We start from the raw sequence: 112,680 nt of genomic DNA, 5'->3' as shown, positions 1-112,680 counted from the left end.
GAAGGAAAGCCCGCTGGCCCGCAAGCAGATGACGCACCTGCGCCTGTTCGCCGGCGGCGCGCACGAACATGAAGCCCAGCAACCGGAAACGATCGACTTCAAGTCGGCGTCGCCCAAGAACACCCGGAGCGTCTGAGCATGACCGACGTGACCAACGAAACCGCCACCGGCTTCGACGCCCTGAAGGGCCTGAGCGCTTCGGTCGAGAACGACGCCCCCGTCTACGTCCAGAAGCTGGACGCCCAGGGCCGCGCCTATTCGACCGGCAAGCGTAAGAACGCCATCGCTCGCGTCTGGGTTAAGCCCGGCACCGGCAAGATCACCGTCAACGGCAAGGACCAGGAGCAATATTTCGCTCGCCCCGTGCTGCGCATGATGATCGCCCAGCCCCTGACCGTTTCGGACCGCGCCACCCAGTATGACGTGATCTGCACCGTCGAAGGTTCGGGCCTGTCCGGCCAGGCCGGCGCTATCCGCCACGGCCTGTCGCACGCCCTGACGCATTTCGAACCGGAACTGCGCAAGGTCCTGAAGCCGCACGGCTTCCTGACCCGCGACAGCCGCGTCGTCGAGCGCAAGAAGTACGGCCGCGCCAAGGCTCGCCGCAGCTTCCAGTTCTCGAAGCGCTAATCGCGTTCACGCGGTTTGGATTTGGGGCGCTTCGGGGAGACCCGGAGCGCCCTTTTTCTTGTCTATCTTCTCCCGCATGGGGGAAGGGTCAGGAGTAGCCTATGACCCACACCATTTTCATCGACGGCGAAGCCGGCACCACGGGGCTTGAGATCCGCGAGCGGCTGGAGGCCCGTTCCGATCTGGAGCTGATCCTGCTGGGCGACCGTAGGCGTGACGTTGGGGCGCGGCGCGAGGCGCTGAACAGCGCCGACGCCGTGATCCTGTGCTTGCCCGATGATGCGGCGCGCGAGGCGGTGGCCATGGTCGAGAACCCGTCAGTCAAGGTGATCGACGCCTCGACCGCCTATCGGGTCGCGCCCGGCTGGGCCTATGGGTTTCCTGAGATGGACGCAGGTCAGCGCGACCTGATCGCCCGGTCGCAGTTCGTGTCCAATCCCGGCTGCTATCCGACCGGCTTCATCGGCCTGATGCGGCCGCTGGTGAAGGCGGGTCTGGTGCCGGCCGGCCATCCGGTCACGGTCAATGCGGTCTCGGGCTATTCCGGCGGCGGCAAGGCCATGATCGCCGAGTTCGAGGCGCCGGAGGCCGCAACGGCTTATCGCGCCTACGGTCTGTCGCTGAAGCACAAGCATGTACCCGAGATGACCAAACACGCGGGTCTGACCCGCGATGTTCTGTTCACTCCGGCGGTTGGAAACTATCGCCAAGGCATGCTGGTCGAGGTTCCGCTGCACCTTGCCGCATTGCCGGAGACGCCTTCGGTCGAGCGTATCCACGGCGCCCTGGTCGAGGCCTATGACGGCCAGAGGTTCGTCGAGGTGGTTGATCTGGACGAGACCGAGGCGATGGCCGGGCTGGAGCCCGAGGGGCTGAACGGCACCAACCGCCTGCGTCTGCATGTCTTTGGGGATCGGTCCGGCGAGCAGGTGCGTCTGGTCGCGCTGCTGGACAATCTGGGCAAAGGCGCGTCCGGCGCGGCTGTGCAGAACCTCAACATCATGCTGGGACTGGATGACGGTGTCGGTCTGATCTGATGGCGTGACGGGCGAGAAACCTTTTCGCGTCCGCCGTCGTACTGGGAGTCATGACCCAGTCCCTGATCCTCAACCGCCGGGGCCTTCTGACGGGCGCCGGCGCGTTCGCCTTGTCCGCCTGTTCCCCAGAACCCGTGGAGGCCGGGGAGGGGCAGTACGCCGCATCTCCCTATCGTCGGATCTCAGACTCGGAGTGGCGGCGGCGGTTGGGCGATGCGGCCTGGACCGTCATGCGCCGCGAAGGGACGGAGCGTCCGTACACCAGTCCACTGAACGACGAACACCGACGCGGCGTCTTCGTCTGCAAGGGATGCGACCTGCCGCTGTTCCGTTCCGGCTGGAAGTTCGATTCCCACACCGGTTGGCCCAGCTTCTATCAAGTCATGGCGGACAACATCGGCCGCAAACGCGATTTCGCCATCGGCATTCCCCGCACTGAATACCATTGCGCACGCTGCCTCGGCCATCAGGGGCATGTGTTCAACGACGGGCCCAGGCCGACGGGTCTGCGCTACTGCAACAACGGCGTCGCCCTGAAGTTCGTGTCGGCCTAGCGCCGGTTGGCGCGGATGGCGGAATCGACCGTCACGCCGAACCAGACCGCCGCGACGATGATCAGCAGGCCGTAGTCATGGCCGGGCAGGAAGACCGGGGCGACCGCTGCGGCGATGACCAGCAGGGGAAACAGACCGGCCCAGACGGCGGTCGAAGGCGAGTCGGCGTGGATCATCGCCCGCGGCGCCGGGCGCTTCATCACGCGCGCCATCCAGCCGTTCAGAGCGACGAACAGGACCGAACAGACGACGGCGCTGATCACGTATTTCGGCGTATTGCCCGGCTCGCCAAAGAGCGCCGCCGTCATGACCAGAAGCACCAGGGCGACGCCCGTGCTGACGGCCAGCAGGATATTGGGTTCGATACGGTTCAAGACTTCACTTTCACATAGAGACCCGGGGCCGGCGTCAGGGGCGAAAGCGGACCCTTAGCAGGGTCGCGCGCCGGAATCCTGGCGCCCGAGCGTGCGTGCAGCCAGTCGGCCCAGTGCTCCCACCAACTGCCCGGATGCTCGGCGGCGCCGGTCTGCCATTCGGCTAGGGTGGGGGGCAGGGCGGGATTGGTCCAGTGCTGGTATTTCCGCGCCGCCGGGGCGTTTACGACACCTGCGATATGACCCGATCCCGCCAGGGTAAAGGTGACGTCCCGGCTGCCGAACAGTTTCGCCGAGCGATAGACCGAATTCATCGGCGCTATGTGATCCTCGCGGCTGGCCTGGAAATAGAGGGGGATCGTCACCTTCGACAGATCTGCTGTCAGGCCGCCGATCTCGAACACGCCACGCGCCAGGGCGTTGGCGCCGTACATCTGGCGCAGATAGGCCAAGTGCAGGGTCTTGGGCATCCGCGTCTGGTCGGCGTTCCAGAACAGCAGATCAAAGGCGGGCGGGTCCTTGCCCAGCAGATAGTTGCTGATGAAGAAGGACCAGATCAGGTCGTTAGACCGTAGGGCGTTGAAGGTCTCGGCCATGGCGGCGCCGGGCAGGACCCCGCCGGCGGCGTCCATCTGGCGTTCGATCTCGGCGATCCAGTGTTCGTCGGTGAACAGCAGCAGGTCGCCGGCCTCGGCGAAGTCGTGCTGGGCGGCGAAGAAGGTGGCGGCTGCGACGCGGGTGTCGCCCTTGGCCGCCATATGGGCCAGGGCCGCACCCAGGAGGGTGCCGCCGATGCAGTAGCCGACGGCGTTCAACTGCGATGCGCCGGACTGTTCCAGCGTCTTTTCAACGGCGCGATAGATCCCCTTTTCCAGATAGTCGTCGAAGCCCAACCCGGCCTTGTCCAGATCCGGATTGACCCAGGAACAGACAAAGACAGTGAAGCCCTGGGCGGACAGCCAGCGGATCAACGAATTGGCCGGCTGGAGGTCCAGAATGTAGAATTTGTTGATCCAGGGCGGGAAGATCAGCAGCGGGATCTGATGCTGGGCATCCGTCGCGGGCGCGTATTGGATCAGCTCGAACAGGTCGTCGCGCCACACCACCTGGCCCGGCGCGGTGGCGACGTTTTCGCCGACGACGAATTTGCCATAGTCCGCCTGACTGATCCTGAGCGAACCTTGGCCGCGTTCCAGATCGGCTGCGAAGTTCTGCATTCCCTTCACCAGGGATTCGCCGCTGGTCTCCGCCAGGGCCTTCAGGGCCACCGGGTTGGAGGCCAGAAAGTTCGAGGGGGAGAAGGCGTCGGTCAGCAGGCGGGTGAAGAACTGGGCCCGGCGTTTGACCGCCGGGTCGATGTCCTCGACCCCGGCGATCAGGCCGTTCATCCAGTCCGATGTCAGCAGATAGGACCGTCGCATCATGTCGAATATCGGATTGTCCGACCAGGCGGGGTCCTTGAACCGCTTGTCGGCGGGGGCGGGCGGCATCGGTTCGCCGGCTGCCTGACGCGCCGTGCCGGTCCAAAGATCAATATAGCGGCTGAACAGGTCGGCTTGGGCTTGGAAGAGCTTTTCCGGGCGCGCGGCCAGGCTGCTCATCACCGAGGTCATGGCGGGGGCCACGTTGAACGGATCGGGCGACAGGGCGGCGGGGCGGTCCGCCTGCGCCAGGGCGGCTTCGGCGAGCGCGCCCTGGGCCATCATGGCGGCCTTGGCCAGGTTCATGGACAAGGTTTCGAGCAACTGGGCTTGTTCAGTTCCAAGGAAGGCGGCGGTGGGTTCGGCGGCTCTTTCCGGAACCGCATTCTCGGTTTGGATAGGAGGCGATTCGGTTGAGGACGCCTGCGCGTTGGGCGCCGTCTTCGCACGGGGTGGGCGTGGTTTTGCGGATGTCGGGCGGCCGGGTTTGCGCGGAGCTTTGACTGCGGAAGCATCGAGCGACGCCGTCGCCTCTAGCCTGCCGCCGGGCAAGGGTCTGACCTTCTGGGACTTGGCTGTAGGGGGCGACTCACCGGAGGCCTCGGCCTTCGGACCCTTTTTCTTTGGAGCTTGGGCCATAAATTTCCTTCGCATTCCTTAGAGCGAAGGGCCGGTTCGACGCCTCGCCCTTCCGCACGGAGCGATGATGGCATAAGACCGACCCCGACATGAACGCGCACTTTCGAAAAAGGACGAAGCTGAGAGCTTCGGGGCTTGGTCTGGCGACGCTGACGGCGTTGCTTGGAGCCTGTGCGCCGTCGTTCGCTCCGAAAACCGACCCGACATCGCCCATCGCGCCGCGTGTCCAGGCCCTGGTGGACGTCAATCGTCATTACCCCAGCTGGGAGAATTTCCCCGCCGCCCCGGCCGACCTACCTGAAGCGACCCAAATCGCTTCCAGTGTGAGGATGCTGGAGAGCCAAGGGGGAGCCTTGGGAGGCGAGGTCTCACGGATCGACTGGACGCTGAAGGACGCAGAAACCTTGGCTGCAGAGACCCGCGCCCAGGTGGAGGCTGTTCCGGTATCGCCTGATTCTGCCCGCACTCAAGTCGAGATCGACGCCTTCGCTCAGAGCCTGCGCGACCGCGCCAAGGCCCCGCCTCCGGTCGATCGGCGTCCGGTTGAATGAGATTGTCGCCGGGGATCGAGAATCCCCGGATGATACGCCGATGGCGGACGATGGCGGCTTCAAGATCGAAAGTGCATTCCTGGGGGTGACACAGTCGCTGTCCGGCCGCGTCTGGCGTCAGCGACCGGCCGAGGTCGCGACCATACGCGCTCATATGCAAGGGCTGGGACTGGACGAACCGCTGGCGCGGGCCTTGGCTTCGCGTGGCGTTCGTGCCGACCAGGGCGCTGATTTCCTGACGCCCACCCTGCGCGCTCTATTTCCGGACCCTTCCAGCTTCCTGGATATGGACGCTGCGGCGGGCGCTATCCTCGACGCCTTTCAGGCTAGGGCCCGAGTCCATGTCTTTGCGGACTATGATGTGGATGGGGCCGCCAGCGCGGCTCTTCTTGTGCGTTGGTTCCGAACCATGGGGGCGGATCTTTCCATCTATGTCCCCGACCGAATAACGGAGGGCTATGGTCCCAGCGCGAAGGCCTTCGACAGTTTGAAGGCGGCGGGCGCCGATCTGGTTGTCACGGTCGATTGCGGCGCTGCGGCGAATGAGGCGCTGGCTCACGCGGCGGCCATCGACCTGAAGGTCGTTGTCATCGACCACCATCTGATGCGCAGTGAGCCGCCCAGGGCGCTGGCGGTCGTCAATCCAAACCGACCCGGCTGCAACTCAGGGCAGGGGAATCTGGCGGCGGCGGGCGTGGTCTTCGTACTGCTTGCGGCGCTGAACCGTGAAGCGCGGCGGCGCAACCTGTTCGCCGAGCGGCCCGAGCCTGATATTCGGCAGTGGCTGGACTTGGCGGCCCTTGGCGCGATCTGTGACGTGACGGCCCTGACGGGGTTCAACCGCGCCCTGACGGGGTTGGGGTTGAAGGTCATGAGCGATTGGAAAAACCCTGGACTGCGCGCCCTCCTGGCTGCGGCCGGCGCAGAAGAGGGGCCGGCCAAGAGCAATCACGCCGGGTTTATCTTGGGACCGCGCATAAACGCAGGGGGACGGATCGGTCGGTCTGACTTGGGCGCACGCCTGCTGTCTACCGACGACCCGGTCGAGGCTCAGGCCCTGGCCCTCGAACTGGACGCTCTGAACCTGTCGCGTCGCGAGGTGGAGCGCACCGTCACGGAGGCGGCCGTCCGTCGCGCCGAGGCGACCGGCGCCCACGCTGACGATTCCGCGCTGGTCGTCGTAGCGGGCGAAGATTGGCATCCAGGCGTGGTCGGCATCGTGGCTGGTCGTCTGCGCGAGCGTTGGCGCAAGCCGGTGATCGTCGTCGGCATCGATCCGGTGACCGGCCTGGGCAAGGGATCCGGGCGATCGCAAGCGGGCATGAATCTGGGCCGCGCCATCCAGGCGGCGTGGGAGGCGGGCATTGTGTTGGCCGGCGGAGGCCACGCCATGGCGGCAGGTTTGACGATGGACGGCCTGCGACTGGCTGAGCTGACCGAATTCCTGAACGCGAGACTGGCAGCCGAAAGGGTCGAGGCGGTGGCGATGGACGCGTTGGACGTTGATGCTCTTATTGACCCGGGCGCAGCGACCCGCGCCTTGTTTGAGTCGTTCGAACAACTGGCGCCTTTCGGGCCGGCCAATCCGGAGCCGGTCTTCGCTCTTAATGGCGTGCAGGCCCGCGAGCCGGTGCAGATGAACGGCGGCCATGTTCGCTGCCGTCTGGTCGGACCAGACGGCGCATCTGTGCGCGCCATCGCCTGGCGCTGCGCCGATCTGCCGACCGGGCAAGCCCTGTTGAGCGGGCAGGGCGGCTTGAACGTCGTAGGTCGTCTGAAGGCGGACGACTGGAACGGCCGTCGCGGCGTGCAGTTTGAGATCGAGGATGTCGCAGATCCCCGCAGGGTTTGATCGACGCTACGACGGATTGGCCGACCGCAAAAAACTCGAAATCCACGCTTGCACCCGTCCGAGGGCGCGGCTATATCGCCGGCTCTCCCGCGCAGCGGTCCCTTCGTCTATCGGTTAGGACGTCAGGTTTTCAACCTGAAAAGAGGGGTTCGACTCCCCTAGGGACTGCCACGCGGGATGATAACAGGCCGAGCCGTAAGGCCGCCTGCACCGCCTCTGATATTCATTCTTATGTTGCGTCGCCCGGTGGGCGCTGGTGGTGACGTTAGAGCGGCACAACTGCAACGTTTCTGCTGAGGGGCGCAACTTTCTAAGCCCTTTTGCGGATTTTGGCCTTTCCAAAGATTCACGGAACAGTGTTAAACGTAATCTGTTGTCCGTTAGAGGAGCGGACGGGGGTGTAAACTTGTCTGATTTCGATGGGATGGAAACGGCGGAGACCGTTCGTGTCGTCGGTCGCGTAAAATGGTTTGATCCGGCGAAGGGCTATGGCTTCATCGTTCCGGACGATCCGACGCTGACTGAGCTTCGTGACGTTCTGCTGCACATTAGCAGTCTGCGTGATACCGGCCGTGATACGGCTGACGAAGGCGCGCCGATAACCTGCGCTTGCGTCAAGCGAGCCAAGGGTTGGCAGGCGGTCGAGATTCACGAACTTGGGGCTGGTGAAGCGACCATGATCGCACGCCGTCCAATAATTGCCGCGACGCCCCAAGCGCCCTGTCCTGACGTGGATGGAGCGCTGGAATCGGCTGTCGTCAAATGGTTCAACCGGACGAAGGGCTACGGATTCGTCGTGCGCGACCGTGAACCTGGCGATATCTTCGTCCATATCGAAACCCTTCGTCGCTGCGGCCTTGACGATCTGGTGCCTGGCGATGTTGTTCAGGTGCGGTTCGCCAGTGGTCCCAAAGGCCTAGTGGTCGCCGAAATCAGACCGGGCGGCTGACCGATTCGCCCTAAGGACGGCGTATGTTCGACGCGACGAGACGTTTCCTGTTGACCGGCCTGGCGGCCTTGGCGCTGGCCGGTTGCGCAGCCAAGGCTCCGGAAGGGCCAAATGGCGAGGCCCTTCAAAGACTCGCCGTTGTTACGGCCTCTGGCGAGCATACGTTCTGGGTCGAGATCGCTGACGAGGAACCCGAGCGCCAGCGCGGGCTGATGTTCCGGCCGCCGCTGGAGGCTGACCGGGGCATGTTGTTCCAATGGCCGGGCGAAGCGCCGCGCGAGCAGAGCTTTTGGATGCGCAACACGCCCAGTTCGCTGGACATCCTCTATATCGACCCGACGGGGCGAATCGTCTCGATCGCGTCCCACGCCACCCCCTTTTCCGAGGCGCCCATTCCCTCGAACGGACCCGCCAACGGCGTGCTGGAACTACGCGCGGGCCGTGCCGACGAGATCGGCGCCAAGCCCGGCGACAAGGTTTTGCATCCTTATTTCAAGCCTTGATTGCGGATTGCGTCGCGAAGTGCCAATAGAGCGCTCCGTTCGGTCCGGGGTGTAGCGCAGCCTGGTAGCGCATCTGGTTTGGGACCAGAGGGTCGGAGGTTCGAATCCTCTCGCCCCGACCAAGGAACGGCCGCTGGATTCCGTATCCAGCGCGCGTTATGGCAGGTCCATAGGACCTGCCGATCACTAGGGATTTCGCCATGCTCGCCCGCATCTACCGCCCGGCCAAGACCGCTATGCAGTCCGGCAAGGCCAAGAGCCGCGACTGGCGCCTTGAGTTTGAGCCGGCCTCGGCCCGTACGATCGACCCGCTTATGGGCTGGACAAGCTCGTCGGATATGAACGGTCAGGTGCGCCTCGCCTTTGATTCGAAGGAAGAGGCCGTCGCCTACGCCGAACGCCACGGCATTCCGTTCCGCCTGCATGAGCCGAACGAAGCTCCGACGATCCTGAAGGCCTACGCCGATAACTTCGCCCCCAATCGCAAACAGCCCTGGACGCACTGACGCCCGGTCCGCTGCCGAGCGCCCTTAGCTCAACCGGATAGAGCACCCGCCTTCTAAGCGGACGGTTGCAGGTTCGAGTCCTGCAGGGCGCGCCACCCTCGCGACGGCGCTGCTGAAAGCCACGCCATGACCGAATCAGAATCCTCAAACATCGGCCAGATCCGTGTCGCGGCCCTTTATCGATTCTCAGCCATCGCCGATGTCGAGGCAGTGCGCGCGCGATTGCAGACGGCTTGTGACGCTGGCGGGGTCAAGGGCACGCTGCTGGTCGCCACTGAAGGGCTGAACGGCACGATCGCGGGGCCGGAAGCCGGCATTGAGGCGGTTCTGGCCGAGATTCGATCCATTTCAGGCTTCGCTAATCTGGACGTCAAATACGCCTGGACCGGCGACATGCCTTTTCTGCGGATGAAGGTCCGGATCAAGCGCGAAATCGTCACGATGGGCCAGCCGGATCTGGATCCGGCGCGAGAGGCCGGGGTCTATGTCGCGCCTGCGGACTGGAACGCCCTGATCGCCGATCCGACCACCCTGGTGATCGACACCCGCAACGACTACGAGGGCGAGATCGGGACCTTCGAGGGGGCGGTGCAGCCGAACACCCGAAGCTTCCGCGACTTCCCCGACTGGTTCCGCACAGAGGGCCGCGCCCTGCTGGACCAGATGAAGCCACAGCGGGTGGCCATGTATTGCACCGGCGGCATCCGCTGCGAGAAATCGACCGCCTTCCTGAAGGCCGAAGGTGTCGAGCACGTCCATCACCTGGAAGGGGGCATCCTGCGTTACCTTGAGGAGGTCGAGCCGGTTGACAGCCTATGGCGGGGCGACTGTTTCGTCTTCGACGAGCGGGTCTCGGTGGGCCATGGTCTGGCGCAGGGCGACCACACCCTCTGCCGCGGCTGTCGAATGCCGGTGGACGCGGCGGGGCGCGCCTCGCCTCACTTCATAGAAGGCGTCTGCTGCGAACGCTGCCGCGAAACTCGGGACGACGCACAGCGGCTGCGCTACGCCGAGCGCCAGAGACAGATCGAGTTGGCGCGTCGGCGCGGCCAGACCCATCGGGGTCGGAGTGATCCCGCCTGAGGCTTCGTCCTATTTGGGCGGCTGATGATAGACCACGCGGCATTCGCCATCGAGGGTGGTGTAGCGGTTGTTGGCCGCATCGACGAAGGCGATCCGGCCACCATCGTTGTATTCGACCTTGCCGGTGGAGCGTCCCTTGAACGTCTCCGTCCCATAGCTCCAGCAGGTGATGTCGGCCGGGGTGTCGCCCCAGGTGGCGGCGTTGCGGGCGCGTTTGCTGTCGGTGCAGGCCCCCGTCGCGGCGACGAGGGTCAGGGCGAGGGCGGCGAGTATGAAGCTTTTCATGAGGCGCAGCCTCGCATGATCGCGGCGCCGGCGGAAGCGGTGTCCGAATCTGAGTGTTTCAGGACTGTTCAGCGCTTTTCAGGCGGGTAGTAAGCTTATTGTTTTCCGTTATTTAGCGTTTCAGGGCGTTTCACGGCACCCCACCCAATCGCAAATCCTATGGCGGGTGTGTAGGCGGGTGTGAAAGAGGCCTGATCCAACGCCTAGTTCCCAGCTAGCCAGGAAATTTCTGTGGCGAAGCGCGGACTAGCGTCTAAGATTGGCGGACAAAAATCGTTATTGCAGAAATGTCGCAGGTCGACGTCAGATGCCACGCCAAGCCGCCGAACTCGGCGCTCTCGCCGTCAGCCGTATAGCCACTGCCGGCTACCACGCGGTCGGCGGGGTGGCGGGTTTATATCTGCAGGTTCTCCCCACAAGGGGTCGGACCTGGATTCTGAGGGCGGACATCGGCGGTCGGCGTCGGGAGATGGGCCTGGGCGGCTATCCGAGCGTTACCCTGTCCGGCGCACGAGAGGCGGCGCGTGGAGCCCGAGACCTCATCCGCGCGGGCATAGACCCGATCGACAGGGCGCGGGCGGCGAAGGCCAGGTTGACCGTGACGTCCACTCAATCCGGATGGACATTCCGGCAGGCGGGCGAAGCCTATGTCGCCACGCACGAGGCGGGCTGGAAGAACGCCAAGCATCGGGCTCAGTGGTCGTCGACCCTGGCCGCCTATGTCTATCCTGTCGTCGGGGATCTCGGCGTCGACGCGGTCGGTCTGTCTCATGTCATGGACATCCTCACGCCGATCTGGACCACGAAAACCGAGACCGCCAGACGCGTGCGGGGGCGGTTGGAGGCGGTTCTGGACTGGGCCGCGACGCGCGAGCTCCGGTCCGGACCGAACCCCGCCCGGTGGAAGGGGCATCTCGATAAGCTGCTGGCCGATCCCTCCAAGGTCTCGAGGGTCAGACATCACCGTGCACTGCCGATCGACGACATGCCCGGCTTCATCGCCCGTCTGGGCGAGGTCTGGGGCGTCGGCGCTCGGGCGCTTCTGTTCGGAATCCTCACCGCAGGCCGCTCCGGCGAGACCAGAGGCGCCGCCTGGGGCGAGATGGATGTTGCGCGCGGAACCTGGACTGTACCCGCAGAGCGCATGAAAGGGGGAAGGGTGCATCGCGCCGCCCTTTCCAGCGCCGCGCTCGCGCTCCTCGGCGTTCCCGGCAAGCCCGATGATCTCGTCTTTCCCGCTGCAAGCGGCGGGACATTGTCGGAGATGACCCTGACCAAGGTGCTGCGGGACATGAAGGTGGATGCGGTTCCGCACGGCTTCCGATCCACATTCCGCGATTGGGCGGCCGAGCGCACAGAACATGCGAATGAACTGGCGGAGATGGCGCTCGCTCACGCTGTGGGAAGCAAGGTCGAAGCCGCCTATCGTCGAGGCGACCTGTTTGCTCGGCGGGTTGGCCTGATGAATGATTGGGCGGTGTTTTGCGGTCTGGGTCGCTAAGCCCGTAGCACGGCATTTAGAGAGCGCCACGCGATCTAGCGCTAATCTGTCCAACGAAGAGAAGCCCGGTGCTGCCTGCTCGCCTGGACCCGATCCAGCGGGCAGCCGACGTTCATGATGATCTGTCATGTCCAAAGGCTTCGCCCGCCTCGCCATGCGTATGGGGGCAGACTTAAACGGTGCGGCGTCAGGATTGATGCTGGCGCCGTGCCGGATCACGTCTTGCTTTGGGGGGGGGGGCGCTGATCCAGTGCCTAGTCGCGATCCCGTAGATGGCCTTGATCATCGGCATCTGGACAGGCGAATTTGGAGGAGAGATCAGCACGCAAACGCCGATCGGCTCGCGGCGGATGATCGTATCTCCGATCCGGCTCTCCAAGGCGTAACTGGCGATCAGGTCACGGGCCGCCTTGATATAAGCGGCGGGGCCGGTCGCCTCGGCGGGCGCGGCATCGGAATGCCGATCCCGGCGCGATCAGGGCGGCGATCTCATCCGTCTGCGCCGTATAGGCCTTAAGTGTGCGATCGATGAGGGCGACGCGTTGATTGACGGCCCAGGTCGAGAAGGAAGGCCGCCCCGGAGAGGCTTTGGAGGGTAAGAACCTTCTCGTGAAGCGTCAGCGGATGGGAACCAAAACCTCCACTTCAGCGCCGTCCGCCAGCCCGTCTGCGCCGGGCAAACGCCGCAACAATCCATTGGCCGCCGCCATAACCGTGACGAGAGAGGAATCCTGGTCGGTCATGGGTCGCACGCGGCGCACCCCGTCGGCGTCGGGCTCGATTATAGCGCGCATATAGTGTTCGCGCGGCCCGTTCGGCGCGAGCGGACCATGAAGGCGTGCCCGGTCCGGAGCGAGATTCGTCGAGCCGCCCTGAAGGGCTGCGATCAGAGGCCAAAGGAACAACTCCGCGCAGACCAGGGCCGAGGCGGGATTGCCGGGTAGACCGAGCAGGGGCCGTCCGTCGGCCAGAAGCGCGAACCAGACAGGCTTGCCGGGGCGCACGGCGACGCCCTCGACCGAGAGAGAACCACCGACCGACCGGACCGCCGGCTTGACGCGATCATGGTCGCCGACGGAGGCGCCGCCGACCGTCACCAGAAGATCGAAGGCTCCGGCGTCGATGGCGGCGAGAATGGAGGCGTCGTCGTCTCTGGCCGGGCCGAGATGGACGACCGTGCCGCCGCAGCGACGCACGAAGGCCGCCAGGGCCGGGGCGCAGGCGTCGTAGATCTGGTGGGGCCCGGCGGGCGTTCCGGGAGCGACGAGTTCGTCGCCAGTCGACAGGAGGGCGACCACGGGTCGACGACGGCAGGTCACCGTCGCGCGGCCCGCCGAAGCGGCCAGCGCCAGGCGCCACGGATTGAGCCGGGTTCCAGCCTCAAGCAGGACGGCGCCGGCGCGGAAGTCGCAGCCTTGAGGCCGCACCCAGGCCGGGGCGTCCGGTGCGGCGGCCAGGACAACCGTCTCACCGTCGCGGGCGGCCTCTTCCTGGATCACCACCCGGTCGCCGCCGGCGGGCAGGGCGGCGCCGGTGAAGATGCGGGCGGCCTGGCCGGGCTGAAGGCTCACGCCGGCGTTGTGGCCGGCTGCGCTCTCGCCGATGATCTTGAGGCGCGCGCCGGGCCGGACGTCCGCGCCGCGAACGGCCCAGCCGTCCATGGCGGAGGCGTCGTAGGGGGGCTGGTCGCGGCCGGCCGTGACCGGTTCCGCCAGCCAGCAGCCGTCGGCCTCCGTCAGGGAAACGGCTTGCGCCGCCAGCGGGACGATGGCCGACAGCATGGTCGCGCGGGCGGTCTCGACCGAGGGCAGGCTCACGGTCGGCTCCAGTCGCCCGAGGCGCCGCCCGACTTGGCCAGCAGGGCGATGTCTGCGACGACCATCTCGCGATCGACGGCTTTGAGCATATCGTAGAGGGTCAGGAGTGCGACGGACACCGCCGTCAGCGCTTCCATTTCGACCCCGGTCTGACCCTGGGTCCGGGCCGTCGCCGTCGCCTCTAGACCCGATCCGTCCTTGCTCGGCCGGACGGCGACCTTGACGGAGATCAGCATCAGAGGGTGGCACATGGGGATGAGGTCAGAGGTCCGCTTGGCCGCCATGACGCCGGCGATTTCGGCCACGGCGCGAACGTCGCCCTTTTTGCCGCCGCCCGACAGGGCCAGAACCAGGGTCTCGGGCCGCATGGCGATCCGGCCACGCGCCGTCGCCTCGCGCGTCGTGGTCGCCTTGTCCGAGACGTCGACCATGCGGGCGCGGCCCTCGGCGTCGATGTGGGTGAGGTCTGCACCAACGGGCGTGTTCGGACCCGACATCATCGCTCCAGCAGCCGAGGCATGAGTTCGACCATGTTGCAGGGCTTGTGACGGCTGTCGAGCTGCCAGCGGATGACCTTGTCCCAGCCGTCGCGGACCGCTCCGTTGGAGCCCGGGAGACAGAAGACGAAGACGCCGTCAATCAGGCCGGCCGTCGCTCGGGATTGCAGGGTTGAAAGGCCGATCGTCTGATAGCTGACCTGGTGGAAGATCACCGAGAAGCCGTCGATCCGCTTGTCGAACAGGGGCTCGAGGGCCTCAGGCGTGACGTCCCGGCCCGTCAGGCCCGTCCCTCCTGTGGTGATGATCGCATCCACCGAGCCGTCGCCGATCCAGCACCGGACCCGGGCGCGAATGGCCCCGATGTCGTCGGGAACGATGTCGCGCAAGACCGGGAGATGGCCGGCCTCGGCAATCCGGTCCGCCAGGATCTTGCCCGAGGTGTCGCTTTCCTCGTCCCGGGTGTCGGAGATGGTGAGGACGGCGATGCGCACAGGAGTGAAGGGCAGATCGACGAGCCGCCCGCCAGGGGCGGGCAGCTCAAGGTCGGCGCGTGTCTCGGTCATGGGGTCTCCTCGGCCCAGCGGGCCAGATCGTTGTGGTCCTGGTCGCGGGGCTCGATCCAGCGGCGGCCCTCAGGACCGTCCTCCCGTTTCCAGAACGGCGCCCGGGTCTTGAAATGGTCCATCAAGAAGTCGGCGGCCTCGAAGGCCGGGCGTCTGTGCGCGGCGGCGACGGCGACGAAGATCACCGGCTCGCCGACTCCGATCGGGCCCCAGCGGTGCACGGCGAGGGCGTCCTGGATTTCGAACCGCGCGCGGGCGTCGGCTTCGATCGCCTCCATCACCCGTTCGGTGAAGCCCGGATAGGCTTCCAGGGTCAGGGTGTCGATGGTCCGGTCGCCGGAGCGGCCGCGGGTCAGGCCGGTGAAGGAGACCACCGCCCCGGTGTCCAGCCGATCACGGCAAAAGTCCCGCAACAGTGCGGCCGCGTCGAGCGGGTCCCGGGTGATGCGGATCATGCTCAGCCGCCGCCGACGGGAGAGCCGAACGCCACCTCGTCTTCGGGTCGGATCGGGAGGTCGTCGCTGCGCAGGCTGAAAGGGGTGAGGGTGGCGTTGAGGATCACCAGGGTGCTGCGATGATCGAGATGGTCGGCGAGGCGCGCGTCGCCGCCGGCCGCCGCAGCCTTGATCTCGCCCAGGGTGGCGCCCTCGAGCTTCGCCTCGGACCATCCGGCGATGTCGCCGATGGTCCCGAACAGTTTCACGACCGCCATCTCATCCTCCCGTCGTCGACATGGTGCGCATCACCGCCGGCGCGGCGCCCGGGCGGTCTATTCTGAAATCGTGCCCCTTGGGCTTGAACGCGATGGCCCTGCGTATCGCCTCGCGCAACGGCGCGTCTTCCCCGGGACTATCGCGCAGCACCTGACGCAGATCCGCCTGGTCGTCCTGGCCCAGGCAGAGGAAGAGCTGGCCGGTGCAGGTCACCCGCACCCGGTTGCAGGCCTCGCAGAACACATGGCTGAGCGGGGTGATGAAGCCCAGCGTGCCGCCGGTCTCCTCCACTTTCATATAGCGGGCGGGGCCGCTGGTGCGCCGTGTCGACGGCGTCAGGGTCCAGATCCGGCTCAGCTGCTCCCGGACCATGGCGAGCGAGAGGTACTGGTCCGTCCGGTCCGCGCCGATCTCGCCGAGCGGCATGGTCTCGATCAGGGTGATGTCCATGTCCAGCCCATGCGCCCAGCGGATCAGGTCGGGAAGTTCGTCGGCGTTGTCGCCCTTCAGGGCGACGGTGTTGATCTTGAGTCTGAGGCCCGCCGCCCGCGCCGCCTCCAGTCCGGCCATCACCGCCGCCAGATCGCCGCCGCGGGTGATGCGCCGGAACTTGTCCGGGTCCAGAGTGTCCAGGGAGACGTTGATGCGGCGCACCCCGTGACCGGCGAGCGTCTCGGCATGCCGCGCGAGCTGGGTGCCGTTGGTGGTCAGGGTGATCTCCTCGAGATCGCCGGCCCTGAGACGGCGGGAGAGGGCGGCCACCAGATCCATCATCCCCTTGCGGACGAGGGGCTCGCCGCCGGTCAGCCGGATCCGACGGCAGCCGAGGTCGATGAAGGCGCCGCACATCCGCTCGAGTTCCTCCAGACTCAGGAGATCGGCCTTGGGCAGGAAGACCGGGTTCTCGGCCATGCAGTAGAGACAGCGCAGGTCGCAGCGGTCGGTCACCGAGATCCGGACGTAGTTGATCGTGCGGCCGAACGGATCGACCAGCGGCGCCGGGACGCGCAAGCCGATCGGCGTCGCCTTGTCAGATTGATAGATGACCGTCATGTTCGAGCGACTATAACGGGTCTTTCCGGAAGGGCGTCCACATTTTTCTGATGAACCGGAAATCTCTGTCTCGCGCCCTGACGGGCCTGATCCTCGTCACGCTTGCATCCTGCGCGCCGGCCTCGCCTCGGCAGGACCGGACCGTGACGGTCTTCGCCGCCGCCTCCCTGACCGACGCCCTGACCGAGATCGCTGCAGACTACGAGCGGAACGAGGGCGCTGCGGTGCGTCTTTCGTTCGGCGCCAGCGGGGCTGTGGCGCGCCAGATCCAGGCGGGGGCCCCGGCCGATGTCGTCGTCCTGGCGGATCCGGAGTGGATGGATCGTTTGGGCGCGGCGGGACGCCTCACCGACCGGCGCGTGGACCTGGTGCGTAATGATCTGGTTGTGATCGCGCCGACCGGGACCGCTCGCTTGGCGGATCCCTTCTCGACCCTCGCGGGGGACGACCGTGTGGCGATCGGCGACCCCGAGAGCGTGCCGGCCGGCGCCTACGCCCGGACGTGGCTTCAGACGTCGGGGCGCTGGGACGCCGTCAAGGATCGCCTCGTCTTCGGGACGGATGTGCGCGCCGTCCGCGCCTTCGTGTCGCGCGGCGAGGCGGCGCTCGGCGTCGTCTATCGCAGCGACGTGGTCGGCCGCACGGACCTGCGCATCGTGCTGGAGCCGCCTGCGGCCGAGCAGCCCGCCATCGTCTATCCGGCGGCCAAAATCGTCGGCGGAGGGCGCGAGGCGCAGGCCTTCCTCGACTATCTCGGCACGCCCGCCGCTGCGGCGGTGTTTCGACGCCACGGCTTCGAGCCCGCGATCTGAATGTTTGAACCCCTGTCCGACTTCGAGCTCCAGGCGCTCGGCCTGTCGATCAAGGTGGCGACCGCCGCCTTGGCCGTCGGCCTTCCGCTCGGTCTGGCTTTGGCGATGCTGCTCGCGCGGGGCCGCTTCCCGGGACGCTGGATCCTTGAGGCGGCGGTCAACCTGCCCTTGGTCCTCCCTCCCGTGGTGACGGGTCTGATCCTGCTCAGCCTGTTCGGGGTTCGCGGGCCGGTCGGCCGGGCCCTTCATGATCTCTTTGGCGTCACCTTGGCCTTTCACTGGACCGGGGCGGCGCTGGCCGCGACCCTGATGGCCCTGCCGCTGGTGGTTCGTCCGCTTCGGCTCGCGATCGAGGGGGTGGACCGGGGGCTGGAAGACGCCGCCTCGATGCTGGGCGCGTCCCGCCTGGCCGTGTTCGTCCGCATCACCCTGCCGCTGGCGGCGCCGGGCCTCGTCGCCGCGGCTCTGCTGGGCTTCGCCCGGGCGTTCGGCGAATTCGGCGCCACCGTGACCTTCGCCGGCGCCATTCCGGGAGAGACCCAGACCCTGCCGGTCGCCATCTATTCGGCTTTGCAGCGCGCTGAAGGCGATCAGGCGGCGATGCGCCTGGCCGTCATCGCCGTCCTGGTCTCGGTCCTCGCCGTCGTCGGCTCGGAAATCTGCAACCGGCGGCTCCAGCGGACGCGCGGCGCATGAGCCTGGCCTGTCACGCCCACGGCCGTCGCGGCGACTTCCGCTTCGATATCGGCTTCGAGAGCCCGTCCCAGGCGGTGGCGGTCGTCGGACCGTCCGGCTGTGGCAAGACCACCTTCCTGCACGGGCTCGCCGGCCTCCTTGCCGAAAGCACGGCGCGGATTCGGATCGACGATGCGCTGGTGCTCGACGACGGGATGAAGCGCACGCCTGTGCATCGACGGGCGGTCGGCTATGTCTTCCAGGACATCCGCCTGTTTCCGCACATGACGGTCGAGCAGAACATCGCCTTCTCCCGACCCTATGGCGGAGACGAGATGACCGTGGCCCAGGCGCTGGATCTGATGGATCTGCGCGGCTACGAGCGCCGTCGGCCTGCAGGTCTGTCGGGCGGGGAGGCGCGTCGCGTCGCGCTCGCCCGCGCCCTGGCCGCCCGGCCGAGGCTGCTCCTGCTGGACGAACCCTTCACAGGCCTGGACGTCAAGCGCCGGGAAAGGCTCGCGCCCTATCTGCTTCGCCTCCGTGACGAGGTCCGTCTGCCCATGATCCTGGTCTCGCACGATCCACGCGATCTCGACCTGATCGCCGAGGATGTCGTCAGAGTCGCGGGCGGGGTGGTCGATGCAAACGCGTAGCGAGGATCAGAGCCCGAGCGGACGCATTTCCCGGACCAGATCGATGAAAAGGCGCAAGGCATTGGGCATCTGACGCCGGCTTGAATAGTAGATTTGATAGCCAGGACTGGTCGGGCTCCAGTCGTCCAGAACGGTCGCCAGCGTGCCGGATGCGAGGTCGGCCCGGACCATCGGTTCGGCGACATAGATCAGGCCCGCGCCCTGCCTGGCGGCCGCTAGGCCAATCAGGCCGTTATCAATCAGCAGGGCGCCCGGCGCTTCGATTTCGATCCGCTCTTCGCCCCGCTCGAACTCCCAGCGATAAATACGGTCGTCGCCGATCCGAATGCGGATGCAATCGTGGTCCTCCAAGTCTTGCGGGACGGACGGCGCACCGCGTCGTTCCAGATAGGCGGGAGCCGCCACGATCATCCAGCGGATATCAGCGGACAGCCGTTGCGCGACCATGTCCTCAGGCACTGTGCCGCCATAGCGGATGCCCGCGTCGAAGCCGGCTTCGACGACGTCGATCATGCGGTTGTTGACGGAGATCTCGATCTCGACGTCGGGGTAGCGCTCAAGAAAGGTCCCAATCACGGGCGCTATCAGATATTCGGCGGCGTCGCTGGGCACGCTGAGGCGAACGCGGCCCATCGGGGCCTCTCGGTAGAGATTCAGGACGTCCACGGCCCGGCCGATCGCGTCATAGGGTTCACCGATAGCGGACTGAAGCGCCTCTCCGGCGGCCGTCAGGGTCACGCTGCGGTTCGAGCGATTCAGCAGCCGAACCCCTAGCCGCTCTTCCAGCCCCCGCATCGAATGGCTCAGCGCCGAGGCGCCGACTCCGAGCGCGACGCCGGCCCGTCGGAAGCTGCGCTGGCGGGCGATTTCCAGAAAGTAAGTCAGATCGGCGAAGTCGGAGCGGCGCAGTTGCATGGACGACCTCTAGCACCTCGTGTCGTTCGGATCACAGGCCAATGTCTCGTTGGAAAGCGGCTGGGACGGGGCGGATCTCGTCGCTATTGATAACTGTTCGCGGTAGAATCAAAGCAATGTACGTTGTAGTTGTCAGGATATATCGGTCTGGCGGAGTTGAGCACAAGTCATCGCGCCGTGTAGTCTGGCTCATCGCCGGAACGTATCCGTTCGGTTCGTATTGCCCTACTGTAATGGATCATTTGCTGCAGGTTAGATCAGACCCTGCCGGCGACAGGCAACCACGGAGGCCCCGATGGCCGGCGAACTTGAACTCTCTCGTAGAGGCGTGCTGATGGTGGGCGGCGCGAGCGCCGCGCTGGCGACGGTGTCGCCCGCCGAGGCTCAGACGCCTCCGCCGGATACGGCGCCGACGCAGATGGCCGTGAGTTTCGAGATCAACGGCGCCGACCGGACGCTGGAGCTCGACACCCGTACGACCCTGTTGGATGCGTTGCGCGAGCATCTGAATCTGACGGGAACCAAGAAGGGCTGCGATCACGGCCAGTGCGGCGCCTGCACCGTCATCGTCGATGGCCAGCGCATCAATTCCTGTCTCAGCCTGGCGGTGATGCACGAAGGGGCCAAGGTGACGACGATCGAGGGGCTCGGCACGCCGGACGACCTGCATCCGATGCAGGCCGCCTTCATCAAGCATGACGGTTATCAGTGCGGTTACTGCACGCCGGGTCAGATCTGTTCGGCGGTCGCGGTGCTCGATGAAATCCGTCAGGGTCTGCCCAGTCATGTTTCCGCCAGCCTGACCGACCGTCCCCGAGCGACCAACGAGGAAATGCGCGAACGGATGAGCGGCAACATCTGCCGCTGCGGGGCCTATTCCAACATCGCCGAGGCCATGGCCGAAGTCGCAGGAGCCCGCGCATGAGGCCCTTCTCCTACGAGCGCGCAACGACGCCAGCGGCCGCCGCCTTGGCGGCGCGGGCCAGGCCCGGCGCCAAATTCATCGCCGGCGGCACCAATCTTCTGGACCTGATGAAGCTTCAGATCGAGACGCCTGCACACCTCATCGATGTCGGCCCGCTCGGGCTGGACAGGATCGAAGAGACGCCGGAGGGAGGGCTTCGCATCGGCGCCCTCGTCTCCAACTCTGATCTCGCGGGCGACGCCCGCGTCCGGCGCGACTACGGCGTCCTCAGCCGCGCCCTCCTAGCCGGGGCGTCCGGGCAGTTGAGGAACAAGGCGACGACCGGCGGCAACCTGCTGCAGCGGACGCGCTGTCCCTATTTTTACGACACCGCCCAGGCCTGCAACAAGCGCGAGCCCGGTTCGGGTTGCGCGGCGATCGGCGGCTTCAGCCGCCAGCTGGCGGTGATCGGCGTCAGCGACCACTGTATCGCCACCCACCCCAGCGACATGGCCGTCGCCATGCGGGTTCTGGACGCTCAGGTGGAGACGGTGAATGCGGCCGGCGAAACGCGGGCCATCCCGATGGCCGAGTTCCACCGCCTTCCGGAGGATCGGCCGCACATCGACACCGTTTTGCCGCCCGGGGATCTGATCACGGCGGTGACCCTGCCGCGCCCGATCGGCGGGACCCACGTCTACCGCAAGGTCCGCGACCGGGCCTCCTACGCCTTCGCGGTGGTCTCGGTGGCCGCCGTCCTTCAGCGGGACGGGACCGGTCGGGTCGCGTTCGGCGGCCTGGCCCACAAGCCCTGGCGGGTCGAGGCGGCCGAGGCGGCCCTGCCCCAAGGGGCCAAGGCGGTGGCGGCGATCGCCCTGGCCGGCGCCCGGCCGACGCATGAGAACGCCTTCAAGGTGACCCTGGCGGAGCGGACGCTCGCCGCCGTCATCAGCGACGCGAGAGGATAGGGCTATGAAGTTCGACCAGCCGGCGGGCCAGAACGCAATCGACCAGTTGAAGGTCGTGGGCAAGCCGATCGACCGGATCGACGGCCCCCTCAAGACCACGGGGCAGGCCCTCTACGCCTATGAGCGTCACGACGTTCAGGCGCGACCAGCCTATGGCTATATCTTGGGTTCGACGATCGCCAAGGGACGGATCCGGCGGCTGCGCACCGATCGCGCCCGTTCGGCGCCGGGGGTCCTGGCCGTGGTCACCGCAGAGAATGCGGGGACCGTCGGCAAGGGCAATTTCAACACCGCCAAACTGCTGGGCGGGCCCGAGATCCAGCATTATCACCAGGCCGTCGCCGTCGTCGTGGCTGAGACCTTCGAACAGGCGCGGTCCGCCGCCCAGTTGGTGGAGGTCGACTATGTGAAGGCCAAGGGCGCCTTCGATCTGGCGGAGGCCAAGGCCGGCGCAGGCGACCCCAAGGGCGGACCTGAACAGTCTTCGACCGGCGATTTCGCGGGCGCTTTCGCGTCCGCGCCGGTGACGCTGGACGAGACCTATTCGACGCCGGATCAAAGCCACGCCATGATGGAGCCGCACGCCACCCTGGCGTCGTGGGAAGGCGACAAGCTCACCCTGTGGACGTCCAACCAGATGATCGCCTGGAGCAAGGGCGACATCGCCCGGACCTTCGGCATCCCGCCCGAGAACGTGCGGCTGGACTCGCCCTATATCGGCGGCGGTTTCGGCGGCAAGCTGTTCATCCGGTCCGACGCCGTCATGGCGGCCCTGGCGTCCAAGGCCAGCGGCCGGCCCGTCAAGGTGGCGCTGCAGCGTCCGCTGGTGATCAACAACACCACCCACCGCCCGGCGACCATCCAGCGCATCCGCATCGGCGCCGCGCGCGATGGCCGTATCACCGCGATCGGCCATGAAAGCTGGAACGGCGATTTGGAGGGCGGTTCCACTGAAGTCGCCACCCAGCAGACGAAACTGCTCTATGCCGGCGCCAACCGCATGACATCCCAGAAGCTGGCGGTCCTCGATCTGCCCGAGGGCAACGCCATGCGGGCGCCGGGCGAGGCGCCCGGCCTGATGGCGCTCGAGATCGCCATGGACGAGATGGCCGAGAAGCTGAATATGGACCCGGTCGAGTTCCGGGTGCTCAACGACACCCAGGTCGACCCCGAAAAGCCGGAGCGGCCCTTCTCGACCCGACAGTTCGTCGCCTGTCTGCGGACCGGCGCCGAGCGGTTCGGCTGGTCGCGTCGCAATCCGACGCCGGCCAGCGTTCGCGATGGCCGCTGGCTGATCGGTCTGGGCATGGCGGCGGGCTTCCGCAACAATATCGTCATGAAGTCAGGCGCGCGTGTTCGTCTTGACGGCCAGGGCGTCGTGACCGTCGAGACCGACATGACCGACATCGGCACGGGGACCTATACGATCATCGCCCAGACGGCGGCCGAAACCCTCGGGATTCCCGTCGAGCGGGTCGTGGTCAAGCTGGGCGACTCTGACTTCCCGGCCGCCGCGGGCTCGGGCGGACAATGGGGGGCCAACAGTTCGACCGCCGGCGTCTATGCCGCCTGCATGAAACTGCGCGAACAGATCGTCCAGACGCTCGGCTACCCCGCCGACGCCAGCTTCACCGGCGGGCGGGTCCGCGCGGGACGACGCAATGTCACCCTGGCGTCGCTGGCGTCGAACGGACCGCTGGTCGCCGAGGACTTCATCGAATTCGGGAACCTGGGCGAAAAGTTCCAGCAATCGACTTTCGCAGGCCATTTCGTGGAGGTCGCGGTCGACAGCTTCACGGGCGAGACCCGGATTCGGCGTATGCTGGCCGTCTGCGCAGCCGGACGCATCCTGAACCCGAAGACAGCGCGCAGCCAGGTCATCGGCGCCATGACGATGGGCGTCGGCGGAGCCCTGATGGAGGAGCTTGCGGTCGATACGCGGCACGGCTTCTTCGTCAACCACGACCTGGCCGGCTACGAGGTGCCGGTCCACGCCGACATCCCGCACCAGGACGTCATCTTCCTCGATGAGGTGGATGACAAGTCCTCGCCGATGAAGGCCAAGGGGATCGGGGAGCTCGGACTTTGCGGAGTCGGGGCGGCGGTCGCCAACGCGGTCTACAACGCCACCGGGGTCCGTATCCGGGATTACCCGTTGACGCTGGACAAGTATCTGGACCGGCTCCCGGCGATCGCCTGACGGCTGGCCGGCGCGCTGGGAGACAGAGCCGGACGGGCGAGGGTAATCGTCCGGATAGTCGCGCAGGGTGAAGGCCCTCGTCATTCCAGCGCGCGCGCCAGATCCTCGGGGTGGTCGACGTCGAAGATCGCCCTGTCGTCCGTGGTTCCAAAGGCGGCGACGTCGCCGCGGCCCGCGAGCAAGGCGCGCGCGCCCCGATCACCGCGCGTCTGCAAAAGGTCCGCAAAGAGCGCTCGTCCAAAAACGACGGGATGAGCCGGCCCCTCGGTATGGTCGAGCCGCGCCGCGACGGCGCCGGCCTCGACGGCTTCGAACAGAGGGGCGGCGGAGGCCGGGTCGACCAGCGGCATGTCTCCCAGGAAGATCGCCAGACTTCCGGCATCATGGGGAAGGGCGGCGACGCCGGCCCTAAGGGAGGCGGATAGACCCTCCGCCCAGTCAGGCGCTTGGACAAGGCGCAATCGGGGGTCGGTTCGGGCCCCAATCGCGGCGCGGACCTCATCCGCCCGGCATCCGACCACCACGACGACGTCGTCGACGGCCGCCGCGAGCGCGGTCTCGACCGACCAGACGATCAGCGGCCGACCGCGCCAGTCGGCCAGGAGCTTTCCGCCGCCGAACCGTCGGCCCGCCCCTCCGGCCAGGACCAGCGCATGCCGGGTCACGCCCGCGAGCCGATGATTTCGCCGATGACGGCCGCAGCGACCTCGTGTGGCGCCCGCGCGGCGATCTTCAGACCGATGGGGGCATGCAGCCGCTTCAGGTCGTCGGTCGAGACCCCGGCCGCTTCAAGCCGGGCCAGGCGTTCGGGCAGGCGTCGCCGCGCCCCGAGCACGCCGACATAGCCGGTGTCACAACCGAGCGCCGTCACAAGGGCTTCATGGTCAAGATCGGCGTCGTGAGTGGCGATGGCGACGGCGGTCCACCGGTCCAGGCGTAGAGCGTCCAAGGCCGCGCCGGGATCGTCGCGGCGATAGTCGATGGCCAGGGGCGGGGGGGCCTCGGGGCCCTTGGGGCGAACCAGGGTGACGCGCCAGCCCTGCGCGTGGCCCGCCGAGGCCATGGCCAGGGCGAAGGCGTCGGAGCCGATCACGACCAGCCGCTGCGTCGGGGCGTAGTCGCGCAGCCGATCGGGATGGTCGGTCGGCCCATCGACGACCGTGCGCCGTTCGCCGTCGGAAATCAGGGTGACGAGGCGGCGCGCTTCGTGCGCGCTGCGGAGCGCGGCGAGGGCGGGATCGTCGGGGAGGACAGCCTCCACCAGCAGGTCCAGCCGGCCTCCGCAGGGCAGGCGGGTGTCGACATAGGGACTGCCGCGTCCATAGACGAGGCGTTTCGACTGACCGCTCGCCAGCACGTCCCGGCCGTGCAGGGCGACGTCGGCTTCAATGCAGCCGCCGGACAGGAATCCGCCCATATCATTGCGGGTGACCACCATCTGGGCGCCGACGCCACGCGGTCCGCCGCCCTCGGCCGCGGTGATGGTGACCAGAGCGAACGCCTCGCTGCGGTCAGCCGCCGCGAACATGCGCGGCCGCATGTCGTCCTCAAGTCCGGCTGTGTACCAATCCGTCATCGTTCATCCTGCGGCAGAGTCCGTCAAAGACGCCGGGCACGACGACAAGATCGCCGCCCGGATCGGCCTGAGGATCCGTTGTAGCGTTCCATATACATCGGCGTCCGCCGCCCATGAAGCGATAGTCGAATTGACGTCAGGGCGTTGCCGACGCCAGCGGGGTGTCACGAAGATTGTCGACGAGAGCCGCATAGGCGGGATCGTCGAGGGTTACAGCGGTCAGGCGCTGCTCAAGCGCGCGAAAGGCCGCGAGCACCAGGACGCCCTCTTGCGTGAGGTGAGCGCCCTGGGCTGCGCCGCCGCGGACAGCGGTGACCAGCGGCCGCCGCCAGCAGCGATTCATTTCGTCCACCAGGGCCCAACAGCGCTTGTAGCTCATGCCCAGTGCGCGGCCGGCGCCCGAGATCGACCCATGGGTCCGGATCGCCTCCAGGACGGCGGCCTTGCCCGGGCCCATGGCGCCGGTCTCGGCGCTCATGACCTGAAGCCGAAGTTTCACCGGTCCCGCACGCGCCAGCATTCCAGCCCCTCCTTGGTTCGCCCCACCGTCCTATACGCCGCGACGGTCGGACGGGAAGAGGCGTGGACAAGAGTTTGGGACGAACGCCCTGAACACGCCGGCGATCCGCCGCGCCGAACCTTGAGGCGGCGCTGCGAAGGCGTTCAGGATTGCCCGGCGGCGACGCCGATCAACCCTCAAACGACGGGCGCCGCAGAGCTTGATCGCAGGAAAGACCGCAGCGCGTTGGATTGCGACGGCGGCGTCCGCCCAAGCGGGCGCAGGAAAGCGTGTGGCGGACTTCGCGAGGCTTGCGGCAGCCCCCAACGGAGGCCTGACCGGAACGGGAAGGGCGCCGGTTGGCGGGCCATCGCGTCTCAGCGGGCAGTTTCTCGCGCGCGGACGACCTTCCGAGCCCGGAAGGTCGTCCTGTCAGGATTGCGCGCGCCGACATCCTCTCCGCCCATCGTGAACAAGCGGCGCGATCACAGTTCCTGAGCGGTGGGGCGGAAGAGGATCTCGTTGATCCCGACGTCCTCGGGCTCGTTGATGGCGAAAGCGACCAGCCGGGCCAGGGTTTCGGCCGGGACGCCGACCTGGCCGACGTAGTCCTGGTTGGCCTGCTGAACGTCCTTCTCGCTGATGTGGTCGAGAAGCTCGGTCTTCACAGCGCCGGGCGAGAGGATGGTGGTGCGGATATTGTGGGGCGCCATCTCCTGACGCAGGCCTTCCGAGAGGGCGCGGACTGCGAACTTGGTGGCGGAATAGACGGCCGAGCCGCCGAACAGCTTGTGGCCCGCAACCGAGGCCACGTTGATGATGTGGCCCGACTTCTGGGCGATCATGGGCGGCAGAGCGGCGGCGACGCCGTAAAGCACGCCCTTCAGATTGACGTCGATCATCTGGTCCCACTCGTCGACCTTGACCCGCTCCAGTGGCGAGAGGGGCATGACGCCGGCGTTGTTGATGATCACGTCGATGCGGCCGTAGGTCGCGATCGCGGCATCGACCAGCCGCTGAAGGTCTTCCCGCTTCGTTACGTCCGTCGCCACGGCGATGGCCTTGCCGCCGGCAGCGGTGATCTCGGCGGCCAGGGCGTCGATGCGATCGGTGCAGCGGGCGCCGAGCACGACGGCGGCGCCTTTCTCGGCGAGATGGCGGGCCGTGGCGGCGCCCATTCCGCTGGAGGCGCCGGTGATGATGATGGTCTTGCCGGTGATGTTGTCGGTCATTGGAATCTGCCTTCTTGTCTGGAGGATAGGGTGAACTGTCGGCTCGTCAGTCTTCGGTGATGATCTCGACCCGTGCCGGCGCTGCGCCCAGCTCGGCTAATCCTTGGGGGTCGCCTTCGAGGCGTCCGAGACGGACGAGGTCTCGCGAGTAGGAGAAGTCTCGATAGAAGAGCGCGAGATTGCCCCACGGCGCGTAGTAGGCGATGTCGCCGACCTTGGGATCGGCCCCTGGAGGGGCGCCGGCCGTGGATAGCTTTCGGGGCAGGTCCGCGATCTTTTCGGTTCGGTTGAAGTCCTCGAGCGTCAGCGTGAGAGGCAGGAGGGAAGCGAAGTCGCGCGCCGTTTCATTGTCGTCAAGCACGGCGGTGAGGGTCCGGTCGGCGGCGATGATCCTGATACGCATGAGGGTCTCCCTAGGCGATCCGATCGCGGCGGCTGTGTCGGTCAGCATGAGCATTTCCGATGATGGGGCTTCGTGGGCGCGGGGCGCGCTATCGGGCGCGGCGAACCGTTACGGTCACAGGGCCTGGCCGATCGAGAATGGAGACGTCGCCGGTTATCCGGCCCAGGATCGCGATGCCGGGCGACGGAACCTGTCCGTCGCGATAGTAGATCACGAAATCATCCGGCCCCCAGAGGCCCAGCGTACCGACGCGGAAGTCACGCTGTCGAGCGATGTTCGGCAGGGGCGCCGGCAGGTCGCCTGTCTTTTCCTGCCGCAGATGATCCCGCATATTGATCGTCAGCGGCAACATTCTGATAAGCGCGCCAGACGCCGCATTGTCCGCCAGTTCCCCATTCAACTCATCACGACGGCCGGATCGGTCGAGGAGTCCGCCAAGGCGAATTCGGCGCTCGCGCCTCTGTTCCCTCTGATGATCGTCCTGATGTTGACCGTCATCATGGTCCAGACGCGCTCATTCAAGCGGCCCTCCGCTCCGGTGACTGCCGGGGACCCCGCTGTGGCCAAGACCGGGGTCGTTGCGCATGGGGCGCACGGCAGTCTCAAAGGAACGTTCCAATGACCTACTCCAATGCTCCCTTCTTCGCCTCGTCGAAGTCCGACTCCGCCTTCGATGACCTGACCGCGTCCCTGGGGGACGGGCGTCCGCACCCGACCGAAGACGCCCTGATCCAGCTCGGGCGCGCGCTCATGACCGAGCTGGTGGACGTGATCTCCGACACCGCGCTGGAGGACTATCAAAACATCCTGGGCGAGGCCCTGATCGGCGCCTTCCATTCGGCGGCGGCGCGGATCGAGAGAGACGCGGATCGGGCGCGCGATATGATGCGGTCGCTCGACCGGGACTTCGATGGATCGGAAGCCGCCGACACCGAGCTGCAGGAGGCGACGACGAAGGCCAGAGCGGGCGATGCGGCGACGCGGGCCTGCGAGTTGATCCGGGACGCGGCGTCCGAGACGTGGACGATCGCGACCGGGGAGGTCTGGACCGCCTGGCGGGGCTCGCGACGCGGCACGCATCTGACGGCGGCGCAGCTCGAAGCGAAACAGGCGATCCGGGCGATCCGCAACCGGAAGGCGGGAGACGCGGATCCAGGCGGTCCGGTGATCGCCTTCCCAACTCGGGTGGCGCAATCGATCAGCCCGCCCTGTTCGGCGACGCGAATTGCATGAGCGCGCCGGCCTCTATGGACCGCGAACGCCGACGGGCCTGGACGCCGGATCCACCGCCGTCGGCGGATCGATCCTGACCTGTGTCAGTCGAGCGCGTCTGCAAGGCCGCGGCCGTGCGTCCGACGGCAGGCGCGTGCGGATTGCAGCGATTGACCGCCGCCGGCCGTCGCAGGGCGAGGGTCGACCGCGACAGTTGTGCGCCGCCGGGGCAATGAGATTCCAAAGGGTGACCCTCATAACATCCCCAAGCGCGCCCTCCGTCGATCCATCCACAGGCATTTGTTTCGGCAACGACACGTGGAGACTTGAGTTTGCAGACCGAAGGTTGTCTTTCATCGGTGCAATCTCGGGGGAGATGGATGGGCGCCGACCAGTCTTTGGATCTGTTGAATCAGATGCTGTGGGCGACCTTGATGATTGCGGCGCCGGTGGTGGCGGTCGTGATGATCGTCGGCGTGATCATCAGTATTCTGCAGGTGGCGACCCAACTGCAGGAAATGACTCTCAGCTATGTGCCGAAACTCTTCGCGGCCATTCTGGTTCTGATCGCGGTCGGCCCGTGGATGCTGGAGCGCATGACGCATTTCGCGATCGAAGCCATTCGCACCATCCCGTCCATCGGATGATTCCCGCCGTCGATCAGATGTCGGACTGGGCTGAATCCGCACTCCTGCTCAGCCTTCGGCTCGGGCCCGTGCTGTCCTTTGCGCCGCCGTTCACCCTGATGCGGATTCCCGCTCCGCTCCGGCTGCTTCTGGCTTTGGGGCTCAGTGGTCTGATCGTGCAGTCGGCGCCGGCGGCGCAGGTCGCAGATCAGGGTTTAATCGTCGCAGCGATCCGCGAGCTTCTGCTCGGCGCCGTCCTTGTTCTCGCCTTTCAGGCCGCCTATGGCGCGCTTTATGTCGCCGGCCGTACGGTCGATATTCAGGCGGGTTTCGGCTTGGCCGCCCTCGTGGATCCGACGAGCCGCGCCCAGACGCCGCTTGTGGGCACGCTGTACGCCTATGCCGCGGGCGTAATCTTCTTTGCGATGGGCGGTCATCATGATCTGCTGCGCGTCCTCGCGGCCTCGCTGGAGGCCGTGCCGCTCGGCCAGGGCGGGGCCCCGCAAAGCCTTGGGCCGCTTTCCGCCTATCTCGGCGCTGTCTTCACCTTGGCGTTCGGCGTCGCCGGCGGGGTCATTCTCGCACTCATGCTGGCGGACGCCGCGATCGCCATCCTCGCCCGCACAGCGCCGCAGCTTAACGTCCTGGTTCTCGGATTTCAGGTCAAGACGGTGCTTCTGCTGGTCGCCTTGCCGCTCACGCTCGGCGTCGCGTCTGCGCTTATGGCGCGACTGTCGGCCGTGACCCTCGAAGCCTTGCCGGCGCTGATCGCATGAGTGAAGCGGCTGAACAGGATCGGTCGCAGGCGCCGTCCCGGTTCCGTCTGGACAAGGCGCGGCGTGAGGGCAGTGTCGCTCGCGGGACGGATCTCGGCTTTTTGAGCGTCTTGCTGGTTTCGACGGCCTTCGCCTGGTTCGCGGGGCGGGATCTCGCCGACGCGCTCGGGCGGGGTGTGGCGCGCAGTCTGGCGGCGACGAGCCTGGATCTGACCGCAGACGCGGGCTTTCGCGCCCTTGCCGGTCAGGTTGCAGGGCCGGCCTTCGAGACGCTCCTTCCCTGGCTGTGCGGCCTGTTCGGTCTCGTCCTTTTGGTGGAGTTTCTACAGACCGGCCCCGTATTCGCCCTGACGGCCGTGCGGCCGGACTTCAACCGCTTGAATCCCGCCAAGGGCTTGAAGCGCCTCTTTACGATTCGGATCCTGATCGAGACCGCCAAGGCCGTCCTGAAGCTGTCGCTCTATGCCGCGATCGCGGCCTTGTTCATCCGCGACGCACTGAATGCGGCGGCGGTCGCCACCGATGCGAGGGCGCTGGGTCTTGCTTACGGCGGTCTGGCTCTGCGCCTGATTGCCGCCTGTCTGGGGGCGGCCGTCGTCGTCGCCTTGCTGGATCAGATGGTGGCGCGGCGCGACTATCTGAAGAAGATGCGGATGAGCCGTCGCGAGCTGAAACGCGAGCACCGCGACCATGAAGGCGATCCCCGGCTCAAGCAGCGTCGCAAACAGCTTCACGGTCAGTTCGCCGAGGCGTCGCGCAGCCTCAAGGGCCTGGGGTCCGCCGATGTCGTCATCGCCAATCCGGTCCATTTCGCGGTCGGCCTGCGCTATGCGCCCGGGCGAATGGACGCGCCGGTCGTGGTGGCGCGGGGATCGCACGCCCTGGCCGTAAGGCTGCGCCGAATGGCGTTCGGACGCGGCATTCCCGTGGTCGTCGATCCGCCGCTCGCGCGGGCCCTCTATCGCAAGGCGCGGCTTGACGCGGCGGTCCCTGAGGCCCTGTTCCGGCCGGTCGCAGCCGTCTATCGCGGCTTGCGGAGAAGCGGCGCAATGGAGGCGGCGAATGGCTAAACCCGCTCCGGGGCGCAATCAGGATCTGGTTCTGGTCGTCGCCGTGATCAGCATCCTGCTCGTGCTGTTCGCGCCCATTCCGCCCGTCGCTCTCGATCTGCTGATCATCGTCAATTTCGCGTTCGCCCTCACGATCCTGTTGTTGACCCTTTATGTCGAGAAGCCTGTCGCCTTTTCGACCTTTCCGTCGCTGCTGCTGGTGGCGACTCTTTATCGCCTGGCGCTCAACGTCGCGGCCACCCGGTTGATCCTGACCGAAGCCCACGCCGGCGACGTCATCGGAGCGATCGGCTCCTTCGCGGTCCAGGGCAGCTTTGTCGTCGGTCTGGTGGTCTTCTTCATTCTGGTCGTCGTCCAGTATGTCGTGGTGACCTCGGGCGCTCAGCGGGTCTCGGAGGTCGCGGCGCGTTTCGTTCTCGATTCCGTCCCGGGCCATCAGATGAGCATCGACGCCGATCTGAACATGGGTCTGATCGACCAGAACGAGGCCAAGCAGCGCCGCAAGATGCTGGAGAAGGAGGCGGCCTTCTACGGATCGATGGACGGCGCGAGCAAGTTCGTCAAAGGCGACGCTGTCGCCGGCGTCATTATTCTGCTGATCAATATCATCGCCGGCTGGATCATCGGCGTCGCCCAGATGGGGATGGACTGGCTCACGGCCTTGCAGACCTTCAGCCTGCTCACGATCGGCGACGGCATCGTCACCCAGATCCCGGCGTTGATCGTGTCCACCGCGACGGGCCTGATCGTGACCCGCTCTTCGGCGGATCGGCGCCTGAGCGAAGAAATCCTGGCGCAGCTGTCTTCGGTGTCGCGGATCCCGCTCCTGGTGATCGGGGCGCTCGCTCTGCTGCTCATGATGCCGGGCATGCCCAAATGGCCGATCGCCATCCTGATCCTGGTCGCCTTCGTCCTGTGGACGGCGATGCGGCGTCGGAAAGCCGAGGCCCTGACCGACGGCGAACTTGACGATCTGCGAACCGACTCCGCTGAACGCGCGGCCGAAGCTGTTTCGCCGATCGAGGTTCGTCTCGGACGCGAGCTGTCCGAGGCCTGGCGCAGCCAGAGATCGATTCTGAGCGAGCGCATCTCCGCGTTTCGCGTCCAGGAGGAGCGGACGAGCGGTTTCATGGTCCCGGCCGTCGCCTTCCACGACGGCGTGGATCTGGGCGATCTCGACTATGAGATCCTTCTGCACGGCGCACGCCATGGCCGGGGCGCCGTCTACCCGGATCGAACCCTGGCCATTCGCGCGGCGGGCGTCGCGACGCCGCTGCCTGGGATAGAGGCGCGCGATCCCGCCTTCGGCCTACCCGGCGTCTGGGTCGACGACCAGACGCGGGACTCCGCGCAGGTCGCGGGCTGCACCCTGGTCGACCCCGTCACCGTCCTGATGACTCATCTGAATGAAGTCGTCCGCAGCACCTCGGCGCAGCTGCTCACCCGGACCGACACGGTCCAGATTCTCGAGGGCGTGCGGTCGCGCCAGCCGGGGCTTGTGGAGGATCTCATTCCCGCCGTCATGTCCGTCTCCGACGTGCAACGGGTTTTCCAGCATCTGCTTTCCGAGCACGTCTCGATCCGCCAGGCCGATCTGATCGTCGACGCCCTCGTCGATGTGGGCCGTCACACCAAGGATCATGCGGAACTGACGGAGAAGGTGCGTCAGAGGCTGGGGCACAACATCTTCAGCGCGCTGCGCGGCGGTCATGACGCCCTGGCGGTGATGAGCCTCTCGCCGCGGCTGGAGACCCAGCTTCTCGACAGCGTGCGCCGCAGCGAGGCGGCCGAGGCCTTCGTCATCGAGCCGCGGCTCGCCGAGCAGATGCTGAAGAAGCTGATTCCAATGGTGGACGAGATGGCGAGTCAGAGGCTGTCGCCAGTGCTGCTCTGCGGCGCCGAACTCCGACGCCACCTCAAAGCCTTCACCCGCCGCAGCGCGCCGCGTCTGGCGGTGGTCTCGGTAACTGAAGTGCCGCAAACCGTAGATTTGAAGTCGTTCGGCGTGATCCAGGTCGAATAATGTCCATATTGCAATACGAATAGTTCCGTAGTATGGTAAATCCATGGGGGATTTAGTTCAGTCAGTGTCAGTTTTGCTGTCTAGCGCGCAGGCGCGGGCGGATGTTGCTGCACAAAATATCGCCAATATGGCGACCTCAGGCTATAGATCCAAGTTGAGCTTTGTTGAATTGGCCGCCGCCGGGTCCGTCGTCGTCCGGACGTCGCCGTCGCTTGTCGCCGGGGCCCTGACGGAAACCGGGAATCCCTTCGATCTGGCCATCGACGGTCCGGGCTTCTTTGAGCTTCGCGGGGCGGACGGTCCCGTCTACACGCGCGACGGGCATTTCAAGCGGGCCGACGACGGGCGGCTGCTTGGGGCCGGCGGACTGCCGCTGCAAGCGATCGGCGGCGATCTGGTCGCGCCCGCCGCCGATGCGACGGTGTCTCGGGACGGCGTCTTGCTGGTCGATGGCGAAGCCGCCGCACGCCTGAGGGTCGTCCATCTTGAGGCCGCAGATCTGGTCGAGGCGGGCGACGGCCTGTTTCGGAGCGTCGGTCGGTCGGAGGACGTGGCGGCGCCCGTCGTCCGTCAGGGCTTCCTCGAAGGGGCCAATGTCGCGCTTGGACAGGAAATGATCGTGCTGATGGAGTCGGTGCGGCGCGCCGAAGCCGGGCAGCGTTTGATGAATGTCTATGACGATCTTCTGGGGCGCGCCGTGACGGCGTTCGGAGCGGGCGGGGCATGAACGGCGCATTTTCGATCGGGGCGACAGGATTGAGGGCTCAGGAGCGCGCGCTCGGAATCACGGCCAACAACATCGCCAATATGAACACCCCGGCCTTCAAGCGCAGTTCCGTGCGCTTCAGCGAGCTCATGGGGCCGGGGGGCGGGGCCGCCGGCGGCGTGTCCGCGCTGGAGGCGGCGACGGTGTTCGCGCAAGGGGATCTGCGCGTGACCGGACAGCCGCTCGATGTTGCGGTGGACGGCGAGGGCTTCATTGAGGTGCTGGGCGCAGACGGCCGGTCCCTGCTCTGGCGTGGCGGGACGCTTTCGGTCGGGGCGGACGGGCTGCTGGCGACGGCGGACGGCCTGCCGTTGCACGCGATGATCCGTATTCCCGAAGGCGCCGATCGGCTGACGATCGCCTCGGACGGGGCGGTCGCGGCCGTGCTCGCCGGGGATACGACGCCGACCGAGCTGGGGCGGATCGACCTGCAGAAGGTCGATGATCCATCGGAACTCACGCCGCTCGGTGGCGGTCTATACCGGACGACCGGCGAGGCGCGCGCCGCCTTCGCGACGGGGGAGGAGGGGCTGGGCGTCCTTGTTCAGGGCGCGATCGAAGGGGCGAACGTCGCCCTCTCCAACGAAATGGTCGCGCTGATGTTGATGCAGCGCGCCTATGCGGCCAGCGCCCAAGCCCTGCAGGCCGGCGATCAGCTGATGGCCATCGCCAACGGATTGAGGCGCTAGATGGACTGGGTCTCGCTCATTCTGGCGATCTCATCCGTCCAACCCGCGCCGCTTGTGTTGAGCGATGAGGTGGTGATCTCAGGCGACGCGCTGCGTCTGGCCGATGTGGCGGATCTGAGCGGCCTGCCGGACCCTTTGGCGCGTCGCGCCGGCGATATCGTGTTGGCGCGCCTGACAGAGACGACCACATCCGTTTCGGCGCGGACGGCGGCGGCGCGGGCGCGCGCCGCCCTGCCGGGGCTGTCGCCCTGGCTGCCGGACGGGCCGGACCACGCCATCGTCGTGGAGCGCCGCGGTCCGCAGGAGACGGTTGACGTCGTCGCGGCGCTTCCGTTCCGACCCGCCGCCGCGCCTCTGGTTCGGGTCGGCGAGACCCTGTCGGTTCGGGCCGTGGTCGGGCCCGTCGTCATCGAGCGTCCCGCCATGGCCCTGCAGGACGGATGGCCGGGTCGCTCGATCTTCGTGCGGACCTCGGACGGGGCGGTTCTGACGGTCGCCCTGGGGGGCGCCGGCGCATGAGATCGCCGCGGATTTGGAGTGCGTGCTTGGCCGCGTCCCTTGCCTCGTCCCTGGCGACAGGCCTGACCCTGGTCGGGGCCGGCGACAGCATGGCCCAAGCCCGATGGGCCTCGCTCGCGTCCGACCGGACCGCCGCCCGGGTGGGCGACAGTCTCACCGTCGTCATTCTCGAGACCAACAGCGCCGCCAGCGCCAGCCAATCCGCCAGCCGGCGCGACACGCGGCTGGGCGGCAGCGTCCAAGGCGGCGGATCCGCAAGCGCGGGGGCGCTCGAACTCCAGGGCGGCTCGACCGGCCAGGGCCAGATGACCCGATCGGGGCGTCTGCTCGCCCAGATCGGCGTGATCGTGGACGAGGTCTTGCCCAACGGCGATCTGCGGGTCAGTGGCGCGCAGGAACTGGACATCGATGGCGAACGCACCGCTATCCGGCTCACAGCGCGTGTGCGCCCGGCCGACATCGGAGGGGACAACAGCGTCCTGTCGTCCCGTCTCGCAGACGCGCGCATCGGCTACGACGTCGACGGCGTCCTGTCGCGTAGCGGACGCCCCGGACCGCTCAATCGGGTCCTGTCCTGGATGGGACTATCATGAGGCCGTCGATCCTCGGTGCGGTTCTGGCGGCGTTCGTCGGCGTTCTTGTCGTCCTGCACGGCCAGGCGCAGGCCCAGTCCGTGCCGATCCGGAGTCTCGGTCGGTTCCAGGGGTGGCAAGGCCAGGCCCTGGTCGGATATGGCGTGGTGACCGGGTTGACGGGCACCGGCGACTCGCCGCGCAACGCCGTAACCCAGCGAGCGATCGCCAATGTGCTGGGGCGGCTCGGCTCCAATCTTTCGCCGGACGACGTCCGCAGTCGTAACGTGGCGGCGGTGATGGTGACGGCGGTCTTGCCCGCCAGCGCGAATCCGGGCGACCGGATCGACGTCAATGTGACCTCGATCGGCGACGCCCGAAGTCTGGCGGGCGGCGTCCTGTTGATGACGTCGCTGACGGGCCCCGACCAGCAGCCCCGCGCCCTGGCCCAGGGCGCCCTCGTCGTTGGGGGCTACCAGTTCGCCAGCAACCAGAACGCCGAGCAGCGCAACTTCCCGACCGCCGGCGTCATCACAGACGGGGCGACAGTCGAGGTGGGGGTTGAAGCCCAGACGCTTCAGCCGAACGGCGAACTCGTCTTTCTTCTGCGGGAAGCCAATGTCTCGACCGCCGTTCGGGTCGCTGACGCCGTCAATGCGGCGGCGCCCCATCTCCGCGCCCGCGTCGGCGATGCGGACATGGTGCGGATCGATGTCAGCGGCGCCGGCGACCTCTATCGCACCATGGCGCTGATCGAGACCCTGAGCGTGTCCCCGGCCGCCTCCGACCGGGTCGTCGTCAACGAACGGACCGGCACCGTCGTCGCCGGCGGCAATGTGCGGCTGGACAGTGTGGCGATATCGCAGGGCGACATCCGGGTCTCCGTCCGCCAGCGCAACGACGCCGTTCAGCCCGTCGTCTACGGCGGGTTGAACGAGGGCCTGACCGGTCTGGTCGTCAGCAATACCGCCATAGACGTGGCGGAAGACGCCGGCGACGCGGTCGTCAGTTTCCCCAACACGACGGTCGGCGATCTGATGGAGGGTCTGGCCCGTGTCGGCGTCGACACGCGCGGCAAGATCGCCGTCCTCCAGGCGGTCAAGGCCGCCGGCGCCCTGCACGCCGATCTCATCATTCAATAGGCCCGACATGGATCCGATCACCAGCGCCATTCTCCTGAAGAGTCTCGACGGGCTCGCCCTGCGCGCAGCCGCGACGAGCCAGAACATCGCCAACGCCCGCACGCCGAACTATCGCCCGGTGCGGGTCAGCTTTGAGGCGGCGCTGGCCGAGGCCGCCCGGACCGGCGGCGCCGAGGCGATCGAGATGCTTCGACCGTCCGTCGTGCCGGATCCGACGGTTGCGGCCGGCGACGCCGTACGCCTGGATCTGGAGATGGCCGACGCGGCCGCCACGGCCGGTCGCTACAGCGCCCTTGTCGAACTGCTCAACCGCCAGGCCCAGATCACGGGTCTGGCCATTTCCGGAGGACGCTGACATGGATGCGATGCAGATCAGCCGGACCGGGCTCGACGTCGAGTGGCGGCGCATGGAGGTCATTGCGGCCAACCTGGCCAATCTCAACACCACGCGGACGGCGCTGGGCGACGCCTACCGGCCGCTCCGTCTGGTGTCGGGGCCTCGGGCGAGCTTTGAGGCCCACCTGTCGGCCGAGGACGCCGCCCTGGGCGGCGTGGCGGTCTATGGGGTGGAGCCCCAGGCCGTGCAGCCGCGCCGCGTCCACGAACCGGGCCATCCTCACGCCGACGCAGAGGGCTTCGTCACCTATCCCGGCTTGGACCACGCCGGGGAAATGACGCTGTTGGTTCAGACCGCGCGCGCCTACGAGGCCAATCTTGTCGCGCTCGGCGCAGGCCGTCAGATGTACGCCAAGGCCCTTGAGATCGGACGTCGCTGATGAGCGCCGCCCTTGATCCCATCGCCGCTGTCGGCGCGGCGCGCGCCGCGTCGCTGGAGCCGGCGATCGCCGTCGCCCCGACCGCCGGCTTTTCCCGACTGCTGTCCGAGGGGGTCGAGGCGGTGAACGGCGAACTGCTCGCTGCGGACCGAATGACCCAGGCCTTCGCGCTGGGCGAGGACGTGCCGATTCACCAGGTGACCTATGCGCTCGAACACGCCCGGCTGTCGTTCGAACTGATGAGCCAGGTCCGCACCCGACTTCTGGAAGCCTACCAGGAACTGATGCGGATGCCTGTCTGATGAGCCCGACCTCCGCATGAGCCTGTTGCAGCGCCTGCGCGGGCTCTCGCCCGTCTTCCAGATCGCCTTGGCTGTCGGCGTCGCCCTCGCGCTCGCCGCAGGGCTGGTGGTCGCCTATCTGACGCTGCGGCCCCGCTACGAGGTGCTGTTTCGGGATCTGCGGCCGGCCGACGCCGCCACCATCCTCGCCCAGCTGGAAAAGGACAAGACGCCCCATCGCGTCGCGGACGGCGGTACGGCCATCCTGGCGCCCGAAGACCAGGTGGACGAGATTCGCCTCGCCATCCTGGGGGCCGATCTGCCGCTGAAGGGCACGGTCGGCTTCGAGCTGTTCAACAAGTCGGACATGGGGCTGACCGAGTTCGCGCAGCGCATCAACTATCAGCGCGCCCTTCAGGGGGAATTGTCGCGCACCATCATGACCATGGATGCGATCGACAGCGCCCGGGTGCATCTCACCTTGTCGGAGCCCTCCGTCTTTCGCGCCGATCGCAAGCCCGCCAAGGCGTCGGTGGCGCTGGCCCCCCGGCGCGGCCGCGTCCTGACGGCGGACACGGTGGCGGGCGTTCGGCGCCTTGTGGCTGCGGCGGTGCCCGAGCTGGATGCGGCGGCCGTCGTCGTGGTGGACGCGACCGGCGCGGCGATCGCCGGAGACGAGGCGACGGCGATCAACCCGTCGGAGGCGGCGGCCTCGCCCGTTCTGGCGCAGACCCGCGCGATCGAGGCCTATTATACGGCCGCTCTGAGACGGGCGCTCGCCCCCCTCTACCCGGGCGTCCAGGTGTCGGTGATCGCGCCCGCAGACCAGTGGGCGCCCGGACTGGACGGCGAGAGCCAACGCCGGTCCAGCCTTTCAGACTGGAGCCCCCAGAGCCGGGGCTTCCGGCTCCAGGTCTCGACCGCCGCGCCGACCGGCCTGTCTGACGCCCAGAGGGAGGATGTGGCGCGCGTGGTCGTCGAAACCATCGGCTGGTCTCAAGCCCTGGGCGATACCCTGATGTTTCCGGATTGGCGCTCGTTGCGCCTGCAAGACGCCTCGGCGTCGGAGAGGCGCGCAGCGGGGCCGGCCGCCGAGGTCTCACGCCCTGTGGTCGAGCCCTCGACGCCGGCGGGCGCGTCCGGACCGCGTCCCGGCGCTGACGGCTTGATGACGGCGCTAGTTTCGGCGGCGATCGCCCTTGTCCTTCTGACGGCAGGCGCTTTCGTCTGGCGACGAGGGCGGCCCCGTCGGCTGTCGGAGGCGGAACGCGAGGCCTATGTGCGGCGGCTGCAGCGCCTGCTCGACGCGGAGCCGGATCATGGGTGACGAATCCCGCGCCCTAAGGCGCATCGCGGCGGACATGGCCCAGCTCGATATAGAGGACGTTCAGGCCATATTCGCCGAGCTTGCGGCGCCCTCGCGCTCGCGCATGGTCGCGCTGATCGCCGGGTTCAAGGCGGGGGCCCTGAAGCGCCCTGAAGGGGCGTTGGAACCGTCCGCCTCGCCCTATAGTCCCTGGCTTGAAACCCGACTCGCGCGGATGGACCCGAGCGGGCTTATGACGGACCAGGCGCGGGCGGCCCTGCGTCGGCTGGCGGCCGAGAGCGGCTGGACCGGAGCGGCGCGCCCCACCCCTCGAGCCAAGGGTTTCGCTGCAATCCTGGGGCGGGTTCAATGACCGGCGTCATCAAGTCGGGTCGGACTGAAAGCCGGCCGGTGCGGGCGCTCGGCGCAGTCCTGGCCGCGCCCGCGACCTTGAGTGCGGCGAGCCAGGACGCCGAGCGGATCGCGCATCTCTCGGCGGACCTCGCCGAGGCCATGGCGCGCACAAGAGCGCTGGCCGAAGAGATCGACCGCCTCGCCCGCGCGGAGCAAGAAGCCTTTGCACGGGGGGTGGCCGAGGGGCGTCGTCTGGGCGCGGCGGAAGCGGACGCGCGCACCGAGGAACGGCTCGATCAGATCGATCGGATCGGCCATCAAGCCGCTCTGGCCCTGGAGGAGGGGTTGGCTGGGCTCGAAACAGCGGCGGTGGATCTGGCCGTCGTCGCGCTGTCGCGCCTGGTCGATGACGCGGACAATCGACGCGCCCTGGTGGCCGCCACGGTGCGGCGCGCGATCGGCGCCCTGTTCGACGGCGCAAGCGCCGTGGTGGAGGTTTCGCCGGAGGATTTTCCGGATGAAGGCGCGCTGAGCCTTCTGGGGCGGAGCGGACCCGCACCGGTCACGATCCGACCGAACGCAGGCCTGTCGTCAGGAGATTGTCGGGTCAGACTGGACCTGGGCGAGCTGGATCTGGGGCTGGATCATCAACTCCATCGGCTCCGGCGCGTGCTTGAGGTCTTCTGCGAGGGACGTGCATGAGCCTGGCCGCCCTGACCGAACGTCTCCACGCCTTCGAACCCTCGACCCGCACCGGTCGCGTGACGCGGATCGCTGCGGGTCACGTCGAGGCCGACGGGCCCGATGGACCGATCGGCGCCGCTTGCGTGATCGAGGCCGGCGGGTCGTCCTGTCTGGCCACGATCGTGTCGGTCGACGCGGATCGCGTGGTCCTGGCTCCGCTCGACCCGCTCGACGGGGTCCGGCGGGGCGCAAGGGTTCGTCTGGACGCCTTGGCGGTGCGGCCGCTGACCGGCGACGCCTTTTGCGGCCGGGTGGTTGATGGACTGGGACGGGCGTTGGACGCAGGCTCGGCCCCGAGCGGCGAGCCGTCCGTCGGCGGGACGTTGCCGACGCTGGAGCGTGTCACCTCGCCCGCGCCTCTGCTCACAGGCGTGCGGGCGATCGACGGGCTTCTGCCGTTGGCGACCGGGCAGCGCGTCGGCGTCTTTGCGGCCCCGGGGGTGGGCAAGACGACCCTGGTCTCGCAACTCGCGAGTCAGGTCGAAGCGGATCGGTGCGTCATCTGTCTCGTCGGGGAGCGAGGGCGGGAGGTCGAGGCGCTCTGGTCCAAGGGCCTGCCCGAGTCGGCGAAAGCCCGTACGACCGTCGTCGCCGCCACCTCTGATCAGACGGCGGCGCTGAGGGTGCAGGCCGTCGAGCAGGCGCTCGCCCTGGCCGGCGCCTGGCGCGCGCGCGGGCTGCACGTGCTGTTCGTTCTGGATTCGGCCACACGCTACGCCATGGCGCTGCGGGAACTGGGTCTGGCGGCCGGAGAGCCTCCGACCATACGGGCCTATACGCCCAGTGTCTTCGCCGCGCTTCCCAAGCTGGTCGAACGCTGCGGAGCGGCTCGCAACGGCGGCGCGATCAGCGCCGTCCTGACGGTGTTGAGCGAGACCGACGACGTCGATGATCCGATCGTCGAGGTCATGAAGTCCCTGTTGGACGGCCATATCGTCCTGTCGCGCCGGATCGCCGAGACCGGCCGCTTTCCGGCCGTGGACGTGTCGCGCAGCATCAGCCGCCTGGCCGGCGGCGTCATGTCGGCGACCCACCGGGCCCTGGCCGCTGAAGCCCAGGCGTCGATCGGCGCCTATGACGCCGCCCGGACGCTGATCGAGGCGGGCGTCTATACGGCCGGGGCCGACGCCGCGATCGACGCCGCCATTCGTCGCCGCCCCGCTCTGGAAGCCTTCCTGCGTCAAGACGACGGCGCCGCCTCGCCGGCGGCGACGCTCGCCGCGCTCGCCGCCGCCCTGAAAGGCGACGCGCCATGAACCGCCGGCGACTGTTGAGAGAGGCGAACACCGCCCTGGCTGTGCGCGAGATGCAGCTGAAGGGCGCAGAGCTCGGGGTCGGTCGTCAGTTGGCGCAGACCGCCCGGGCGCGGCAGAGTCTGCAGGCCTCCGAAGTGCGATTGACGCACACGGAGCGGGAACTGGCCGCCGTCCTGACCGATCCCCGCATCGATATCGATCGTTTCGTCGCCTGGCGGCGGGCGCGAACCGGCGCCGAGCGTGAAAGGCAAACGCAGGCGCAGGCGCTGCTGGGCGAGCAGGCGGCCCTTGAAGCCCTCCGTTCAGCCTATTTCGACCATTGGGCGCTGACCGAGGCCGCACGGCGGGTCATGACGGACGCGCGGCGCGCCGCGACGCGAGCGGCGGAGGAGCGCGCGCTGGCGGCGGCGGAAGATCTGCGTCCGTGTCGGGGAGATCCACGGTGAAGATTTCCAGTCACCCGGCCGTCGCCACGCCTCGGCCGTCTTCGGCGGCGCCGCGTCCCTCGTCGAGGTTCGAGTCCCTGCTTGTTGATCGCAGCGCAGACCGAGGCGGGCGCCATGTCCGGCAGGCCGACTCGACCGCCGGGACGGGCGGGCGAGCCGTCGGCAAGGCCTCCGGCCTGGAGGCCCCGCTCGTTGAGCCCGGGGCGCCGGCCGCCCGGGCTCGCGTCGGCGCGCAGGATGAGGCGATGGGGTTCGACGCCCTCGGCGTCTTCGGTCGCGACCCCGCCAAGGTCGAGCCGGGCCCCGAACGGCGCGCGAAATCGGCGGTCCTGATCGGCGCCTCGCCTCCATTGCAGCCCGCGCCGCCCCCCGGGGACAGCGGAGAGTTACGCCCAGGCGCATCGATCCGGCGCGTCGGCGAGGTCGCGGGACGGGCGAGCCCGTCCTTGAGCCTCGGGTGGAGGCCGGCGGCGGACGCCTCGGCGCCGGCGAACGTCGAGGCGGTTTCGGGCGCGGGTCTCTCGGAGCCCCGTCGCTCGGTCGCCGGGGGGATCGACGCGCCGGCGCCGCCCGAGGGCGGGGATCAGGGCGCTGACGCCTCGGGACGGGCGGACGTCGAACAGCCCTTGGCGCGCCTGCCGAACGATCGCCGGCGCCACGCGGCGTCGAGATTGAGCCTCGATGTTCGGGGAAGCGGGGCCGTCGTCTCGGTGACCGTAAACGCCTCGGGTCTGTCGGACGCCGAACACCGGGACCTGCGCCGCCGCGCCGAAGCCCTGGCCGCCGCCCATGGGCTCGCGCTCGAAACCTTGCGGATCAATGGCCGCGATCCGGATCCGTCGACCTTGTTGGAGAGGACCTCGCCATGGCGCTAGCGCCCATCAGCGGCACAGGGGCGGCCACAGACGCCGCCTTTGGACTGGATTTCCAGTCTCTGCTCAGCATCATCCTGACCCAGCTGACCTATCAGGACCCGCTGAAGCCGGTCGATAATTTCCAGTTTGTGTCCCAGCTGGCGCAGTTCTCGCAACTGCAGCAGAGCCAGACCCTCAACGATCAGATCACCAGTCTCCTGGCCGCCCAGGGCGCGACCCAGGCCACCAGCCTGCTGGGCCGGACGATCGACTTCGCCGCAAACGGCGCGACCCAGTCGGGCAAGGTCGAGGCGGTCTCCTTCAGTTCGGGCCAGCCTACGGTAACGATCCGCACCAGCACGGACCAGGTCGTCTCCGGCGTCTCGATCGCCGATATCGCCAATATTCGCCTCTAGGAGGAAGTTTCATGCTCGGCTCCATCTATATCGGTCTCAGCGGGATGAACGCCTATTCGCGCGGCCTGCAGACCATCAGCAACAATGTCGCCAATCTGAACTCCCCGGGATTCAAGGCGTCCTCCGTCACCTTTTCCGACGTTTTCAACGTCGGCGGACTGGGGTCCGCCTATTCGGGCCATGGTTCCCGCGCCGGCGGACAGGGGGTGAGGTTCGGCTCGCCCACGATCGACTTCACCCAGGGCGATCTGCGTCAGTCCGGCGGCGACCTCGATCTCGCCGTTCAAGGCGGCGGTTTTCTCGTTCTGAAGGACGGCGAGAAGACGGTCTATGCGCGCACCGGACAGTTCGCCGCCGATGACGACGGCTTCATCACCCTGCTCGGAACACGCTATCGCCTCGGCGTCCTGAACGCGGACCGGCAGGCCGTGCCGCTCAATGTGGATGCGAGCCGCACCAGCGCGCCGAAGGCCACGACCGCCATCAGCCTGTCGGGCAATATCTCCTCGACCGCGACCGACGCCTCGGTGAGCGATATCGCCGTCTATGACTCGCGGGGGGCGCGGCAGGTCTGGCAGGTCCGCCTGACGGCCGCCGGCGCCGCGTCGCCGAACCAGTGGACCGTCGCCGTCACCGATCAGACCGGTGCAACGGTCGGGTCTTCCACCCTGCGCTTCGTCGGCAGCGTGGTCGATCCCTCGACGTCACGCCTGACCGTGTCCACATCGCCTCAAGGGGCCGATCCTCTTTCGGTCGTTCTGGACTTCAGCGCGGGCGTGACCTCCTTCTCCTCGGGCACGACCTCGACCTTGCGGGCGGCCTCGGTCGACGGCTACGGAGCCGGCACCCTGACCCGTGTCGGCGTCAACGACGCGGGACGTGTCGAACTGACCTATTCCAACGGCCGCACGGAAGACCTGGGCGCCGTCGCCCTGGCGGATTTCCGCAACCCACAGCAGCTCGAACGCATCGGCAATGGTCTGTTCCGGAACCTCGGGCCGGAAGGCCGGTTGCTCGAGAGCGGCGTGGAGGGCATGGGCGCCCTGGCCTCCAAACAGCTGGAAGCCTCGAACGTCGATCTGTCCCAGCAGTTCGGCGACCTGATCCTGATCCAGCGCGGTTTCCAGGCCTCGTCCCAGGTCGTGAGCGTGACCAATGACATGATTCAGCAGCTCTTCGGCATGCGAGGCCAGGGGTGACGTCGCCCGTTTGGCGCTGGGCGCCGGACAGGGCCCTCCTGGACGAGGGGACGCTCGGGTGGCTGGACGGGATCATCGCGGCCTGGTCGGACCGCTGGTTTGCGCAAGGCCGGGTCCGCCGTCGCGGACTGGAGCGTTCGACCGGCGCGAGCGCTTCGACGAGCCTCTTCGCCGCTCGCGCGTCGCTTGAGACGTCGCCGGCCCAGAGGGATCATCTGGCGGAGCTGGCGCTCGACATCGAAGTCGCGCGTCTGGAGGCCACGCCGGCGGACCAGGCGCTCTTGGACGGCTTGGTCGAGACCGCGGTCGCCGATCTGACGCGCGCCGTCGAGGCTGCGATCGGCGGCGACGCCGCCGATCCGGCCCTGGCGCTCGGCGGCCCGTCAGGGCGCGTGGTCTTTCCCCTGTCCGACGAGACGGGGCGGCTGGTGGGGGCGCTGGCCGTGGCGCGCGCGAGCCTGGTCCAGGCCCGTCTGGGCGCGCTTGCGCCGCCCGCTCCGGCCTCCGCGCCGCTGGTCGCCATGAGTGCGGCGATCGCGGACACGCCCGTAACCTTGACGGTTCATGCGGGAACAGCCCTGTTGAGCCTCGCCGAGGCGCGTGAGCTGGGCGTCGGCGACGTGGTGGTCCTTGACCGGGCGCTCGACGCAGCCTTCGACCTCCTGTCTGCGGCGCACCCTGAGCCGATCGCCCGCGCCGCGCTGATCGATGCGGTCGCCCCGCAAACCCTTCGCCTGATTTCCGCCTGACGAGTTCGCCTGACATGACTGCCCGCACCCCCAAACCCGCCGCCGGCGACGGTCCCCCTTTGACGTCTCTGGACGCCGCCCTGTTCGGCGGGGTGAATGTCCGTCTGGACGCTCGGCTCGGAAGCGTCACCCTGTCCGTGAAGGACCTCCTCGCCCTGCGCGCCGGAGAGACGGTTCGCCTGGACGCTCGGCTCAATGACCTCGTCGAGCTTCAGCTCAACGGCGCGCTGATTGGACGCGGCGAGATCGTTGCGGCCGGCGACGCCTTCGCGGTGCGGCTGGTCGAGATTGCGCCCGCATCGTGAGGCCGGCGCGAGACATTATGGCCCGCGTGGCGGGGCTGAGCGCGCTGGCGCTGGGGCTGCAGGCGTCGCCGGCCCTGGCCCAGACGCTCGGTCAGGGCGCGAGCGACGAGGTGCCCTGGGTCCGCGTCGCCGCAGCGCTCCTGCTTTGCCTGGGCCTGGCGGTCGGCGCGGCCTTCGCCATCCGGCGTCGCGCGACCGGCGCCGCGCCGCGGCTCGACGATCTGAACCTCTCGGCCTGGGTCCGGCGCGTGACGTCCTCGGCGACGGGCGGCGCGGCCACAAGGCTGACCGGTGTGGAGACCCGTCGCCTGTCGCCTCAGGTCAGCGTTTCCGTGTTCAAGTGCGACGGTCGCTCCTTCATGGTCGCCGCGAGCCTCCAGGGCCAGCTGGTCCTAGTCGCGCTCGACGGCGACGGCGACGGCGAGGAGGAGGACCGATGAGGGGCGCACGCCTTCTGCGACTCCTCATGATCGCTGCGGCGGCGACGGCCTGCATGGGACTCGCCGGGGCCGCTCAGGCGCTTCCGGCGGTGTCGGGAACCGTCGAGCCCGCCCAGACGGCGGAAGCGGTCCGGATCAGTCTGGTCCTGGCCCTGCTGGCCCTTATCCCAGCGATGATCCTGTGCATGACGCCGTTCGTTCGGATCGTGATCGCCCTGTCGATGATCCGCCACGCGTTCGGCATGCCGGAGACGCCGCCGAGCCCCGTCCTGGTCAGTCTGGCGCTGTTTCTGACCGTCTTCGCCATGGGGCCGACCTTCACGACCGTCAACGCCGAGGCGCTGCAGCCCTTTCTGGACGGCCGTCTGACCGTCCAGGAGGCCGGCGAACGCGGGGCCGAGCCGCTCAAGGCCTTCATGCTGCGACAGGTGAACGACGAAAACATCAAGACGGTCTACGAGATCGCGCGCCGGCCCCTGCCGGACTCGGCCGCCCAAGTCGGCCTGCCCGAACTGACGACCGCCTTCATGCTTCATGAGCTCTCGACGGCCTTCCGGATCGGCTTCGTCATCCTGTTGCCCTTTCTGCTGATCGATCTGGTGGTGTCCGGCATCCTGCTGGCGCTCGGCATGATGATGGTGCCGCCGACGAGCATCTCCCTGCCGATCAAGGTCCTGATGTTCGTGCTGATCGACGGATGGAGCCTGATCCTTCAAGGGGTGGTGGGAGGATTCCGCTGACGATGGAGGCCGCCCCCGCCGCTGACCGCGATCTCGGCCTGTGGCGCGCCTATGCCGCGGCGCCCTCCGCCGATTTGCGGCGGCGTCTGTTCGAGGCGAACCTCGACTTCGCTCACGCCGTGGCGGCCCGGATCCGGCGCGATCGTCCGGGCTCGGACCTCGATATCGAGGATTTGCGTCAATATGCGGCGGAGGGCCTGCTCCAGGCCATAGACCGTTTCGACCCCGCCCAGGGGACGCCGTTCCAGGCCTTCGCCGCCCGTCGGATTTCCGGTCGAGTGCTGGACGGCGTCGCCGGGGCGAGCGAACGGCGGCGACAGGCGGCCACGCGCCATCGCGTCCGCACGGAAAGATTGCGATCGCTTCAGCCGGAACGGTCCGGCGACGCCCTGGACGCCCTGGCCGATCTCGCCGTGGAACTGGCGATCGGCTTCATGCTCGATGAGGCGGGCGCAGTGGTCGGGGGCGAGGCTCCGGTCTCTCAAACGCCCAACGCCTACGAAAGTCTGCTGTGGGTCCAGACGGTCCGACGCGTGAAGGACGCCCTGGCGGCCTTGCCGGAACCGGAGGGCGACGTGGTCCGTCGCCATTATTTCGAGGGGCTCGAATTCGCCCGGATCGCTGAAGACCTTGCTTTGAGCCGCGGGCGGGTGTCGCAGATCCACGCCGCCGCAATGGCGCGATTGCGAAAACGTCTTCCCAAGCCCGATACCCTCACCCTTAGCGCGAGATAGACCATGTCAGACCTTCGAGCCGATCCCTGTCCCGACGCGCGTCTCGACGCCCTGGTCGCGGCCGTCGCGGCCGGCGCCGATGTCGCGGAGGTCGACGCCCTGTTGGCGGCGTATCCCGGTGACGCGCGCCTGCATTTTCTGCGAGGCTCCCTTTTGGCGGGGGGGCGGCGGTATCCGGAGGCGCGCGCCGCCGTCTCCCGCGCCGTGGCGCTCGCGCCGGGCTTTGACATTGCGCGATTCCAACTCGGCTTTCTGGAGTTCACATCCGGCGAACCCGAGCTGGCGCGCCGGACCTGGCGGCCGCTTCAGGACCTGGAAGAGGCGCACCCGCTGTCCCTTTTCGCCCGCGGCCTCCTGCGTCTGGTGGATGAGGACGTGACCGGCGCGATCGCGCTGCTTCGCCGCGGCATGGCCGCCAATACGGTCAATCCGCCGCTGAACCAGGACATGGCGACTTTGCTGGCCGGGCTTGAACCGGCGGCGGCGGCGGCCGAGCCCGTCTCGGAGACCGAGCTGTTGTTGCGCCAGTTCGGCGGGACCGTGCGACACTGACCCATGGAGCCTGTGTCCGCTGTCGATCGTCTGGTCCTGATGCTGCGCCAAAGACTGCAGGCCCGTAGCCGTGTGCGCGGCGGGGCCCGCCCGCGCGCGGGCGCTTCAACCGCGAAGTCGACGCTTCAGGCGCTGAACCTGGCCGAAATCGAGGACGCCGCCCTTCAGCGTGTGGTCATTCAGAGCGCGCTCCTCGATCATTTCGGCCCGGAGATGATGAACGACGCCCGGTTCCAGCAAATGGTCAACCGGGTCGTCGAAACGATCGTCGCAGATCCGAGCGGCCGGAGGCTGATGGATCAGGCGACGCGGGAACTCCGCGCAGGCGTCGGACGGCCTAACGGAGATTGACGGCCAGTTTCGCGGCCATCTGCAGAATGGAGTGACCGCCAGGACCGATCGGGGCCTTGAGCGCCCCCTGCCGCAGGCGGTCGGCAAGGGCGGACTCGCCGGCCTGCTCCAGCAGAAGCGCGCGCGTCAGAAGACCGCCGAGGCTTTCAGGATCGAGGCGCAGGGCGATTTCCGCGCGGCGTCGGGCGTCTTCCGGGCGCCCGTCCTGAAGCGCGATTACGGCCAGACCGCCGTGACCTTCCCCGAAACTGTCGTCCAGGGCCACGACAGTTTCGAAACGGGCTTGGGCCCTGGCGCGGTCTCCCGCGATGAGCCAGGCCCATCCGGCGGCGGTCCAGGACCCGAGATGGTCGCCGAAGATGTTCGCGGCCGAATCGAAACGCTCTGCAGCGGCGGCGGCGTCGCCTTCGCTCAGAAGGACCGAGGCGAGCCCGAGTTGAAGACGCGCCGAACCGGGATGACGCGACAGGCCGTCCTCGAGCAGAAGACGCGCCTTCGGGGTCTCGCCCTCCGTCAGGGCGAGCAGACCCTGGGCGGCGAGGCCGTCGGCCGTCAGAGGCGCGCGGGACGCCCAGAGCGCGGCCAGGTCGAGGGCCTCGGCGTCCATGGCGATGGAGGCGAGCGCGCCCCAGAGGGCGGGGTCGTCAATCTGCGGATCCATGCCTCGGCCCAGCGCCAGGGCTTCGTCGAGCCGGCCGAGGTGATGAAGGGCGCGCAGTTTCAGCGGCGTCGCGTCGGCCGGCGGCGGCGCGTCCTCGAGCAGCGTCAGAACGCCTTCATAATCGCAGAGTCCTTCGCGGGCGCGGGCGAGATTGAGGCGGAGCACGGCGTCTTCGGGCCGATCGGCCCTCACGGATTCGAGGATGGCGGCGGCGTCCGCCCAACGCCCCTCAGCGAGCGCACAGACGGCCAGGAGATTGAGAAGGGGCGGCGTAAGAGGCGCGACGGCGGCGTAGCGATCGACCAGGTCGGCGGCCATCGCTGTTTCGCCTTCGGCGACGGCGGCGTCGGCGGCGTCGGCGAGGAGGGCGAGGTTTTCGGGATCGGCGTCGAGATAGCCGAGCAGGCGGGTGAATCGGGCGTCGGGCGTCGGCATATCGGATCCTGTTCGCCCCGGCGTGCAGATCGGCCGCGAGCGGGGGATGGTATGAACGACGAATTCCCCGTGGCAATCCGTCAGGCGGTCTGCGCGCGATTTTTCGGGTGCGCGCCAGAAAAGACTAAACTCGCGCCGCGGTCTCCCGAGAAGCCGGTACGGGAGGAGACGAGTCTCCCCGAGGGGGATGAAGATGGTCGCTGTCATCGTTGGATCGCGTCTGGGGCTGGAACAGAGCTCGGCCAAGACGCTGGGGGCGTCCGGCTTGCTGGGCCAGTCGGTCATGGGCCGGGCGGGCGAGAACGTCCTGGTCAATGCGGCGACCGGCAATCTGGTGATCCATAATCAGGACGAGTTCCTGATGGGGCTGGGCTCCGACGTCGGTATTGCGCGCGCCTACAACAGCCTCGGCGCCCTGGACGACGACAACGGCGACAACTGGCAATCGGGCGTGACCCGGCAGATCTACGGGCAGACCGGGGCTTATGGCGCAGCGGGTTCGACCGTCTGGCGGCTCGATTGGGACGGATCGCGGGTCCAGTACGCCTGGGACGCCGCCAAGTCCGCCTATGTCAGCAAGGAAGGGGCAGGGGCGCATGACCAGCTGACCTTCGCCGCCGACGTCTGGACCTGGACCGACGGCGACACCGGTACGGTCGAACATTATCTGTCGGCGACCGGCTATCGCATCGGCAGCAGTCTCGACCGTGACGGCAACACCGTCACCTATGCCTATGACGCCCAGAACAAGGTCACGCGCGTGACCACGGCGGACGGGGGCTACATCGACCTGACCTGGTCGGGATCCAATCTGGTCAAGCTGCAGACGACGGCCTGGGATCCGGTGTCGGGGACCAACAAGGTCGGGGCCCGGACCCGCTACATTTATGACGCCTCGAACCGACTGATCCAGGTCAAGATCGATGTCACGCCGGACGACAACTCGGTCGCGGACAATCAGTTCTACGCCATCAACTACACCTATGACGGGACGAGCAAACGCGTCGCCTCCATCAGCCAGACCGACGGCTCCCGGCTGGACCTCGCCTATGAGGCAAGCGGCGCCTTCCGCGTGACGAGCTATACGGAGACGGTGGCGGCGGGGGTGACCCGAACCACAAGCCTGAGCTACGCCGCCGGCCAGACGACCGTGACGGGGCCGTCCGGTCTGGTCACGGTGCTCAACTACAGCAACGGCCGTCTGGACAGTATCGTCGAACCGGCCCCGGTCGCCGGGGCGGCCGCGCCGACCACCCAGTTCCTTTATAATGCGGACGGCGACGTCACGCGCGTCCAGACCTCGCCGACCGTCTGGACCGACTATGTCTATCCCGCCGGCGGCTCAGGCCTGTGGACCACGCGCCGCGACAGCGCCGGCGTCACCGTCACCCGAACCTATGACGCTCGCAATCTTTTGCTGACGGAGAGCCGCTTCACCGGGCTCGATCCCGATGGGGCGGGCTCGGGCGTGCCGACAGGGGCCCTGACGAGCCGCTACGTCTACGACGCCGAAGGGCATCTGATCTATGGATTGACGCCGGAAGGCCGGGTCACAGCCTATGCCTATGATGCGGCCGGTCGTCAGACGAGCGTGGTCGCCTATGCCGGCGTGGCCTATAATCTCGCAGGGCTGAGCGCCACACAGACGCCGACGGCCGCCGACCTCGTGGCCTGGCAGTCCGGTCTGGCGGATAAGGCCGCCGCCGAGCGCACCGACACCGAATATGACTTCCGCGGCGCGGTGACCCTCCAACGGCGCTACGCCGCGCTCCTGACCGACGGCCAGGGCGACACGGCCTCGGCGATGACCGTCACGCGCTTCGTCTACGACCGCGCCGGTCAGCTGCTCGCGCGCACGGTGGACGGGGTCTCGGGCGTGCAGTCCTACGCCTACGACGGCCTGGGCCGCACGGTCAGCAGCATCGACTTCAGCAACGCCCAAACCACGACGGCCTTCCTGGACGACCGGGCGACCACAGTGGTGACGACGGCGGACGGGCTGAACCGAATCTCGGTCTACAACCGCATCGGCGAACGGGTCAGTTACAGCGAGACCGAGCGGGGCGCCAATCTGGTCAATCTGCAGAACTGGCCGTCCGGCGCGGCGCCGTCCGCAGCCGGCGTCCCGACCTGGCCGGGCGCGGGCGGCGCCCTGACGACGGATTCTCGCTGGGCGACCGTGATCGGCCCGGACGGGCTGTCGGCGCTCGTCATCGAGGCGGGGCAGGTCGACGCCAATAGCCTCGGCGGGGGCGCGATCTCCAACGGCTTCGCGATCGACCCGACCCGAAGCTACGCGTTCACCTATTATTTCCGAAAATCGGATCTCAGCCGTCATGATCTCGTGCTGGGCGGGCCCGATACGGTCACGGGCGCCTTTGTCGAGAATACGTCCGGCGCGGATGTCGCCAATCCGACCTTCTTGAACCTCACCCCGGCCCAGCAGCAGGCGAGTCTTCAGGCCGACCGCTGGTACAAGGTCGTGGGCTATATCCTGCCCCAGGGCGCCGCCCTGGGCTCGGCGGCGTCGCTTGGCGGCGTCTATGATCTCACCACCGGCGACAAGGTGCTCGACACGGCCGTCTACCGCTGGAACGACGTCCTGCCGGGCGCCACGGCGACCACCCGCTTCTTCGTCCAGAACCAGGGAAGCTCGACGGGCTATTCGACCTATTTCGGACGGCCTGAAGTGCGCGAAGTTCCGACCGCGCTGCTCGCCGACGCCCTGTCGGAGACCGGGTCGCGCTACCTCTACGACGCGCTCGGCCGCCTGCGGATCGAGATCGATCCCACCGGAGCGGCCCGGCAGGCGCTCTATGACCGTCTGGGCCGCAAGGTGGCCGACGTCGGGCCGGACGGAGCGATCACGGAATACCGCTACGACGCCAACGATCAGGTGGTGGCGACGATCCGTTATGCGACCCGGCTGACGGCTTCGGCCCTGGCCGGCCTGCGCGACGCCGCCGGCAATCCGACCCAAGTCGAGCTGGGCGCCGTGCAGCCGCCCGCCGACGCGGCGGACGAGTGGACATGGGCGGTTTACGACAAGTCGGGGCGGCTTGTGCAGTCCATCGACGGCGACGGCTCTGTGACGAACTCCGCCTATGCCGGCGACTCGAGTCTGCTGAAGGAGACGCGTTTTGCGACCCGTCTGACGACGGCTCAATTGGAGACTTTGAAGACGACGCCGCCGGCCGTGGCCGTGGCGGTCTCGTCGACGTCGCAAGACCGCATCGAGCGCTACTTCCAAGACGGCGACGGAATTCGAATCGCGACATTGGACGGCGAAGGCTATCTGACGCGGACCCTCTACGACGCCGCAGGTCGGGTCTCCGGAACCCTAGCCTACGCCAACGCCGTGGCGAGCAATCTGCGCGCGTCTGGCGCCCTCATCGACCTGATCACAAGTGCAGGATCGAATGCGAACGACATTCGCACCTGGAATGTCTACGACGCGCGCGGCTTGCTGAAGGGAACGGTCGATGGCGAGCGTAACATCACCCTCTACGATTATTCGGCCCAGGGGCATGTCACGGGCGTGACGCGAGGTCGTCGCCTGGCCGCCGACGCCGTCGTGCAGCCGACCCTGGCGCAACTGACCGGGGCTCCCGCCGGCGTGCTGGAGGTCGTGAGCTATACGCGCAACGCCTTCGGCCAGCCCCTGACGGAGACCCGTCACACCGCCGCCGGGGCAGAAACCACGACCTATATCTACGACAGCCAGAATCGGCTCGTCCGCACGAGCCTCGCCAAGGTCGAAGGCGGGCTTGTCGAAGCGCATCGGCGCTATGACCGTCGCGGTCGTCTGACCGCCGAACTGTCAGGGGAGGGCGCCGCTGCGCTCGCCGCCCTGGGCGCAACCCCGACCCAGGCCCAGATCGACACCCTCTATCGGCAGTGGGGCGTCAGCTACAGCTACGACGACGCGGGGCGGATGATCGCCCGCACCGACCCGGACGGTCTGGGCGGCAATGGCCGCCGCACGGTCTATTTCTATGACGCCGCCGGCAACCTGTCCCATGAGGTCAACGCCCTGGGCGAAATGACCAGCTACGCCTATGACGCCCTCGGCCGACGCACGGGCGTGACGGCGCACGGCACGCGACTGACCAGCACGGTCACGGCCGGACTGAAGGGCGGACGCCTGACCGCAGCCGCGACAGCCGCCCTGAACGGCGCGGTCAATACGGCCGTCGATAGTGTGACCCAGGTGGTCTACGGCGTCGGCGACGGCGTGTCCGCAACGGTGGACGCCCTGGGCGCGGCGACCCTCTATGCCTACAACGCCTTCGGCGAGCTCTCGCAGCGCCAGGATCCCCTGGAACCGACCGATGGGCCGATCACCCAATTCGCTTATGACCGACGCGGCCTGCTGGTGCAGACGAAGCGGGATGTCGGCGGCCTGAATCAGACGACCGCCCTGGTCTATGACGCCTTCGGTCGCCCGACCCAGGAAACCGACCCGCTCGGTCGGGCGCGGGTCACCGGTTATGATCGCGCCGGGCGGGTCGTCCTGCGTCGGGACGCGGCGAGCAAGACGACCGCCTACAGCTATGACGAACGCGGAAATACGCTCAGCGTCACCGACCGCATGGGGCGGACGACAAGCTACGCCTACAGCGCCTTTAACCGCCAGATCGTGGTCACCACGGCGGAGGGCGTCACCACCACCACGACCCATGATGCGGCCGGCTCCACCCTGTCCTTCATCGACGGCGCGGGCCGGACGACGACCTGGACCTATGACGCCGACGGGCAGCTGAAGACCGAGACCAACGGCCTAAACCAGACGTCGACCCGAACCTACGACAAGGCTGGTCAGCTGTATGAGACGGTGGACGCCGCAGGCGTCAAGGTTCGGTACAGCTATGATGCGGCTGGCCGTGTCCTGACGGAAGTGCGCAATCCGGGCGGACTCAACCTCACGACCAGCTATGTCTATGACGCCAAGGGCCAGACCACCCGCGTGACCGACGACAGCGGTTTGCGCACGGACTATGTGTTTGATCTGGAGGGACGCACCACCCAGGTGATCGTCGATCCGACCACCTACGCCCTCACCACGGTCTATAGTTATGATCGCGCCGGGAATGTCGCCACAGTGCGTGAGGCGTCCGGGACGACCGCCCAGCGCGACACCGTCTACACCTATGATCGTCTGGGCCGACTGACCGCGCAACAGACCGGTCCGGCGAGTCTGAATATCCGAACGACCTACGCCTATAATGCGGCGGGGAACGTCACCCAGAGGCTCGACTCGCTCGACGCGACGACGACGGTCTCGACTCTGTTCGGCTATGACGTCGAGAACCGCCCGGTCTGGCGGATCGACGGCGCGGGCGCTGCGACCCGGACCTATTACGACGCCGAGGGACGGGTCACTGGCGTCACCCGTTACGCCAATGTCCTGACCGCCGCGCAGATGGCGGCGCTGGGCGCAACGCCGACGACCGCCCAACTCGCCACCGCCGTGACAGCAAACAGCGCGCGCGACCAATACGAGACCTACGTCTACGATGATGACGGCCGGATGGTGTTCAGCGTCGACGCGCTGGGCCAGTTGACCGAAAAGATCTACGATGGATCCGGTCTGGAATTGCGGATCATCCGCTACGCCACCCGCTACACCGCCTCGGCTAAGGACGAGGCGAGCCTGAGGACCTGGACGGCGACCCAGGCCACCGCCAATGATCGCGTGGACTCGCGCGCCTATGATGCGGCGGGCCGCCTACGCTATACCGTCGATGCGGGGGGGCAGGTGGTCTACCGCAGCTATGACGCGGCGGGTCGCCCGATGCGGATCGTAAGCTACGAAACCCTTTATGCCGGCGCCAATCCGACGTCCGCCGTGCTCGACGCCTGGGTCGGCGACAACCCGGGGGACACAGGACGGGTCACCCATTTCGGTTATGATACGGTTGGGCGGCAGGCCTATGTGCAGGACGCCCTCGGCTATGTCACCCAAACCACCTATCTCGGCGATCTGGTCACCGGCACTCGCCGATACGCCAATCCCCTGAACCTGGGGGACGGAGCGACCGGCGAGGCGTTCGCCTTCATGCTGGGCGTCTCTGCGGGCGGTCAAGCCACAACAACCGTATCTTATGGGTACGACCAGGCCCGACGCGTCAACGAGATCATCGACGCGATGGGCGTGGTGACGCGGCTTGAACTGGACGGCTTGGGGCGAGTCGTCCACGAATGGCGTGCGAGGGGCACGGCCGATGAAAGCCAAACCAGCCGCACCTTTGACGCCGGGGGGCGGGTTTTGTCTGAGACCCGGGGGGTGGGAACGGCGCAGGCCTCGACCCGGACTTGGACCTACGACGGACTCGGGCGGGTTCTAAGCGAAACCGAAGCGACCGGCGGGGCGACGACCTACACCTATGACGCCATGGGTCGGGTCGTCACAAAGACCCGCAAATTGACCGCCTCGACCAATGCGGTGACCACCAGCGTGTACGACGCCTTCGGCAATCTGGTTCAGGTGACCGATCCGCGCGGAGCGGCGGGCTTTTTCTATTACGACAAACTCGACCGTCTCACCCTGCAGGTCGATCCGGAGGGCTACGCCACCCAGACGACCTACACGATCGGAGGGGCGGTGGCGACCGTCACACGTCGCGCAGCGCGGGTCACGGGCACGCCGGTTGTGGGCACGTCGCCCACTGTCGTGACCGGATCAACCGACGCGACGACCCGGTTCACGCGGGACAAACTGGATCGCCTCACGGGCGTGACGGACGCCATGGGTTTCACCGAGACCTTCGTCCTGAACGCCTATGGCGACAAGCTGTCTGTGAAAAACAAGCTCGGCGGCACGACGACCTACACCTATGACAAGCGCGGCTTGGCCCTGACCGAGACGCTCCCGGTCGGGTCCGCGACCAATCCGTCCGCCGGGAACATCGTCAATACCTATGCCTACGACGCCCGCGGCAATCTGATCCAGACCGTTGAGGCCTCCAACCTGGCAGAGGCCCGCACGACAACCTACGCCTACGACCTGTTGGATCGATTGATCAGCAAGACGGGCGACGCCGTGGTGGTCACCGCGACGAACTTCGCCACCAGCGTGGTCGTTCCCACGGAGACGATCGCCTATGATCGGCGCGGCAATGTGATCGAAACCGTGACGCCTGCGGGTGGGCGAACCCTATTCTACTACGACGACCTTGACCGCAAGATCGCCGAGATCAACGCCTTGGGCGGCTTGAGGACCTGGACCTACGACGGCGCGGGCAACGCCACGGCGATGCGCGCCTATGATGCGGTCGTGGCCCAGCCCGCCTTGGCGGGCGGCACGCCGCCGAGCGCCAGTGGACCCTACCGCGAGACCTACTACGAGTACGATCTCAACAATCGACTGACAGCGACCAAGTCGATGTCGGTCCGTACCGGCAACTGGACCGGGACCTATGAGACGGTCTGGGCTCAGGTTGTCGATCGCACCCTCTACGATGCGGCAGGCAATATTGTTCAGACTATAGATGGGCGTGGCGTGAGCCGCTTCGCCTTCTTCGACGCCGCGGGTCGCGAGATCGCCCGAGTCGACGGCGCGGGCTATCTGACCAGCTTCGTGCGCGACGCCGAAGGCAATGTGACGCAGGAGGTCCGTTATGCGGACCCGGTCGTCGGCGCCGTAACGCCTGACCGAAATCCGGCGACGCTGGCGCCGCGCACCGCGACCCCGGGCCTGGGCGACCGGGTGACCGACTTCACCTACGACCGGAATGGACGACGGCTGACGGAAAGCCGCGCCGGCGTCGGCGCCTATGGGGTCGCCGCAACGGGCGGGCTCACCGGCGGCGCGGCGGTCTCTTCCACCATCACCTATACCTACAATGGTCTGGGACAGGTACTCAGCCGAACCACCGCCAATGGGGACCGAACCGACAACGCCTATGATCTCGCCGGTCGATTGACCGATGTCAGGGGAGCGAGCTTCAAGGACTATGTGGACGACACCCTGCGCAACCGGGTGACGAACAGCTACGACGGCTTGGGCCATATCGTCCTGGTCAAGGAGGGCAAGGACGGCTCGACCAGTCTGCTGACCACCACCTTCGTCTATGGCGCGGGCGGGCGTCTCGCCTCGACAACCGACGCGTCCGGCTTCACGCGCGCCTATGCCTATGATTTGGCCGGACGTGTGGTGCGCGACAGTTACAGCCGTGTGCGCTCGGACGGAAGCAGCGTCACCGAAGCCGTCGTCTATCGCTACGACGCCTTGGGACAGGCGACCGAGCAGGCGACAGCGACGTTCAACGGCTCGGCCTGGTCGATCGGCGATCGCGACCAGATCTTGTACAACACCCATGGCGAGATCGTCGCCAAAGGGGTCAACGGCGTCTGGCAAGAGAGCTTCAGCTACGATGCGGCCGGTCGGATGTGGCGTTCAACGGCCGGCGACGGCCTGACCCGAATTTTCGTCCATGACGGCGCCGGCAATGTGACCATGACGGTCCAGTCGGCCGGCGCAGACATCCGCGCCTGGACCCAGGAAGATGCGCTCTGGACCTTCAGCAACCAAAATACGACGTCGATCGGCGCCCATTATGTCGAAGGCGTGGTGGCCACCTATGCCCAGTATACGGGTGAGAATCAGCAGGCCATAACCACCGAGACGTTCCGACAGGTCGCAAGAAATTCGGCCGGCGCGTACCAGTATGCGCCCAACATCATCAATTTGCGGGGCTATAACGCGTTCGGCGAGGTGAGTTCCGAAACCGACGCGCGCGGGTTTACGACCCATTACGCCTATAACACCCTGGGCCGCCTCGTGCGTCGTGAGTCGCCGACGGTCAACGCCACCACCGAGACCGGGGCGGTGCTCAGCGCCCGTCCGACCGAGGACTATTATTACGACATCGCCGGGCGTCTGGTGGGAACGCGCGACGCCAACGGCAACCTCAACCGGCGACTTCTTCTCGCCGGCACGGGACATGACGGCGAGCAAGCGCTGGTGCTGAAGGAGTTCAGCGCCGACGGCGGGGTCGTCAGCAGGGCCTATGACGTCTTCGGTAATCTGAAGACGTTCACCGACGCGTTGGGCGGGATCGAGCGACGATCCTACGATCAGTTGGGCCGTCTGATCTTGGTCAATCATATTGAGCGCGCCGCCGGCACGCCGGGCAACCCGTCGACGAGCGGTATCCGCCTGGATGACTACTACGCCTATGACGGCCTGGGACAGCGCATCCAGCACTGGAACAGCCATTTCGCGACGAGCGACCGGGAGCGTACGGACTACGACGCCAAGGGGCGGGTGGTGCTGACCACCGACTTCGAGGGGCGTGCGACGACCACGACCTACGTCTGGGACGCCAATCTGACGACGACCGGGCTCGGCGCCTTCGGGGGGTGGATCACGACGACCGTGAATCCCTCAGCCAAGACCAGTGTTGAACGCACCGACGCGTTCGGCCGAACGGTCGGCCGAACGGACCTCGGCGGCCATGTCTACGCCATGGGGTTCGACCTGGCGGGCCGATTGGTCAGCCAGACCTCGACCGCCGGGCAGGCGCTGAACTTCACCTGGTACAATACCGGACTCCTGGCGCAGCAGAGCGATGTCTCAGGCGCGGCCCTGGGTTATTCCAACGCGCGGACCCAGGCCAGCTACGAGTACGACGTGGCCGGCAACCGGACGCGGGAGCGGTATGTCACGACCGAGCTGACCTATGTCTACGCGCCTACCGCGCCGTGGGACCCCTATGGCGACCTGGGATATACGGAGCCCACGCCGGTCGAGACCACCACGGTCCAACAGGACGCCTCGGTCACCTACGACGCCTTGAATCGGATGATCGAGTTCCGCGACGTCAGTGTCAGCACGTCTGATCCGACTCTGGTGACCTATGCCTATGACCTGAACGGCAATATCCGTTCGACGGCGGCGCGTTATCGGACGATCCAGAACACGGGCGGCGCCACCTCGGCGATGACCCTCTGGTACAAGTATGACGCCATGGACCGCTTCACGACGGTCGAAGGAAGTTTGGTCGACGGCCAGATCAAGAACGGCGCCCGTCTTGAGTACGACGCCAATGGAAATCGCCGACGCTCGATCTCCACCATCATGATCCAGACCGACATCATCCTAAGCCAGGAACTGGTCTATACGGGCGTCGGCGTCGGCCCGAACCAACCGATCCAGGAGTTCCCCGACATGGACAATCCCGGCCCCGGCTGGGAATGGGTCTATCAATATCAGTACGTCGAAGGCCGTCGTATCGAGCATTACGACTATACGGCCGACGGATATCTCGCGCGAGTGGGGACCTCGACCGACCGCTGGGACAGCGCCACCCAGTCGCTTCAGGACGGCGCGATCACCTGGATCGCGGAAGACCGACGCGACGCCATGGGGCGGACGGTTTCGCACAAGGAGTTCGCACAGGGCGGGACGAACCGCACCCATGAGCGGACGGCGGTCTATGACAAGTCGGGTCTTCTGCTGAGCGAGACCAACTTCACCTTCACCGATGATACGGGGACGGCGAACGACTATTACAGCACCTCGACGACCACTTACGATTACCGCGCCGAGACCTATGCCGGTTCGGGGTCGTTCACGGGTCAGTGGATGGGCGTGATCACCCGGGCGCGCACCACCAGTTCCAAGGATCCGGCGCCTGTCGGCGGGTCGGTGACCCAGAATCCGACCACCCAGACCGTCTACACCTATGTCTGGTGGGACGACGCGCGTCAGGCGAAGATCAGTTTCGACAGCGACACGGGGTCGTCGTCCAACGCGATCCAGACCTCGACCTTCGCCTATGACGTCAATGGGCGTCTGACCTATGTGAACATCCAGGACGGCCGGCCGCGCAACGTCACCTTCATCACCGACGTCAACGGCCAGGTGCTGCGTCGCACCGAGGCGGACAACAATGCGTCGCTGTCCGATCCGAAGGACGTCTATTATTATTTCGGCGGCGTCAGGGTCGGAGAGGTGACGAACAACCCCGGCTGGGGCGACGGCTACGCCTGGGCCGTCAGCCGACGCACGTTGAAACCGTCGAGCACGTCCACCCCCTTCATCACCGGCAACGCCGCCGGGGTGGCGACGGACTTCGGTCAGGCTTATGAGTCCTTGACCCCCGGCTCGGTCCGAAACGGCGCCTCGGCCTATACGGTGCGCGACGGCGACACCCTGCAGGGGATTGCGGCGGCGGTCTGGGGCGACGCCTCGCTGTGGTACATGATCGCCGAGGCCAACGGTCTGACCTCGGCCAACCCGTTGGTCGCGGGCCAGACCCTGTCGATCCCCGGCAAGGTCGCCAATGTCCACAACACCGCCGACACCTTCCGCCCCTATGACCCCAACAAGGCCATGGGCGACGTCTCGCCCACCCAGCCCAAACCCGTCGCCAACGCCGGCAAGAAGGGCTGTGGCGTGGTGGGGCAAATCATCGCCGTGGTTATCGCCGTGGTGGTCGCGGCCTATGTCGGACCCGCGCTGATCTCGGCCATGGCCGGTCAATCGGGAGCCGCCGCGGCTGCTGCCGCCTCGGCCTCGGCCACAGCCGGAGGAGCGTCGGCGGCCGCAGCAGCGGCGGCAGGCTCAGCAGCCATGTTGGGCAGTCTATCCGCCACGGCCGCCTTTGCCGCCGGGGCTTTGACGGGCGCAGCCGCCTCGATCGCCAGCCAGGCCTTCTTGGTCGCCACGGGCGCTCAAGACAGTCTCAACTGGAAGGGGGTCGGTCTGTCCGCCCTTTCCGCCGGGCTGAATCTGGGCGTGGGGCAGTTTTCCAGCGTCGATCGCGCTATGGGGGCTATGTCTGGGCCTGGATGGGTCGCTGATGCGACGCGGGCCACGGGCATGAACGTCCTGACCCAAGGCGTCGCCGTTGCGACAGGGCTTCAGGATCGGTTCGATTGGACCGGCGTCGCCGCCGCAAGCGTCATGTCGAGCGTCGGCGGTGCGCTCGGCGCGTCCCACGTCTTGCGGGCCCTGCCGGGTTATGGAGCGGCCGCTGTCAGTGGCTTGGCGTTGGCCGCGACGGGAGCCGGGGTTCGGTCTTTGCTGGACGGCACCAGCTTCGGCGACAATCTGCAATCCGTCTTGCCGGATGTAATTGGCCAGACCATCGGGAATGCGATTGTCGGCGGAATGCAGGCCAGAGCTGCGCCGAAGGCTCAGTCAGAACTTGCACAGCAACTGAGGGAAAGCTTCGATCTCGGGGTTGGCAGCGCCCCCGAGACCGGCGGCGCGCCGGGAGCCATCGACAGTTTTGCCAACATCCTGAAGCAGCGGGATATCGGAACCCAACTCCTCGCCTCTTTGGGCGGGAACGCCGTAACAGCGGCCCGCTTGGGCGCGATGCTGGATCTGTCGAAGACAGAGTGGGCCTCCACCCGGTTTTCGGGGATTAGCTACACGCCCTATGTGGCGCGTGACATACAGGTCCAGCGCCTGTCCGACATCGAGGCGACCGTCAGCTGGATCAACCATCTGAACCGGACGGTGACCCAGACCTTCGGTGTGTCTGACGGCCAGTATCTGCATATTACGGATCGGGGTCCGGTCCGGGATCTTCTAAACGGCGAGTCAATCGGCCAGGACTTCTACCTCTATGACGAGGCGGCGATCATGGGGGCCGCGACGGAACTGGCGGAGATCACGGTCGTCGGCGAACGCACGGCGATGTCTTATGTCCACCAAGGGTTGAACTACACGGCTGCCGGGCTCATGGGCGTTCTGGACGGCGTGGTTGTCCAGCCTGGCCTAGGGCTGGCTGAGGGGGTTGGTCATGTCGGCGGCACGATTTGGGACGCGGGGGCGGCGACGTTCGGCGGCGCTCAACAGCGTGCGGCAGCGCTGCAAAGCCTGGGGCGTCGAGGCGATGCGGTCGCCGACACGCTCAAGGGCGCGGCCCTCTTCACGCTTCGCTACAACACGGACTTAGACGGCAGTTTCCGGCGTGGGTTGACGACGACGGCGTTCGACGCCGTGTCCCGTCGTTGGGGGGCTGAAGGTCCAATGGGCGTGTTCAACGCCGTGTCCGACATCACGGGTGTGGCTTCGACGTTTATTCCTGGAGCAAATGCAGGAAGGGCAGGACAGGCAGGACGGCTGATAGACGGGCTGGACGGCGTGAGTGATGTGGCTCGAGCCGCCACATATGCGCGTGGCAGCGCAGAACGAGCGTTCCTCTTGGAGCAAATCCGCAGTGTTCGCGGCTCGGGCGCCAACCGCCTGGCTGAACAACGTGGCATCGTCTTCGGCCATAGGGAGGCGTCGCGGCTGGGGTATGAGCCCGTGCTGACGTCGCTCCACTATAAAGGGACACAGGGACTGGACGGCCTGTTCGTCAGCGCCGAAACTGGGCGTTTCGCCATCTGGGAGTTCAAGGGTGGGGTATCGCAGACGGGGTTGAGTTCGCTGAAAACCTACCGTGGTCAGACACAGGGATCCCAGGGCTATATCGCCAGCCGAATAGGTCGCTATAGTCAATCCAGCGGGGCGGATGCGAGCTTGGTGGTCAAGTTGAATGAAGCCAGTGAACTGAGGCGCATCGACAGCTTTGTCAGCTTCTCAGGTTCTCAACGCACTTACCAACTGCCCGTCAGCGGAAATACCGTAAGGCCGGGGACACCAAGATGAACGATCATGAGATAGGTGAGCGACTGATTGTAAACAGTCAAGCAGCCATCAAGCGCCGCCCAAACAACATCAGAATTTTGACGTATGAGGGAAACTACAATGCCGTATTGATGAATTATGGGGGATGGGGCCAAGATCATATTAAGATCGGCGTCGTTGAATGGCGGCGAGGCGAAGACCCCAGGTCCGAATTTTCGGCTGGGCTGGATGCCATAGAGCAGGGTTTGACCTTGGCCCAGTCCTTGTCGGCCGGTCCGAACGACATCGACCAACTCGAACTCCACATCGCTCAGCCCATCGCCTATCTGATGAATCGAAACCTGACGCTCCCTGACGGATACGGCCAGCGTGAAGACCAGTTGCCGGATGTCATGGCTGACGAACTTCTCGCCGACGCCCTGTTCGACCGGCCTTACCGCCAGCGTCTCCCGACGATCCTGCAAGCTCTCGCCGCCAAGAAACGTCAAATGCTCGCGCTGCTGAGCTTCCAGACCTATTTCGATCTTCTGGACGCCGCCGGCGACCCGATGCGTATCGCCGAATTGGCCGCCCAGGGCGACGCGCTCTATCAACGTCGAGTGAAGGACGTCTTTTACGCCAACGGCTCCCTCCTGTCGGCGGGCGGAGACGAAAACAGCATCATGGTCGACTACCAACTCGCCGCAGTACTGAAAAAAGTCGGGTTCAAGGGCGAAAGCCTGCACCGCTGGCGCTGGGACTGAGATCCCGCCCCCCTGGGCGGTTCGACGCGGCGAATCCGACCGCCCAGATGACCTACAGCTACACCTGGTGGGACGACGCCCGTCAGGCCCAGCTGAAGTTCGACACCAATACGGCGACCACCTCGGACGCGATCCAGACCTCGACCTTCGCCTATGACGTCAATGGGCGTCTGACCTATGTGAACATCCAGGACGGCCGGCCGCGCAACGTCACCTTCATCACCGACGTCAACGGCCAGGTGCTGCGTCGCACCGAGGCGGACAACAATGCGTCGCTGTCCGATCCGAAGGACGTCTATTATTATTTCGGCGGCGTCAGGGTCGGAGAGGTGACGAACAACCCCGGCTGGGGCGACGGCTACGCCTGGGCCGTCAGCCGACGCACGTTGAAACCGTCGAGCACGTCCACCCCCTTCATCACCGGCAACGCCGCCGGGGTGGCGACGGACTTCGGTCAGGCTTATGAATCTCTGACCCCCGGCTCGGTCCGAAACGGCGCCTCAGCCTATACGGTGCGCGACGGCGACACCCTTCAGGGGATTGCGGCGGCGGTCTGGGGCGACGCCTCGCTGTGGTACATGATCGCCGAGGCCAATGGTCTGACCTCGGCCAACCCGTTGGTCGCGGGCCAGACCCTGTCGATCCCCGGCAAGGTCGCCAATGTCCACAACACCGCCGACACCTTCCGCCCCTATGACCCCAACAAGGCCATGGGCGATGTCTCGCCCACCCAGCCCAAACCCGTCGCCAACGCCGGCAAGAAGGGCTGTGGCGTTGTGGGGCAGATCATCGCCGTGGTTATCGCCGTGGTGGTGACCTACGTCAGTCAGGGGGCCATGGGCGAGAAGATGGCGGCCATGGTCTCCAGCGTGATGGGCGCGGGCAAGGCTGCAACAGCGGTCGCAGCGACGGTGACGGCCGCCGCCTCCGCTGCGGCGGGCTCGACGGCGGGCCAGGCCTTCCTGGTCGCCACGGGCGCTCAGGACAACATCAACTGGAAGCAGGTGGGCATCAGCGCCCTGACCGCCGGCGTGAACCAAGGGGTCGGCGGCCTGAACAGCGTCAACAACACCCTGAGTAAGATTCCGGGACCAACCTGGGTGCAGGAAGGTGTGCGCGGCGCCGGCTTGAACGCCCTGACCCAGGGGGTGTCCGTGGCCGTGGGCTTGCAGGACCGGTTCGACTGGACCGGGGTGGCGGTCGCGGGCGTGGTCCGAGGCGTGGGCTCGACGGTCTCGAACGCCCTTCCCCCAGCCGCCGCCTTCTCCCGCCAGGGTCTGGTCAACAGCATGGTGTCGGGCACGGTTTCGGCCGTCGCCGGCGCGGGCGTCCGCTCGCTGATCGCAGGGACCAGCTTTGGCGACAATCTGCAATCCGTCCTGCCGGATGTGATCGGGCAGACGATCGGGAATATGGTGGCGGGGGGGATTCAAGAGGCCCAACAGGCGGCTCAGCGGTCGCGATATCTCAGGGATGAAACGGAAGCCCTGATCGATCGGCCTGAATTTCAGGATACGCCGATCGAACAGCGTCGGCATGCAGCAGGCAGCCTCGCCAACAACGACGAGATGCAAGGCAGACGCTATGGTGAAACGGCGGGCGTTCTGAACGCGGACGGCTATTCCACCCTAGCGGAGAGTTCCCGTCTGGCGCTGAGTCCAGATGCCTTACCCGGCGAGCGCCTGACCGGTCTTGCAAATCATCTCTATCACGTCAACGGCCTGTCGGAGGACGAGGTTCGCTTCGTGGTGAACGACTTCGCCAAATCCGACCTGATGGACGTTCCCTATACTGAAGGCGTTGTCGAGTTCGCCGACAACCGCTGGGTCGTTAAAGCGCCCTCCGCGTTCGGCGAAGGCTGGATCGACGAGGACGGTCAGTCCCACCTCCCGGACGTCCTGGTCGAGATGCGCAAGCTCGGCACCGTTTACGGCATGCCGTTGACGGACGGTGTCGTCAGCAATGCAGGCGGCGTGGTGCATCGGGTTCAGCAGACAATTCAGGAGAATCCAGCCCTTGGCTACGGCCTGATGGCGATTGATGTCCTGACGGGCCCCACGACGTTCGTGGTCAGCGGCGCCATTGAGGCGTCTCCGGTCGGCGCCTTCGTCGAAAGGAAGGTCGGCGAGGTCCGCGACTATTTCACCGGGCTGTACGAAGGCGTCAGCTACGACGCGACCACATCCCGCAACGGCGGCACCGGCACCCTGACCCTGGGCATGCTGGCCGCCGGTCTGGGCGCGCGCCGGACCTTGCGGGCGCTGGATATCCAGATGCCAATGCAGCGTGGCCGCACGTTCGAGCGCAACGCTATCCAGAGCATGCTCGGCCATATCGGGGTCGGCAAAAACACCCGCCTGATCCCGGTGACCATGCCCGACGGCACGGTCGTGCGCACCATACCCGACGCGTTCGGTCGCTCCATGGGCGTGGTCGAGTTCAAGGATGTCGCGGAGATAGGCAGTTCGCGGCAACTAAGAGCACAGTTGGAGTACGCAGAGCAGAATCGTATGCCGTTCAATCTGGTCGTCAGCCCCAATACACGTCACATTAGCCAGCCGCTGCTGCGTGACATTAGTGCCGTGAACGAGCGGTTTGGCGGCGGTGTCTATCGCTATGATCCTGCAATTGACACCCTGACTGACTGGCCTTCTAGGTAACAACCATGACCAAGCCCACTGCACTTATAGCCATCGACACCTCGACTGATCTCGCTACGCCATTGGCCGGACGCATTTTCATTGATGAACTGTGCCGGGAGCCGAAGCTAACGCCCGAACTGGTTTCATGGGACGAGAAATTCAAGGATCCGTTCATCAGCCCCGAACATTTTCTGGAGAAATGGTGGGCTCAGATCGCGGTCATGCGAGCCGAAGGCGAACCGCCATTCGAATTTTATTGGGGGCCCCATTGGAAGCGAAAGTCCAAACTGGCCAGCCGAGGCTATGTGAAATACGCGAAGACAAATAAGTTCGGCGATAGAATTCCAGGCACATTTTGGTTTCAATCCCGCTGGGAGCGGTCCGTCAACTTCGATCAGGTCTTCGACCGATGGGCTAGTCTAGCCCGTGCTAATGTCGGCATGCTGCATCTGTTTGGCGAGGCGGAAAATCCCGTGGCACCGACTGCGGCTGAGTCGCGCTTCCAAAGCGGTTCCTTCGGCGGCCCCTTGAACCCCGGCATCCCCAACATCGGCTGGGCGATGGCCTATGGCGAAGGCTATGCCCACGAGGTGGACGTGGACCGGATCCGCGCCCATGGCTTCCCGGTCGAGGTTCGCGACGGCGTGGTCGTCATCCGGGTGACGGAACAGCTTTCGGACGTAGCCGATGACTTTCCCCGCTTCTCCCGTCGCCGCGCCGAACTGAAATCTCTCTTTCGACCAGACTTGTTCTGGATCAAAGACGAACCGAAGCCCGTTCTAACTGTCATGCATGAACTGCGCCCGACATAGGCGATTTCGATGAAGGGAACTCCGCCGGTGCGATCGCCAGGCAGATCGTCAGAGGCTTAAATCCGATCTCTGACGTTCGAGGCTTTAGCGCCGCCGTCGTCCATGTTGCGCAAGGGCGACAGGGAGCCGGGGGCGATCTGGCTGCGTCGGGCATCGGCTTCATTCCCATCGCCGGCGATTTCGCCAAGCCGCTCATCAAACATAGCGACGAGATATTCGACGTAACGCGGCATGCGGGCGGAGCCGTCGTGCGCGACCTCAAGGCAGAGGTTGAATCACTTAACGCCATGGGTCGTGCACAGCGCGAGGCGGCGAACCGCGTCCCCTCTGGCCAAACTGCCAGGATGCGGGAACTTCTTGAAGCGAACGCCGCTCGTAGGGCTGGTGCCGCAAAGGGGACAACTGACTTTATTGAAGGTCGCCTTGGCGATGCGCTTTACGACACGACTAAGCTCGGTCGCTTGGAGGGCTATCTCGGCAGGCGCGGCGTGACTTTGCAGGTTGGCGACGAGTTCATTCCGCTCGGAAAAGCGGGCGGCTTCGACGCCGTGAATGGACGCTTGGCTCTTAGGAGCAATCCCACTGAATATGAGGTTTGGCACGAGCTAAATCACTTCATTCAGTATCCAAAGCTCGGGCAGGAAGCGTATTCTGCCTACGGGCGGATTGCCGTGGAGCAGTATGTGTTTGACGCGCTAGAGAACTCGCCAAAGAGGTGGGGTGCACTTACACCTGAACAGCGAACGCACGCTGTCGACGATATCTACGCCGTGGGAGGGATACGATGACCGAAGACGAAGCCCGCGCCGCAGCGGACAGTCTCTTGGAGACCATGGGCAAGAAGGGTCACAGGATGGCCTTCGTGGAAGGAAAGGGGAGCACCCGGTATCCCGGCGAATGGAACGTGATCTATGATCTTTTCAGCCCTCAGGGGACGTTGATCGACGGTCCAATCGTCGTCATCGTCGATGAAAGCAGTGCTGAGGCGCGCTTGATGGAAGGCCCGTGATTTAGCGGCTGCTCTGTTGCCGCAGAGAGTGTTCCCCTCACCAACGGACCTAGGCTGCTTCCCGGCGAGGGTATGGTCGGGACCTATGACGACCTGATCGCAGCGGGCGTTAAGGGCGATGACATCACCCCGCATCACATTCCGTCAGCGAACCGAATGGCGCTCGAAGGAGTGTCGAAGGGCGACGGAATTGCGATAAACATGGAGCAACCATTCCCAGGTGTGGGCGGTCGCCATCGAGCCACTTTCACCTATGGGACGAAGGCTGATATCAATATGACCGCTCGCGACGCCTTGGCCGCTACTGCACGGATCGACGACCTCGATTATGGTCAGATCTGTCCGATAATTCCGGGGCAGGTCAGTCCGGGAGAAAATCTAGTCTTTGGACTGGTGGCTTACAGGGGAGGGGGACCTCTGACCTGTAGATCGACATTGACCGCTTTAGATCGTTGTCGACCTTCCCAACGTCCGCTCTCGGGGGTGGGCTCAACAGGTTGCTCCGCCAAACGTGTGACACAGCGCGGCCTAATCGACGCCTTTGCTCTGAGTTTGGTCTTGGGACGACACTAGAGCATGTCTCGCGCGGTTATCCGGCGCGTGCCACTGAGCCAAGTCGGGGCGGGCAGGGCACCCTGGAAGACGGCGCGCACGATCTTGACGATCAACTGGCCCTTCTCGGTGTCGGTCAGATGTGTGTCGACCGCGCCTTCGGGCTCCCATGAACCGCCGACGACCAGATGGTCGCGTCGAGGAAAGAGATAGCCGATCCCACTGTAAAGGTAGGGCAAGTTCCGCTGGGGCGGCAGCATGGCTAGGACGCCCTTCTGACCGGTCAGCGCCGGATCTGCCCAGACGTTTCGCGACCCGAGGCCGAGGCAGTTTATGATCGTCGGCTCCGGCAAGGCCAGGACCTGTTCCGGGCTATTGAACGAACGCGTCTGGAACGCCACGCCAGCGCTCCGCAGATCGCGATGCATCCGGCCCAGATAGACAGGAGGTTCCACTAGAAGCGTCGGATAGCGCCACCCACCGCGGGTGACGCGCTCGAATGGGAGCCGGAGCATGCGTTCGGCGGGCGCGGCCCCTGAAAGCTCTGCGTATTCGAGCTCGTCAGAACTTTCAAAGGTGTAGTTGTCCCTTGGCGTCACCCCGTATCGGTCGCTCGCCGCCACGAACGCTTGGTATGAATTTCTCAGGATACGAAGGTATTTGGCGCGATCATCGTGGTCGACCACCGATGGTGCCCACTGACCGCCAGCGACGTCTGAGGTGGTATTGGGGCTTATTGCTCTTGAATATAGGGTCACGTCCATGCTGGCCTTCTTGAGGGCGGTGGCAACCGCCATTCCCATGACCCCGGCGCCCAGAATGGCGACCCGCCTGTCCGGCAGGGCGGCGCGGTTGGCCGTCACGATCGACAGAACCTCCGCCGCACAGCCTTGGCTCATCGTGATCCCGCCGCCGCCGTGCCCGTAGTTGTGCACCACGAATTTGGTGCCGATGACTTCCGGCTCAAGACGGTAACTTCCGCGCCGATGGGGGCGTTCCCCGCTTCGCACGGTGATCGGAACCCGATCGGGCAGTGGGAAGATCGGACTGGGAAGGATTAAACGTGCGGGTCCTCTTGCGGGCAAGGACCCCGTCTGGGCGAAGCCCGGCGTCGGCGCGAGCCAGGCGGCAGCCAAGCCCGCTGCCAGTTGACGTCTGTCGAAATGCGCCATGGAATACCCTTTGTGAGATGGCCGCACTGAGGACGGCCGTGGGACCTTACGATAGGGTCGAGGCTGGTGAGGGACAGGTCGGAGCCGACGCCTACGCGAAGCCTAGACCGCTCAGGTCGAGCCGGAGACGGACGCCGCGATGGGAGACGCCGGTGCCGGGGTGGCGGGTGGAGTGATCGCGGGAGGGACGGCAGACGCGGGCGCTGGGGTAGAAGCGGGAGGTTGAGGTAAAAGCGGGCATCCGGCGGGGTAGGCGGTACGCATGGATTGGACCAATCCGTCCGTCAGGGGCTGGATCACGAGCCCGGACACAATCGGTGCGGCACCGGCTGATCGGGGATCAAACTGGAAAACCCCGGCGTAACGCTGCAAGCCATCCTCGGACACCATAACGGCGACCATGGTGCGCTTCAGCTCGCCTGCTCCCACCGGGGTAAAGGGCTGGTCTGACACATCGACCGTGTCCTGTGCGGTGGGCAGGCTGCACCCGATTGCTGAAAAGTGCGTGCGCATCAGGGCTGCGAAGGTCGCAGGAGACAGGCTCTGGTTTCTGGGCGCGTCCGCCAGCAGCGAGAGTTCGTTATTGACCGGAATCTGGGGGGCCAGATTGTTTGTCAGAACGGTCGAGGCTGCGGTCGCAGTTCCGGCGATGCTGGCGAAGTGAAGCAGGTCGGCGACGGCCGCGCGGTCAGCGGGCCCGACAGGGAGTTTCTGAGGGGGAATCGCTGGCATGTCGACGCCGAGTTTGGAAACCTCCCTCCCGACTTGGCCCATGCATGGCCGAGAAAGCGCCTGATCGCGTCGCATCGGATCCGGAGCATCGCTGCCGTACTGTTGGTGACGTTTGGCCAGCGCCAGTAGGATGACATGGGCGTCTTGGCGTGACAGGCCGAGCTCCGGCTTTTGCAGCCGTCCTGAAAGCACCTTGCAGCGCTCTTCAAGTAGATCGAGCGAGGGCGCCTGCTGGTAACTTGAGATGGCGGCGGCAACGTCCGGGGCGAGCGCAAAGATCTTGTTGAGCGTGTCGCGCTCCGCCCTGGCGTTCAGGAGGGGGGCCTCAAGGATGTCGGGCGAATCCACAATGCGTTGGACCTCGCCGAGCGCCTTGGCCTGGGCGAAACTGGAGGATCGCTGGTCAAAGATCGACGCGACCGTAACCATCATGATGTCGGCGTAGGGATAGGCAGTGTCGGTCTTAACGAAGTTGCGGAAGCGGTACTGGGAAGCGCCCGCACGATGCCCGAAGTCAGGATTTTCCTCGGTCGGCAGGGAATAGCCGGTGAAGACTCTGACGATCCGTCCCGCGTCCTCCTCAGAGGGATTGAACATTTCGCTGACGCGAGAGCCCATGCTCGCCTCGACGTCCGCTCGGTAGGTCCGCGAGCCAAACCCAGCGAGAGAGGCCGCCAAGGGCGCGGGCAATCCCGCGATTGTGCCTGCCGAGGTTCCTACGGTCGAGATCCGTGTGATCGCCTCGTCGGAGACCGAGTTGGTGTACCAGCGCCGCACCCGTGCGGCGAAGATCGGTGATCCCGAGGTCAGGCTCGCCATGGGCGACAATGCGGCACCGTTGCGAGCGTCGGGCTGACAGTTCTTGAACTTCTTCGGGATCACGACTTGGTTGAAGATTATGTCAGACAGGGCGCTCTCATCAGACGCGGCCTCGGCGTCGGCGCCCAGGAAAACCCGGACGCCCATCCCGCTGATGGTGTTCTCACCAAGGAAGCGCCGCCAGGCGTCTGACGCGACGCCCCCGATCGATTGGCTGGCCGCCTGCAAACTGTTGAACCCACGGGGTCTCTGCCGGCAAAGATCGGTGGAGGCGTCCTGATTGAACCGGGCGACCCGGAGCCTGACGTAACCGGCGTCGGAGGGGGCGAACGTCGAAATCGCCGTGCCGGTCACAGCCGATCGTTCAACGACGAACACCCTGCGGGCGAAATCCGCCTGTTGCGCGAGCGAAGATGTTCCGCTGGCTAGCAGTGCGACTGTCAGGCTCACCGCTGATGTAAGTCTGATTTTCATAGGCGCGCCCCCGCAATGAGTGGTTACTGAAAACTTAAAACGTAGGCGTTTCAAATTGGGATAGCAGTGATATACATTCTGCCCGTGGGGGCGCCGTTAGGCCGGACGGTGGCAGGGGCGCGCTGCACTGGCCCGAAAGTAACTCATCTCAGGGGTGTAGATGTCATTTTGCCGATTGAAATAGACCCACTGGAAATCTATTGTGCTCGTGAATATTCATGAGACGTTGGTCAGCGGCCTGTTCAGGCCGGTCATCCGCGAGATTTCGGATCGCCTCAGTCTGTTGCCGGTGTCCTATTTGAACGACGAATTGGTCAAGGCCCTGAGCGGACCGATCCTGACCCTGGCGGCCAATCACCAGATCGCGGCCAACGAGAAGCCGTCACGTTAGCCCGGCACCGTGAAGCCTGCCACGACAGAAGCCCCAAGCAAATCGGGCATTCACAGTAGCGCTCCGGCTTGCAATCCTTTCCTGTCGGCAAGCTGCAACGCCTCAGCGTAGTGATTTTGACGAGGATGTCGGCTTTTCAGCCGCAACTGAATGTCTTTTCCTGGCGCGTTTCTGATGAGCGTCTCGACGCTTTATTGGGGAAGCGAACCCAAGCCCCGCAAATGACGGGGGAGGGATGACCAGTTTTGACTCTCAGGCGGCATTCGGAACGTCGGCTTTCGGACCGAGCATTGTGCAGAACCGACCATTACTTATGGCAGATCACGCAGCCCGCCGACGCCTCGTCGATCCCATACAGGGAATCGACATCAGATTCTTGCCCGGTCTGCGCCGACAGCGGATTGCGCTTGCGTGCGGCCCGCGCCCGTTCTTGCCTCCGTTGGAAGTCAGACTGGATTTGCGCCATGCGGTCTTCCCGCGACAGCTCCTCCAAGCTTTCCCCTTGGCTCCAGGTGAACGGCGAGCCGTTGGCCGCGGCCGTCTTCTCGTAGGCTGCGGCGTCGGCGAAGGCATCGGGGTGTTCTTTCAACAGCCGGAACGTCTTCGACACGATCTCGGGACGACATCTTCTCCTGCCCCAGGGCGCGCGTCTGATCGGCGCGGCTGAAGGCGAGAGCCGATACGGCGACCGTCGGGCCTTCATCGCCTGGGAACGGATCATCCTGCCCAACGGCAAGAGCCTGTTGCTGGACGCAGAGGCGGGCGTCGACGCCCAGGGCGCCGTCGGGGTCCGTGGACGGGTCGAGCGCAGACTGTTGCCCCTGGCGCTGGGAACCCTGTTCGGCGGGGCGGTCACCGCCCTGGGACAAGCGGCGCGGGACAGCGAGCGCGGCGGCGGCCTGCTGGGCGACGCCGGAGACGCCGCCGCGATCGAGGGCGCGCAGGTCGGCGGCCGGCTTGTGGACCGCGAGCTGAACGTCCGCCCCAGCATCCGACTGGACGCCGGGGCCCCGGTGCGGGTCATGATCACCCGCGACCTCGTTCTGGAGCCCTATCAGCCATGAGCGCGCATCCCGTCTTCCTGAGGCGTTGGGCGGCGCCGTCGGCCTGGATCGGCCTGATCGCCGGCCTGGGGCTCGGCGCGGATCGGGCGCCGACCCTGGCCTTGATCAACGAAAGTCCGAGCCTGCCGCGCGGTCTGTATGTCCGGGAGTTCGCGGGGCGAGCGTCGCCGGGCGCGGTCGTCGCCGTGCCGCAACCGGATGTGGCGCGCGCCTATCTCGGCGATCTGGGCATGCCTGCGACCGTCCTGCTCATCAAGCGGGTCGCCGCTCGCGGAGGGGATCGCGTCTGTCGGGACGGGGGACGGGTCTTCACGCCGTCGTCATTGTCGAAAGCGCCTATCGACCCGAGGCCTGCTCGATCGCCGGCGCCTGCGGCCTGACCCAGCTGATGCCGGGCACGGCAGCCGATCTTCAGGTTCGGGATCGTTTGGCGCCGGAGGAGAACCTGCGCGGCGGCGCGGCCTATCTGGCGCAGCAACTCGTCCGGTTCGGCGACGTGCGGCTGGCTCTGGCCGCCTACAACGCCGGACCCGCCCGGGTCGCGCGGCTCGGACGGATTCCCGACATCGCCGAGACCCGCCAGTATGTCGCGAGCGTTCTGGACTGCTACCTCGCCCTGGCGGCGGGACGCCGGGTGCTCACCGTCCGACAATGCCGGCCTCAGGGAGGCTCCGAATGGTGACGGAACCCCCGTTTTCGGCGGTCGACGAAGGCGCGCTCCTGACGCGCGCCGAGGCCTCCGCCTTCCTGGCGCAGCGCGGCATCCGTCTCAAGCCGGCCACGCTGGCGCGGCTCTGGTCGACCCGGTCGGATGGACCTCCGTGTCGCCACATCCGGTCGAAACCGTACTATCCCCGCAATCTGCTCGAAGCCTGGGCGGCGGCGCAGATATCGGGTCTGCGCACCGGCGCCCCGGCTGCGGCCTAGAGCCGGCGCCGTGGCTGAGCGCCGGCCGACCCGATCCGACGTCCCCGACCTCTTCTCCGGCTATCCGGAGGCGGCGAGGGGGCGTCTCGTGACGGGGGTGATCCTGGATCGCGCGGAGTCGACGCCGGTTCCGCCTCCAAGAGGGCGGATGACCCCGATCCGGTCGAGCGGCGATGGCGTCGAGCCCGGCGGCCCGGATGACCGGCTTCTGCTCTGGCCGGAGGTTCGAAAACTGGTCGGCGTCAGCCGAACGACGGCGTGGCGCATGCAGAGGGCCGGGCTGTTTCCCTGGCCGATACCCGTCTCTCCGGGCCGGGTCGGCTGGTGGGAGAGCGAACTGAACGCCTGGAAGCGGGCGAGACGATGCGCCGAACCGATGACAGGTCGAGCGAGCGGCGGCGAGCGGCGGTTCAACCCGCCGAGCGCGCCGCGTTTGCCGGGCATGCCGCGGACCATCCGGGAAAGCGCTCCGTCGCGAACGCCGCCGCCAGCGCCGCCTAGCGCGCCGGCCGTTTCGCCGCCGGCGCGTCCGCCGCCCGCCGCTTCGGCGCGCATCCCGCGACGGCGTTCGCGTGGCCCGGATCCGGCCCAGACGGACTTCGGCTTCTAGTCTTCGTCCTCGCCGCCGCCCTTGCCATAGCGTTCGGCCGGTACGGCGAGCGCCTTTTCTGCGTGCAGCGGCTCAACCCGTTTCATCAGATTGGGGTCCAGTGTCGGAAGACCCCAGGTCCGGGTCGCCGTGCGGATGCCCGCCATGGCTTCGGGGTGAGAGGATAGGCGAAGATCCGATCCGTCATCTCGATCACCAGAGTTTTCATCGCAGGATCGCGGATGCGGCTTATCGGCGTCGATGGCGTTTCGCTGAACGGGGCCGCCGCTTTGGGGGCGAAGACGCCGGACGCGGCCCGCCCGAGCCTGGGCGGGCAGGATCTGTTGAAAGGGCGAAACGGCCAGTCGACAGTGAGACAGCTCAACGGGGCTCGCCTTTGCCTCGTCGCGATCAGGCTTGTGTCTTATCGGCATTGATCTTTAGCTAGGCCTGTCACCCGACCCTCTGGACAATCCGAGATTTCGATTTGGAAGCCGTATCGATCACCCTTTTCCTGCTGCTTGCGGTGGTCGTCAGCGGCGTGGTGACGAGAATGCTTCCCGTGTCGATCCCTGCGCCTCTGGTGCAGATCGCGCTGGGCGCTGTCATCGGCCTGTCTACGTCGTATCGTGTCGTTCTGGATCCTGAGCTCTTTCTGCTCTTGTTTCTTCCGCCTCTGCTGTTCCTCGACGGCTGGCGTATTCCCAAGGACGAGTTGCGGCAGGATCTGTCCACGGTCGTGGAGCTGGCCCTCGGCCTGGTGCTGCTGACCGTGATCGGCATGGGCTATTTCATTCATTGGATGATACCCGCCATGCCGTTGCCGGTCGCCTTCGCCTTGGCGGCGGTGGTGTCGCCGACCGACCCGATCGCGGTGTCGGCGATCGCGGCGCGTGTTCCGATCCCGAAGCGTATGATGCACATCCTGGAGGGCGAATCTCTGCTCAATGATGCATCCGGCCTCGTGTGCCTGCGCTTCGCCATTGCAGCCGCGCTTACCGGCGGATTTTCCGCAGGGGCGGCCGCTCTCAACTTCTTGTGGGTCGCGGGGGCGGGGCTGGCGACGGGCGTGGTCGTCACCTTGGCCGCGACGCGCGCCAAGGCGTGGATATCCCGTCGCTGGGGCGAAGATGCGGGTGCGCAGATTCTTGTCAGTCTGTTGATCCCGTTCGGCGCCTATCTGCTGGCCGAACACATCCACGCATCGGGCATACTCGCGGCGGTCAGCGCGGGCGTCGCCATGACTTTTGCAGAACTGTCCCGCGGGGGCCTGGCTGAAACGCGGATGCAGCGCAATTCGGTATGGGACACAATCCAGTTCGCGCTCAACGGCGTCATCTTCGTCCTCCTGGGCGAGCAACTGCCGGCGATCCTCAGCGACGCGCCGCAAACCGTCGCGCAGACCGGACATAGTTCGGTCTGGTGGCTGGCGGTCTATGTGCTGGCCATCGTGGGCGGCTTGGGCCTTCTGCGCTTCGTCTGGGTCTGGGCGTCGCTGCACCTGACGATCCTAAGGGGGCGCGCGGGCTCGGGCCTTGCCCGCCGAGCCCGCCTGCGCGTCGTCGCCGCCACCTCCTTCGCAGGCGTGCGAGGCGTCGTCACGCTCGCAGGCGTTCTTACCCTGCCGCTGACCCTGATCGATGGAACACCCTTTCCAGCGCGTGACCTGGCCATCTGTCTCGCTGCAGGCGTGATCATCGTCTCGCTGGTTTTAGCCACGTTCGTTCTTCCGCTCCTGCTCGAGGGACTGACCATGCCGCCCGAACCCTCGGACCTGGCGCTGGAAAACGCCGCTCGACTCGCGATCGCCGAGGCTGCGATCCGGGCGATCAGTCAGCGCCAGCAGGCCTTGATCGATGACCCGGGCGCCCCCGGCGTCTCCATAGCGGCGGGCGAACGTGTGATGGCGCTCTATCGAGAGCGCATCGAAGGCCTGACCGGTTCAGACGGGCTCACCATTCAGGCTCAGGACGTGCTCATGACCGAGTTTAGACTGATCGGCGTGCGGGCCGAGCGGACAAAGCTGGTCGAGCTCGCCCGCAGCCGCCAGATCGGCAGCGGGATAGGCCGCAAGCTGGGACGGGAGCTTGATCTTCTGGAGGCGCATTATATGGGCTGAAGCCGTGGCTCTGACGCACGGCGCACCAGTTCCACCGCCTGGGCGGAGGGGGCGCTCAGCAGACATGGCTTCCCCGTCGCCGACGGTGCGCCAGTCACGCCCGCGACTTGACCCGCAGACTTTTAAATGGACGTTTGATGGACTGGCTGGACCTAAGCGCCGCCGATCATCGCATCATAGCGCCAAGCGACCTCTATGGAGCCGTAACGGCGCTTGGGGCCGTTGGTCTGCGTCCCTCCAAGCCGTCCAGCATCAGCTCGAGGCCATAGCTGAACTCATCTTCGGGGGCGACGGGCAGGCGGCCGGTCGCGGCTGCGGCCCTTGTGGCGGGGTAGGCCGCGGGGTCGACAGCCTCGAAGGCCTGGGCGGACCGATCGTCGTGTCGGATCAGCTGCAGCGTCGACCCTAAAACATAGTGCGCCAGGGTGGCGTAGATGACCGCAGCCTCCCCGGCGGCGAAGCCCTCGGCCTGCAACAGGGCGATGCAGCGTTCTCGGTGTTTCATGGCGTTAGGACCGTTCGGCGTGCTCCGCAGCATGAGCGGGGCCACGCCCGGATGTCGCCTCAGGGCCTCGTACATGCCCCGCGCCAGCCCCGCCGTCCGGCTGCGCCACTCGTCGCCGTCGTCCGCCAGATCGAGCTGAGCAAAGACCGCGTCCACCAACAGGGCCTCCAGAGCAGGGCGGCCCGATACGTGACGATAAAGGGTGGCTGTGCCGGATTCGAGCGCATCGGCCAGGGCGCGCATCGACAGGGCGTCCGGTCCGTCGCGGTTCACGATCTCCATGGCCGTGGCGACGATACGCGTAAGGGGCAGGCGGGGACGGCCTGGCGAACGCCGTCTGTCCCGCCCGGAGGCTTCCTGGGTCGATGGTTCCCCATGGTGGCTCGGGTTGGATGCTCTGACTTTCATTCGCTTTTCTCAGCCGAACCGCCCGCTCGTGTCGATAGGCTTGATTTCGGATACGCTGTTGCCGTAAATGGGGAGGAAGCATTTTTTGAGAGGCAATGCCATGGCTGTGAGCTCTATCATCGACGTGCTCATCATCGGCGGCGGTCCTACGGGCTCCACTCTCGCGATTGATCTGAAGCGCCGCGGACTGACGGTTCGTATCGTCGACAAGGCCGCCGGGAGCTTTGAAGGATCCCGCGCCAAGGGGGTTCAGGCGCGCACTCAAGAGGTGTTGCAGGATCTCGGCGCGCTCGAGGACGTCCAGAACGGCGGCGGGCCCTATCCCCTGCTTGGTCTGCATCTCGGGCCGTTAACGATCCCGTGGCGCATGATGGCGCACTCGGCGCCCACTGCTGACGTGCCGTTTCCCAATATCCTGCTGATCCCGCAGTTTCGGACGGACAAGGCCCTCCATGATCGGCTCGAAAGCCTCGGGGGTCGGGTGGAGTATTTGACGGCGCTTGAGCGACTTGAGCAGGACGAGACCGGTGTGACCGCGACCTTGTCGCGGGAGGGCGTTCTGGAAACGGTGCGCGCACGCTATCTGGTCGGCGCCGACGGCGGAGGCAGCAGCGTGCGGATCGGTCTTGGGATCGCGTTTGCCGGGTCCACGCACGAGGAAGACCGGATGATCATCGTTGACGCGACGACGACAGGTCTGTCGCATAATCGCTGGCATGTCTGGCCGGGCGGCGGCGGAAAATTCATCGGCGCCTGCCCCTTGCCGAACAGCGAGCTCTTTCAGTGGATGATCCGTCTGCCGGAGGGCGAGACGCCGGAACTCGAGCTGGAGGCGGTCAACCGGCGCATTCAGAAACGGATCAAAGACCGTCGCGTCAAACTGCACGATATTCAGTGGAAGTCGGTCTTCCGGCCCAATATCCGCCTCGCGGAGCGTTACGGGAAAGGACGCGTGTTTCTGGCGGGCGACGCCGCCCACGTCCACCCGCCCGCAGGCGCTCAAGGGCTCAATACCGGCGTTCAGGACGCCTACAATCTCGGCTGGAAGCTCGGTCAGGTTCTGGCTGGGGCTGATCCTCAGCTTATCGACAGCTACGAGGCGGAGCGGCGTCCGATCGCGGCGGCGGTTCTTGCGCTGGCGACCCGAAAATTCGACGGCATCGCCAAATCCGATCCCGCCTCGATCAAACGCGGCAAGGACGAAAGCCAGTTGGCCGTCACCTATCGTGAGGCCCAGCCCCCGGCTCCGGGCGCAGATCAGACGCGGACCCTACAGGTCGGCGACCGCGCGCCCGACGCAGAACTGGTCGGCCCCGACGGCAAGATCCGATTGTTTGATCAGTTCGTCGGGCCGCAGTTCACCGCCATCGCCTGGGGGCCGTCTGCGGTCTCGGCGCTCGTGCGTCTGGACTGGCCGTCCAGGGGCGCCGGGCTGAAACGGATCGCGATCGACACGCGGGTCGGCGCGGGCTTCGACATGCACCTCGCCGATCCCGGACGGACGTTCTTCAAAGCCTACGGCGTCACCGGCGACACCCTGTTTCTGATCCGCCCCGACGGCTATGTGGCCCAGATCGCGTGCCGCGATATCGACGCGAAAATGAAAAGCGCCGTCGCCCGGTTCGGGCCGCCGACGGGGTCGGCTGCAGCATGACGCAGGTCCTGTGCGCGATGGCCAGATCGGCTGGCGTCGAAGGGCTCCAGGCCTCGGCGACGCCAGCCGCCTCGGTCGACGGAAGCCCTTTGGCAGCCGATCGCGCGCGGTATGAGCACCGCGCCTGCGTCAGTGAACCGAGGCGTTGCCTCGAAGCCTATAACCACAGGGCAGGCGGCCTCGCTGATGTCGCCTGGAAACAACTCGCGTCCAAACGTCAGGGCGCGCCGACGATGAGATCGATGGGGCCTAGTCGCTGTTCCGTATCCTGAACGAGTCGCTCGAGAGGGCGATGATCGAGATCGTCGTCATCGACCGCCAGGATCCGCCCTCCACCGTCCCATATTTCCTCGACCAGACGGTTGAGCGCGCCTTTGTCGGAGATGAAATGAACGACGGTCCCGTTTGCGGCCAGACTGCGAACGGCCTGTCGTGTAGCGTTTCGAGTGGAGTCGACGACCAGGGCGTTTCGGGGGCGCCGCAGGATGTTCAACTCTTGAGCTGCGCCCCGCTGGTCGCCGGAGGTTAGATCGGCGCGAGCCATGGATTGTCCTTTCGGATGAGCGGCGAAGCGAACAAGACGGGAGCGCGCCCAAGATCGGTTGGTCCGGGGCGCGCCGGTTAGGATCAGTCAGCGGCGTTTTTGCGGGCTCCCGTTCCGGCGACTTCAGGAGAATAAAGGCCTGTGGCCAAACCTACGACGGCGCCGGCCGCGCCGCGGGCGAGGTCTCTGCGTGGACCGAAGGCCCGGCAGGGATCCGGGTTCGGGATGTCGACCACTTTGCGCGCCTTGCTGGAAAAGGCGTCGCCGACCGCATCGCCCAAAGGCTCGGCCATCTGCAGTGCGTCGCCGACGCGCGACAGGGAGGGCGAATCGCGACCGACCCACTGGGCGTTTCGCGCCCAGGACATGGCCGCGATCTGGCGACGGGTGCCCGCCTCCAGCATTTCCGATTCGACAGCGATCCCCCCCGTGGTCGTCGGCGCGCGCAGATTGATGACCGGCACGAAATAGCCGACGGCGGCGCTGACCGCCGAACCGGTCCGACCGGTCGGGTGGAGCCGTACGACGGCCGTCCGAATGATGGCGGCGTCGGGCGTCGGCTCAGGCGTGACGGTAAAGCGCTCGCTGACCTCGTAGCAGATTTGGCGGTCCACCTCGCGCAGGACCATGGCCCGTTCGGTCGCGCTCAGACGGTCGCCGACGCCCTGGCCCAGAACAACAGGCTCAATATAGACGCTGGTGACGGCGTCCGACGCGGCGTCATCACGCCGTTGTCGCACGTTGGCGCTGAGGTTGCGGCCCGGCGCATTCATGTCCTCATACTGGGAGAGATAGCCTGAGTTCGCCGCCGGCGTGGTCTGGCAGGCGGCGAGCGCCGAGGCGGCGAGGACCGGGGCGAGGGATAAGAGGGTCTTGGTCACGATAAGCTCCTGGCTGTTGGTTTTAGGCTGTTGGAGGGGCGGTTCCGCTCCGAGGGATCGGAGGAGCGAAAGACGTGGAGACGGACGGTCACGTGGCGTCGGCTGTGTCCGGGATCGGTAAAGAGAGGGCAGCGGCGCTGGCAGATCTGACGTGAGCGATCCGGGCTCCGCTAGGATTGGGCGAGATCTGCTCGACTGCGGGGCAGGCGGTTAGAATGTGGATGTTCAGTCAAGGCAGGACGAGCCAGGTCGGCACGATCCCCGTGGCTCTCGCGCGGGCCAACCCCGCCATCACCGGAACAGCCATGAGCATAAAGGCGCCGTCGAGGAGCGTCGTCACGAAGCGCGCGGGACGGATTTCGAGTAAGGTGTCATCCCGCCAAGCCGACCAGCGCGGCCAAAACCGGGGCGTTCGAGCGCTGTAAGCGCCATAGGCTTCACCGAAGGCGGAAGACAGCCAAGCCTCTTCCCGTCGTATCGTTGCGCCGAGGATGACCACCGCGAGGCCTACGGCCGCAGCGGCCAGGACCAAGCTTCCGGTCTGGGCGCCGACGCCGAAGGCGGCCAAAAAGCTGAAGACGTAAAGTGGATTACGGCTGATGGAATAGGGGCCCGTGGCGACGATCTCACGGGTCTTGCGGCCCCCTATATAGAGAGAACACCACGCCCGGCCGATGATGGCGGTGAAGAGCGCCAGAACGCCGATGCCCGGCAAAAGACCGGTCAAGGCTCCTTCGTTCAGGAGCGGGCGGGTCACGGCCGCCACAAGGAGGAAAGCCAGGATTGCGACGGCGAGCACGGCCTTGCGAACCCGTTGGACACGTCTGAGGTCACGGGGGTCCGGCGGCGCCGTCGCGGCTTCGGGTTCGGACCGAACGATCGACAGGGCTGTCGAACGGGGGTCTTGCCCCCTCGGTCCGGGTTCGCCGTGGGCTGATCGTGCAGCCAGGGTCTCGGAGTGGGGGGAGGGCCGCAGGTCGCTTGGATACATCACGTTGGGACTTGTTCTGACTGCGCCGGCAACTTGGCGCTCCATCAATGACGTTGCCGGTTCCCGCCCCTCTCAACGTGATCCCAAAAAAAAGATTGGAAAAAATGACCAACCCATTGCGCGCGCCGCCGACGCATCCGAAACAGGCTGGAAGCCGTCGCGCGTCCGACATCATCAGGTCCATGCCCCGTGGCGTTGAGCGCGAAAGCCGAACTTGTCTCCGTCTATATTGACCGCCGCCCCGCGCTTGTCCGGTTCTTCGCCCTGCGAACAGGGTCTGAGGACAGGGCCGAGGACATTGTGCAGGACATCTATGTGCGGCTGGAGGCGATGACCGAAACCTCGGCGGCCGAGGTCGAGAACCCTGCCGCCTTCCTTTACCGCATCGGCGGAAATCTGATGCTCGACGGGGTTCGAAAAGGCCGGCGTTCCGCCGTGCGAGATCAGGCCTGGTCGGACGCCGGCGGCGTCGCGATCGGCGGGATGTCGGTCGCAGACCAGCCCTCGCCGGAGGACGCGGCCTGGGCGCGGCTGAAACTGGATCAAGTCGCCCAGGCGCTGGAAGGGATGAACCCCAATGTGCGGCTCGCGTTCCGGCTCCACAAGATCGAAGGTCTTACGCATGCCGAGATCGCGGCGCGAATGGGCGTGTCGCGCAGTTCGGTTGAAAAATACGTCAGCGCCGTGCTCGCGCGTCTTCTTCAACAGGTCGGCTGGCCATGATGTCGAGATTTCGCCATTTTTCGTTGTGGGACTTCGCCCGTCGCGGCGTCTCTTGTTCCGGGCGACGTCTCGTCCGTCAGACTGAAACCGCATGACCCGTCGCCAGACCTATTCCCAGACCGTGATCGACCAGGCTTCGGCCTGGATCGTTCGGCTGGGCGGAGACGAGGTCTCCGAGGCGGATTATCTCGCCCTGGAAGCCTGGCTTGCGCTTTCGCCGGAACACCCCGAGGCCCTCACGGAGGCCGAGGCCTTGTGGGCGGCGCTCGATCAGGACCGATCCGCTCTTGACGCCGCCCTTGTCCGCGCCGCGCCCAAGGTTCTGACGCAGTCTTGGCTCGTCCGCGTCGGGAACGGCGCCGCCCGTCGTCGCTGGCCTTGGGTTGCGGCCGCTATGGCCGTCGCCGCAGCCTTGGTTATGGCCCTGTTGGTGGGCCCGACCCTGGCGGGGCGGACGGTCGTCTATGTGACCGCGCCGGGTGAGCAGAAGACCATAAGCCTCGCCGACGGCTCCACGATCAACATGAACGGCGCCTCTCGATTGTCGGTGCGCCTGACGGCTAAGGCGCGTTTGGTGGACATGGGGTCGGCCGAGGCGGCCTTCGACGTCGCCCATGACGTGAGCAGGCCGTTTCTCGTCACCGTAGGCCAAAGCCGGGTCGAGGTCCTCGGCACGGCTTTCGACGTGCGTCGCGACGCGGAGACGACACGGGTGAGCGTCGCGCGCGGCGTCGTGCGCGTCTCCGACCTCGTCGATCCTGGCCACAAGGTCCGACTGACGGCCGGCCAGACGCTGGCGCGCGCAGACACGGACGGCGTGCTGGCTGTCACCGAAGGTCCGGTGACGACGGCCGCCTGGCAGTCGCGTCGCCTGGTCTATGACCGGACGCCGCTGTCCGAGGTGGCGGCGGATCTGTCCCGCGCCTATCCGACGCCCGTCCGTGCGGTCGGGGGCGCCGAAGCCGTGCGTTTTACCGGCGTGTTGGTTCTTGACGATCAAGCGTCGACTCTGCGGCGCTTGGAGACCTTCCTGCCTGTCACATCCTCGATCAGGGACGGGGTCATCGAACTTAGACCGCGGTGACCATCGGCCCATGAGAGCGAAGCTCCGCAACGCGATCCTGTGGACCGGCGCCGCCTGGATTTCCAGCGTCGGCTCGAGCCTGGCTCAAGGTCCGAACCGGCTGGACATACCGGCCCAGCCCATGGCCGCCGCCGTCGTGCAGCTTGGCGTCCAGGCTCGCGTGTCAATCGGCGCGGACGCCGCAGCGAATTGCGGGCGCTCTCGTGAAGTTCGGGGCGTCCACACGGTCGATGCGGCGCTGCGAATCATGTTGGACGGAAGCCGGTGTGGTTTCCGGCGCATCGACGCGCAGACCTATATGATCGTCGCGTCGCCGGCACGACCGAGACGTCCGTCGCGCCCCGCGGTCCCGCCGCCCCGGCTGCCGTCGCCGGGCGCCTCCGTGCTCCTTGATGAAGTCGTCGTGACGGCGACCAAGCGCGACATGGATCTGAGCAGCGCGCCCTACGCTCTGTCCGCTGTCGATGGTCAAGCGTTTGACGCCGCGTCGCGTCGCGATACGGCCGCGCTGGCGACGCGATTGGCGGGGCTGACGGTCACCAACCTGGGGCCCGGCCGCAATAAGCTGTTCGTTAGGGGACTGGCGGACAGTCCGCTGACGGGCCAGACGCAGGCCATGGTCGGTCTCTATCTGGACGACACCCGCCTGACCTATGACGCACCGGATCCGGACCTGCGATTGGTGGATCTTGAGCGGGTCGAGCTTTTGCGGGGTCCGCAGGGCACGCTTTACGGAGCCGGCGCGATGGGAGGGGTGCTGAAGCTGATCAGCCGCGCGCCGAAGCTGGACGTGTATGAGACGGATGTCACCGCCGGACTCACCTTCGCGGATGACACCGCCCCGGGGCAGTCGATCGACCTCGTTGTGAATGCGCCATTGGTTCGCGAACGGCTGGCGCTCCGCGCGGTTGTCTATGAAGAGGTGCTGGAGGGTGTCGTCGATGACCCCGGCCTGGGCCTGACCAATACCGGCAGGACCCTACGCAGCGGCGCCCGGGTCGCCCTTCTTTGGCGGATCAACGGGGATTGGCAGGCCCGCCTGGGCACGGTGTTCCAGAACCTCAACATCGACGACAGCCAGTATGGGTTTGAATCCCAGCCCGCCTATGAGCGCTCGCTCGCGGTCCGGGAGCCCAGCAACAATGATTTCAACGGCGTGTCGCTGACCACGACCGGCACGTTCGACTGGGGGAGGCTGAAGTTGAGCAGCGCCTACCAGGCGCATGATCTGGATCGACGCTACGACGCAACCTCCGCCTCGGCGCGGTTCGGCGCCGGGAGTGGTTCACTGGCCTACGACGAGGCGGACAGCATCCGCGCCTTCGCCGTGGAGGCGTCCGCCGCATTCAATCCCATCGGCGCCTTTAGTGGATTCGCGGGCGTCTACGGCTCGCACTACACCCACGCCCGCACGGGGGATGTTCTGGAATACGTCTCCGGAACCCGCCTCTACACGACCCGAAAACGTGACGAGACCGATGAGGGCGCGCTGTTCGGAGAACTGGCGTGGGCGCCGAACTCGAGGCTGAAGCTCATCCTGGGGGGACGTTACTTCTATGTGGTGACCGAGTCCGAGACGCTCGCCCAGCAGCGGGGCGTTACGACCGACGCCTTCCAGGGCGAAGGCCGCGATGACGGGATATCCTCCAAAGCGGTCTTGGAGTACGCGCTTCGCGACGGGGTGTTTCTCTATGCGCAGGCGAGCGAGGGTTACCGTGTCGGCGGCTTCAACGGCGGGGTTCTGCTCGGCCAGGCCTATGGAGAGCCGGGGGGCGGGGCCCAGCCCTATCGGACGTTTCGGCCTGATCGTCTTCAAAGTTACGAGGCGGGCGTGCGCTGGAGGGGCTATGACGACCGCCTTCTGCTTCGGGCGGCGAGTTTCGTCATCGACTGGCGATCCATTCAATCCGATCGGGTCTCGGCAGACGGTTTGCCCTTCACCGCAAACATCGGCTCGGGCGGCAATACCGGATTCGAATTCGAAGGCGCTTGGCGGGACGGTCCCTGGCGGATGGACGTCAACCTGATGGCCAACAACCCGCACTTGACCGCCGCTGATGACAGCTATCCCTTGGTCACGGACAGCGATCTGCCGGGCGTCCCCAAATTCCTCGTCGCCGCCAGCCTTCGCCATATGGGAAACGTTTGGGGACGCAGCGGCTGGGTGAGTGGATCGGTCGGTTATGTGGGACGCTCGACCCAGCAACTCACGCCCGAGACGACGACGGAGATGGGCGATTATCTGACGTCGGAAATGGCCGCCAACCTGGATATGGGCGCGTGGTCCGCGACTTTGCGCCTCGATAATCTGTTCGGAGGGGCAGGCGACACCTTCGGCTACGGCAACCCTTTCTTGGTCGGCAAGGAGACGGTGATCACCCCGCAGCGACCCCGAAACCTGTCGCTGTCGCTGTCGCGCCGGTTCTGAAGCCCTAAGCAGGGACGCTCCATCGCCCTGAGGATCAACGTAGAGCGCTCCAGTACGGCACGATTGGGAAACCGGGGCGGGCGGTGAAATCGCCAGAAATGCAATCGGCTGAAGATGTTTCGACTGACCCAACCGCCTGACGTCGTTCCGATACGAACCACGACGGCCTCGGCTCGGGCGTGAAAACAACTGCGGGCGACGCCTGATTCGGCAAAATGAACACGTTTGAAAGGTCGTGAAACGGCCTTTCAATCACTCACGTCAAAGGGGGGTGTGTAGGTGGGTGTAGCGAAGAATGGCGTATTTCTTCAATGAAAACAGTAGAACTGGCGGAAGCGGTGGGATTCGAACCCACGGACGGCTTTCACCGTCGCTGGTTTTCAAGACCAGTGCCTTAAACCACTCGGCCACACTTCCTTGCCGGTCTCGCCGGTCGGGCGGACGCCATAGCAGGGGAAGGGGGCGTTAACCAAAGCGGAAATGTCTTCGGTCATCCTCTTTTTTGGACGATTGTGACGAGGCGTACCGATGCGAGTTGGACAATGGGTGCGGAGCGGTCTGACTTTGGGGCTGTTCTCGCTGCTGGCGGCCTGTTCGACGTTTAGCGGCGGGCGGGGCGGCGGGGCTGTGCCGGTGGTCAAGGATCCGGCGCCGATCGTGTCGGGGACGATGCGGCCCTATCAGGTGCGCGGGCGGTGGTACACGCCCAAGGAACAGCCGAACTATGAGGAGGTCGGTCTGGCCTCCTGGTATGGCGACGCCTTCAACGGGCGGCCGACCTCGACCGGCGAGCGGTTCGACATGAGCCAGCTGACGGCGGCGCACAAGACCTTGCCGCTGCCGGGTCTTGTGGAAGTCACCAATCTGGAGAATGGGCGACGGATCGTCGTGCGGGTCAATGATCGCGGGCCGTTCGTCGATGGTCGGATCATCGATCTGTCGCGGGGGGCGGCGCAGGAACTGGATATGCTGCGGCAGGGCGTGGGCCGGGTGCGGGTTCGCTACCTGGGGCGGGCGCCGAGGCTGGGCGGAGGGGCGGTGCTTCGCGCCGAAGCGGCGCCGCCTCCGGCGCAATCCACTACCGCTAGGCCGTATCAGCCCGCGCCCCAGACTGCGCCCGTCGAAGCGACGGCGGTGGTGAGCGGAAGCGGCTCCTATTGGGTGCAGGCCGGGTCGTTTTCGGATCAGGGGGCGGCGCGGCGAATCGCTGGCCGACTGGGCGCGCGGGCGACCGTGGACGCCAGCGGCGGCGGTTATCGGGTTCTGGTCGGGCCCTGGATCGACGCCAATGCGGCCGAGACGGCCCGTCAGGCGGTCGTGGCGCGCGGATATGCGGACGCTCTGTTGATATCCGGCGGCTAAGGCTTGCCTCCAGCGCCGCGGTCGCCATTGTGCGCCTGTGACCCGTGGAAAATTCATAAGCTTCGAAGGCGGCGAGGGGGCCGGCAAGTCGACCCAGGTCGGTCGGCTGGTCGAGCGGCTGCAAACCGTGCTGGCGGATCGGCAGGTGGTGCGAACCCGCGAGCCGGGCGGTTCGAAGGGGGCGGAGGTGATCCGCAATCTGGTCGTGGCCACCGACGCAGAGCCCTGGTCGGCCATGACCGAGACCTTGCTGATGTACGCCTCGCGCTCCGACCATCTGGAGCGGACCATCCGGCCGGCGCTGGAAGCCGGCGACTGGGTGGTGTGCGACCGGTTCGCCGATAGCAGTCGGGCCTATCAGGGCGCGGGCGGGGGCGTGGCCCAGGGCTTTATCGAACAGATCGATGCGGGCGTGGTCGGGACCGACCAACCGGATCTGACTCTGGTGTTCGACCTGCCGGTCGAGGTGGGACTGGAGCGGGCGTTCGGGCGCGGCCTGTTCGAGACCCGGTTCGAGTCCAAGGGGCTGGAGTTCCATAAGCGACTGCGCGAGGGCTTTCTGAGGATCGTCGAGGCCAATCCACAGCGGTGCGTGCTGATCGACGCCGTGGGATCGCTTGACGAGGTCGAGGCGCGGGTTTGGCAGGCGGTCCAGGACCGGCTGCTGTGAGCGACGACCACCCCCGCGACCGGTTCGACCTAGTCCCTGATGCTGCGGCGGAGGCGGCCTTTCTGGACGCCTGGGAGCGGGGCCGTCTGCACCACGCCTGGCTGTTGTGCGGGGTCGAGGGGACGGGCAAGGCGACCTTCGCCTATCGCGCCGCACGGCGGCTGCTGGGGGCGGCGGCCGATCCGGCGCGTGGTCCGCTGGGCGCGCGGCGGGAGGATCCGGTCAGCCGGCTGATCTCGGCCCAATCCCACCCGGACCTGCTGGTGCTGGAACGGCTGGTCGAGGGGGGCAAGACCAAGAAGTCGATCTCGGTCGATCAGTCGCGCGACCTGCCCGAGTTCTTTTCCAAGAGCCCGTCCCAGGCCCAGCACCGGGTGGCGATCATCGATGCTGCGGACGACCTGAACATCAATGCGGCCAACGCCTTGCTGAAGGTTCTGGAGGAGCCGCCCGAGCGGGGGGTGCTGTTCCTTGTGACCCATGCTCCGGGGCGGCTGCTGGCCACGATCCGGTCGCGCTGTCGGCGGCTGAGCTTCCCCATCTGGACGCCGGAGCGGCTGGAGGCCCTGGTGCGGAACCGGACGGGAGCCGAGCCGGAGGAGGCCGAGCATGCGGCGGCCATGGCGGGCGGATCGCCGGGCGCGGCCCTGGCCCTGGCGTCGGGGGCGACCTTCGAGATGGACCAGTTGGCGCGGCGCTGGGTCGAGGGGGATGTGGACCGGGCCGAGGCCCTGGCCATCGCCGACAAGTTCCGGGGCGCGGAGGGGCAGGAGCGGTTCGAGACCCTGATGGATCGGCTGATCGCGGCGGTGCGGATGCGGGCCCTGAGCAGTCCGGCCGGCGCGGGGAACCGTTGGGCCGAGCTGTGGGAGCGGCTGCAGCCCTTGCCGGAGCGGGCGGTGGGGCTGAACCTGGACAAGGCCGATGTGCTGGCCGGGGCGCTGGCGGACCTGAGGCGGGTCCAGGCCCAGCAGGCGCGGATGGGCTGATGCTGATCGACAGTCATGTGAACCTGCACGCGCCCCAGTTCGACGAGGACCGGGACGACGTGATCGCCCGGGCGCGCGAGGCGGGGGTCGGCCTGATGGTCGAGATCTCCGACAAGCTGACCACCTTTGAAGCGACCCATGGGATCGCCATGGCCAACCCAGACATCTGGTGCACGGTCGGGGTCCATCCGCACGAGGCCAAGGATGCGGCGGACCTGACGGCGGGGACCCTGATCGAGCTGGCGCAGCGGCCCAAGGTGGTCGGGATCGGCGAGTGCGGCCTGGACTTCCACTATGACTTCAGCCCGCGCGAGATCCAGGCGGCGGTGTTCCGCCAGCATGTGGCCGCGGCGCGGGAGACGGGTCTGCCGCTGGTGATCCACACCCGCGAGGCGGATGAGGTCATGGGGACGATCCTGAAGGAGGAGCACGCCGCCGGGCCGTTCAAGATGCTGATGCACTGCTATACCAGCGGGGCGGAACTGGCGGGAATCGCAGCGGAACTGGGTGCCTGGTTCTCGGTGTCTGGGATCGCCACCTTCAAGGCGGCCGAGGATGTGCGGGCGGTGATCCGGGACATGCCGGCCGAGCGTATAATCGTCGAGACCGACTGCCCCTATCTGGCGCCCATCCCGCATCGGGGGCGGCGCAACGAGCCAGCCTATATCAGCCATGTGCTGGACAAGCTGGCCGAGATCCGGGGCTGGAGCGCCGAGGAGGCGGACCAGAGAACCACCGAGGCCTTCTTCGGCCTCTTTGACCGGATACCGAGGCCCGTATGAGTTTCGAAGTCGTCATCCTGGGCAGCGGATCCTCGGGCGGGGTGCCGCGGGGCGATGGCGACTGGGGCGTCTGCGACCCGGCCGAGCCGAGGAACCGGCGGACGCGCTGCGCGATGCTGGCGCGCAAGACCGGGCCGGAGGGGATGACCAACATCCTGATCGACACCTCGCCGGACCTGCGCGAACAGATGCTGGCCAGCGAGACCCGGCATGTGGACGCCGTCCTCTATACCCACGACCACGCCGACCAGACCCACGGGATCGACGACCTGCGGACCTTCGCGACGCGGGCGCGCAAGCGGATCTCGGCCTGGATGGATGAGGCGACCCTGACGTCCCTGTCGCACCGGTTCGACTATATCTTCGAGAGCAAGTTCGGCTATCCGCCGCTGCTGGACGCCCAGGTCATCCCGCCGCATGGGACGGCCTGGTCGGTGGAGGGGCCGGGGGGCGCGATCCCCGTGGTGACCTTTGATCAGGGGCACGGGCCGATCCGGTCGGTCGGCTATCGGCTGGGCGACATGGCCTATTCCAGCGACGTCTCGGATCTGGACGAGGCGGCGATCCGCGCGGTGGCGGGGTGTCAGGTCTGGATCGTCGACGCCCTGCGCTACACCCCCCATCCGACCCATGCCCATCTGGACCGGACGCTGGAATGGATTGCGGCGGCGGACGTCGAGCGGGCCGTGCTGACGAACCTGCATATCGACATGGATTACAAGGAACTGTCGGCGATTGTTCCGGCCAATGTCGAGGTCGGGTTCGACGGCTGGCGCTGCATGATCGGCTGAGATCCGGTCGGTATGTCGTAAAAACAGGGTGACAAACCGCCAAACCGCCAAATGCGCCAGGCGACCGCTGTGGCGTTAGGATCGGCTGAGGCCGGTCGGTTTGGCGCGAAAACAGGGTGACAACCGTGCCAAAGGCGCCAAACGCGCCAGGGGCGACGACTGTGGCGTTGATGGGGAGCGGACGTCGCAGGCGGACTGCGGCGCGGGCCCGATGTCAAAGACCGAACGACGAGGCTAACACGGTTTGAGAGCGTGGTAGGTCGATGGCCGTTTGGGCGCGTTAGGGTGTTGATCGGATTGGCTTCGGAGCGGAAAATTAGGGGCGGCGAGCCTGATTTGCCGGCCTTGGTTGGGGCTATGGTCCTCTCGCACCGCATTTGCATTCAGCACGGCGGTGCTGGAGAGCGGACGTGCCGGACTTCTGTTCGGGGTGGAAAGCGGAAGTTCCTCAGGTCATGATCTGCGCATGCGTTTGATCATTTCTATCCTCGCGTTGTCTTCACTGCCGCTGACAAGTGCGTGCAGTGAGCCCACGGCTCAGACGCTCCATGGCTACGATCTCTGCCAACGCGGTGTCAGGCGGTTGGATACTGGCGTGCTGCGAATATGCGATCAACTCAATGCGGCGGTCGTGTCTCAAGCCATTAGCCAACTTCGGGATGACGATACGGAAGTGCTCCTTACGTCGGGCGGCGGCGTCGCCTCGGCTGCGATAACGCTGGTCGAAGCACTGAACGCCCGACACATCACCGTTCGTGTTCGCCAGTTCTGCCTATCGGCTTGCTCCACTTACGTTTTGCTGGCGGCGGAAAAGGTCGTGGTTGAACCCGATACAGTCATCGCTTTCCATCACACCGGGGCCTTCGCCACGGAAGTTATGGCTGCTCGGTCTGGCATGCCCGCAGACTCCTCATTCCGTCAGCAAGCGACCCACGAGCGAGAGTTCTTTGAGCGGCAGGGACTAGATCCGGATTTGCTCAATCGGATCGCCATGTCGGTTGAGCCGACCTGTATGGGCATCCGCCGTTCAGGCAGTGGCCTAGAACGCCACCTGAACTACCGATGGGCATGGTTTGTGGCGGAGAGGGCAGAAGCTGCTCGAATGTTCCGTGGTCGCATGTCTGGATACTGGCCAGCTTCCCGTTCCGAGGCAGAGGCGATTTTGCGACCGACCTTAGGCGATAGTGATCTGACGGTCAGTTACGGCCCACTCGCCTCATCGATGGCTCCGGCTGAGATGGCCGCAAAGCTGCCAGTCTGTCCCGGCTCCTTGCCGGGCGGATGAAGGTCCGCAATGGGTCGCGAACCGTCTTATGCTAGCGGCCGGAAAGCCGACTTTCGAGCGCACCCTGAATGTCGCGTTTGGGGCCGACAGTGAATGACCGATTTGGTGCATTGCGTAACTGTTGGACCGGCGAGCAAGGCGGCATGTCTTCCGCCGGATGCGGCATTCGGCGAAACCCGACTGGGGGTAGAAGTCTGCTCCGCGCCCTCTGACGAGGTCCGGATCGTCGTACGATCGCAGCGATGCGCTGCCTTTCGTCTACGCCGTCCCCTCCGCCACCATCGACCGGGCGACGGCTTCGGCCACCTTGATGCCGTCAACGGCGGCCGACAGGATGCCGCCCGCATAGCCGGCGCCTTCGCCGGCGGGGAAGAGGCCGCGCACGTTCAGGCTCTGAAAGTCGGCGCCGCGGGTCATTCGGATCGGGGATGAACTCCGGGTTTCGACCCCCGTCAGAACCGCCTGGGCGTCGTCGTAGCGGGCGATCTTGCGGCCGAAGACGGGCAGGGCCTCGCGCATGGCGGCGATCACATAGTCGGGCATCAGGGGCGCCAGGTCGGTGGGGCGCACGCCCGGCTTATAGCTGGGGACGACCTCGCCCAGCGCGGTCGAGGGGCGGCCCGCCAGGAAGTCGCCGACCAGCTGGCCCGGCGCGAAATAGTCCCCGCCGCCGGCCGTATAGGCGCGGGTCTCCAGATCCCGTTGCAGTTCGATGCCCGCCAGCGGATGGTCGCTCCCGTAATCCTCGGGCGAGATGCCGACCACGAAGCCGGAGTTGGCGTTGCGCTCGTTGCGCGAATATTGGCTCATGCCGTTGGTCACGACGCGGCCGGGCTCGCTGGTCGCCGCCACCACCGTGCCGCCCGGGCACATGCAGAAGCTGTAGACGGTGCGGCCGTTCGAGCAGTGGTGCGAAAGCGTATAGGCCGCCGCGCCAAGATCGGGGTGGCCGGCGCAGGGGCCGAACATGGCCTTGTCGATCCACGACTGCGGATGCTCGATGCGGAAGCCGATCGAGAACGGCTTGGCCTCGATATGGACGCCGCGCTCGTAGAGAGTCTGGAAGGTGTCGCGCGACGAATGGCCGATGGCGAAGACCACGTGGTCGGCCTCCAGCGTCTCGCCGGTGTGCAGGCGCACGCCCCGGAGGGCGCCCTTGTCGAGATCGATGTCCGTGACCCGGTGCTCGAAGCGGTACTCGCCGCCCAGCCGTTCGATCTTCTCGCGCATGGCCTCGACCATGGTCACCAGGCGGAAGGTGCCGATGTGCGGGTGGGCCTCGGTGAGGATTTCCTCCGGCGCCCCGGCCGCGACGAACTCGGTCAACACCTTGCGGGCCAGGAAACGGGGATCCTTGATCTGGCTGTAGAGCTTGCCGTCGGAGAAGGTGCCCGCGCCGCCCTCGCCGAACTGCACGTTGGATTCCGGGTCCAACTTGCTGCTCCGCCACAGATCCCAGGTGTCCTTGGTCCGCTGCCGCACCACCTTGCCGCGGTCGAGGATGATCGGCTTGAACCCCATCTCGGCCAGGATCAACCCGGCGAACAGGCCGCACGGCCCGGCCCCGACCACGACCGGCCGAAGGCGCTCGGTCCTGGGCGCGACCGCGACCGGGCGATAGGCGACGTCTGGCGTCGGCGCCACGTGCACGTCGTCGGCAAGGCGGGCCAGCACCGCCGATTCATCCCTCAGCTCGACGTCGAGGATGTAGACTTTCAGAATTGCGGATTTCCGGCGGGCGTCGTGCGCCCGCTTCCATATCGACCAGGACACAAGATCGTGCTGCGGCACGCCCAGGCGGGCGGCGATCGCGGCGGGCAAGGCCTCCGGCGGGTGGTCGAGGGGCAGTTTGAGTTCTGACAGGCGCAACATTTGGGGCCTTCTAGCCGGTCGCGACGCCAAACGCATGAGGCAAGATTCAGAGGGCGGTGCTGGGAATCACGCCGCTGATGGAGGCGATCAGGGCCTGAAACGATAGGGCTCTGCGCCTCGACCCCAAGTCCGCCATGTGGAACAGCAGACGTGGCGGGACCCGTCTGATCACCGTCATCCTAGGCCTTGTGCCTAGGATCCATACGCTCGGTGTGTCGCGTCGGGCGCGGTCGGCGGATGTGCGATCGTTCCTGGCGTCTGAGTCTATGGATCCTAGGCACAAGGCCTAGGATGACGGGGGTGGGGCGTTGGGCGTGGGCGTGAGCGAGGACGCCCCTCAGTCCGACCCCGCCTTATGCCCCTTCCAGTCGAACAGCTCCTCCAACACCTGCACCGCCTGGCCGCGCTCTGAGGTCAGGTCGGGGTCTCGGCCCAGGATCAGGCGGGCGTCGTCGGCGGCGGCCAGCATCAGGGCGCGGTGGCGGATCGGGTCGGCGAAGCGGTAGGCGGGGAAGCCGCTCTGTTTCAGGCCCAGGGGGTCGCCGCCGCCGCGCAGGCGGAAGTCTTCCTCGGCGATGACGAAGCCGTCCTCGGTGCGACGCAGGGTTTCGAGGCGTTCTTTCGCGGTTTCTCCGAGGGCGCCGTCCTGGCCGCCGTACAGCAGGATGCAGGAACTGGCCTTTGCGCCGCGACCGACGCGGCCGCGCAGCTGGTGCAGCTGGGCCAGGCCGAAGCGGTCGGCGTGTTCGATGACCATGATGGAGGCGTTGGGCACGTCGACCCCGACCTCGACCACGGTGGTGGCGACCAGCAGGGGAATGCGGCCGTCGGCGAAGTCGGCCATGACGGCTTCGCGCTCGGCGCCCGGCATCTGGCCGTGGGCGAGGCCGACCTCGACCCCCAGCAGGCGGCGCAGGTCGTCGGCGCGGTCGACGGCGGCCGCAAGGTCGATGGCCTCGGATTCGGCGACCAGGGGGCAGATCCAATAGGCCTGGGCGCCGGCGTCCAGCGCCGTCTTCAGCCGGGCGGCGACCTCGCCGATCCGCGCGAGGGGAACGACAGCAGTGGTGACGGGGGTGCGGCCCGGCGGCTTCTCCATCAGGCGGCTGACCTCCAGCTCACCGTACTGGGTCAGTTCCAGGGTGCGGGGGATGGGGGTGGCCGACATGGTCAGCAGGTGGACGGCGCCGATGCGCGGATCGCCCTTGGCCTGGAGCCGCTGGCGCTCGCTGACGCCGAACCGGTGCTGTTCGTCGATGACGGCCAGGGCCAGGCGGTCGAAGCGGACGGCGTCCTGGAACAGGGCGTGGGTGCCGATGGCGACCTGGGCGTGACCGGACGCCAGGGCGGCCAGCTTCTCGCGCCGCTGGCCGTTGGTGTCGCGGCCGGTGAGCAGGACGGAGGCGACGCCGGCCGCCTCCAGCAGGGGGCCGAGCTTTTCGTAATGCTGGCGGGCCAGGATTTCAGTCGGGGCCATCAAGGCGGACTGGAAGCCGCTGGAGGCCGCGTCGGCCAGGGCCAGAGCGGCGACCGCGGTCTTGCCCGAACCCACATCGCCCTGAAGCAACCGACCCATCTGTTTGCCCAAGGCCAGGTCGCGGCGGATTTCGGCGACGGCCTGGGCCTGGGCCTTGGTCAGGGTGAAGGGCAGGGCCTGGAGCAGGTGTTCGGAGGCGGCGCCGGGGGCGATGACGGGCGAGGGTTTGATTTCGCGGGCGCGGCGACGGCGGGCCAGGGCCAGCTGGTGGGCGAGGAATTCGTCATAGGCCAGACGCTGGCGGGCCGGGGCGTCGGGCGTCAGGTCCAGCTCGCCCGCCGGGGCGTGCAGGGCGTCCAGCGCGGCGCGCCAGCCCAGCCAGTTCTGCTTCTTCAGCCAGGCGGGATCCTGCCATTCCGGCAGGTCGGGGGCGGCGGGCAGGGCGGCCTGGACCAGTTTGCGCAGCTGGCGCGAGGTCAGGCCCTGGGTCGCCGGATAGACGGGTTCGGAGGCCGGGATGTCGGCGGCCTTGTCGGGCGTGACAATGTCCGGGTGGACGATCTGGACCTCGCCGTTGAACCGTTCGACCTTGCCCGAGACCAGCCGGGTCTCGCCGCGCGGCAGCAGCCGGTCGATATGCTGGGGCGAGCCGCCGAACCAGACCAGGTGGACGAAGCCGGTCGGGTCGCTGGCGCGGACCTTCAGCGGGGCGCCGGGGCGGCTGGGGACGAACAGGCGGTCGATGACGATCTCAAAGATCCCGACCTCGCCGTCCACGGCGGTCGCCGCCTCCATGGGCCGGCGGACGATGACGCCGGAGGGGCTGAGGAAGGCCAGGTCGCGCACCAGCGGCCCCGCCACCTTCTGCACCAGGGGCAGGACGCGGGGGCCCACGCCCTTCAGGCTGGAGACCTCGGCGAACAGGGGAAAGAGAATCTGCGGACGCATCGCCGGGAACATAGCGTGACCATGACGGGTGGCGAAGTGGGCGAAGGAGCGCTATCTGCGCTTCTTCCATTTTAGGACGCTAAGGTTCGCCACGCGGTGGATCGCTGCTTGAACGTCCTTCAACCTTGCCGGGCCAGGATTGCTTGTGACCGAAATCCCCCAAGACGACAGTGGCGACCAAACGGCCCTGGAGCGCAAGCAGCGGCTGGGCCGTATCCAGTTCCGCTCGTGGCGGCGCGGTTTCCGCGAGGCCGACATGGTGCTGGGCCCGTTTTCGGACCAGGTGGCGCCGACCCTGACCGACGCCGAGCTGGACCAGCTTGAGCTGCTGATCGATGAGGAGGATCAGTGGCTTTACGGCTGGATCATCGAACGTGACCCGACCCCGCCCGAGTTCGAGACGCCGGTGATGGCCAAGGTTCGCGCCTTCATGCGCGAACATGTGGCCGCAGAGGTCGGCAAGGGCATCGGCTGATGGATCAACAGGTCACTGTGCAGCACCGCACCGACGCCGATCTGGGCGGGGCGCCGGAGGGGCTGGACGCCCTCGTCGTCGCCGAGCGGATCGCGAAGGATGGCGGGGTCGGCGTCTTCGTGGCGCGCGACTATCAGCGGTCGGGCGGTTTCGTTCAGGCGTTCCGGTTCTTCTCGCAAGATATCGAAATTCTTGAATATCCGGCCTGGGACTGTCTGCCCTATGACCGGCTGAGCCCGACGGCGGGAATCGCCGCCCAGCGGATGGCGACCTTGACGCGGCTGGCCCAGCGGAAGCCGGGGGACGCGCCGGTTCTGGTGGTCACGACCGTCGGCGCGGCCATGCAGAGGACGCCGCCCAGGTCGGTGACGACCCAGGCGGGGTTCGAGACCAAGGTCGGGCGCGATCTCGATATCCAGGCGCTGGAGCGATATTTCGCCGCCAACGGCTATGTCCGGGCCTCGACCGTGTCGGAGCGGGGCGAGTTCGCGGTGCGGGGCGGGGTGGTCGACGTCTATCCGCCGGGCTTCGAGGAGCCGGTGCGGCTGGACATGTTCGGATCGGAACTGGAATCGATCCGCACCTTCGACCCCGAGACCCAGAGGTCGACGGGGCAGATGACGGCGGTGTCGCTGGCGCCCGTGTCGGAGGCTCTGCTGGACGCGGCGGCCATCTCGCGGTTCCGCACCGGTTATCTGAACCTGTTTGGCGCGCCGGGCGACGACCCGCTGTATGCGACCATCAGCGAGGGCGCTCGGCGTCAGGGCATGGAGCAGTGGCTGCCGCTGTTCTACGAGACGCTGGATTCGCTGTTCGACTATCTGCCGGATCAGGCGCTGATCTTCCTCGACAATCAGGCCGAGAGCGCGCGGGCTGAACGGTGGGACCTGATCGCCGACGCCTATGAGGGGCGGACCGAAGCGGCGAAAACGAAAGGGCATGCGGCGGCCAATCGCGCGCTGCCGCCCCGGTCGCTGTATCTGGACGCCGGCGACTGGAACCAGGCGCTGGCGGGGCGGGCGGTGCGGCGGTTTACGCCGTTCTCGGGTGGCGGCGAGGATGCGGGCGGCCGGCTGGGCCGGACCTTCGCGGCCGAGCGGGCGCAGGACAGCGTCAATCTGTTCGAGGCGGTGGCGGCCCATGCGGCGGCGCTGAAGGCCGACGGCAAGCGGGTGTTGTTCGCCTCGTGGACCGAGGGCTCGTCGGAACGTCTGGCGACCATGCTGGCCGACCACGGCCTGGATCATATCGTCGCCGTGCGCGACTGGGCCGATGTCCAGACCGCGCCGAAAGACCTTTATCTGCGTGGCGTCCTGCCGGTGGAGCATGGGTTTGCGACGGACGAGGTCGCGGTCATTTCCGAGACCGACATCCTGGGCGACCGGTTGGCGCGGCCGCGCAAGAAGCGGCGGGCGTCGAACTTCCTGGCCGAGGCCTCGGCCCTGACGACCGGGGATCTGGTGGTCCACCTGGATCACGGCATCGGGCGGTACGAGGGGCTGAAGACGCTGGAGATCCAGCAGGCGCCGCACGACTGCCTGGAGCTATTGTACGCCGGTGAGAGCAAACTCTATCTGCCGGTTGAAAACATTGACCTTCTGACCCGATACGGCTCGGATTCAGAAGGCGCGCAGTTGGACCGGCTGGGCGGGGCCGGCTGGCAGGCGCGCAAGTCAAAGGCCAAGGAGCGCCTGCGGGCCATGGCCGAGGGGCTTATTGCGCTCGCCGCCAAGCGGGCGCTGCGCGAGACCGACGCTGTCGTGCCGCCGCCGGGCCTGTTCGCCGAATTCTGCGCCCGCTTCCCCTATGAGGAGACGGACGACCAACTGAACGCCATCGGCGACGTGCTGGAGGATCTGGGCAAGGGCACGCCGATGGATCGTCTGATCTGCGGCGACGTCGGCTTCGGCAAGACCGAGGTGGCGCTGCGGGCGGCCTTCGTCGTGGCCATGACGGGGCAACAGGTGGCCATTGTGGCGCCGACGACCCTGCTGGCGCGCCAGCACTACAAGACCTTCACCGAACGGTTCGCCGGCTGGCCTGTGAAGGTGCGCCAACTGTCGCGGATGGTGGGGGGCAAGGAGGCGGCGGAAACGCGCGCCGGCCTTAAGGACGGCTCGGTCGAGATCGTCGTCGGCACCCATGCGGTGCTGTCCGAACAGGTCGGTTTCCGCGACCTGGGCCTGGTTATCGTCGACGAGGAGCAGCACTTCGGCGTCAAGCACAAGGAGAAGCTGAAGTCGCTGCGCGCCGATGTTCACCTGCTGACCCTGACCGCCACCCCGATCCCGCGCACCTTGCAAATGGCGTTGTCGGGCATTCGCGAGATGTCGATCATCGCCACCCCGCCGGTCGATCGCTTGGCGGTGCGGACCTATGTCACGCCGTGGGATCCGGTCCTGGTGCGCGAGGCCCTGCTGCGCGAGAAATATCGCGGCGGCCAGGCCTATTATGTCGCGCCGCGCCTGAAGGACCTGCCGGCTATCGAGAAATTCCTGCGCGAGCAGGTGCCCGAGGTGAAGTTCGTGGTCGGTCACGGCCAGATGTCGGCGACCCAGCTGGAGGAGGTGATGAGCGCCTTCTACGACGGCGAATATGACGTCCTGGTCTCGACCACCATCGTCGAGAGCGGGCTGGATATTCCGACCGCCAATACCTTGGTCGTGCACCGCGCCGACATGTTCGGCCTGGCGCAGCTGTACCAGATCCGGGGCCGGGTCGGCCGGTCCAAGGCGCGGGCCTTCGCCTATCTGACCACGGATGCGGTCAAGCCGATGACCCTGTCGGCCGAGCGGCGGTTGCAGGTGCTGCAGTCGCTGGACAATCTGGGCGCCGGCTTCCAGCTGGCCAGCCACGACCTGGACCAGCGCGGCGGCGGCAATCTGCTGGGCGACGAACAGTCGGGCCATATCCGCGAGGTCGGGGTCGAACTGTATCAGCAGATGCTGGAGGACGCGGTCGCCGAGCTGCGCGAGAAGGGCGAGGGGGCCAATGTGGATCGCGGCTGGTCGCCGTCGATCAATGTGGGCGCTTCCGTCCTAATTCCAGAGGAATACGTCCCTGATCTGAATGTTCGTCTCAGCCTGTATCGCCGGCTGTCTGACGCCGAACAGGCCGAAGATCGCGAAGCCCTGGCCGCCGAACTGATTGACCGGTTCGGGCCCCTGCCGGACGAGGCGCAGCAACTGCTGAAGATCGTCGGCATCAAGTCGAACTGCCGCCGCGCCTGTATCGAGAAGATCGACATCGGGCCGCGCGGCGCGGTGCTGACCCTGCGCGACAACAGTTTCCCCAATCCCATTGGATTGGTTGGGCTGATCCAGAAGAACCAGGCCTTCTGGAAGATCCGGCCGGATCAGAAGATCGTGGTGACGGGCGACTGGCCGACGGCGGAGGAGCGGCTGAAGGTGGCGGAGCGGATCACGGCCGATCTGGCGCGGGTGGCGGGGGCGTAGGCCCCCCGCTGCGGCTCTCGTACTCGGGCTTGGCCCGAGGACATGGCGTATCCCATAGTGCAATGTGATCGTGTGGCGTCAGCTCAAGGTGTGAAACGACAGGGACGCATCGCCGTGGCAAGGGCCGGCCCCCGGCCTGTAAGCGGACACGGCGATGGTCTGTTCGGGGTGGAAACCGGTCTTTGCCGATTAGTCGGTGATGGTCGGAAGGATCACGCCCTGCCGGTAAGCCACCTTTGCACGTCCCCACCGACCGCTGGGGCGTGATGCTTCCAGACTGATCTGGTCCCGAATGATCTCGCACATGAGCAGTCCGAGGCATTCGTGACGTTTGAGACCTATGTCGCGGTCGCTTTCGACGTGAAGCATAAGGCGGCGGGGGTCCGGCCCCCAAGTCCGAACTACGGCATCATCGCCATAATATGCCCGGATGGTCTTCAGAATATAACGCTCTTCCTCGGCAGTCAGAGGAGCGGGCTGTTCGAGCGGCAGCGGAGGATGAGCCTTCGGCATGGCTTGAGGTTGACTACGTTTGCTAAGGTCCGCAACGGGTCGATCTGCGAATTGGGCGTGACCGCTGAAACCAGACGTTCAAAGAGATCGCCCACGAGCTGACACCCCAGAGTTCGAATGGGGTGGCTGGCGGAAATGTCTCTTCGCGAGTAACTGCAGCTGAACGTTGAGGGGCAAGTCGTGGGACGTGTGAACGAGGGTTTGAAGATTGTCGCTTTTTCGACATGCGCCGCCATCATCTACGGCATCATTCACGATCAAGTCACTGCGCACTTGTGTGTTGAGTATTTCACTTTCGCTCATCCACCAGTGTTTCCAACGGATTCGCCGTTCCTCTTGGCAATTGGTTGGGGGATTCTCGCAACGTGGTGGGTGGGCTTGGCGTTGGGGTTGGGGCTTGCCTTAGCCGCCCAGGTCGGTCGTGCGCCGACAATCCCTCTCCGCGCGCTTCGACGACCGATATTGCTTATGATGGGGGTGTGCGGGGCTGTGGCGTTGGCGGCTGGGTTGCTTGGCGCTGCTCTAGTTTGGTCTGGAGCTTTCGCCGTTCCAGGTTTCTGGGGCGCTGTGCTTCCAGAGAACAAACACGTTCCGTTCTCGGCCGCAGCGTATGCGCATCTCGCCAGCTATGCCTCAGGAGCCGTTTTCGGGTTGATTCTCGTGGTTCGGACCATTTGGTTGCGTAGGCGTCTGGCCAAAACGAATGTCCGCTAGGGCTGAAAGCACGCGTTAGTTTAGGCGCCGATCTCGACCGGTTAAATCGTTACGGCGCGCAATTTTTACATCTCGCGGCGCCCGCCCGATGGGGCGAGGGCGATGACCAACCCCTACCGCGTCTTGTCGAACAGATCAGCGGAGGCGCGTTCGAGGAGGGCGGCGGCGGATTCGTTGGGGCGCATCTCGGCGGCGCCGACGTCGAATTCGGCGACGAAGGGCGAGCGGTCGGGGCCGGCGTCGAAGGCGGTGCAGCCGATGACGGCGGCGATCCGTTCTGCGGCCAGGCGGGCGGCTTCGCCGCGTGTGGCGGGCAGGGCCAGGGCGAAGACTTCCTTGGCCAGGCGGGCCGGGGTGTCCTCGACCCGCACCAGGCGCGAGACCATGGCGCCGATCTGGGGCAGGGCGCGATCCAGCCAGCCGCCCTGGCGCGCCCAGGCGACAGCCTCGTTCTCGCGCACCCGCAGGACGCAGACCGACAGGGGGCGACGCCGGGCGCGCGAGGCGTCGGCGACCCGCGCCAGGTGGGCGGCGAACAGTTCGGGGGTGAACAGGCCGGTTGTCGGGTCCATGACGTCCAGACCCCGAACCGAATCCAGCGCCTTGCGGATGGTGAGGTAGCGACGGTGCGACCTGGCCAGGGCCAGCAGGCGCTCGGCGGTTTCGTCTTCGCGGGTGTCGGCGGTGGCGACGTCGGAGAAGCCGCGGTTGAACAGCTCGTCCAGGCTCATCTCGCTGCCGCCCCGGAGATAGAGCATCAGGGGGATGTGATAGAGGCGGGTGTTGCGCTTCATGCCCGAGGCGATGGACAGGGCGGGCGCATGGTCCTTGGCGCCCCAGAGGACGGCGGCGTCGAACGGGCTTTCGTGCAGATAGTCGAAGGCGGTGTAGGGGGTGGGGGCGGCGACGACCTCGACCCCGGAGGCGGTCAGGGCGTTCGACAGGGCCAGGAAGCGGCGCTCGGCGACGCCGGCGGCCAGAATGCGCAGGGGCGAATGATCCGGGCCGCCGGGCTGCAGATCCAGGCCGCGGGCGGCGAAGGTGGCGCAGCGAAGATCGAACTCCTCCTCGGCCACGGCGGCGCGGGTCATCTGTTCCAGGCGCAGGGCCGCCTGGGCGGGATGGGGCGGCGCAGTCACGGCGAGATCGGCGTCGGCTGCGGAACCGCGTGGGGCGCCGACCACCATGACGGGCAGGCTGCGCGGATGGGCGGCGGCCCGCAGCCGGGCAATGGCGTCGTCCTGATACGAATCGAAATCGATCACGGCGGCGTCCAGCGGGAAGTCCTGAAGCGTCGCCTCGGCCGACAGCAGATCGCGGGCGGTGACGGTCGTCCAGCCGAGGGCGTCCAGTCCGGCCGCCAGCGGCCCGATCCGGCCGTCCTGGGCCGCCAGGATCAATACACGCGCGTCGAAAGCCAAGTTGGTCGTCTCCCCCTGGACGTTGGAACGTCCATAGCCCGTAAAGGCGGCAGGACCATAGCGAAGCGCCCCTTAACGAAGCAATGTCTCGGCGCGTCTGGAGCGGGGATAGACGGGTGTTTCCGAGTGGGATTTTCCTCGGCGAAGGAATGCTCTAGGTTAACTCGCCTGTTCAACGGCTGTGAGAACCGGCTTGAGTGACCACCTGACCCGATCGGTTCTGAAGGCGCCCGGATTCTGGGGCGGGCTGGCGGTGCGCGCCTTTACCCGCAGCTGGGGGCGCGACGTGATGCTGTACACCGGGGGGGTGTCGTTCTTCGCCCTGCTGGCCGTGTTCCCCGCCATCGCGATTCTGATCGGTTTCTACAAGCTGGGTCTGTCGATCAGCGAGGTCAGCGCCCAGGCGGCGGCCCTTTCGGACCTGCTGCCCCAGGCGGCGCAGACGATTTTCCAGGATGAGATCACGCGGCTGACCAATGCGTCGGCCCGGACGGTGTCGGCCCAGAGCGCCTTCGCCCTGATCGTCGGCGCCTATGCGGCGCATAGGGGTTTCAAGGCCTTGTTGGCGGGTCTGAACCTGATCCATGACGAGACCGAGCCCCACGGCTTCTTCAAGTTCAACCTGCTGGCCTTCTTCGTGGCCGTCTTCGCCTTCGCCCTGTTCACCATCGTGTCCGGGGCCGTGGTGACGGCGCGGATCCTGGCGCATACGGCGTCATCGACGGCCGAACAGTTCGGCGGCGGACTGATGCCGTTGGACGCCTTCCTGCCGGCGCTGGGTCTCGTGGTGGGGCTGACGCTGCTGTATCGTTACGCCATGAGCCACAGTTCGCGGGTCGCCTGGCTGCCGGCGATCACAGGCGGGCTGGTGGCGACGCTGATGTCGGTGATCTCGTCCTGGCTTTGCGCCATCTATGTGGAGCAGATCGCGCCTTTGGGGGCGACATACGGCTCGGTCGGTGCGGTGGTGGTGCTGCTGATCTGGCTGTCGTGGAACATCAACGCCATCTTCTACGGGGGGGCCTTCGCCACCGAGATGGAGATTGCGGCCGAGGCCGAGGCGACGAGCGGGACCCCGCCGACGGCTCAGGCTGATGTGGTCGATCTGTCCGAGCGCCGCGCCAGCCGCCGGTCGCGGCCTTAGGATCGGGGATCAGCCGGTCTGCACCGTGAGGCGAATCTCGCCTTCGGTTTCCTGAATGTCGAGCAGGCGGCCGTTCTTCTGGGTCATCAGATAGGGCACGTCGATCCGCGCCATGGGATCGGTGGCCAGGAGGACGAAGACCGAACCGGCCGGAGCCCCGTCCATGGCCTTCATCAATCTGAGGCTCGGCGTCGGGCAGACATGGCCGCGCGCATCGACGAGGCGCGGCTGGGTCACGACGCGAGCCGGTCCGCCAGCATCTCCAGGGACACGCGGACGGCGGCCGTGCGGATCGCGTCGCGGCCGATGTCGCCGAAGTTTTCCTGGCGATGGATCAGGCCGCCTGGGCCCTGGGCGGCGAAATGGACCAGACCGACCGGCTTTTCCGGCGATCCGCCGCCGGGGCCGGCGATGCCGGTGACGGCGACGCCGACGGCGGCGCGCGAATGGGCGACGGCGCCCTGGGCCATGGCGCGGGCGGTCGCCTCGGATACGGCGCCATGGGCGATCAGCGTCGCCTCGGGCACATCCAGCATCTGCTGTTTGGCGTCATTGCTGTAGGTAACGAAACCGCTGTCCAGCGCGGCGGACGAGCCGGGGACGGCGGTCAGGGCGGCGGCGACCAGGCCGCCGGTGCAGCTTTCAGCCGTCGCCAGCATCAGGCCGCGCGTGGTTGAGGTTGCGACGATCTGTTGCGCCAAGCGCTGTATGTCTTGAGGGAACATGCGCTTTTCATAGTCCGCGAGTCCCGCTCTAACCAGAGCCATGACCGAGGCGACCACAGTGGAAGTCCTGAAGCGGGACGACGCGTCCAGGGTGACGGCGATGCTGTTCGCCGTGGCCGTCTTCACCTCGGCCTGTCTGGTCTTCGTGGTCCAGCCAATGGCGACCAAGCTGATCCTGCCTACGCTCGGCGGATCGCCGTCCGTCTGGAACGCGGCCATGGTGTTTTTCCAGACAGCGCTTCTGGCCGGATATCTCTATGCCCACCTGTTGCAGCGGATCGGATCGATGCGGGGTCAGGTGGCGGTTCACCTGGGCCTGCTGTTGATCGCGGCCCTGTTCCTGCCGTTGCGGATCAGTGGGGCTTTGGGCGATCCGGATCCCTCGGCGCCGACCCTTTGGTTGCTGGCCACCCTGGCCCTGTCGCTGGGCGCGCCCTTCGCCGTCCTGTCGGCGACCGCGCCCCTGTTGCAGGCCTGGTATGCGCGAGTCACGGCTGCGAACCGCGAGGCCGGGGGCCGCGATCCCTATGTCCTGTACGCCGCCTCGAACCTGGGAAGTTTCCTGGCCTTGCTGGCCTATCCGGCTCTGATCGAGCCCCTGGTCAGCTTGTCGGGGCAGAGGTGGGGGTGGAGCCTGGGGTATGGGCTCTTCGTGGTCATGGTCGCGGGTCTGGGCGTCTTCGCCTGGCGGCGGCGCGACGTGGTCGCAACGGAGCCCGCGCGGCTGGAGGCCGGGCCTCGCATCGCCTGGCGCGAGAAGGGGTTGCTGGTTCTGCTGGCGGCGGCGCCGTCCAGCCTGATGCTGGGGGTGACGGCGCATCTGTCGACGGACGTGGCCTCGGCGCCCTTCCTGTGGGTCATCCCGCTGGCCCTGTATCTGCTGACCTTCGTCATCGCCTTCCAGGCTCGGCCGGTCATTCCGATCTACCTGACCCTGGCAATCCAGGCGGGGGTGTTGGCGGCCTGTGCGGCCCTGGCGGCGTTCAGGACGACGGAGTGGCTGTTCGTCTTCGGGGTCAATCTGACGGCCTTCTTCTTCAGCGCCCTGATGTGCCACCAGCTGATGGCCGAGCGGCGGCCGGCGCCGGGACGGCTGACCGAGTTTTATCTGCTGCTGTCGCTGGGCGGGGTTCTGGGCGGGGTGTTTAACGCCCTGATCGCGCCGGTGGTGTTCAACATGGTGTGGGAATATCCGCTGGTTCTGGTCGCTGTGGGCTTGCTGCGGCCGTGGTCTGGACGCGAGGTGCGGACCTGGGAGATCATCGCCTGCGTCATCGGCGTGCTGATCGCCCTGTCCGGCCCGTTGGGCCTGGCCTTGGTGCGGTATGCGCCCGATATCCGCGCCGCCGTGCCGGATGCGGAGCTGGTGAGGATCGCCCAGGCGGTGCTGGGCATTGCGGCCCTGTTCGCCTTTCTGCTGCGGGACCGGGCGGCCATGTTCAGCGTAGTCATCGGGGCCATGGTCTGGTCCGGCTATCATGTCGCGCGCGGCTATGACTGGACGCTGACGGAACGGAGCTTCTTCGGCGTCATGCGGGTGGCGAGCACCACTATCGAAGGACTGGACGGGCCGGTTCATGTGCTGATGCACGGCACCACCCTGCACGGCGCCCAGGCGCAGTCGGAACGGTATCGCTGCCTGCCGACCCTCTATTACGCCACGACCACGCCCATCGGGCAGGCGGGCATGATCGCTCATGAACGCCACCCCGACGGCGCGGTGATCGGGGTGGTGGGGCAGGGAGCGGGGGCCATGGCCGCCTACAAGCGATCCCAGGACCGGATGAGCTTCTTCGAGATCGATCCGATGGTGGACCGGCTGTCGCGCGATCCGCGCTGGTTCAGCTTCATCAACGGCTGCGCCCAGGGACCGGTGCGGACGGTGCTGGGCGACGCCCGTCTGACCATGGAGCAGGAGGCGCCGGGCAGCTATGACCTGCTGATCATCGACGCCTTTTCCTCCGACGCGGTGCCGACCCATCTGCTGACGGTCGAGGCCATCGCCGGCTATCTGCGGCTGCTGAAGCCCGACGGGGTGGTGGTGCTGCACCTGTCGAACCGGAACCTGGAGATCACCCTGCCGGCCGAGGCGGCCGCCGCCGCCCTGAATGCGCCGGCCCTGCACCAGATCTATAGGGAACGGCCCGAGGCGGTGCAGATGTCGGAGTCGTCCACTGAGGCCCTGGTCATCGGCAAGTCGGAGGCGGCCCTGGCGCCCTATCGGGCGGACCCGCGCTGGCGCAAGCTGGAGGCGACGGAGGTGCGGCCGTGGACCGACGACTATGTCAATCTGTTCGGGTCGCTGGTCCGCCAGATCCAGTATTCAGCGCGGTAGGGCCTAGGCCGGGACTGGGATTTCGACCGTGGCCACGGCTTGTGCGGCGAGGCCTTCGCCCCGGCCCGTGAAGCCCAGACCCTCGGTCGTGGTGGCCTTGACGCTGACGGCGTCGAGCGGAAGCGACAGCAGGCCGGCGATCCGTTCGCGCATGGCCTGGCGGTGCGGCTTCATCTTGGGGCGTTCGCAGATCAGGGTGACGTCAACATTGACGATGCGACCGCCGCGGGCGGTCACAAGCTCGGCGGCGTGAAGCAGGAAGAGGTCGGAGGAAGCGCCCTTCCATTTTGGATCGGTCGGGGGGAAGTGGTCGCCGATGTCGCCCTGGGCGATCGCGCCCAGAAGGGCGTCGGTCAGGGCGTGGAGGCCGGCGTCGGCGTCGGAATGGCCGATCAGGGTCTGGTCGTGCGGCACCTCGATCCCGCACAGCCAGACCGAACCGCCGGGGCCCCAGCGGTGGACGTCGTAGCCGGAGCCGATGCGGGTCTGATAGCGGGTCGCTTGCGACAACAGGGCCTCGGCCATGGCGAAATCCTCGGGATAGGTCAGTTTCATCAGACGTGGATCGCCCGCGACAAGGGCGACGCGCCCGCCGTGGTGTTCGACCACCACGGCTTCGTCCGTCGGGGCGTCGGGACCGGTCCAGGCGGCGTAGGCGGCCTCGATGGTCTTGCGGCGGAAAGCCTGGGGCGTCTGGGCGCGCCAAAGGCCTTCGCGCTCGACCACGCCCGCCATCCGACCGTCGACGCCGCGACGCAGGCTGTCCGCGACCGGCAGGGCGGGCAGGGCGCCGTCGGCGTCAGACAGGGCGGCGATCAGGCGGTCGATGACGGCGCGGTCCAGCAGGGGGCGTGCGGCGTCGTGGATGAGGACGGGCTGGTCGGCGTGGCCGGTCAAGGCGGCCAGGCCGGCGCGAACGGACTGGGCGCGGACGTCGCCGCCCACGACCGTGCGCCAGTGCGACAGTCCGGCCAGGGCCTCGGCCACGCGTGGCTCGGCGCCGGGGGCGACCACGATGATCAGTTCGTCGGCGCCCGCGTTCAGCAGGGCTTCGGCCGACCAGCGGAGAACGGGCTTGCCGCCCAGGGTGCGCCACTGTTTGTCGCCGCCGGCGCGCGAGCCCGATCCGGCCGCGACGATGATGCCCGAGAAAGTCATGACGGCCTTCTAAAGCGCGCCGTCGGCGGGCGAAACCATCAAACCGCCGCTGTGGTGCTTGACGAGGCGGCCTCGGATGCTGCGAAAGGCGGAGATGGCCAAGACCTTACAGATCGGCGACGTGACGGTGCCGGGGCAGGTGCTGATGGCGCCCATGACCGGCGTCACCGACCTGCCGTTCCGCGTGCTCGCGTCTAAACTGGGCGCCGCCTATGTGGCGACAGAGATGGTGGCGGCCAAGGAGCTGGCGCGCGAACGGCCCGACGTGGTGCGGCGCGCCGCCGTCGGCGCTGGTCTGCCGCTGACGGTGATCCAGCTGGTCGGGCGCGATCCGGGCCAGATGGCCGAGGGCGCGCGCATGGCCGAGAAGGCGGGCGCGGACATCGTCGACCTGAACTTCGGCTGTCCGGCCAAGGAGGTCACGGGCTCCGCCGCCGGCTCGGCCCTGATGCGCACGCCGGACCTGGCCTGCCGGATCATGGAGGCGGCGGTGCAGGCGACCGGTCGGCCGGTGACGGTCAAGATGCGGCTGGGCTGGGACGACGACAGTCGAAACGCCGCCGAACTGGCGAAGCGGGCCGAGCAGATTGGGGTCAAGGCGGTGACGGTTCACGGCCGCACCCGCCAGCAGTTCTATACCGGGCGTGCGGATTGGGACGCGGTGGCGGACGTCAAGGCGGCGGTCGGGATTCCCGTGATCGTCAACGGCGACATACTGACGGCGGATGATGCGCGCGAGGCCCTGGCGCGGTCCGGAGCGGATGGTCTGATGCTGGGCCGCGGGGTCTATGGACGGCCCTGGCTGGCGGCGCATCTGGAGCGGGCGCTGATCGATGGCGTATCCCTGGATGAGCCGGGGCCGGAGGCGCGGCTGGCCATCGTCGTCGAACACCTGCGAGCCTCGGCGGGGTTCTACGGGCTTCCGCTGGGGCTGAAGATGTTCCGCAAGCACCTGGGCTGGTACATTGAACAGGCGCCCTGGCCGGCTGATCCGCAACACCGGCGCGAGGCCAAGGCAAGAATTTGCCGGCTGGATGATCCTGAGGCGGTCGAGGCGGCCATGGCGGAGCTTTGGCGGCGGAATTTGCCGGATCGAGGCAAGTCTGTTGTTGAAAATGCGCCACAGTTGATCGACACTGCTGTGGCATGACGGATACGCCCTCAGCCGTGACCTCTCGAACCGACCGGGTGTCGGACGATGAGTCATTCTGGGGGCGGTTCGATATCGAAAAGTCGCGGGCCGGGTTCGGGTTCGCCTATTTCATCGCCGTCGTGATCACAGCTGCGGCCGTCTGGCTGGTGGCGGTGGCGCCGGACGCTGCCCCTGACGGTACAAGGGGTGTCGCCAATCAGGTGGTGCTGTATGTCCTTCTAGCCAATCTGGTGCTGATCCTCGGTCTGGCCGTCATCGTGGGCCGCAGGGTTCTGGTGTTGGCGCGCAGCAGCGGTGAGGCCGGTGCCCGGCTGCACCTGCGGTTTGTCACCCTCTTCTCGGCGGTCGCCCTGATCCCCTCGGTGGTCATTGCTCTAGCGTTCGGCGTGCTGGTGACGCGCGGCGTCGACCAGTGGTTTAGCCGTAACGTGCAGTCGGCGGTCGGCAACGGGGCCAGCATAGGTCGCGCCTATATCAGCGACGTCAGTCAGACAGTGAACTCGGATCTGGAGGCCATGGCCAACGAGCTTGGCGCACCCGAGATTCGATCCGGCTTTGACAACCGCATCTGGTTTTCTGAGGCGCTGTCGCAGGTCGCCGACTTCTTCGGCTATCCGGCCCTCTATATCATCGACGCCCAAGGCAATATTCTAGCCCAGGCCGAGAGCGAGGGGGCGCCGCCCTTTTTGACGCCTTCGCGCGCCGATCTGGAGGTCGCCAGGGAAGGGGAAACAGCCCCAAGCGTGGTCACGGAAAACCCCGACGCAGTTCGGGTCATCTATCCACTTCCGGATTATGGCGATGCCTATCTTTACGTCGTCCGACCTCTGCAGCCAGGACTCATTGCCACCCTCAGGAATGCGGAAGATTCAATCGTCGCCTATCGGCAGGCGGAGGAAAGCCGGTCGCGCATTCAGTCGGCCTTTATCCTCAGCTATCTGGAAACAGCCCTGCTGGTTCTGGTCGGGGCAGTCTGGCTGGGCATGTCGGCGGCCAGCAGTATTTCGGCGCCGATCGGCCGTTTGGTGAAGGCGGCGGACCAGGTGGCGGGCGGCGACTTCAGCGCCCGGGTGGACAGCGACGGCGCCCCCGCCGAAATTGCGACCCTGTCTGACGCCTTCAACCGGATGACGGGCGACCTGCAGGCCCAGCAGACGGCCTTGAAAGCCGCCAGCGACGAGGCGCAGGATCGAAGCCGCTTCATCGAGACCGTCTTGTCCGGCGTCAGCGCCGGCGTCATCGGTTTGGATCGCCGGGGCCGGGTGTCCGCAATCAACGACAGCGCGCTGCAACTGCTGCACATCGAAGAGGAAGCGGTGCTGGGCCACGCCTTGGCCGCGCTTTCTCCGGAGCTCAGTGATCTGGTAGGACGGGTCGAGGCTCATATCGAAGAAGACATCGACATCAGCCGGGGCGGCGAGACCTTCCGGCTGCGGGTCAGGATCGAGGGCGGTCAGGGCGGCGAGATGGTCCTGACCTTTGACGACATCACCCGGTTGGTGACGGCCCAGCGCAACGCCGCCTGGCGCGATGTAGCCCGGCGGATCGCCCATGAGATCAAGAACCCGTTGACGCCGATCCAACTGTCGGCCGAGCGGCTGAAGCGGAAATACCGGGACAAGGTGGACGACGTCGAAATCTTCGACCGCTGTACGGACACCATTATCCGCCAAGTCGGCGACATCGGCCGGATGGTGGACGAGTTCTCGTCCTTCGCCCGTATGCCGGCGCCGCGCTTCGGCGCGGCCAATCCGGCGGAGATGTTGCGCGAGGCCGTGTTCGCCCAGAGGGTCGCCGCCGCCGATATCGTGGTGGATATGCCCGAGCCCCTGCCCAAGGCGACGCTGCGATGCGACGCCCGGATGGTGGGGCAGGCCCTGATCAACATCCTGAAGAACGCCGGCGAGTCCGTCGCCGCCCGACGGTTGGCGGATGGCGACGCCGCCGCGTCAGACGAGGCGGGGATCATCGCCTCGCTGATCGTGGAGAACGGCCTGGCGACCTTCATGGTCGAGGACGACGGGATCGGCCTGCCGGCCAAGGATCGCGATCGTCTGACCGAACCCTATGTCACCACGCGCGAGAAGGGCACGGGCCTGGGCCTGGCCATCGTCAAACGCATCTGCGAGGACCACGGCGGCGAGCTGAAGCTGGCCGACGCCGAGACTCTGCGCGGCGCGCGCGTGTGCCTGATCTTCCCCCTGAAACCCCACGGCAAGACCGGCGACGCGACGGAGCGCAAGCTCCAGACCGTCGTGGCCGAATAAGCGAGGCAAGATGCGACCTACCGGTTCCGACATTCTGGTCGTCGACGACGAGGCGGACATCCGCGATCTGGTTTCGGGCCTGCTCGAAGACGAGGGGCACGCCGTGCGCGTGGCCGCCAACTCCGACGAGGCCCTGGCTGCGATCCGCGCGAGGAGGCCGTCGCTGGCGATCCTGGACATCTGGATGCAGGGCGGCGGACTGGATGGGCTGGAACTGCTGGAGGTGGTCAAGGAGATCGATCCTGACCTGCCGGTGGTGATGATCTCGGGGCACGGCAATATCGAGACGGCGGTGACGGCGCTGAAGCGCGGCGCCTATGATTTCATCGAGAAGCCGTTCAAGTCGGACCGGCTGGTGGTCGTGGTCGAGCGGGCGATCGAGGCGGCGACGCTGAAGCGCGAAAACCGCCGGCTGCGGGCCCAGACGATGACGCCGTCCGGCCTGATCGGAAGGTCGCAAGCGGCCCAGGCGCTGCGCGGCACCATCGCCAAGGTGGCCCAGGCCAACAGCCGCGTCCTGATCGCCGGCCCGGCCGGATCTGGCAAGGAACTGGTGGCGCGCCAGATCCACGAGGCCAGCCCGCGCGCCCGGGCCGAGTTTGTGGCGATTTCGGCGGCCGGGATGACGCCGGAGCGGCTGGATGTCGAACTGTTCGGGGAAGAGGGACAGGACGGTCGCCCGCGCAAGATCGGCGTGTTCGAACGGGCCCATAACGGCACCCTGTATCTGGACGAGATCAGCGACATGCCGCGCGAGAGCCAGAGCCGAATCCTGCGCGTTCTGGTGGACCAGCGTTTCCGGCGCGTCGGCGGCGAGCAGGACGTGCAGGTCGATGTGCGGGTGGTCACCTCGACGTCTCGTGACCTCAAGGCCGAGATCGCCGAGGGGCGGTTCCGCGAGGATCTGTTCCACCGGCTGAATGTTGTG

108 protein-coding genes and 4 tRNA genes (2 of these 112 cut by a window edge) are annotated in these 112,680 nt (G+C 66.6%); 79 read left to right on the top strand and 33 right to left on the bottom strand.

The window, feature by feature from the left end; all coding sequences use genetic code 11:
- The 4 genes from rplM to msrB form a co-directional block, all read left to right on the top strand.
- On the top strand, window positions 1-136 hold the end of the coding sequence (gene rplM, locus PKE72_RS15995) for a 50S ribosomal protein L13 (protein WP_183196355.1). 338 nt of this gene lie to the left of the window's left edge; 136 of the gene's 474 nt are visible here — the last part of the coding sequence; its start codon lies beyond the left edge, outside the window; it ends in the stop codon at window positions 134-136.
- 2 nt (window positions 137-138) lie between these two features.
- The gene (gene rpsI / locus PKE72_RS15990) at window positions 139-630 is read left to right on the top strand and encodes a 30S ribosomal protein S9 (RefSeq protein WP_271166357.1); all 492 of its coding nucleotides are present in this window, start codon (window positions 139-141) and stop codon (window positions 628-630) included.
- A 101-nt stretch (window positions 631-731) separates the two neighbouring features.
- Window positions 732-1,667, top strand: coding sequence for an N-acetyl-gamma-glutamyl-phosphate reductase (gene argC, locus PKE72_RS15985; protein ID WP_271166356.1), 936 nt, complete (start codon window positions 732-734; stop codon window positions 1,665-1,667).
- A 50-nt stretch (window positions 1,668-1,717) separates the two neighbouring features.
- The gene (gene msrB, locus PKE72_RS15980) at window positions 1,718-2,221 is read left to right on the top strand and encodes a peptide-methionine (R)-S-oxide reductase MsrB (protein ID WP_271166355.1); all 504 of its coding nucleotides are present in this window, start codon (window positions 1,718-1,720) and stop codon (window positions 2,219-2,221) included.
- Here msrB and PKE72_RS15975 read toward each other — a convergent pair.
- Together PKE72_RS15975 and phaC are read right to left on the bottom strand one after the other, a co-directional pair.
- Window positions 2,218-2,595 (bottom strand): hypothetical protein, encoded by a 378-nt coding sequence (locus PKE72_RS15975; protein WP_271166354.1) that lies wholly within the window; start codon window positions 2,593-2,595, stop codon window positions 2,218-2,220. The two genes, msrB and PKE72_RS15975, sit on opposite strands and share 4 nt — an antisense overlap.
- On the bottom strand, window positions 2,592-4,322 hold the full coding sequence (gene phaC / locus PKE72_RS15970) for a class I poly(R)-hydroxyalkanoic acid synthase (protein ID WP_271166353.1): 1,731 nt from the start codon (window positions 4,320-4,322) through the stop codon (window positions 2,592-2,594). The genes PKE72_RS15975 and phaC overlap by 4 nt, the downstream gene beginning before the upstream one ends.
- A 422-nt stretch (window positions 4,323-4,744) precedes the next feature.
- Here phaC and PKE72_RS15965 point away from each other — a divergent pair, with 422 nt between their 5' ends.
- The 9 genes from PKE72_RS15965 (at window position 4,745) to trhO (ending at window position 10,099) form a co-directional block, all read left to right on the top strand.
- The gene (locus tag PKE72_RS15965) at window positions 4,745-5,206 is read left to right on the top strand and encodes a hypothetical protein (protein ID WP_271166352.1); all 462 of its coding nucleotides are present in this window, start codon (window positions 4,745-4,747) and stop codon (window positions 5,204-5,206) included.
- Window positions 5,207-5,246: 40 nt separating this feature from the next.
- On the top strand, window positions 5,247-7,058 hold the full coding sequence (recJ, locus tag PKE72_RS15960; RefSeq protein ID WP_271166351.1) for a single-stranded-DNA-specific exonuclease RecJ: 1,812 nt from the start codon (window positions 5,247-5,249) through the stop codon (window positions 7,056-7,058).
- Window positions 7,059-7,154: 96 nt separating this feature from the next.
- Window positions 7,155-7,229, top strand: a tRNA-Glu gene (locus PKE72_RS15955).
- Between the two features lie 253 nt (window positions 7,230-7,482).
- Window positions 7,483-8,007 carry a cold-shock protein gene (locus PKE72_RS15950; RefSeq protein ID WP_271166627.1) on the top strand — a complete coding sequence of 175 codons (525 nt, stop codon included), beginning with the start codon at window positions 7,483-7,485 and terminating at the stop codon, window positions 8,005-8,007.
- Between the two features lie 23 nt (window positions 8,008-8,030).
- Window positions 8,031-8,510, top strand: coding sequence for a DUF192 domain-containing protein (locus tag PKE72_RS15945; RefSeq protein WP_271166350.1), 480 nt, complete (start codon window positions 8,031-8,033; stop codon window positions 8,508-8,510).
- 45 nt (window positions 8,511-8,555) lie between these two features.
- A tRNA-Pro gene (locus PKE72_RS15940) sits at window positions 8,556-8,632 on the top strand.
- Between the two features lie 78 nt (window positions 8,633-8,710).
- Window positions 8,711-9,016, top strand: a complete 306-nt coding sequence (locus PKE72_RS15935; RefSeq protein WP_271166349.1) for an ETC complex I subunit — start codon at window positions 8,711-8,713, stop codon at window positions 9,014-9,016.
- Between the two features lie 18 nt (window positions 9,017-9,034).
- Window positions 9,035-9,111 (top strand) — tRNA-Arg (locus PKE72_RS15930).
- A 55-nt stretch (window positions 9,112-9,166) separates the two neighbouring features.
- Window positions 9,167-10,099 (top strand): oxygen-dependent tRNA uridine(34) hydroxylase TrhO, encoded by a 933-nt coding sequence (trhO, locus tag PKE72_RS15925; protein ID WP_271166626.1) that lies wholly within the window; start codon window positions 9,167-9,169, stop codon window positions 10,097-10,099.
- A 9-nt stretch (window positions 10,100-10,108) separates the two neighbouring features.
- On the opposite strand, the gene PKE72_RS15920 is transcribed toward trhO, so the two are convergent.
- The gene (locus PKE72_RS15920) at window positions 10,109-10,384 is read right to left on the bottom strand and encodes a hypothetical protein (protein WP_271166348.1); all 276 of its coding nucleotides are present in this window, start codon (window positions 10,382-10,384) and stop codon (window positions 10,109-10,111) included.
- A gap of 307 nt (window positions 10,385-10,691) precedes the next feature.
- Between PKE72_RS15920 and PKE72_RS15915 the strand changes: the two genes are divergently transcribed.
- The gene (locus PKE72_RS15915) at window positions 10,692-11,885 is read left to right on the top strand and encodes a tyrosine-type recombinase/integrase (RefSeq protein ID WP_271166347.1); all 1,194 of its coding nucleotides are present in this window, start codon (window positions 10,692-10,694) and stop codon (window positions 11,883-11,885) included.
- 187 nt (window positions 11,886-12,072) lie between these two features.
- Here PKE72_RS15915 and PKE72_RS17540 read toward each other — a convergent pair whose 3' ends face one another.
- From PKE72_RS17540 to moaA, 7 genes are all read right to left on the bottom strand, one after another.
- Entirely contained in the window at window positions 12,073-12,264 is a 192-nt protein-coding gene (locus PKE72_RS17540) for an aldehyde dehydrogenase family protein (protein ID WP_373878108.1), read from the bottom strand.
- Between the two features lie 238 nt (window positions 12,265-12,502).
- The gene (locus tag PKE72_RS15910) at window positions 12,503-13,702 is read right to left on the bottom strand and encodes a molybdopterin molybdotransferase MoeA (RefSeq protein WP_271166346.1); all 1,200 of its coding nucleotides are present in this window, start codon (window positions 13,700-13,702) and stop codon (window positions 12,503-12,505) included.
- Window positions 13,699-14,199: a cyclic pyranopterin monophosphate synthase MoaC gene (gene moaC, locus PKE72_RS15905; RefSeq protein WP_271166345.1), complete on the bottom strand. Its 501-nt coding sequence runs from the start codon at window positions 14,197-14,199 to the stop codon at window positions 13,699-13,701. The genes PKE72_RS15910 and moaC overlap by 4 nt, the downstream gene beginning before the upstream one ends.
- Window positions 14,199-14,765, bottom strand: a complete 567-nt coding sequence (moaB, locus tag PKE72_RS15900; RefSeq protein ID WP_271166344.1) for a molybdenum cofactor biosynthesis protein B — start codon at window positions 14,763-14,765, stop codon at window positions 14,199-14,201. The genes moaC and moaB overlap by 1 nt, the downstream gene beginning before the upstream one ends.
- Window positions 14,762-15,220 carry a molybdenum cofactor biosynthesis protein MoaE gene (locus PKE72_RS15895; protein WP_271166343.1) on the bottom strand — a complete coding sequence of 153 codons (459 nt, stop codon included), beginning with the start codon at window positions 15,218-15,220 and terminating at the stop codon, window positions 14,762-14,764. Before PKE72_RS15895 ends, moaB begins: the two co-directional genes overlap by 4 nt.
- Before the next feature lie 2 nt (window positions 15,221-15,222).
- Window positions 15,223-15,477, bottom strand: a complete 255-nt coding sequence (locus PKE72_RS15890) for a MoaD/ThiS family protein (protein ID WP_271166342.1) — start codon at window positions 15,475-15,477, stop codon at window positions 15,223-15,225.
- Window position 15,478: 1 nt separating this feature from the next.
- Window positions 15,479-16,531, bottom strand: a complete 1,053-nt coding sequence (gene moaA, locus PKE72_RS15885) for a GTP 3',8-cyclase MoaA (protein WP_271166341.1) — start codon at window positions 16,529-16,531, stop codon at window positions 15,479-15,481.
- Between the two features lie 50 nt (window positions 16,532-16,581).
- Between moaA and modA the strand changes: the two genes are divergently transcribed.
- From modA to PKE72_RS15870, 3 genes are read left to right on the top strand one after another with little or no spacing between them, the layout of a single operon-like run.
- On the top strand, window positions 16,582-17,343 hold the full coding sequence (gene modA / locus PKE72_RS15880; protein ID WP_271166340.1) for a molybdate ABC transporter substrate-binding protein: 762 nt from the start codon (window positions 16,582-16,584) through the stop codon (window positions 17,341-17,343).
- Window positions 17,344-18,039 carry a molybdate ABC transporter permease subunit gene (modB, locus tag PKE72_RS15875; RefSeq protein ID WP_271166339.1) on the top strand — a complete coding sequence of 232 codons (696 nt, stop codon included), beginning with the start codon at window positions 17,344-17,346 and terminating at the stop codon, window positions 18,037-18,039.
- Window positions 18,036-18,671 carry an ATP-binding cassette domain-containing protein gene (locus PKE72_RS15870; protein ID WP_271166338.1) on the top strand — a complete coding sequence of 212 codons (636 nt, stop codon included), beginning with the start codon at window positions 18,036-18,038 and terminating at the stop codon, window positions 18,669-18,671. The genes modB and PKE72_RS15870 overlap by 4 nt, the downstream gene beginning before the upstream one ends.
- A gap of 6 nt (window positions 18,672-18,677) precedes the next feature.
- Here PKE72_RS15870 and PKE72_RS15865 read toward each other — a convergent pair whose 3' ends face one another.
- Window positions 18,678-19,586: a LysR family transcriptional regulator gene (locus tag PKE72_RS15865; protein ID WP_271166337.1), complete on the bottom strand. Its 909-nt coding sequence runs from the start codon at window positions 19,584-19,586 to the stop codon at window positions 18,678-18,680.
- A 295-nt stretch (window positions 19,587-19,881) separates the two neighbouring features.
- Here PKE72_RS15865 and paoA point away from each other — a divergent pair, with 295 nt between their 5' ends.
- Genes paoA through paoC form a run of 3 tightly spaced genes read left to right on the top strand, consistent with a single transcriptional unit; the run spans window position 19,882 to window position 23,658 of the window.
- Window positions 19,882-20,511: an aldehyde dehydrogenase iron-sulfur subunit PaoA gene (paoA, locus tag PKE72_RS15860; RefSeq protein ID WP_271166336.1), complete on the top strand. Its 630-nt coding sequence runs from the start codon at window positions 19,882-19,884 to the stop codon at window positions 20,509-20,511.
- Window positions 20,508-21,458 (top strand): FAD binding domain-containing protein, encoded by a 951-nt coding sequence (locus tag PKE72_RS15855; RefSeq protein ID WP_271166335.1) that lies wholly within the window; start codon window positions 20,508-20,510, stop codon window positions 21,456-21,458. Before paoA ends, PKE72_RS15855 begins: the two co-directional genes overlap by 4 nt.
- Window positions 21,459-21,462: 4 nt before the next feature.
- A complete protein-coding gene (gene paoC / locus PKE72_RS15850; protein ID WP_271166334.1) occupies window positions 21,463-23,658 on the top strand; it encodes an aldehyde oxidoreductase molybdenum-binding subunit PaoC in 2,196 nt (731 codons plus the stop codon).
- Between the two features lie 80 nt (window positions 23,659-23,738).
- Here paoC and PKE72_RS15845 read toward each other — a convergent pair whose 3' ends face one another.
- The 5 genes from PKE72_RS15845 to PKE72_RS15825 form a co-directional block, all read right to left on the bottom strand.
- A complete protein-coding gene (locus PKE72_RS15845) occupies window positions 23,739-24,323 on the bottom strand; it encodes a nucleotidyltransferase family protein (RefSeq protein ID WP_271166333.1) in 585 nt (194 codons plus the stop codon).
- Window positions 24,320-25,234 carry an XdhC family protein gene (locus tag PKE72_RS15840; RefSeq protein ID WP_271166332.1) on the bottom strand — a complete coding sequence of 305 codons (915 nt, stop codon included), beginning with the start codon at window positions 25,232-25,234 and terminating at the stop codon, window positions 24,320-24,322. The genes PKE72_RS15845 and PKE72_RS15840 overlap by 4 nt, the downstream gene beginning before the upstream one ends.
- Window positions 25,235-25,370: 136 nt before the next feature.
- A complete protein-coding gene (locus PKE72_RS15835) occupies window positions 25,371-25,754 on the bottom strand; it encodes a winged helix-turn-helix domain-containing protein (protein ID WP_271166331.1) in 384 nt (127 codons plus the stop codon).
- Window positions 25,755-26,218: 464 nt separating this feature from the next.
- On the bottom strand, window positions 26,219-26,965 hold the full coding sequence (locus PKE72_RS15830) for an SDR family oxidoreductase (RefSeq protein ID WP_271166330.1): 747 nt from the start codon (window positions 26,963-26,965) through the stop codon (window positions 26,219-26,221).
- 46 nt (window positions 26,966-27,011) lie between these two features.
- Window positions 27,012-27,368, bottom strand: coding sequence for a cyclophilin-like fold protein (locus PKE72_RS15825; RefSeq protein ID WP_271166329.1), 357 nt, complete (start codon window positions 27,366-27,368; stop codon window positions 27,012-27,014).
- On the opposite strand from PKE72_RS15825, the gene PKE72_RS17560 reads away from it, so the two are divergent.
- From PKE72_RS17560 to PKE72_RS15680, 29 genes are all read left to right on the top strand, one after another.
- Window positions 27,352-27,990, top strand: coding sequence for a hypothetical protein (locus PKE72_RS17560; protein ID WP_271166328.1), 639 nt, complete (start codon window positions 27,352-27,354; stop codon window positions 27,988-27,990). The two genes, PKE72_RS15825 and PKE72_RS17560, sit on opposite strands and share 17 nt — an antisense overlap.
- The gene (locus PKE72_RS15815; protein WP_271166327.1) at window positions 27,987-28,601 is read left to right on the top strand and encodes a hypothetical protein; all 615 of its coding nucleotides are present in this window, start codon (window positions 27,987-27,989) and stop codon (window positions 28,599-28,601) included. Before PKE72_RS17560 ends, PKE72_RS15815 begins: the two co-directional genes overlap by 4 nt.
- Window positions 28,602-28,960: 359 nt before the next feature.
- Window positions 28,961-29,227 (top strand): flagellar biosynthesis protein FliQ, encoded by a 267-nt coding sequence (fliQ, locus tag PKE72_RS15810; protein ID WP_271166326.1) that lies wholly within the window; start codon window positions 28,961-28,963, stop codon window positions 29,225-29,227.
- The gene (locus PKE72_RS15805; protein ID WP_309298349.1) at window positions 29,224-29,982 is read left to right on the top strand and encodes a flagellar biosynthetic protein FliR; all 759 of its coding nucleotides are present in this window, start codon (window positions 29,224-29,226) and stop codon (window positions 29,980-29,982) included. The genes fliQ and PKE72_RS15805 overlap by 4 nt, the downstream gene beginning before the upstream one ends.
- Window positions 29,979-31,052, top strand: a complete 1,074-nt coding sequence (locus tag PKE72_RS15800; RefSeq protein ID WP_271166325.1) for an EscU/YscU/HrcU family type III secretion system export apparatus switch protein — start codon at window positions 29,979-29,981, stop codon at window positions 31,050-31,052. Before PKE72_RS15805 ends, PKE72_RS15800 begins: the two co-directional genes overlap by 4 nt.
- The gene (locus PKE72_RS15795; protein WP_271166324.1) at window positions 31,045-33,075 is read left to right on the top strand and encodes a flagellar biosynthesis protein FlhA; all 2,031 of its coding nucleotides are present in this window, start codon (window positions 31,045-31,047) and stop codon (window positions 33,073-33,075) included. Before PKE72_RS15800 ends, PKE72_RS15795 begins: the two co-directional genes overlap by 8 nt.
- 43 nt (window positions 33,076-33,118) lie before the next feature.
- Entirely contained in the window at window positions 33,119-33,802 is a 684-nt protein-coding gene (locus PKE72_RS15790) for a flagellar hook-basal body protein (RefSeq protein WP_271166323.1), read from the top strand.
- Window positions 33,799-34,530 (top strand): flagellar hook-basal body protein, encoded by a 732-nt coding sequence (locus PKE72_RS15785; protein WP_271166322.1) that lies wholly within the window; start codon window positions 33,799-33,801, stop codon window positions 34,528-34,530. Before PKE72_RS15790 ends, PKE72_RS15785 begins: the two co-directional genes overlap by 4 nt.
- Window positions 34,531-35,049: a hypothetical protein gene (locus PKE72_RS15780; protein WP_271166321.1), complete on the top strand. Its 519-nt coding sequence runs from the start codon at window positions 34,531-34,533 to the stop codon at window positions 35,047-35,049.
- Between the two features lie 26 nt (window positions 35,050-35,075).
- The gene (locus PKE72_RS15775) at window positions 35,076-35,642 is read left to right on the top strand and encodes a flagellar basal body L-ring protein FlgH (protein WP_271166320.1); all 567 of its coding nucleotides are present in this window, start codon (window positions 35,076-35,078) and stop codon (window positions 35,640-35,642) included.
- Window positions 35,639-36,763 carry a flagellar basal body P-ring protein FlgI gene (flgI, locus tag PKE72_RS15770; protein WP_271166319.1) on the top strand — a complete coding sequence of 375 codons (1,125 nt, stop codon included), beginning with the start codon at window positions 35,639-35,641 and terminating at the stop codon, window positions 36,761-36,763. The genes PKE72_RS15775 and flgI overlap by 4 nt, the downstream gene beginning before the upstream one ends.
- A gap of 7 nt (window positions 36,764-36,770) precedes the next feature.
- Entirely contained in the window at window positions 36,771-37,118 is a 348-nt protein-coding gene (locus tag PKE72_RS15765; protein ID WP_271166318.1) for a flagellar basal body rod protein FlgB, read from the top strand.
- A gap of 1 nt (window position 37,119) precedes the next feature.
- Window positions 37,120-37,539 (top strand): flagellar basal body rod protein FlgC, encoded by a 420-nt coding sequence (flgC, locus tag PKE72_RS15760; RefSeq protein ID WP_271166317.1) that lies wholly within the window; start codon window positions 37,120-37,122, stop codon window positions 37,537-37,539.
- Window positions 37,539-37,841 (top strand): flagellar hook-basal body complex protein FliE, encoded by a 303-nt coding sequence (gene fliE, locus PKE72_RS15755; RefSeq protein ID WP_271166316.1) that lies wholly within the window; start codon window positions 37,539-37,541, stop codon window positions 37,839-37,841. The genes flgC and fliE overlap by 1 nt, the downstream gene beginning before the upstream one ends.
- Before the next feature lie 16 nt (window positions 37,842-37,857).
- On the top strand, window positions 37,858-39,147 hold the full coding sequence (gene fliF / locus PKE72_RS15750) for a flagellar basal-body MS-ring/collar protein FliF (protein WP_271166315.1): 1,290 nt from the start codon (window positions 37,858-37,860) through the stop codon (window positions 39,145-39,147).
- A complete protein-coding gene (locus tag PKE72_RS15745; protein ID WP_271166314.1) occupies window positions 39,140-39,499 on the top strand; it encodes a hypothetical protein in 360 nt (119 codons plus the stop codon). Before fliF ends, PKE72_RS15745 begins: the two co-directional genes overlap by 8 nt.
- On the top strand, window positions 39,496-40,182 hold the full coding sequence (locus tag PKE72_RS15740) for a FliH/SctL family protein (RefSeq protein WP_271166313.1): 687 nt from the start codon (window positions 39,496-39,498) through the stop codon (window positions 40,180-40,182). The genes PKE72_RS15745 and PKE72_RS15740 overlap by 4 nt, the downstream gene beginning before the upstream one ends.
- Window positions 40,179-41,480, top strand: a complete 1,302-nt coding sequence (locus PKE72_RS15735; RefSeq protein ID WP_271166312.1) for a FliI/YscN family ATPase — start codon at window positions 40,179-40,181, stop codon at window positions 41,478-41,480. Before PKE72_RS15740 ends, PKE72_RS15735 begins: the two co-directional genes overlap by 4 nt.
- On the top strand, window positions 41,477-41,926 hold the full coding sequence (locus tag PKE72_RS15730; protein WP_271166311.1) for a hypothetical protein: 450 nt from the start codon (window positions 41,477-41,479) through the stop codon (window positions 41,924-41,926). The genes PKE72_RS15735 and PKE72_RS15730 overlap by 4 nt, the downstream gene beginning before the upstream one ends.
- A complete protein-coding gene (locus tag PKE72_RS15725) occupies window positions 41,923-42,801 on the top strand; it encodes a hypothetical protein (RefSeq protein ID WP_271166310.1) in 879 nt (292 codons plus the stop codon). Before PKE72_RS15730 ends, PKE72_RS15725 begins: the two co-directional genes overlap by 4 nt.
- Entirely contained in the window at window positions 42,792-43,196 is a 405-nt protein-coding gene (locus PKE72_RS15720; RefSeq protein ID WP_271166309.1) for a flagellar hook assembly protein FlgD, read from the top strand. Before PKE72_RS15725 ends, PKE72_RS15720 begins: the two co-directional genes overlap by 10 nt.
- An 11-nt stretch (window positions 43,197-43,207) precedes the next feature.
- On the top strand, window positions 43,208-44,395 hold the full coding sequence (locus PKE72_RS15715; RefSeq protein ID WP_271166308.1) for a flagellar hook protein FlgE: 1,188 nt from the start codon (window positions 43,208-43,210) through the stop codon (window positions 44,393-44,395).
- Window positions 44,392-45,144, top strand: a complete 753-nt coding sequence (locus PKE72_RS15710; protein WP_271166307.1) for a FliM/FliN family flagellar motor switch protein — start codon at window positions 44,392-44,394, stop codon at window positions 45,142-45,144. Before PKE72_RS15715 ends, PKE72_RS15710 begins: the two co-directional genes overlap by 4 nt.
- A gap of 14 nt (window positions 45,145-45,158) precedes the next feature.
- Window positions 45,159-45,449, top strand: coding sequence for a FliM/FliN family flagellar motor switch protein (locus tag PKE72_RS15705; protein WP_271166306.1), 291 nt, complete (start codon window positions 45,159-45,161; stop codon window positions 45,447-45,449).
- Window positions 45,450-45,466: 17 nt separating this feature from the next.
- Window positions 45,467-45,889, top strand: coding sequence for a hypothetical protein (locus PKE72_RS15700; RefSeq protein ID WP_271166305.1), 423 nt, complete (start codon window positions 45,467-45,469; stop codon window positions 45,887-45,889).
- Window positions 45,886-46,629, top strand: a complete 744-nt coding sequence (gene fliP, locus PKE72_RS15695; RefSeq protein WP_271166304.1) for a flagellar type III secretion system pore protein FliP — start codon at window positions 45,886-45,888, stop codon at window positions 46,627-46,629. The genes PKE72_RS15700 and fliP overlap by 4 nt, the downstream gene beginning before the upstream one ends.
- A gap of 2 nt (window positions 46,630-46,631) precedes the next feature.
- Window positions 46,632-47,363 carry a sigma-70 family RNA polymerase sigma factor gene (locus tag PKE72_RS15690; RefSeq protein WP_271166303.1) on the top strand — a complete coding sequence of 244 codons (732 nt, stop codon included), beginning with the start codon at window positions 46,632-46,634 and terminating at the stop codon, window positions 47,361-47,363.
- 3 nt (window positions 47,364-47,366) lie between these two features.
- Window positions 47,367-47,915, top strand: a complete 549-nt coding sequence (locus PKE72_RS15685; RefSeq protein WP_271166302.1) for a tetratricopeptide repeat protein — start codon at window positions 47,367-47,369, stop codon at window positions 47,913-47,915.
- Window positions 47,916-47,927: 12 nt separating this feature from the next.
- Window positions 47,928-48,266, top strand: coding sequence for a hypothetical protein (locus tag PKE72_RS15680; protein WP_271166301.1), 339 nt, complete (start codon window positions 47,928-47,930; stop codon window positions 48,264-48,266).
- Here the strand turns inward: PKE72_RS15680 and PKE72_RS15675 are convergent.
- Window positions 48,253-49,362, bottom strand: a complete 1,110-nt coding sequence (locus PKE72_RS15675; protein WP_271166300.1) for a tetratricopeptide repeat protein — start codon at window positions 49,360-49,362, stop codon at window positions 48,253-48,255. The two genes, PKE72_RS15680 and PKE72_RS15675, sit on opposite strands and share 14 nt — an antisense overlap.
- 193 nt (window positions 49,363-49,555) lie before the next feature.
- On the opposite strand from PKE72_RS15675, the gene PKE72_RS15670 reads away from it, so the two are divergent.
- The 4 genes from PKE72_RS15670 to PKE72_RS15655 are packed head-to-tail and all read left to right on the top strand — an operon-like array spanning window position 49,556 to window position 67,150.
- The gene (locus tag PKE72_RS15670) at window positions 49,556-62,974 is read left to right on the top strand and encodes a LysM peptidoglycan-binding domain-containing protein (protein WP_271166299.1); all 13,419 of its coding nucleotides are present in this window, start codon (window positions 49,556-49,558) and stop codon (window positions 62,972-62,974) included.
- Window positions 62,971-63,696: a hypothetical protein gene (locus PKE72_RS15665; RefSeq protein ID WP_271166298.1), complete on the top strand. Its 726-nt coding sequence runs from the start codon at window positions 62,971-62,973 to the stop codon at window positions 63,694-63,696. The genes PKE72_RS15670 and PKE72_RS15665 overlap by 4 nt, the downstream gene beginning before the upstream one ends.
- 47 nt (window positions 63,697-63,743) lie before the next feature.
- Window positions 63,744-66,356 (top strand): putative toxin, encoded by a 2,613-nt coding sequence (locus tag PKE72_RS15660; protein ID WP_271166297.1) that lies wholly within the window; start codon window positions 63,744-63,746, stop codon window positions 66,354-66,356.
- 5 nt (window positions 66,357-66,361) lie between these two features.
- Complete coding sequence (locus tag PKE72_RS15655) at window positions 66,362-67,150, top strand: hypothetical protein (protein WP_271166296.1); 789 nt, start codon at window positions 66,362-66,364, stop codon at window positions 67,148-67,150.
- 56 nt (window positions 67,151-67,206) lie between these two features.
- Here the strand turns inward: PKE72_RS15655 and PKE72_RS15650 are convergent, their stop codons facing one another.
- Complete coding sequence (locus tag PKE72_RS15650) at window positions 67,207-67,383, bottom strand: hypothetical protein (RefSeq protein ID WP_271166295.1); 177 nt, start codon at window positions 67,381-67,383, stop codon at window positions 67,207-67,209.
- Window positions 67,384-67,398: 15 nt separating this feature from the next.
- On the opposite strand from PKE72_RS15650, the gene PKE72_RS15645 reads away from it, so the two are divergent.
- On the top strand, window positions 67,399-67,938 hold the full coding sequence (locus tag PKE72_RS15645) for a zincin-like metallopeptidase toxin domain-containing protein (RefSeq protein WP_271166294.1): 540 nt from the start codon (window positions 67,399-67,401) through the stop codon (window positions 67,936-67,938).
- A complete protein-coding gene (locus tag PKE72_RS15640) occupies window positions 67,935-68,159 on the top strand; it encodes a hypothetical protein (protein ID WP_271166293.1) in 225 nt (74 codons plus the stop codon). The genes PKE72_RS15645 and PKE72_RS15640 overlap by 4 nt, the downstream gene beginning before the upstream one ends.
- A 569-nt stretch (window positions 68,160-68,728) precedes the next feature.
- On the opposite strand, the gene PKE72_RS15635 is transcribed toward PKE72_RS15640, so the two are convergent.
- Together PKE72_RS15635 and PKE72_RS15630 are read right to left on the bottom strand one after the other, a co-directional pair.
- Window positions 68,729-69,883: an FAD-dependent oxidoreductase gene (locus PKE72_RS15635; protein ID WP_271166292.1), complete on the bottom strand. Its 1,155-nt coding sequence runs from the start codon at window positions 69,881-69,883 to the stop codon at window positions 68,729-68,731.
- Between the two features lie 111 nt (window positions 69,884-69,994).
- Window positions 69,995-71,908 (bottom strand): hypothetical protein, encoded by a 1,914-nt coding sequence (locus PKE72_RS15630; protein ID WP_271166291.1) that lies wholly within the window; start codon window positions 71,906-71,908, stop codon window positions 69,995-69,997.
- A gap of 202 nt (window positions 71,909-72,110) precedes the next feature.
- Here PKE72_RS15630 and PKE72_RS15625 point away from each other — a divergent pair, with 202 nt between their 5' ends.
- A complete protein-coding gene (locus PKE72_RS15625) occupies window positions 72,111-72,299 on the top strand; it encodes a hypothetical protein (RefSeq protein ID WP_271166290.1) in 189 nt (62 codons plus the stop codon).
- A 307-nt stretch (window positions 72,300-72,606) separates the two neighbouring features.
- Here the strand turns inward: PKE72_RS15625 and PKE72_RS15620 are convergent, their stop codons facing one another.
- Window positions 72,607-73,020: a hypothetical protein gene (locus PKE72_RS15620; protein ID WP_271166289.1), complete on the bottom strand. Its 414-nt coding sequence runs from the start codon at window positions 73,018-73,020 to the stop codon at window positions 72,607-72,609.
- Between PKE72_RS15620 and PKE72_RS15615 the strand changes: the two genes are divergently transcribed.
- From PKE72_RS15615 to PKE72_RS17480, 5 genes are read left to right on the top strand one after another with little or no spacing between them, the layout of a single operon-like run.
- Window positions 72,911-73,363 (top strand): TraB/TrbI/VirB10 family type IV secretion system protein, encoded by a 453-nt coding sequence (locus PKE72_RS15615; protein ID WP_309298352.1) that lies wholly within the window; start codon window positions 72,911-72,913, stop codon window positions 73,361-73,363. The two genes, PKE72_RS15620 and PKE72_RS15615, sit on opposite strands and share 110 nt — an antisense overlap.
- Window positions 73,360-73,743 (top strand): S26 family signal peptidase, encoded by a 384-nt coding sequence (locus tag PKE72_RS15610; RefSeq protein WP_271166633.1) that lies wholly within the window; start codon window positions 73,360-73,362, stop codon window positions 73,741-73,743. Before PKE72_RS15615 ends, PKE72_RS15610 begins: the two co-directional genes overlap by 4 nt.
- Window positions 73,650-74,045: a lytic transglycosylase domain-containing protein gene (locus PKE72_RS15605; protein ID WP_271166623.1), complete on the top strand. Its 396-nt coding sequence runs from the start codon at window positions 73,650-73,652 to the stop codon at window positions 74,043-74,045. The genes PKE72_RS15610 and PKE72_RS15605 overlap by 94 nt, the downstream gene beginning before the upstream one ends.
- Window positions 74,039-74,290 carry a hypothetical protein gene (locus PKE72_RS15600; protein WP_271166288.1) on the top strand — a complete coding sequence of 84 codons (252 nt, stop codon included), beginning with the start codon at window positions 74,039-74,041 and terminating at the stop codon, window positions 74,288-74,290. Before PKE72_RS15605 ends, PKE72_RS15600 begins: the two co-directional genes overlap by 7 nt.
- Window positions 74,175-74,900, top strand: a complete 726-nt coding sequence (locus PKE72_RS17480) for a helix-turn-helix transcriptional regulator (protein WP_309298348.1) — start codon at window positions 74,175-74,177, stop codon at window positions 74,898-74,900. The genes PKE72_RS15600 and PKE72_RS17480 overlap by 116 nt, the downstream gene beginning before the upstream one ends.
- Here PKE72_RS17480 and PKE72_RS15590 read toward each other — a convergent pair.
- Window positions 74,897-75,046 (bottom strand): hypothetical protein, encoded by a 150-nt coding sequence (locus PKE72_RS15590; RefSeq protein ID WP_271166287.1) that lies wholly within the window; start codon window positions 75,044-75,046, stop codon window positions 74,897-74,899. The two genes, PKE72_RS17480 and PKE72_RS15590, sit on opposite strands and share 4 nt — an antisense overlap.
- Before the next feature lie 320 nt (window positions 75,047-75,366).
- Between PKE72_RS15590 and PKE72_RS15585 the strand changes: the two genes are divergently transcribed.
- Window positions 75,367-76,998 (top strand): Na+/H+ antiporter, encoded by a 1,632-nt coding sequence (locus PKE72_RS15585; protein WP_271166286.1) that lies wholly within the window; start codon window positions 75,367-75,369, stop codon window positions 76,996-76,998.
- Window positions 76,999-77,191: 193 nt separating this feature from the next.
- Here PKE72_RS15585 and PKE72_RS15580 read toward each other — a convergent pair whose 3' ends face one another.
- Window positions 77,192-77,911, bottom strand: coding sequence for a TetR/AcrR family transcriptional regulator C-terminal domain-containing protein (locus PKE72_RS15580; RefSeq protein WP_271166285.1), 720 nt, complete (start codon window positions 77,909-77,911; stop codon window positions 77,192-77,194).
- 100 nt (window positions 77,912-78,011) lie between these two features.
- Here PKE72_RS15580 and PKE72_RS15575 point away from each other — a divergent pair, with 100 nt between their 5' ends.
- A complete protein-coding gene (locus tag PKE72_RS15575) occupies window positions 78,012-79,565 on the top strand; it encodes an FAD-dependent monooxygenase (protein WP_271166284.1) in 1,554 nt (517 codons plus the stop codon).
- Between the two features lie 217 nt (window positions 79,566-79,782).
- Here the strand turns inward: PKE72_RS15575 and PKE72_RS15570 are convergent, their stop codons facing one another.
- The 3 genes from PKE72_RS15570 to PKE72_RS15560 form a co-directional block, all read right to left on the bottom strand.
- Complete coding sequence (locus PKE72_RS15570; RefSeq protein ID WP_271166283.1) at window positions 79,783-80,109, bottom strand: SDR family oxidoreductase; 327 nt, start codon at window positions 80,107-80,109, stop codon at window positions 79,783-79,785.
- An 83-nt stretch (window positions 80,110-80,192) separates the two neighbouring features.
- A complete protein-coding gene (locus PKE72_RS15565) occupies window positions 80,193-80,990 on the bottom strand; it encodes a DUF3313 family protein (protein WP_271166282.1) in 798 nt (265 codons plus the stop codon).
- 229 nt (window positions 80,991-81,219) lie between these two features.
- Window positions 81,220-81,717 (bottom strand): methyltransferase family protein, encoded by a 498-nt coding sequence (locus tag PKE72_RS15560; protein ID WP_271166281.1) that lies wholly within the window; start codon window positions 81,715-81,717, stop codon window positions 81,220-81,222.
- A 453-nt stretch (window positions 81,718-82,170) separates the two neighbouring features.
- On the opposite strand from PKE72_RS15560, the gene PKE72_RS15555 reads away from it, so the two are divergent.
- From PKE72_RS15555 to PKE72_RS15545, 3 genes are all read left to right on the top strand, one after another.
- Window positions 82,171-82,704 carry an RNA polymerase sigma factor gene (locus PKE72_RS15555; protein WP_271166280.1) on the top strand — a complete coding sequence of 178 codons (534 nt, stop codon included), beginning with the start codon at window positions 82,171-82,173 and terminating at the stop codon, window positions 82,702-82,704.
- 91 nt (window positions 82,705-82,795) lie between these two features.
- Window positions 82,796-83,788 (top strand): FecR family protein, encoded by a 993-nt coding sequence (locus PKE72_RS15550; protein ID WP_271166279.1) that lies wholly within the window; start codon window positions 82,796-82,798, stop codon window positions 83,786-83,788.
- Between the two features lie 10 nt (window positions 83,789-83,798).
- Entirely contained in the window at window positions 83,799-86,216 is a 2,418-nt protein-coding gene (locus PKE72_RS15545; protein WP_271166278.1) for a TonB-dependent receptor, read from the top strand.
- A 327-nt stretch (window positions 86,217-86,543) separates the two neighbouring features.
- Here the strand turns inward: PKE72_RS15545 and PKE72_RS15540 are convergent.
- A tRNA-Ser gene (locus PKE72_RS15540) sits at window positions 86,544-86,633 on the bottom strand.
- 129 nt (window positions 86,634-86,762) lie between these two features.
- On the opposite strand from PKE72_RS15540, the gene PKE72_RS15535 reads away from it, so the two are divergent.
- The 6 genes from PKE72_RS15535 to PKE72_RS15510 all read left to right on the top strand — a co-directional run bounded on the left by PKE72_RS15535 (window position 86,763) and on the right by PKE72_RS15510 (window position 92,095).
- Window positions 86,763-87,578, top strand: coding sequence for a septal ring lytic transglycosylase RlpA family protein (locus PKE72_RS15535; RefSeq protein ID WP_309298347.1), 816 nt, complete (start codon window positions 86,763-86,765; stop codon window positions 87,576-87,578).
- A 37-nt stretch (window positions 87,579-87,615) separates the two neighbouring features.
- Window positions 87,616-88,248, top strand: coding sequence for a dTMP kinase (gene tmk, locus PKE72_RS15530; protein WP_271166276.1), 633 nt, complete (start codon window positions 87,616-87,618; stop codon window positions 88,246-88,248).
- The gene (locus PKE72_RS15525) at window positions 88,245-89,237 is read left to right on the top strand and encodes a DNA polymerase III subunit delta' (RefSeq protein WP_271166275.1); all 993 of its coding nucleotides are present in this window, start codon (window positions 88,245-88,247) and stop codon (window positions 89,235-89,237) included. Before tmk ends, PKE72_RS15525 begins: the two co-directional genes overlap by 4 nt.
- On the top strand, window positions 89,237-90,019 hold the full coding sequence (locus PKE72_RS15520; protein ID WP_271166274.1) for a TatD family hydrolase: 783 nt from the start codon (window positions 89,237-89,239) through the stop codon (window positions 90,017-90,019). Before PKE72_RS15525 ends, PKE72_RS15520 begins: the two co-directional genes overlap by 1 nt.
- Window positions 90,016-90,810 carry an MBL fold metallo-hydrolase gene (locus PKE72_RS15515; RefSeq protein WP_271166273.1) on the top strand — a complete coding sequence of 265 codons (795 nt, stop codon included), beginning with the start codon at window positions 90,016-90,018 and terminating at the stop codon, window positions 90,808-90,810. Before PKE72_RS15520 ends, PKE72_RS15515 begins: the two co-directional genes overlap by 4 nt.
- A gap of 466 nt (window positions 90,811-91,276) precedes the next feature.
- Window positions 91,277-92,095 carry a hypothetical protein gene (locus PKE72_RS15510; protein ID WP_271166272.1) on the top strand — a complete coding sequence of 273 codons (819 nt, stop codon included), beginning with the start codon at window positions 91,277-91,279 and terminating at the stop codon, window positions 92,093-92,095.
- 258 nt (window positions 92,096-92,353) lie between these two features.
- Here PKE72_RS15510 and PKE72_RS15505 read toward each other — a convergent pair whose 3' ends face one another.
- Both PKE72_RS15505 and recG read right to left on the bottom strand, forming a co-directional pair.
- Window positions 92,354-93,967, bottom strand: coding sequence for an NAD(P)/FAD-dependent oxidoreductase (locus PKE72_RS15505; protein WP_271166271.1), 1,614 nt, complete (start codon window positions 93,965-93,967; stop codon window positions 92,354-92,356).
- Between the two features lie 337 nt (window positions 93,968-94,304).
- Complete coding sequence (gene recG, locus PKE72_RS15500) at window positions 94,305-96,392, bottom strand: ATP-dependent DNA helicase RecG (RefSeq protein WP_271166270.1); 2,088 nt, start codon at window positions 96,390-96,392, stop codon at window positions 94,305-94,307.
- A 145-nt stretch (window positions 96,393-96,537) separates the two neighbouring features.
- Between recG and PKE72_RS15495 the strand changes: the two genes are divergently transcribed.
- Entirely contained in the window at window positions 96,538-96,867 is a 330-nt protein-coding gene (locus tag PKE72_RS15495) for an FAD assembly factor SdhE (protein ID WP_271166269.1), read from the top strand.
- Complete coding sequence (gene mfd / locus PKE72_RS15490; RefSeq protein WP_271166268.1) at window positions 96,867-100,322, top strand: transcription-repair coupling factor; 3,456 nt, start codon at window positions 96,867-96,869, stop codon at window positions 100,320-100,322. The genes PKE72_RS15495 and mfd overlap by 1 nt, the downstream gene beginning before the upstream one ends.
- Window positions 100,323-101,662: 1,340 nt before the next feature.
- Here mfd and PKE72_RS15485 read toward each other — a convergent pair.
- A complete protein-coding gene (locus PKE72_RS15485; RefSeq protein ID WP_271166267.1) occupies window positions 101,663-102,970 on the bottom strand; it encodes a diguanylate cyclase domain-containing protein in 1,308 nt (435 codons plus the stop codon).
- A gap of 193 nt (window positions 102,971-103,163) precedes the next feature.
- Here PKE72_RS15485 and PKE72_RS15480 point away from each other — a divergent pair, with 193 nt between their 5' ends.
- Window positions 103,164-104,114 (top strand): YihY/virulence factor BrkB family protein, encoded by a 951-nt coding sequence (locus PKE72_RS15480; RefSeq protein WP_271166266.1) that lies wholly within the window; start codon window positions 103,164-103,166, stop codon window positions 104,112-104,114.
- A gap of 9 nt (window positions 104,115-104,123) precedes the next feature.
- Here the strand turns inward: PKE72_RS15480 and PKE72_RS15475 are convergent, their stop codons facing one another.
- A complete protein-coding gene (locus PKE72_RS15475; RefSeq protein ID WP_271166265.1) occupies window positions 104,124-104,351 on the bottom strand; it encodes a sulfurtransferase TusA family protein in 228 nt (75 codons plus the stop codon).
- The gene (locus PKE72_RS15470) at window positions 104,348-104,839 is read right to left on the bottom strand and encodes a CinA family protein (protein WP_271166264.1); all 492 of its coding nucleotides are present in this window, start codon (window positions 104,837-104,839) and stop codon (window positions 104,348-104,350) included. The genes PKE72_RS15475 and PKE72_RS15470 overlap by 4 nt, the downstream gene beginning before the upstream one ends.
- Before the next feature lie 40 nt (window positions 104,840-104,879).
- Here PKE72_RS15470 and PKE72_RS15465 point away from each other — a divergent pair, with 40 nt between their 5' ends.
- Window positions 104,880-107,174 (top strand): spermidine synthase, encoded by a 2,295-nt coding sequence (locus PKE72_RS15465; protein WP_271166263.1) that lies wholly within the window; start codon window positions 104,880-104,882, stop codon window positions 107,172-107,174.
- A gap of 3 nt (window positions 107,175-107,177) precedes the next feature.
- On the opposite strand, the gene PKE72_RS15460 is transcribed toward PKE72_RS15465, so the two are convergent.
- Window positions 107,178-108,332 carry a bifunctional 2-C-methyl-D-erythritol 4-phosphate cytidylyltransferase/2-C-methyl-D-erythritol 2,4-cyclodiphosphate synthase gene (locus PKE72_RS15460; RefSeq protein WP_271166262.1) on the bottom strand — a complete coding sequence of 385 codons (1,155 nt, stop codon included), beginning with the start codon at window positions 108,330-108,332 and terminating at the stop codon, window positions 107,178-107,180.
- A gap of 94 nt (window positions 108,333-108,426) precedes the next feature.
- On the opposite strand from PKE72_RS15460, the gene dusB reads away from it, so the two are divergent.
- The 3 genes in view from dusB to ntrX are tightly spaced (at most 10 nt apart) and all read left to right on the top strand, a layout consistent with a single transcriptional unit that may run on beyond the window.
- Window positions 108,427-109,482: a tRNA dihydrouridine synthase DusB gene (gene dusB, locus PKE72_RS15455; RefSeq protein WP_271166621.1), complete on the top strand. Its 1,056-nt coding sequence runs from the start codon at window positions 108,427-108,429 to the stop codon at window positions 109,480-109,482.
- On the top strand, window positions 109,479-111,752 hold the full coding sequence (locus PKE72_RS15450) for a sensor histidine kinase NtrY-like (protein ID WP_373878106.1): 2,274 nt from the start codon (window positions 109,479-109,481) through the stop codon (window positions 111,750-111,752). The genes dusB and PKE72_RS15450 overlap by 4 nt, the downstream gene beginning before the upstream one ends.
- A gap of 10 nt (window positions 111,753-111,762) precedes the next feature.
- A protein-coding gene (gene ntrX, locus PKE72_RS15445) for a nitrogen assimilation response regulator NtrX (protein ID WP_271166260.1) crosses the window boundary here: on the top strand, window positions 111,763-112,680 show its 5' portion. It continues 489 nt past the right edge of the window; 918 of the gene's 1,407 nt are visible here — the first part of the coding sequence; it begins with the start codon at window positions 111,763-111,765; its stop codon lies off the right edge, out of view.

It is taken from the genome of Brevundimonas intermedia (genome assembly GCF_027922165.1).
In the GTDB taxonomy this organism is placed as follows: domain Bacteria; phylum Pseudomonadota; class Alphaproteobacteria; order Caulobacterales; family Caulobacteraceae; genus Brevundimonas; species Brevundimonas intermedia.
This window is presented reverse-complemented; position numbering and strand designations above follow the sequence as displayed.

Excerpts from the sequence above, each read along its gene's own strand:
- rpsI (WP_271166357.1), top strand. The coding sequence starts at position 139 with ATGACCGACGTGACCAACGAAACCGCCACCGGCTTCGACGCCCTGAAG.
- argC (WP_271166356.1), top strand. The coding sequence starts at position 732 with ATGACCCACACCATTTTCATCGACGGCGAAGCCGGCACCACGGGGCTT.
- msrB (WP_271166355.1), top strand. The coding sequence starts at position 1,718 with ATGACCCAGTCCCTGATCCTCAACCGCCGGGGCCTTCTGACGGGCGCC.
- phaC (WP_271166353.1), bottom strand. The coding sequence starts at position 4,322 with ATGAACCTGGCCAAGGCCGCCATGATGGCCCAGGGCGCGCTCGCCGAA.
- PKE72_RS15965 (WP_271166352.1), top strand. The coding sequence starts at position 4,745 with ATGAACGCGCACTTTCGAAAAAGGACGAAGCTGAGAGCTTCGGGGCTT.
- recJ (WP_271166351.1), top strand. The coding sequence starts at position 5,247 with ATGGCGGACGATGGCGGCTTCAAGATCGAAAGTGCATTCCTGGGGGTG.
- PKE72_RS15950 (WP_271166627.1), top strand. The coding sequence starts at position 7,483 with ATGGAAACGGCGGAGACCGTTCGTGTCGTCGGTCGCGTAAAATGGTTT.
- PKE72_RS15945 (WP_271166350.1), top strand. The coding sequence starts at position 8,031 with ATGTTCGACGCGACGAGACGTTTCCTGTTGACCGGCCTGGCGGCCTTG.
- PKE72_RS15935 (WP_271166349.1), top strand. The coding sequence starts at position 8,711 with ATGCTCGCCCGCATCTACCGCCCGGCCAAGACCGCTATGCAGTCCGGC.
- PKE72_RS15920 (WP_271166348.1), bottom strand. The coding sequence starts at position 10,384 with ATGAAAAGCTTCATACTCGCCGCCCTCGCCCTGACCCTCGTCGCCGCG.
- PKE72_RS15915 (WP_271166347.1), top strand. The coding sequence starts at position 10,692 with ATGCCACGCCAAGCCGCCGAACTCGGCGCTCTCGCCGTCAGCCGTATA.
- moaC (WP_271166345.1), bottom strand. The coding sequence starts at position 14,199 with ATGTCGGGTCCGAACACGCCCGTTGGTGCAGACCTCACCCACATCGAC.
- moaB (WP_271166344.1), bottom strand. The coding sequence starts at position 14,765 with ATGACCGAGACACGCGCCGACCTTGAGCTGCCCGCCCCTGGCGGGCGG.
- PKE72_RS15895 (WP_271166343.1), bottom strand. The coding sequence starts at position 15,220 with ATGATCCGCATCACCCGGGACCCGCTCGACGCGGCCGCACTGTTGCGG.
- PKE72_RS15890 (WP_271166342.1), bottom strand. The coding sequence starts at position 15,477 with ATGGCGGTCGTGAAACTGTTCGGGACCATCGGCGACATCGCCGGATGG.
- moaA (WP_271166341.1), bottom strand. The coding sequence starts at position 16,531 with ATGACGGTCATCTATCAATCTGACAAGGCGACGCCGATCGGCTTGCGC.
- modA (WP_271166340.1), top strand. The coding sequence starts at position 16,582 with ATGAACCGGAAATCTCTGTCTCGCGCCCTGACGGGCCTGATCCTCGTC.
- modB (WP_271166339.1), top strand. The coding sequence starts at position 17,344 with ATGTTTGAACCCCTGTCCGACTTCGAGCTCCAGGCGCTCGGCCTGTCG.
- PKE72_RS15870 (WP_271166338.1), top strand. The coding sequence starts at position 18,036 with ATGAGCCTGGCCTGTCACGCCCACGGCCGTCGCGGCGACTTCCGCTTC.
- PKE72_RS15865 (WP_271166337.1), bottom strand. The coding sequence starts at position 19,586 with ATGCAACTGCGCCGCTCCGACTTCGCCGATCTGACTTACTTTCTGGAA.
- paoA (WP_271166336.1), top strand. The coding sequence starts at position 19,882 with ATGGCCGGCGAACTTGAACTCTCTCGTAGAGGCGTGCTGATGGTGGGC.
- PKE72_RS15855 (WP_271166335.1), top strand. The coding sequence starts at position 20,508 with ATGAGGCCCTTCTCCTACGAGCGCGCAACGACGCCAGCGGCCGCCGCC.
- paoC (WP_271166334.1), top strand. The coding sequence starts at position 21,463 with ATGAAGTTCGACCAGCCGGCGGGCCAGAACGCAATCGACCAGTTGAAG.
- PKE72_RS15840 (WP_271166332.1), bottom strand. The coding sequence starts at position 25,234 with ATGACGGATTGGTACACAGCCGGACTTGAGGACGACATGCGGCCGCGC.
- PKE72_RS15835 (WP_271166331.1), bottom strand. The coding sequence starts at position 25,754 with ATGCTGGCGCGTGCGGGACCGGTGAAACTTCGGCTTCAGGTCATGAGC.
- PKE72_RS15830 (WP_271166330.1), bottom strand. The coding sequence starts at position 26,965 with ATGACCGACAACATCACCGGCAAGACCATCATCATCACCGGCGCCTCC.
- PKE72_RS17560 (WP_271166328.1), top strand. The coding sequence starts at position 27,352 with ATGATCCTGATACGCATGAGGGTCTCCCTAGGCGATCCGATCGCGGCG.
- PKE72_RS15825 (WP_271166329.1), bottom strand. The coding sequence starts at position 27,368 with ATGCGTATCAGGATCATCGCCGCCGACCGGACCCTCACCGCCGTGCTT.
- PKE72_RS15815 (WP_271166327.1), top strand. The coding sequence starts at position 27,987 with ATGACCTACTCCAATGCTCCCTTCTTCGCCTCGTCGAAGTCCGACTCC.
- fliQ (WP_271166326.1), top strand. The coding sequence starts at position 28,961 with ATGGGCGCCGACCAGTCTTTGGATCTGTTGAATCAGATGCTGTGGGCG.
- PKE72_RS15805 (WP_309298349.1), top strand. The coding sequence starts at position 29,224 with ATGATTCCCGCCGTCGATCAGATGTCGGACTGGGCTGAATCCGCACTC.
- PKE72_RS15800 (WP_271166325.1), top strand. The coding sequence starts at position 29,979 with ATGAGTGAAGCGGCTGAACAGGATCGGTCGCAGGCGCCGTCCCGGTTC.
- PKE72_RS15795 (WP_271166324.1), top strand. The coding sequence starts at position 31,045 with ATGGCTAAACCCGCTCCGGGGCGCAATCAGGATCTGGTTCTGGTCGTC.
- PKE72_RS15790 (WP_271166323.1), top strand. The coding sequence starts at position 33,119 with ATGGGGGATTTAGTTCAGTCAGTGTCAGTTTTGCTGTCTAGCGCGCAG.
- PKE72_RS15785 (WP_271166322.1), top strand. The coding sequence starts at position 33,799 with ATGAACGGCGCATTTTCGATCGGGGCGACAGGATTGAGGGCTCAGGAG.
- PKE72_RS15780 (WP_271166321.1), top strand. The coding sequence starts at position 34,531 with ATGGACTGGGTCTCGCTCATTCTGGCGATCTCATCCGTCCAACCCGCG.
- flgI (WP_271166319.1), top strand. The coding sequence starts at position 35,639 with ATGAGGCCGTCGATCCTCGGTGCGGTTCTGGCGGCGTTCGTCGGCGTT.
- PKE72_RS15765 (WP_271166318.1), top strand. The coding sequence starts at position 36,771 with ATGGATCCGATCACCAGCGCCATTCTCCTGAAGAGTCTCGACGGGCTC.
- flgC (WP_271166317.1), top strand. The coding sequence starts at position 37,120 with ATGGATGCGATGCAGATCAGCCGGACCGGGCTCGACGTCGAGTGGCGG.
- fliE (WP_271166316.1), top strand. The coding sequence starts at position 37,539 with ATGAGCGCCGCCCTTGATCCCATCGCCGCTGTCGGCGCGGCGCGCGCC.
- fliF (WP_271166315.1), top strand. The coding sequence starts at position 37,858 with ATGAGCCTGTTGCAGCGCCTGCGCGGGCTCTCGCCCGTCTTCCAGATC.
- PKE72_RS15745 (WP_271166314.1), top strand. The coding sequence starts at position 39,140 with ATGGGTGACGAATCCCGCGCCCTAAGGCGCATCGCGGCGGACATGGCC.
- PKE72_RS15740 (WP_271166313.1), top strand. The coding sequence starts at position 39,496 with ATGACCGGCGTCATCAAGTCGGGTCGGACTGAAAGCCGGCCGGTGCGG.
- PKE72_RS15735 (WP_271166312.1), top strand. The coding sequence starts at position 40,179 with ATGAGCCTGGCCGCCCTGACCGAACGTCTCCACGCCTTCGAACCCTCG.
- PKE72_RS15730 (WP_271166311.1), top strand. The coding sequence starts at position 41,477 with ATGAACCGCCGGCGACTGTTGAGAGAGGCGAACACCGCCCTGGCTGTG.
- PKE72_RS15720 (WP_271166309.1), top strand. The coding sequence starts at position 42,792 with ATGGCGCTAGCGCCCATCAGCGGCACAGGGGCGGCCACAGACGCCGCC.
- PKE72_RS15715 (WP_271166308.1), top strand. The coding sequence starts at position 43,208 with ATGCTCGGCTCCATCTATATCGGTCTCAGCGGGATGAACGCCTATTCG.
- PKE72_RS15705 (WP_271166306.1), top strand. The coding sequence starts at position 45,159 with ATGACTGCCCGCACCCCCAAACCCGCCGCCGGCGACGGTCCCCCTTTG.
- PKE72_RS15700 (WP_271166305.1), top strand. The coding sequence starts at position 45,467 with ATGGCCCGCGTGGCGGGGCTGAGCGCGCTGGCGCTGGGGCTGCAGGCG.
- fliP (WP_271166304.1), top strand. The coding sequence starts at position 45,886 with ATGAGGGGCGCACGCCTTCTGCGACTCCTCATGATCGCTGCGGCGGCG.
- PKE72_RS15690 (WP_271166303.1), top strand. The coding sequence starts at position 46,632 with ATGGAGGCCGCCCCCGCCGCTGACCGCGATCTCGGCCTGTGGCGCGCC.
- PKE72_RS15685 (WP_271166302.1), top strand. The coding sequence starts at position 47,367 with ATGTCAGACCTTCGAGCCGATCCCTGTCCCGACGCGCGTCTCGACGCC.
- PKE72_RS15675 (WP_271166300.1), bottom strand. The coding sequence starts at position 49,362 with ATGCCGACGCCCGACGCCCGATTCACCCGCCTGCTCGGCTATCTCGAC.
- PKE72_RS15670 (WP_271166299.1), top strand. The coding sequence starts at position 49,556 with ATGGTCGCTGTCATCGTTGGATCGCGTCTGGGGCTGGAACAGAGCTCG.
- PKE72_RS15665 (WP_271166298.1), top strand. The coding sequence starts at position 62,971 with ATGAACGATCATGAGATAGGTGAGCGACTGATTGTAAACAGTCAAGCA.
- PKE72_RS15660 (WP_271166297.1), top strand. The coding sequence starts at position 63,744 with ATGACCTACAGCTACACCTGGTGGGACGACGCCCGTCAGGCCCAGCTG.
- PKE72_RS15655 (WP_271166296.1), top strand. The coding sequence starts at position 66,362 with ATGACCAAGCCCACTGCACTTATAGCCATCGACACCTCGACTGATCTC.
- PKE72_RS15650 (WP_271166295.1), bottom strand. The coding sequence starts at position 67,383 with ATGCCGCGTTACGTCGAATATCTCGTCGCTATGTTTGATGAGCGGCTT.
- PKE72_RS15640 (WP_271166293.1), top strand. The coding sequence starts at position 67,935 with ATGACCGAAGACGAAGCCCGCGCCGCAGCGGACAGTCTCTTGGAGACC.
- PKE72_RS15635 (WP_271166292.1), bottom strand. The coding sequence starts at position 69,883 with ATGGCGCATTTCGACAGACGTCAACTGGCAGCGGGCTTGGCTGCCGCC.
- PKE72_RS15630 (WP_271166291.1), bottom strand. The coding sequence starts at position 71,908 with ATGAAAATCAGACTTACATCAGCGGTGAGCCTGACAGTCGCACTGCTA.
- PKE72_RS15620 (WP_271166289.1), bottom strand. The coding sequence starts at position 73,020 with ATGATCCGTTCCCAGGCGATGAAGGCCCGACGGTCGCCGTATCGGCTC.
- PKE72_RS15610 (WP_271166633.1), top strand. The coding sequence starts at position 73,360 with ATGAGCGCGCATCCCGTCTTCCTGAGGCGTTGGGCGGCGCCGTCGGCC.
- PKE72_RS15600 (WP_271166288.1), top strand. The coding sequence starts at position 74,039 with ATGGTGACGGAACCCCCGTTTTCGGCGGTCGACGAAGGCGCGCTCCTG.
- PKE72_RS17480 (WP_309298348.1), top strand. The coding sequence starts at position 74,175 with ATGGACCTCCGTGTCGCCACATCCGGTCGAAACCGTACTATCCCCGCA.
- PKE72_RS15590 (WP_271166287.1), bottom strand. The coding sequence starts at position 75,046 with ATGGCGGGCATCCGCACGGCGACCCGGACCTGGGGTCTTCCGACACTG.
- PKE72_RS15580 (WP_271166285.1), bottom strand. The coding sequence starts at position 77,911 with ATGAAAGTCAGAGCATCCAACCCGAGCCACCATGGGGAACCATCGACC.
- PKE72_RS15575 (WP_271166284.1), top strand. The coding sequence starts at position 78,012 with ATGGCTGTGAGCTCTATCATCGACGTGCTCATCATCGGCGGCGGTCCT.
- PKE72_RS15570 (WP_271166283.1), bottom strand. The coding sequence starts at position 80,109 with ATGGCTCGCGCCGATCTAACCTCCGGCGACCAGCGGGGCGCAGCTCAA.
- PKE72_RS15550 (WP_271166279.1), top strand. The coding sequence starts at position 82,796 with ATGACCCGTCGCCAGACCTATTCCCAGACCGTGATCGACCAGGCTTCG.
- PKE72_RS15545 (WP_271166278.1), top strand. The coding sequence starts at position 83,799 with ATGAGAGCGAAGCTCCGCAACGCGATCCTGTGGACCGGCGCCGCCTGG.
- PKE72_RS15520 (WP_271166274.1), top strand. The coding sequence starts at position 89,237 with ATGCTGATCGACAGTCATGTGAACCTGCACGCGCCCCAGTTCGACGAG.
- PKE72_RS15515 (WP_271166273.1), top strand. The coding sequence starts at position 90,016 with ATGAGTTTCGAAGTCGTCATCCTGGGCAGCGGATCCTCGGGCGGGGTG.
- PKE72_RS15510 (WP_271166272.1), top strand. The coding sequence starts at position 91,277 with ATGCGTTTGATCATTTCTATCCTCGCGTTGTCTTCACTGCCGCTGACA.
- PKE72_RS15505 (WP_271166271.1), bottom strand. The coding sequence starts at position 93,967 with ATGTTGCGCCTGTCAGAACTCAAACTGCCCCTCGACCACCCGCCGGAG.
- recG (WP_271166270.1), bottom strand. The coding sequence starts at position 96,392 with ATGCGTCCGCAGATTCTCTTTCCCCTGTTCGCCGAGGTCTCCAGCCTG.
- mfd (WP_271166268.1), top strand. The coding sequence starts at position 96,867 with ATGGATCAACAGGTCACTGTGCAGCACCGCACCGACGCCGATCTGGGC.
- PKE72_RS15470 (WP_271166264.1), bottom strand. The coding sequence starts at position 104,839 with ATGTTCCCTCAAGACATACAGCGCTTGGCGCAACAGATCGTCGCAACC.
- PKE72_RS15465 (WP_271166263.1), top strand. The coding sequence starts at position 104,880 with ATGACCGAGGCGACCACAGTGGAAGTCCTGAAGCGGGACGACGCGTCC.
- PKE72_RS15460 (WP_271166262.1), bottom strand. The coding sequence starts at position 108,332 with ATGACTTTCTCGGGCATCATCGTCGCGGCCGGATCGGGCTCGCGCGCC.
- dusB (WP_271166621.1), top strand. The coding sequence starts at position 108,427 with ATGGCCAAGACCTTACAGATCGGCGACGTGACGGTGCCGGGGCAGGTG.
- PKE72_RS15450 (WP_373878106.1), top strand. The coding sequence starts at position 109,479 with ATGACGGATACGCCCTCAGCCGTGACCTCTCGAACCGACCGGGTGTCG.